Origin of the sequence: Comamonas sp. A23 (genome assembly GCF_004522605.1) — a bacterium.
Classification (GTDB): Bacteria; Pseudomonadota; Gammaproteobacteria; order Burkholderiales; family Burkholderiaceae_C; genus Comamonas; species Comamonas thiooxydans.
The window spans coordinates 1-110,084 of record NZ_RSDT01000012.1; the positions used below are offsets into that span (position 1 = coordinate 1).

A 110,084-nucleotide genomic window follows, 5' to 3' on the forward strand; every position below is an offset into this window, starting at 1 on the left:
CACGGCGGGCGTGGACTACCACGTGCCGTTTGGCGGTCGCAAGGGCTCAAGCTACGGTCCGCGCGAGCAGGGCCGCTATGCCCAGGAGTTCTACACCACGGTGAAGACGGCCTATACGCTGGCGTGAGCGAGATCGTTGATTGTTGCTTCTCTTTTGCCGGGCCTTGGGCCCGGCTTTTTCATGGCGCGGTGGCGATCAGCCCAGCAGCGCTGCCCTGATGGTCTTGACACCGTCGGCGTTGTCCCAGACCCCTTCTTCCAGCGCGTCGTGAATGGTCTTGTCCAGCGCGGCGGCCAGCTGCTCGCGTGTCTGGGCAGCCTGGGGGCTGGCGTCCAGCACGATGCGCAAGGCAGTGGCCAGTGCCGTGATCTGGGCTGTGAGATTGACGACGGTGGTGTTGGAGCTCATGAGTCGGTCCTTGAAAATGCGATGAACAGGGCAGCTGGCATGGCGCGCAGTGCGGGGTGTCCAGCTGTCAACGGCCTTCAGTGTCGCGCGGGTCGATACTGCTGTTAACGTATCAACAATGAGCAGCGGCCGCGAAGATCTCGCCTGGTTTCAAGGGTGGATAGTCTTCAGATGCTTTACGGTAAAGCACCGGCAGCTACTGTTTTTGAGAGTTCTATAAGACAGGAGAGACAAGAGCATGAGTCTGAAGAGAGTCTGTATCTATGGTGCCGGAGCCATTGGCGGCTGGCTGGGTGTGGCGCTGGCCAAGGCCGGCTGCGAGCTGAGCGCCGTGGCGCGGGGCCAGACGCTGGCTGCGCTGCAGCACAACGGCCTGACGCTGGTGCATGGCGAGGAGCGTGAGACCGTGGCCGTCAATGCGCAGCAGGACCCGGCCGCTCTGGGCGTGCAGGATGTGGTGGTGATTGCCGTCAAGGCGCCGTCCATGCCCGATGTGGCGCGTGCCGTCGCACCGCTGATCGGCCCGCAGACCCTGGTGCTGACCGCCATGAACGGTGTGCCCTGGTGGTTTCTGGCCGGTGGCGTGGATGCCAGCCTGCGCGGCCTGCAGCTCAGGACAGTGGATCCGCAGGGCGAGATTGCGCGCGCCATTCCCACCGAGCAGGTGCTCGGGGCGGTGGTGCATGCCAGCTGCTCCCTTGACGCTCCCGGCGTGGTGCGCCGGCATTTCGGCAACAGCCTCATCGTCGGCGAGCCCACGGCCCAGTCCGGCGATGCGCCCACGCCGCGCCTGCTGGCGCTGGCCGAGCTGCTGCGTGCGGGTGGTCTCGAGGTCAGGCTCAGCGACAACATCCAGCGCGACGCCTGGTACAAGCTCTGGGGCAATATGACCATGAACCCCGTCAGTGCGATCACGGGCGCGACTACGGACAGGATTCTAGGCGATGAGCTGGTACGCAACTTCATCACGGCCGTGATGCTGGAAGCCCGCGAAATCGGCGCGCGCATCGGCCTGCCGATTGCCGACAGTCCGCAGGACCGCCATCAGGTCACGCTCAAGCTGGGCGGCTTCAAGACCTCCATGCTCCAGGATGTGGAAGCCGGCAAGCCGGTGGAGCTGGATGCCCTGGTGGGCGCTGTGCGCGAGATGGGCGCCATGTGTGGCATGACCACGCCGTTCACCGATGCGCTGCTGGGACTGGCGCGGCTGCGCGCGCAGCAGCTGGGTCTGTATCCGGTGTAAGGCGGTGGCGGGCAGGGCGCTCTTGGGCCTAGACTAGATGGCATGAGCACCACATCTACCCAGACCGCCACTCTCAAGTCCGCTCCTGCGCAGGACAGCCATTGGGCCACGCTGTGCGTGGTGACGACGACCGTTGGGCATTCGGCCGAGGCCGAGGACATGGCGCGGGCGCTGGTCTCGGCCAAGGCTGCGGCCTGCGTGCAGACCGAGCGCATCACCTCGTATTACGAGTGGGACGGAGTGCTGCAGACCGCTCCCGAATGGCGTTTGATCTGCAAGACCCTGCCCGAGGCCCTGCCGCGGCTGACGCAGCTGCTGCGCAGCCATCACAGCTATGAAGTGCCCCAGATCACCATGCGCACCGAGCGCTGCCTCAACGACTATGCCAAATGGCTCAAGCAGCAGGTGCAGCTCTGAAGCCTGAATAAAAAAGGAGCGCCTTGCACGCTCCTTCATTAGGCTTCAGTACTTAATCTATCTGAAAATTTGATAGATAAAGCGCTGGTTGCTATGGTTTTTGTGATTCAGGACAGCAGGGCCTGGGCGAACTCGCGTGCGCTGAAGGTTTCCAGATCCTCGATCTTCTCGCCCACGCCGATGAAGTAGACGGGCACGGGACGCTCCTGCGCAATCGCGGCCAGCACGCCGCCCTTGGCCGTACCGTCGAGCTTGGTGACGATCAGGCCCGTGAGCTGCAGCGCGTCATCGAAGGCGCGCACCTGGGTCAGGGCGTTCTGGCCGGTGTTGCCGTCAATCACCAGCAGCACCTCGTGCGGCGCCGTGCCGTCGGCCTTGCTCACCACGCGCTTGATCTTCTTGAGCTCTTCCATCAGATGCAGCTGCGTGGGCAGGCGTCCGGCCGTATCGACCAGCACCACATCCTTTTTGCGTGCCTTGCCGGCTGAAACAGCATCGAAGCTCACGGCGGCGGGGTCGCCACCGTCCTGGCTGATGATCTCCACGGTGTTGCGATTGGCCCAGACGCCCAGCTGCTCGCGCGCGGCGGCGCGGAAGGTGTCGGCGGCGGCCAGCAGCACGGACTGCTCGCCGTCGGCCAGATGCTTGGTTAGCTTGCCGATGGAGGTGGTCTTGCCCGCACCGTTGACGCCGGCCACCATGATGACGGTCGGTGTGTGTTCGCCGATGCTAAGCGGCTTTTCCAGGGGCCTCAGCAAATCGGTCAGCGCATCGGCCAGCAGCGCCTTGACGGCGGCGGGCTCGGTGGTCTTGGTTTCCTTGACGCGGCGCTTCAGGTCTTCCAGCAGATGCTGGGTGGCCTTGACGCCGGTGTCGGCCATCAGCAGCGCGTCCTCCAGCTCTTCATAGAGCCGGTCGTCGATCTGCGTGCCGGTAAAGACGGTGGCGATGCTGGAGCCGGTCTTGCGCAGACCGGCTTTCAGCCGTTCCATCCAGTTTTGACGGGAATTTGGGGCTTGCGGCTTTGCGGTAGGCTCGGGGGCTGCTACAAAATCCTGAGTGGCAGGCTGATCTTCGCCGGCCTTGGCCGTCGCGCCGCCACCAAAGGGCTTGCGCCACCAGGAGCTGCTGCCGTTTTCGGCAGGCGTATCCTGTGGAGCTGGCCCGGTTTGCGGGGCAGGAGCGGGCGCCGCGGCTGCCTCGGCAGCGGGCGTGGTGTTCACTGCATCGGGTGAACTGGGCTTTTTCTTGAAAAAACTGAACATTGGCGGGTTTTTAGAATCGCATCATTCTATGAAACATGTACGCGCACTCCCTGTACTGGGCTTAATGGCCTGTTTGAGCGCTGGGGCAGCCTTGGCTGCGCCGGGCGCATCGTCGCAACCTGTGCCTGCTGCCGCCACGGCGGCCGCGCCGCAAGTGCAGCAGTTCACGCTGAAGAACGGCATGCAGCTGATCGTGCAGCCCGACCGGCGCGCGCCCACGGCCGTGCACATGGTCTGGGTACGCGTAGGCTCCATGGACGAGGTCGACGGCACCACGGGCGTGGCCCATGCGCTGGAGCACATGATGTTCAAGGGCTCCAAAAGCGTCAAGCCCGGAGACTTCTCGCGTCGCGTGGCGGCGCTGGGCGGCCAGGAAAACGCATTCACCTGGCGTGACTACACGGGGTACTACCAGCAGATTCCGTCCAGCCGTCTGGAAGACGTGATGAAGCTGGAATCCGACCGTTTTGCCAACAACCAGTGGCCGGACTCCGAATTCAAGAAGGAAATCGAGGTCATCAAGGAAGAGCGCCGCATGCGCACCGACGACCAGCCGCGCGCCATGCTGATGGAGCAGCTGATGGCGGCCACCTTCATGGCCTCGCCCTATCGTCGCCCCGTGGTGGGCTGGATGAGCGACCTGAACTCCATGACGCCCGGCGATGTGCGCGATTTCCACAAGCGCTGGTATGTGCCTGCCAACGCCGCCGTGGTCGTGGTGGGGGACGTGAACGTCAACCAGGTGCGTGCCTGGGCCGAGAAGTATTACGGCAGCATTCCCGCGCGAGCCCTGCCGCAGCGCAAGCCGCAGACCGAACCCAGGCAGATCGGCGTGCGTCGCATCGAGGTCAAGCAGCCTGCCGAGCAGGCCTTTATCGCCATGGCCTATCGCACCCCCACCCTGAAGAGCGTGGACAAGCTGCAGGCCGAGGATAAGGACGCGCTGGCGCTGCTGGTGCTGTCCGCCGTGCTGGACGGTTATGACGGTGCTCGCCTGGAGCGCGCCCTGGTACAGGGCGAAGGCCAGGCCAACGGCCGTGTGGCCGATAGCGCCGGCAGCTCGGCCAACATCATGGGGCGCGGGCCCAGCCTGTTCATGCTGACCGGCGTTCCGGCCCAGGGCAAGACCGTGGCCGATGTGGAGGCTGCGCTGCGTGCCCAGATCAAGAAGGTGGCTGATGAGGGCGTGCAGGCCGATGAACTGGAGCGCGTCAAGACGCAGTGGATGGCCTCCAACGTCTATGAGCGTGATTCCGTCATGGGCCAGGCCCAGAACCTGGGCAATTACTGGATTCAGAACATGCCGCTGGATGCCGAGGACAAGCTGCTGGCCGAACTGCGCAAAGTCACCTCTGACGATGTGAAGGCCGTGGCCGCCAAATATTTTGGCGACGACCAGCTCACTGTCGGCACCCTGGTGCCTCAGCCTCTGCCGGCGGGTAGCAAGCCCCAGCGTCCCATGTCGGGCAAGGCGGATGCAGATAAATCCATGCACTGAGCGCAGCGGAGAAACCTATGAAAACTATGAAAAAGATAGCTGCTAGTGCTTTCGTGGTAAGCGCTGGAATGGGTTTTTTAACCCAATCTGCCTGGGCCTTGCTGCCGATAGAGCATTGGACCCAACCCAGTGGCGCCCAGGTCTGGCTGGTGCAAAGTCCCGGAATTCCCATGGTGGATGTGCAGGTGGACTTCGACGCCGGCAGCCGCCGTGATCCCGAGGACAAGGTAGGCCTGGCGACAGCCGTGGCCATGATGTCCTCCAAGGGCATCAAGGCGGCAGGCGATGCGCCTGCGCTGGATGAAAATGGCCTGGGTCAGGCCTGGGCCGACCTGGGCGCCAGTTTTGGCGCCAGTGCGGGGCGTGACAGCTTCAGCTACGGCCTGCGCACTCTGACCGAGCCCAATCTGCAGCAAAAGGCCGTGGCCCTGGCGGCACGCCAGATTGCCTCGCCAAGCTGGCCCGATGCCGTGTGGCAGCGTGACCGCGAGCGCTGGAGCGCGTCCATCAAGGAAGCCGATACGCGTCCCGGCACCGTGGCCTCCAAGGCCTTCCGCAAGGCCGTGTTCGGCAACTCGCCCTATGGCTATCAGACCACGGTCGACAGCCTGGGCCGGATCGATGTTTCGGCCATGCAGGACTTTCACCGCAAGCTGATTGCCGCCTGCCGCGCCAAGGTCAGCGTGGTGGGCGCGGTCAATCGCCAGCAGGCCGATGCCATGGTCAAGCAGTTGCTGGGGCCGCTGCAGGCTACCAATGGCAACGACTGCCCGCCGCTGCCTGCCGTGGCCAAGGTGCAGGACCTGCAGCAAGCCAAGGTCGAGAACATTCCGTTCGAGTCGGCCCAGGCCCAGGTGCTGATCGGCCAGCCCGGCATTGCGCGCAACAACCCCGATTTTCTCGCCGTGATGGTGGGCAACCATATTCTGGGCGGCGGCGGCTTCACCTCGCGGCTGATGGAAGAGGTGCGTGAAAAGCGGGGCCTGACCTATGGCGTCTCCAGCGACTTCTCGCCGGGCCTGGATCGTGGCGCCTTCATCATAGGCCTGCAGACCCGGCCCGATCAGGCGGCCGAGGCGCTCAAGGTCTCGCAGGACGTGTTGCGCAAATTCATTGCCGAAGGTCCTAGCGACAAGGAACTCAAGGCGGCCAAGGACAATCTGATCGGCGGCTTTGCCTTGCGCATAGACAGCAACCGCAAGCTGCTGGGCAATGTGGCCAATATTGCCTGGAATGGCCTGCCGCTCGATTATCTGGAGCACTGGACCGATCGCGTTCAGGCTCTGACCACCAAGGACGTGAAGGAGGCGATGCAGCGCATGGTCCAGCCCGAGCGCATGGTCACCATCACTCTCGGAGCCAAGCCATGAGCCGCAGCGCCATCAAGCTACACACCCCGGCAGGCCGCAAGGCGCTGGACAAGATGATTCATGAGTCCGAGCGCAAGGCGCAGGAGCTGGCGGCCAGCCGTCCGGCCCGCCCCGGAGCCAAGGCTGCCCAGCCCGCTGCAGCCAAGCCGGCGGCCACGGGGGCCGGTGAAATCCGCATCATCGGCGGGCAATGGCGCCGCACGCGCCTGGTCGTGGCGCAAAAGCCCGGTCTGCGGCCCACGCCCGATCGCGTGCGCGAGACCCTGTTCAACTGGCTGGGTCAGGACTTGAGCAACTGGAAATGCGTCGATGCCTTCTCGGGCACCGGGGCACTGGGTTTCGAAGCCGCATCGCGCGGCGCGACCAGCGTCATCATGAACGAGCAGGATGCCGCCCTGGTGCAGCAGCTGCAGCGTCTGCAGCAAAAGCTCGATGCCAGGATGGTCAAGGTGCAGCGCGGCGATGCGCTGAGCTGCCTGAAGACCGTGGCGGGCCAGGATCTGATTTTGCTGGACCCGCCATTCGGCCAGACCGAGCTGTTCGAGCCCGCGCTCAAGGCGGCCATCGCGGCCTTGAACGACGGCGGTTTCATTTACCTGGAAGCTCCCGAAGCCTGGGCCGAAGAGCGCCTGCTGGAAATGGGACTGGAGCTGCATCGCTATCTGAAGGCCGGCGCCGTCCATGCGCATCTGCTGAAGAAGCAGTAGACCTTTGCTATTGAACCGGGAGCTGCAGGCGCTTTGATCAGATGCGTCAGCAGCTCTTTTTTGTATGGGGCAGCGCTGTGCAGGCCTGAATGCATAATCTCTTTACGCTGCACTGCAGCAGCCCTCACCCTCATCAAGACCCGCAGGAGAGAGATAAGCCATGAGCCAGGACCTGATTGCTGTTTACCCCGGAACCTTTGACCCGATCACCCTGGGGCATGAAGATGTGGTGCGCCGGGCTGCACAGCTGTTTGGCAAGGTCATCGTGGCCGTGGCGGCAGGCCATCACAAAAAGACGCTGTTTTCGCTGGAGGAGCGCATTGCCATGGTGCGCGAGTCCTGTGCCAATTATCCTCAGGTGGAGGTGGAGAGCTTTGACGGACTGCTCGCGCATTTTGTGCTCGCGCGCGGCGCCAAGGCCATGGTGCGCGGCCTGCGTGCGGTGACGGACTTCGACTATGAGTTCCAGCTTGCCGGCATGAACCGCACGCTGATGCCCGAGGTGGAAACCGTGTTCCTCACGCCCAGCGATCGCTATCAGTTCATCAGCTCCACCTTTGTGCGCGAGATTGCCACGCTCAATGGCGATGTGGACAAGTTTGTCTCCAAGGGCGTGCATGAGCGCCTGATGCTCAAGGTCGGCCGCAAGGCCTGAGCTTTCAGCCTCCCTGGCTAGTCGCCCTGCTGCGATAGCTGCTGATGGTCTCGTGGACAAAGCGCAGCTTGTCCCAGGCCGGGCCGGAAATGGCAAACGGATAGGCATCGCCATGGCCGAGGCTGCGATTCAGGCTGTTGTGCAGCAGGGTCAGCGGCACCCACTGGGATTGCATCACCGAAAAATCGGGTGGCACCGGCCCCAGCGGGTTTTGAATGAGTTGCTGGCCCGTGCTGGGTATGTCCGGCACGGTAATGCAGGTGCCGTAGCTGGCAGCGGTCTCCAGCAAGTCCACCATGTGCAGATAGTGAGCCCAGGTTTCGGCCCAGTCCTCCCAGGGGTGTGAGGTGGCATAGGCGCTGATGAACTGACCGCGCCAGCTGTTGTCCAGAGGGTCCTTGCCATAATGGCGCTGCAGGGCCTGGGCATAGTCCTGATTCTCATAGCCAAACAATGCCCTGAAGCGCTCCAGATGCTCGCTGTTGGCTATCAGCTGATCCCAGTAGAAATGTCCCGATTCGTGACGCAGATGTCCTATCAGCGTGCGATAGGGTTCGTGCAAGACCTGGCGGCGTTTGGCACGTTCGTCGTCGTCTGCCTCGACCACGTTGAGCGTGATCATGCCGCTGGCATGGCCGGTCATGACGGGATTCTGGCCGGGCAGGTCTGCGAGCAGGGAAAAGCGCGGCTCGGCCACGCGGTGTCCATGAGGGTCCAGCAGGCCCAGCCTGGCCAGGGTGTAGAACAGCCTGCGCTTGGCGACCTCGATCTTGGCCCAGCGCAGTTCATTGGCGGGATCGCTGCCGTCCGGCAGCCATTCGGTCTGTCGGCAGGAAACGCACAGCGGCTGCGGGTCTGAGGCCTCGATCGCAAAATTGCACAGGCTGATGTTGTGTCGGTGGGCGCAGGCGCGGTAGCGTACGTCGGGGCCCCCGGCCGGGGGCAGAATGCCGACGCGCAACTGGTCGGGCAGAAAGGCCTGGCTTGCTCCGCAATGCACGCATTGCAGGCTTTCAAAATAGATCAGGTGGCCGCAGGCCTCGCAGTTGAAAACTTGCATGCGGACACTTTAATGGCGAACTCGGCTGCCAGGGTGTAGGAAAAAACAAAGCCAGCTCGAAAGCTGGCTTTGGGCAGGAAGCGCAGCCCTCAGACAGTGGCTGGCTTCAGGTGCGCATCGTCAAGGCCTGACCACGATGCTGTTGCGCACTTCACGCACATGCTTGGTCGTGCGGGCAATTTCGCCGGCACGGGCCTTTTCTGCTTCGGATTTGGCAAAGCCCGACAGCTGCACGGTGCCGTTCATGGTTTCCACGCTGATGGCGGTTGCAGAGACATTCTTGTCTTCGGCCATCTTGGCCTTCACCGCAGTGGTGATGCCGGCGTCGTCCACATAGGAGCCCACAGTCTGCTGGTCACGAGCCACCGAGCAGGCCGTGGTTGCCAGCACGGTCGTTGCGGCGACCAGACTGAAAGCCAAAGCGCGAGTCAGATTCTTCATATGGTTCTCCCTTGGTTTTGAAAAGGCGCAAAGAACGCTTGCGAAAAACGGCTCAGAGTGAATTCCTGCTCACTTCCTGCGCGAGCGGCCCAGAAAGAAGGCCGTTGCCAGAGCTGCCCCGGTCGCCGCGGCGATCAGCACGGAGCGCCCAGGTTGTTCGGACACATACTTGGTGGTCGCATCCGCTGCGGTGTTGAACTGACGGCGTGCGCGGTGCGAGCTGTCGGCCCAGAAGTTGATACTGCGCTCGGCCAGATCCTGAGCGCGGTTGGCAAGGTTGTCGATCAGCGGGTTTTCGCTGTCGTCGATATTGCGCATATGACGCCCCGTGGAGTCGATGGCCTCGGAGGCTGTGCGCCGTGCGCGGCGTGCGGCGTCATGAACCTTGTCGGCGACGTCCTCTGCCACGTCCTGAGCCTCATTCACCATTTTCTGGGCGGCCTGCTTGCCGGAGTCCACTGCATCTTCAGCGGCATCGGCTACCTTGTGGGCCACATTCTGGGCGGATTGGGCGGCATGCTTTGCCGAGTCCTTGGCATCGGCTGCCAGCTCCTTGGCAGCGTCCTTGAGATCTTCAACCGTGTCCTTGGCGTCTTTTACGGCTTGGCTCATTGTTTGGAACTCCCTGAAATCTAGAAATTATCGTGACAGCGTGAAGTAACGCCAGTCTTCGTAACCCGGCCTCTCGGAGGCAGAAGCTGAGAGCGATCATGGCGAATACTGGTGGTTTGTGCAATGTGCAGGAACAAAGTTCTACACATTTGGCGCCAGTGCTATTTCTTCACGAGGCCCATCAGGAAGGTGATGACGGCCATGACCAGAAACACGAAAAACAGAATCTTGGCGATACCTACGGCGCTGGCCGCGATGCCGCCGAAGCCGAACACTGCAGCGATCAAGGCAATCACCAGAAAGACAATGGCGTAGTGCAACATGGTTTTCTCCTATCGAATGCAGGCCGACAGGCATTGCCGTGCGGCCATGTATTGAATGTAGAGAACTGAGCAGCCCAAGCTTGACGGTGAGCTTCTGTCACCAGGGTCGGGGTATTTAGGGACAGTCATGTAGGACTGCGTTGACATGTGCGCCCAGTTCAGGTGCTTGCCATTGTCAAAGGAATGACTGCCGAGATCGTGGTTCCCTTGCCGAGCTGGGATGCCACGGTAAGCCTGCCGCCGACAGCTTCAACACGGTGTTTCATGCCTGCCAGTCCATGGGAGTTGGGGCGCATGCTGGCCGTCTCGAAGCCTTGGCCATCGTCCTGGATCTGCACGGCCACATAGGTGGGATAGTTGTGCACCGTGACGATGACATGGCTGGCCCTGGCGTATTTCCCGATGTTGGTGAGCGACTCCTGTACGACGCGATAGACCGTCAGCTGCGTGGATTCAGGCAGGTCCACTTGCTCCAGGCTGCATTCCACCTCGATGTTGCTGCGTTCACCGAATTCCCGGGTCAGGATTTCCAGCGCGGTGGTCAGGCCCAGGTTGGAGAGAGAAGAGGGTCGGAGGTCTTCAATGATGCGGCGTTTGAGTGCAATCCCGCTGTTGAGCGTCTCGATCAGATGGGTGATGCGTTCGGAGACGTCGGGTGTCGAGGTGTCGATCTTGGACTTGAGGCGCGCAACGTCCAGTTTCGCGGCGGTCAGCAGCGAGCCCAGTTCATCGTGCAACTCGCGTGCCAAGTGCGCTCGCTCATCCTCGCGTACCTGCTGCAAATGGGTTGCCAGCTCGGTGAGGGCCGCTGTGCGGTCGCGAACGACTTCCTCCAGACGATTGCGTTCATCGCGCTGAATCTCCTGCTCGCGCTGATGTGAGTGCTGCAACGCATTGGCCTGTCGCAGATACATGAAGAAGCCCAGAATCCCCAGAGCGGTCACTGTCGCAATTCCCAGGCGTGACAGACCCAGCGTTTGTTCGATATCCGCGAGATTGGACTTGACGCGCTGATCGATGCTGTCCATCAGGGTCTTGATATGGCCCCGTATGGCATCCATGTTTTCCATGCCTACGTCGGTAAACATCACAAAGCGCCACGCTTCATCGTTGCCCTGGCGATAAAGGCGCAGGCTCAGCTCCATTTCGCTGGTCTTGCGCTCGACCTGGCGCGCCAGCGGAGTAAAGGTTGCCAGCTCCTTGGGGTCCATGATGAAGATGCCGCGCAGGTCATCCATGCTGCTGCTGATAGCGGCGGAGGCAGAGTTATAGGGCTCGAGATAGCGCTCCTCTCCTGTCAGCAGGTAGCCGCGCAGGCCGGTTTCCGCATCCAGCATTTGCTGCATCAGCAAATTGAGCTTGGCTCTGGTGGCTTGCGTCTTGGTGAGCGTGTCCAGAGCCTGCAACGAGCGCTTATAGCCTGCTTCATTAATGCTTACCATTAAGACTGCCGCAATGACTGCGATCGTCAGGCTGACTGCAATTTTGCGGATATTGGTCCAACGCATCTACATCCTCTCACCTACAAGGCAATTACCTGATATTCTGCATAACCGTAGCGTCAACGACTGACATCATAGTGCGGGTCTTAAAATGTGATGCGCCCTGGAGATGAGCGCAGTTTCATGAAAAGAGGTGTTCATGATAAAAGTAGGCATAGTGGATGACCATGCGATTGTTCGCTCGGGATTACGCCAATTCCTGTCGGAACATGTAGATCTGAGGGTCGTGGGAGAAGCGGGCAATGGGCGGGAGGCCATTGACCTGGTTCGGGAGCATGAAATTGACGTGCTGCTGATGGACTTGTCCATGCCAGGACAAAGCGGCATAGATGCCTTGGCAATGCTCAGAGCCAAAGCACCTGATATGGGCATCCTGATACTTAGTGGATACCCTGAGGAGCATTACGCAATCAACTTGATTCGTCAGGGGGCCAGCGGATATCTCAACAAGGAGTGCGATCCCCAGGATATTGCAGAGGCCATCCGCACCGTGGCTCTGGGAAGGCGTTACCTGACGCCGGCGGTGGCCGATCTCCTGGCCCAGCAACTCAACCGCAAGGATGATGTTCCGGCACACGAGCAATTGTCGGAGCGTGAGTTTCAGGTATTCCTGAAGCTTGCGCGCGGCGAGACTGCCGGAGACATTGCCAAATCGCTCTCGTTGAGCGTGAAAACAGTGAGTACTTACCGGACAAGGCTCATGGAAAAAATGGGCCTTTCCTCAAATAGCGATCTGACATACTATGCGTTGAAAAATCGATTGATCGATTAATGGAGACTCAAATAAAAAAGGCTTGAATATTCAAGCCTTTTTTATTTTGCGTTATTTTCAAGATTTACTGGTATTTAAATCAATACAGAAATCGATAAGCGCATCGATTTCGTTGGATTTGTCAAATACGGCATCTGCGCTGAGTTCAAGGCAGCGCTGTCGTATATCGGCGGTCGCGTAATTGCTCAGCACGAGCAGCTTTTTCTGCGGTGGTCGATGTTGAAGGCTTGTGACGATGCCGAGACCGCTGCCCTCGCGCAAGAACAGGTCCACGATGACCAGATCCCAGGCGTCAGGGTTGTGGCTGAGCCAGCGTACGGCATCGGCTTCGGTCTCTGCCACCCCCACAGCTTCCACATCGGCAAGCTCCGCCATCGTCGCAATCAGGTTGTCGCGAATCGTGGGATTGTCTTCAACAAAAAAGGTACGCAGTTTCACGACGGTAGCAAGCTGATGAGGTGGACGCCAAGGATCAAGCGGCGAGAGTCATTTCAATTCTCAATGTGGAAAATCAATTACGGCCCATGAAAAAATCATTGTATTGTCATTTTTTGTAATTTGTGTTTGGCGTTCCGCAGATATCACAGGTTTTAACCCTAGCAATTTTCATCCTACTCCACTCCATGGAGCGTGCATCAAGCATTTGAAGTTGTCCGACAGAAGATCGGCCAAAACCGACAATCAGCTTCAGTGCTTCCGCAGCTTGCTGGGTGCCGATCAGTCCAACCAGCGGAGCAAAGACGCCCATGGTTGAACACTGAACCTCTTCAAATTCAGCCTCTGGCGGAAAGACGCATGCATAGCATGGGCTGTCGGGGTTGCGTGGATCAATGACCATCAGCTGGCCATCGACACGGATGGCAGCTCCTTCGACCAGGGGTACGCCGTGGCGTACGCAAGCCGCATTGATGGCCTGGCGGGTCTTGTAGTTGTCGGTGCAGTCGAGCACGATGCTTGCCTCAGGCAGCAGTTCATCGAGCAGGGTCTCGGTTGCACGCTGCTGGATGCAGCGAATCTCGATCCCGGGATTGATGGCATGTACGGCAGTGCGGATCGATTCCACCTTGGCCATGCCTATGCGCTCGGTCGTGTGGGCAATCTGGCGCTGCAGATTGGTCATGTCCACGACGTCGTTGTCGACGATGGTGATGCGCCCCACACCTGCCGAGCCCAGGTAGAGTGCGGCAGGCGAGCCCAAGCCGCCGGCTCCAATGATCACTGCATGCGCTGCCAGAATGCGCTCCTGGCCTTCGATGCCGATCTCGTCGAGCATGATGTGACGGGAATAGCGTAGCAATTGATCGTCATTCATCGGTTTGCTTCCATGGTTCCAAGAAAAAAGCCGGGCAAGCCCGGCTGATTTTGAGCGGGTTCCATAACCCGGTGCTTATTTTTTGCTCTTGTCGGATTCGCCTTTTTCGGGCGCTTTCTTGTCAGCGGGCTTTTTGTCCGCGGCCGTCGCGTCTCCGGGCTTCTCTTCGATTTTGCGCTCCGTCAGGGTTTTGCTGACCTTGACAGCTTGGCCTTTGAGCTTGTTCAGTGCCTGTTGCAGCTGAAAGTCCTTTTCAGACCCGAATTCCGGCAGGCGGCGTTCGGCGGCTGGCTTCTTGGCTTCCTCTTCCAGGCGTTTGCGAGCTTCCTCGCGGGCCTTTTCAAGCGAATCGTTCTTGACCTCCGCACCCTGTCCGCTGGACAAATGCTTTTCAAGGTCTGCTTCACGCATGCTCAGTGCTGCAAACAAATCGCCGTCTGCAGTCTCGTCCACCATCACATCGGGCACGATGCCCTTGGCCTGAATGGATTTGCCGCTAGGCGTGTAGTAGCGCGCCGTCGTCAGCTTGAGAGCCGTATCGGGGCCCAGAGGGCGCACGGTTTGCACCGACCCCTTGCCAAAGGACTGGCTGCCCATGACGGTGGCGCGTTTGTGATCTTGCAGGGCTCCGGCCACGATTTCGCTGGCCGAGGCCGAGCCTTCATTGACCAGCACCACCAGAGGCAGCTTTTTCAGTGCTGCAGGCAGGCGTTGCAAGGGGTCGCCAAAACCGCGCTGGGCGTAGAACTCGGGCGATGCCTTGTAGACGGCCTTGCTTTCGGCCAACTGGCCGTTGGTCGAAACCACGGGCACATCGGGTGGCAGGAAGGCCGCAGAGATGGCTACGGCAGCATCCAGCAAACCGCCTGGATCATTGCGCAGGTCCAGCACCAGTCCCTTGAGATTGGGTTCCTGCTTGTAGATTTCCTCGACCTTGCGGACAAAGTCATCGACGGTGCGTTCCTGGAACTGGCTCAGGCGGATCCAGGCGTAGCCAGGCTCGATCACCTTGCCCTTGACCGATTGAGTCTTGATTTCTTCACGGGTGATGGTGACGGGGAAGCTGCGGCTTTCATCCTTTCGCAGGATGTTCAGGCGCACCTTGGTATTTGGTTCGCCACGCATGCGCTTGACAGCGTCATTGAGCGTCAGGCCCTTGACGGCAGTGTCGTCGATCTTGGTGATCAGGTCGCCGGTCTTGAGACCCGCACGGAAAGCGGGCGAGCCTTCGATGGGGGAGACGATCTTGATCAGCCCGTCTTCCATGGTGATCTCGATGCCGACGCCAACGAACTTGCCGGAAGTGCCTTCCTTGAATTCTTTGTAGGTTTTCTTGTCGAAGTACTGGGAGTGAGGGTCCAGGCTGGAGACCATGCCGGAGATGGCGTCGGTGATCAGCTTCTTGTCGCTGACCTGCTCCACGTAATCGGTCTTGATCAGGCCGAAGACGGCCGACAACTGCTGGATTTCTTCAAGTGGCAGAGGCGTCACACCCCCGCGAGCCAGCGTCTGCAGGGATACGGTGGTCAACGCACCGGCGACCACGCCCACAGAGATCCAGCCTGCAATTTTGATTTTTTGACCCATAGCACCCCTTAAACCATTCGCAATATACACCTTGGACGGCGGAAGGCCCATGAGGTTCCAAGGCCTTTTGCCGTGTCAGTCCTGTTCAGACTGCGCAAGCGGTCTGAACAGGAACGGTGAAGAGGTCTCTCTCAGGCCTTGCCCTGGGCCGCAACTGCCGCTGCAGCCTTGGCTGCGGCTTCGGCGTCGCCCAGGTAGTAGTGGCGGATGGGCTTGAGGTCGGCGTCCAGCTCATAGACCAGAGGAATGCCGTTGGGCACGTTCACGCCCACGATCTGGTCGTCGGCGATGTTGTCCAGATACTTGATCAGGGCGCGGATGGAGTTGCCGTGTGCGGCCACAACCACCCGTTTGCCGGCCTTGATGGCGGGTGCGATGGACTCGTCCCAGAACGGCACAACGCGTGCCACCGTGTCCTTGAGGCACTCGGTCAGCGGGATCTGCTCGGGCTGCAGCTTGGCGTAGCGCACATCGCTGCGTTCGCTGCGAGGGTCGGTGGCTTCCAGGGCGGGAGGCGGCACGTCGTAGCTGCGGCGCCAGACCAGCACTTGCTCGTCGCCGTACTGCTTGGCCATATCGGCCTTGTTCAGACCTTGCAGACCGCCGTAGTGGCGTTCGTTGAGGCGCCAGCTATGCACCACGGGCAGCCAGGTGCGGTCCATTTCATCCTGCACATGCCACAGGGTACGGATGGCGCGCTTGAGCACGCTGGTATAGGCCACATCGAAGTCATAGCCTTCTGCCTTGAGCAGTTGGCCGGCCTTCTTGGCCTGTTCGACGCCGGTGGCAGTCAGATCCACATCGGTCCAGCCGGTGAAGCGGTTTTCAAGGTTCCAGGTGGATTCACCGTGGCGGATCAGAACGAGCTTGTACATGGATTCTCTCAAAGTAGCAAAGCAGTAATGACACAAAGTCAAAACCGTGCATTTTAGGGGCTGGCCTTTGTCCGGGCTTGAGGCAAGGTAAGCCGGTCGCACCCAGCGGTGGCCGCCAAGCTATTCCTGTTGGGCCCTTCGGGGATTGTGAAGAGCACTCACTTGCGGCCTAGGGCATGTGAACAGAGGGTTTTGGCTTGCGAGAACAGGGGCTGTGGCCCTCTGGCGCGATCCGCCGGCAAGCCTGCCTCTAAAATCGTTCGGTTTGCCATCCCAAGGAATGACGTGAAATTCATCATTGATAACTGGTATTTGATCCTGATTGCCGTGGCTTCGGGTGTGATGCTGCTGCTGCCCGCACTGCGCGGTGCCACAGGCGGCTCGCTGTCGGCAGCGGCTGCGGTGCACCTGATCAACCGCGAAAAAGCCGTGGTGCTGGACGTCTGCGAGCCCGAAGAGTTTGCCGCCGGCCATGTCAACGGAGCCAGGAACCTGCCGCTGAGCCAGTTGGAAGAAAAGTTGCCCACCACCGTCAAGAACAAGCAACTGCCCGTGGTGCTGGTGTGTGCATCGGGCGCCCGTGCCGTGCGTGCCGAAGCGGTGGCCAAGAAGCTGGGTTACGAGAAGGCCCAGGCGCTGGCTGGCGGCATGAAGGCCTGGCGCGATGCCGGCCTGCCGGTTGAAAAAGCCTGATTCGGCCGCAACTGAGAACTCTGACGACTGCAGCACAGCGTGCTGCATTGCAAAAACTACAAGGAAGTTGCTCATGCAAGCCGTGAAGATGTACACCACCGCCGTCTGCCCCTATTGCATTCGTGCCAAGCAGATTCTCAAGTCCAAGGGCGTGGATCAGATCGAGGAAGTGCGCATCGATTTCGATACCGCTGCCCGCGATCACATGATGCAGGTCACCGGCCGCCGCACCGTACCCCAGATCTTCATTGGCGATACCCATGTGGGCGGTTGCGACGATCTGATGGCGCTGGATGCCAAGGGCGGTCTGCTGCCCCTGCTGCAAAGCTGATTACGTGCCGTGCCACTGCCGCCAAACGGCATGAATTTGCGCTTTGTGCTGCCTGCTACGACGCAGCCTCTGGCTGTCACTGCATAATGCAAAGCGCTATTTCATGGAAATGCCTGCTGTGAGGATAGCTGCGTGCTAGTCCTCTGCGCAGGCATTTTCATTTCCCTCTCAAGATTTTCTGAAAGACCTAGCTCATCATGGCCGAACAAGACAACAGCCCCGTGTTCCAGATCCAGCGCGTGTATCTGAAGGACCTGTCCCTGGAGCAGCCCAACTCTCCCGCCATCCTGCTGGAGCAAGAGCAGCCCAGCGTGGACATCCAGCTGGGTGTGGAAGCCACTCCCGTGGCTGAAGGCGTCTACGAAGTGGCCGTGACCGCCACGGTTCAGACCAAGATTCAGGACAAGACCGTGTTCCTGGTCGAAGCCAAGCAGGCCGGCATCTTCGAAATCCGCAACGTGCCCGAAGACCAGATGGGCGGCGTGATCGGCATTGCCTGCCCCCAGATCATCTACCCCTATCTGCGCGGCAACGTGGCCGACGTGGTGACCCGCGCCGGTTTCCCTCCCGTGCACCTGGCCGAGATCAACTTTCAGGCCATGTACGAGCAGCAGCAAGCGGCTGCCGCAGCACAGGCCGAAGGCCAGCTGCCCCAGTAAGCTGACGGCAATTGCTGATTCCTGCGATGTGCAAGAATCGGCAGCCAGGCAAGAAAGAGGCCCTAGCGGCCTCTTTTTCTTGTGGGTTGTGCGCAAACTGCTATCAAAATTCAGGTATGAAAATTCTTGTCATCGGCGCTGGCGCCTGGGGTACGGCCATGGCCATCAGCGCGGCCACCCATCCCGAGCAGGGCAGCGTCAGACTCTGGGCGCGTGACCCGGCACAGGCGCAGCTCATGCAGGCCGAGCGCGCCAACAGCCGCTATCTGCCCGGCATCCGCTTCCCGGATGCGCTCACGGTGGTCAGCGGAGATGTGATGGCCCATGTGGCGGATGCCGATCTGATCGTGCTGGGCACGCCCATGGCGGCGCTGCGCCAGTGGCTGGGCCAGCTCAAGGATTGCCGCCGGCCCGTGGTCTGGCTGTGCAAGGGCTTCGAGGCCGTGGCCGCCGACGCACCTGCCGGCAGCTATGGGCTGATGGCGCATGAAGTCTGCCAACAGGTGGCTCCGCAGCTGCAAAGCGGTGCGCTCAGCGGCCCCAGCTTTGCGGCCGAGGTGGCGCGCCAGCAGCCTACGGCTTTGGTGGCCGCCAGCGCCCATGAGGGCGTGAGCGAGCTGCTGGTGTCGGCCTTTCACGGTGAGGCCATGCGCGTCTATGCCAATCAGGACATCGTGGGCGTGGAAGTCGGCGGAGCCGTCAAGAATGTGCTGGCCATTGCCACGGGTCTTTGCGACGGCCTGCAGCTGGGGCTGAACGCGCGCGCGGCCCTGGTCACGCGTGGCCTGGCCGAGATGACGCGCCTGGGCGTGGCGCTGGGTGCGCGCGCCGAAACCTTCATGGGCCTGTCCGGCCTTGGCGATCTGGTGCTGACCGCCACCGGCGATCTCTCGCGCAATCGCAAGGTGGGTCTGCTGCTGGCCGAAGGCAAGAGCCTGGAGCAGGCCGTGACATCGCTGGGCCATGTGGCCGAGGGTGTGTACAGCGCCCGCACCGTGCTCGCACGGGCACGCCAGGTCGGTGTGGAAATGCCCATCACCGAAACCGTGGTTGCCTTGCTGGACGGCCAGCTGCCGGTGACCGAAGCCGTGCAGCACCTGATGGTGCGCGATCCGCGCGGCGAATAAGCCTATAGAACGATAGCTGTTAGCGCTTGATATTCATGGATCTCAGATACTTTTCTATCTGAAAGTTAATGGATGCAGGCGGTAGCAGCTATTGTTTTCCATGGTGCTGACTGACGGATTCAGGCGCGCCCGGCGAGCTACTTCGCCTCTCTGACGCTGAGCCAGGCACTCGCCGCCCCGCACAGCGCAATGACGACCATGCCCAGCACGGCCCATTGGTCGGGGATATGACCATAGACCAGCCAGCCTGCCAGCAGCGCGCAGGGGATCTGGCTGTAGAGAAACGGCGTGATGGTCGCAGGCTCGGCTTTTTCATAGGCCTTGAGCAGCATCAGGTGTCCGACGGCGCTGCCTGCGCCCATGGCAATCGCGGCCAGCCAGAGTGCTGCGCTGTCCGGCAGCTGCCAGGACCAGGGCAGGGCCATGCAGCTCAGGCTCAGGGCCAGCAGGCTGGTGTAGATCTGCGTGGTCAGCGGGCGCTCCTTGCCCGCCATGCGGCTGCTCAGGATCTGATAGGCGGTGTTGGCCAGCAGCTGCAGCGCAGGCCAGACCAGGGCCCAGCCGCTGAACTGGCCGCCGCCCGGCCGCAAGATGACCAGCGTGCCCGCAAAGCCCAGCGCCACCAGCACCCAGCGCAAGGGGCTGACCTGCTGGCCCAGCCAGAGCGCGGCCAGCAAGGTCAGGGCCAGCGGCGTCAGCGCCACGATGGCCGTGAACTCCGCCAGTGGCAGATAGCGCAGGCTGAGCATGGCCAGCGCATTGCTCAGACAAAACAGAATGGCGCGCAGACACTGAAAGCCCGGGCGCTGGGTGCGAAAAATCTCCAGCCCATGTCTTGCTACGCCAAAGCCCACGGTCAGCACCGACTGCAGCGCATAGCGCAGCCACAACGCCATCAGCAGCGGCAGCACGGCGCCCGCATATTTGGAGCCCGTATCGAGTATCGAAAAACAGGCGCAGGCCAGCACCGTGAAGCCGATGCCCGTCAGCGTATGGCGATGGACCGAGGAGGCTGAGTGCTGTGACATGGAAGAACTTGCCGGGCACTGCGCGGTGCCGAGAGAAAAGACTTCAGGTGATTTTGGCCTGAAGCCCCTGATGACTAAGCGTTGGCTGCTATTGAATTCATGGCGTGAACTCAATCATGGGGCGTGACGCAAGAGAGAGACAGCAAGCAAGGGCCTAGCCGGCCGCGCCGCCCCGCAGCTAGGGCTGCCCCAGCGATGCTGTCGTCCCCCTCCCTTAGCGCGCAGCGCGTAGAGAGAGGAGAGGGGCGCCCGGCCAGGGGAAGGCGCGGGGCCGCCCAGGCAAGCGGCTCAGGGGGAGTTACAAACCAATCTCCAGGGCCAGCAGTTCCTCCACCGTCTGGCGACGGCGAATCAGCTGGCTCTGCTCGCCATCGACCAGCACTTCGGCGGCCAGCGGGCGGGTGTTGTAGTTGCTGGACATGGAGCTGCCGTAGGCGCCCGTGTCATGAATCACCAGCAGGTCGCCCACGCTGGCGCCGGCCAGCGCGCGCGGCAGCACCACGCCGCCGTCGCCCTGGGTGAAGACATCGCCCGATTCGCACAGCGGGCCGGCCACCACGCTGTCCTGCGCGGGCAGGCTCTGGCCGTCGCGGCGCAGCACTTCCATGCCGTGGTAGCTGCCGTACATGCTGGGGCGCATCAGCTCGTTGAAGCCGGTGTCGACCAGCACGAAGTGGTTGCTGCCCGCATTCTTGGTGGCGCGCACGGTGCCCAGCAGCACGCCGGACTCGGCCACCAGGAAGCGGCCGGGTTCCAGTTCCAGACCCAGGCTGTGGCCCACGATGCCTTCTGCCTGCTTGCGCGCCGCATCCCACAGGCCGTGGTAGTGGTTGGTGTCGATGGTGGCATCGCCCTGTTTGTAGGGGATGGACAGGCCGCCGCCGGCCGAAATCGCATGCAGGTCCACGCCCGCCGCCTTGGTGCGCTCGACCAGCTTGACCATGGCGCCGCAGACTTCCTGCAGATGGCCGTAGTCCACGCCCGAGCCGATGTGCATGTGCAGGCCGGCCAGCACCAGGCCGCCGGCCTTGATGGCGTCCAGTGCGGCTTCGAGTTCGCTGTGCCAGATGCCGTGCTTGCTGTGCTCGCCGCCGGTGTTGGTCTTGTTGCTGTGACCGTGGCCGAAGCCGGGGTTGATGCGCAGCCAGACATGGTGGCCCTTGGACACGGCGGCCAGCTGGTGCAGCATGTCGATGGAGCCCGCGTTCACAGGCACCTGGTGTTCCACCACGGTGGCCAGCGTGGCCTCGTCCATCACGTCGGCTGTGAAGACGATATCGGCAGGTTCGCCGAAGCCGGGCGTAAAGCCCGCCGCCAGCGCGCGCAGGACTTCGCCGCGCGAGACCGCATCCACCTTCACGCCTTGCTCGCGCATGAGCTTGAGGATGTGAATGTTGGAGCAGGCCTTCTGGGCAAAGCGCACGGTGTCGAAAGCCTTGAGCTGGGCAATGCGTTCGCGGATGGTGGCGGCGTCATAAACCCACAGCGGCGTGCCGTACTGGTCGGCCAGGTTCCAGAGCTGTGCGGGAGAGAAGGGGTTTGCCATGGGCGGTCTCTTGAAAGGGAATAGTTCAGCGCATCATGCATGCGGCTGTCTATTCAGTCCAATAGCTTGATTTATGAAGATTATTCAATATTGATATGCTTTGGGCATGACTGATTCAGAAGCTTCTCAGCGCATCACCCACCGTCATATCGAGGTGTTCCGTGCCGTCATGACGGCCGGCAGCGTCACGGGCGCGGCGCAGCTGCTCTATACCTCCCAGCCCACGGTCAGCCGCGAGCTGGCGCGCATGGAGCAACTGCTGGGCTATGCACTGTTCGAGCGCGTGCAGGGCCGGCTGCGCGCCAATGCGCGGGCCTTGCTGCTGTGGGACGAGGTGCGGCGCAGCTGGCAGGGCCTGGAGCGCGTGATCGACCGCGCCGTGGAGCTGGGGCGCCCGCAGGGCGCGAGCATCAGCGTGCTGTGCCTGCCGGCACTCAGCCACGCCTTGCTGCCGGGCGCGCTGGCGCGTCTGCAGGTCAGTCATGGCGCCGTGGCCGTGAGCGTGAGCACCCAGGAGGCACCGCTGCTGCAGGAATGGATGGCGGCCCAGCGCTTCGATCTGGGCCTGTCCGAGCTGGCCGAGGCGCCGCCGGGCACGCGCAGCCAGCCCTTGCCGGCCATGGACGAGGTAGCCGTGCTGCCTGCTGGCCATGCGCTGGCGCAGAAGGCGCTGCTGAGTGAGCGGGACTTTGAGGGCGAATCCTTCATCAGCCTGGCGCGCGACGACCCCTACCGGGCCCAGATCGATGCGGTGTTCGCCCGTGCCGGCGTACAGCGCCGGCTGAGCCTGGAGACCGCCAGCGCCGTTGCCGTCTGCGCCATGGTCCAGCATGGCCTGGGTCTGGCCATCGTCAACCCGCTGACTGCGCGGGCCTGCGCCGGCCCGCAGCTGGTGGTGCGGCCGCTGGCGTTCTCGATAGCGTTCCAGGTGCATATGCTGCTGCCGCTGCACCGGCCTGCCGATGCGGGCCTGCCCTGGCTGACGGCGGCACTGGAGCAGGAGGCACTCAGCCTGCTTGGGCACAGGCGCTGAATTCGGCGATAGGGCTTTCGCAGGTGAGCTTGCGCAAACTTCTATGTTGCAGTGCACAATAAAACGCCTGAATGCAAGGAGTTACACATGCCTGAATCCGCCATCCCCCACCGCACTGCCAGCGAACTGCTGGACATCAGCATGGCCGTGCCTCAGGTCATCAACCACCGGCTCACGCGCATGGCCCTCAGCGGTCCGGTGCTCTCTGCGCGCGACCAGAAGGAGTTCACGCGCATGGTGGTGGAAAAGCAGGTCGCCTTCAGCCAGGCCTGGCTGACCATGGGGGCCGAAATGTTCAAGGTGCAGCAGCAACTGTGTCTGGCCTGGATGCGCAACCCCTGGACCATGAGCCAGAAGCTGCCCGTGGCGGCCGACAAGGTGGCGGCCAGAAGCCTGGCGCCGATTCGCCGCAAGGCCGTGGCCAATGCCAAGCGCCTGTCGCAGACCAGCCTGAAATAAGCGGCCACCAGCCGCCAAACCTAGACCCTGATGCGTTCTATCAGTCGTTGACTGGCCTCGTCCAGCCCCGTCAGCTCCACGCGGCAGCCATGCTGGCGCAGGCGCTCCATCACCTTATCCAGCGCGCCCACGGCAGTGATGTCCCAGAAATGAGCGCCACTTACATCGATGCGGGCCTGCCTGCCGGCCGCGGCACGCACGTCGAAGGCTTCGATCAGCGCATCGGCCGAGGCAAAAAACACCTGGCCGCTCACCGTCCAGGTATAGAGTCCGCCGGCCTCGTCCAGGCTGCCCCGGACCTGCAGCATATGGGCCACCTTGAAGGTGAAGAACACGCCCGAGAGCAGCACGCCTGCCACCACGCCGGCGGCCAGATTGTGGGTGGCGATGGTGATGACCACCGTCACCAGCATCACCGAGCTGGACAGACGCGGGTGGCGCACCAGATTGCCCAGCGACTTCCAGTCGAAGGTCGAGACCGACACCATGACCATGATGGCCACCAGAGCAATCACCGGTACCCGCGACACCCAGGGCTTGAGGGCGACCATGAGAATCAGCAGAAACACCCCGGCAAACAGGGTGGACAGACGACCGCGGCCGCCGTATTTCACGTTGCCCACGGCTTGGCCGATCATGCCGCAGCCCGCAATGCCGCCGAACAGGCTGGCCGAGACATTGGCCAGGCCCAGGCCCGTGCATTCGCGGCTCTTGTTGCTGGGCGTGCCCGTCAGGTCGTCCACCACGGCGGCTGTGAGCACCGACTCCAGCAGACCCACCATGGCAATCGCCAGGGCCGGCAGGGCGATGATGCGTAGCGTCTCCAGGCTCGCGGGGATTTCGGGCAGTGCAAACAGCGGCAGGCTGTCCGGCAGATGACCCAGATCGGCCACGGTCTTGAGAGGCAGGCCCATGAAGCTGGCGAGCAGCGTCAGCACCAGCACGCAGATCAGTGGTGAGGGAATGGCGCCCAGCGCCTTGAGCTGCACTCGCTGTCCCAGCCAGGGCAGGCCGTAGATCAGGGCCAGGCCCAGGGCCAGCATGGCCCAGGTGGCGGTGTTGGCGCCCTGCAGATGCGGCAACTGGGCTGAAAAGATCAGAATGGCCAGCGCGTTGACAAAACCCGTGCGCACCGAACTGGAGACAAAGCGCACCAGGCTGCCCATCTTGCACAGGCCGAAAGCGATCTGCATGACGCCGGCCAGCAAGCCTGCGGCCAGCAGATATGGCAGACCATGCGATGCGACCAGCGGAGCCGCCACCAGGGCCACCGAGCCGGCCGCTGCCGAGACCATGGCCGGACGTGCGCCGAACACGGCAATCACGATGCTGATGATGAAGGAGGCATACAGCCCCACGGCCGGGTCCACACCCGCGACAAAGGAAAAGGCAATGACCTCGGGAATCAGCGCAAACGTGGCGACGGCGCCGGCCAGCAGCTCACGCGGCACGCTGGGCGCCCATTCGGCGCGCCATCGGCTCAGAGAAAAATGGGGATTCATATCGCAGCAGCAAGTGATGCGCTGCCTGTACAGAGCAGGCAGCGCCGGTGGGCGATATTAAGCAGTGCCCAGGACTTTTGCTGCGCAAGGGTCAGGCCGGGCGCTTGAAGCACACCATCTTGGGCCTGAAGCGCTGCAGCACCTCGCCGCGCTGGTTTTTGGTGTGGGAGAGCACGCGCACCAGGGCCCGGTTGAGTTTGGACTGGGAAGGAATGATCTCCACGATTTCCGACTCGACCTGCAGCACGTCACCAGGGCGTGTGGGCTGGGGCCAGGCCAGCTCTTCCATGCCGCCGCCGATCACGCCGTCGGCCAGGGGAATGCTTTGCGTCACCAGCAGCATGCTGATGGAGGCCGTATGCCAGCCGCTGGCGGCCAGGCCCTGGAAGAAGGTGTGCTTGGCGGCTTCGGGGTCGAGGTGAAAGACCTGGGGATCGAACTGCCTGGCATAGGCAATGATTTGCGCCTCATCCAGCGGGTAGCCTTCGCTGACGAACTTCTGGCCCACGTACAGATCATCGAGATACAGTTTTTCGCTCATTTGGCTCCTCGTTCCTTCTTGTGTGGAGTAGCCGACAGTATGCGCGGCAGCGGCCCTGGCCGCTGTTGCCAAGGTGCCAGAGCGCTATGCTCGGGCCCATGAATTTCGAGTTTGAAGATTCCGAGGTCGCCGCAATCAGCCTGCAGAACGGCGCATTGCAGATCCGCTTTTCCGCTGCCCGTGTGCTTGACGGTGACCGAGCCGGGGCCGGGGAGGGCCTGTGGCAGCCGATGCTATTGATATGCAAGCAAACTGCGCAGGCTGACAAAGTGCCGGAGGCCGATTTGGCGCGAATCCTGGCCGCCGTGGGCCGTGTCCGGCAAGCGCAGCTGCATATTGCTGGTCAGCGCCTGCGCAGCCTGCCCCTGCCTTTTGTCAGCGATGCCGATTTTGTGCTGGAGCTGGAAATGGGCAGCGGCCTGTTCTGCCGGCTCAATGGGCAGGGACTTGAGCTGCAGCCTCTGCCCGGTCGGTCATCGACGGACTCCTACCAGTGCTGAGAGCGCTACTCGCCTCTGCATTGGTCTTGATGCCTGACGCTGGCGGGGCCTGAATCAGAGACACGAGGCAAGGGCCTGATCCTGGGTTGGCCGCGCCGCAGCGGGTGTGCTGCCCGCTGCCCACATGCCTCGCCACAAAGCGCCTAAGAAGGCCTAGAACTCCAGGTTGTCTATGAGCCGGGTGCTACCCAGGCGTGCCGCGCCCAGGGCCACCAACTCGCCGCTGCGCGCATCGACAGGTGTCTGCAGATCGCTGCGCTGGCGCACGCTCAGATAGTCGGGCTCCCAGCCCTTGGCGCGCAGCGCGGCCATGGCCTGCGCTTCGAGATCGGCCAGATTGCCGCCCTGGCGTGCGGCATCGGCCAGTGCCTTGAGCGCCTGCGACAGCGCCATGGCCTGCACACGCTGCTCATCGCTGAGGTAGCCGTTGCGCGAGCTCAGGGCCAGGCCGCTGTCGGCGCGTGCCGTGGCGCAGCCGATGATCTCTATGGGTAGGGCGAACTGCTGCACCATGCGGCGGATCACCATCAACTGCTGATAGTCCTTCTGCCCGAAAACGGCCGTGCCGCCGCCCGTGGTGGCAAACACGGCCTGGAACAGCTTCATGACCACGGTGCAGACGCCGGTGAAGAAGCCGGGGCGGAAGTGCCCTTCCAGAATGTCGGCCAGCTGCGCATCGGGCTGGACCTTGAAGGTCTGCGGCTCGGGGTAGAGGTCTTTCTCCCTGGGGGCGAAGACGATGTCGCAGCCCTCGGCTTCCAGCTTGGCGCAGTCGGCATCGAAGGTGCGCGGGTAGCTGTCGAAATCTTCGTGAGGCAGAAACTGCAGGCGGTTCACGAAGATGCTGGCCACGGTCACATCGCCATGCTGGCGGGCCTGGCGCACCAGGGAGAGATGGCCTTCGTGCAGATTGCCCATGGTGGGCACAAAAGCAGGGCGGCCGCGACCGGCCAGGGCGGCGCGCAGGTCGGCGATGGTGTGAACGATTTGCATGACTCAAACAGTGGGGGAAAACAAAAACAAAAGCCCGGACTCACCAGGCGTGCAGGGCATTGTCGGGGAAGCTGCCATTCTTGACGGCCTGCACATAGGCTTCCATGGCGCCCTTGACGCTGCCTGCATCAGCCATGAAGTTGTGCACGAACCTGGCCATCTTGCCCAGGTTCACGCCCAGCATGTCGTGCAGCACCAGAACCTGGCCGGCCGTGCCATTGCCCGCGCCAATGCCTATGGTGTGGCACAGCGGCAGCTCTTCGGTCAGTTGGGCGGACAGGGCTGCGGGCACCATCTCCAGCACCAGCATGGCGGCCCCGGCGTCCTGCAACTCCAGCGCATGCTGGCGCAGCGTAGCGGCGGCCTGCTCGTCCTTGCCCTGGACGCGGTAGCCGCCCAGTGCATGCACGGTCTGCGGCGTCAGTCCCAGGTGGGCGCAGACGGGCACGCCGCGATCGACGAGAAAGCGCACGGTGGGTGCGGTCCAGCCACCGCCTTCGAGCTTGACCATATGGGCGCCGGCCTGCATCAGCTGGCAGGCGCTGCGCATGGCCTGTTCGGGACTTTCGGCATAGCTGCCGTAGGGCATGTCGGCAATCACCCAGGCTGTGGCCTGGGCGCGATGCAGGCCGCGCGTGACGCTGGCCGTGTGATAGGCCATATCCTGAAGCGTCACGCCCACGGTGCTGTGTAGGCCCTGGCAGACCATGCCCAGCGAGTCGCCGACCAGGATGCACTCCACCCCGGCCGCGTCGGCCACGGCGGCAAAAGTGGCGTCATAGGCCGTCAGCATGGTGATTTTTTCACCGGCCGCGCGCATCTGAGCCAGGCGCGGCAGGCTGACGGGGCGGCGCTGGGGCTGGGGCGAAGAGGGGGGGATGGTGCCGTAAGGCGTGCCGGTTGCGGTCATGGGATGTCTCCTGGTCTTGTCTATGGCTGGGCCCCGCAGAAAAGCCTGCAGGCAAATTTGCCCGCGAGTCTATGCGATGCTGCGCTGCAGCGCCACGTTGAAAAAGGGTATGGCTGCTGTCGGCCACCTTACTATGCTGTGTGGCCCATACATTGCATGGCCCTGCGTTCAGCGGCCTTCCATTTCTTTTTGCACAAGGTGGTTCATGTCCATGCTCGAGTCCCCGCAGCCCTCGGTTTCAGCGCCTGTGTCAGCCGTTGCCTGGCAGGGGCTGCGCAACGTGAGCTGGCTGGAGTCGCTTTCCGACGAGAGGCTGTCCGTGCTGGCGGGGCAATGCCTTTGGCACCGGCTGGAGTCGGGACAGGTGCTGCACGGGGCCTATACCGATGAGCGCATGTACATGCTGATCAACGGCCAGCTCAGTGTCGGCAGCTACAGCACCAGCGGGCGGGCCATGATTCTGGGTTATCTGGAGCCCGGTTTCTTTTTTGGTGCTTTCGCGCCCAAGCCTCTGGTCAGGCATGTGTCCGTGCAGGTGCAGGCCACGCATGAAAGCCTGGTGGCATCGCTTTCCAGTGCAGAGCTCGAAGCATTGATCATGAGCGATGTTCTGGTCATGCGGGCCGTGGTCCAGCGGCTCAGCGAGCTGGCCGGGGTGCTGGCGCGGCGTGTGGTCAGCCTGGGAACCCTCACGGTGCGGGGCCGCCTGCATGCCCAGTTGCTGGAGCGGGCCGAGATGGCGGGAATCGAGAACGACGAGGCCCTGCTGTCGCCGGCTCCACGCCAGAACGATCTGGCCTTGATGCTAGGCACCAGCCGCGAAGAAGTCGCACGCGAGATGTCGCGGCTCACGCGCCTGGGCCTGCTCAGACGTGAAGGGCGCAATCTGCGTCTTTGCCGCGTCGATGGCCTGCGGCTGCTGCTCGAAGAAGCGCATTGATTTCGCAATGTGAAATGATTTTTTGCGTGAGAAAACGCACAGACGGCCCGTGGGGGCAGGGCGCATAGTTCAGTCGTGCAGTACGCGGCAGGTCTTCTTTCCGCTGCTGCGCCGTTGAAAGGATTGAAAATGCGCTCCCTCACCCGTTTGTTGACCGCAGCTGTGCTGACCGCCAGCGCCGCGGTTGCCATGGCTCAAGACCTCCCCCAAACTTCCGTAACCGCCAGCAAAAGTCGTGCCGAAGTGATGGCCGACCTTGAGATGTACCAGCGTGCAGGTCTGGGCTATATGCCCACGCCTGCGGCTTATGTCGAAACAGAATTCAGCACCGAGTACCGCAAGGCTTATGCCGAATACCAGCGTCTGCTGGCCAGCCCCGCCTACACGGCTGCCGTGGCCAAGTACCAGTCGCAGCTGGGCGGCAAGTAACAGAGTTCTCTCTTAGCCATCCGACAGAGGTGGCCCATTGGTGGATGCGCGCTGAGGGATTCCTTCAGCGCGTTTTTTTATGCCGGCAATGCCAGGCTGATGGATATAGCAAGTTTGATAGCATTCGGCGCATATTGATAGTGTGCTTGCAGGTGATCTGACTTGAAAACCGTTCTTGATTTCACCGCTCCCTGGCAGACGGGTGCTGCCCGTTTGCAGCATGGCTTTGACGAGCCCGAGCGCATATTGCAAGCCCATGCTCCCGAGGATGTGCCTGCCGTGCTGGAAGTCGTGCAGCAGGCCGCCGAGCAAGGCCTGTGGTGCGTGGGCTGGCTGGCCTATGAGGCGGCCAGCGGGTTTGATCGCGCCTATGCCGAGGCCGTGCATAGGAACTCCGCTGGCCAGCCGCTGGCCTGGTTCGGCCTGCATCGCGCGCCGCTGGCGGCCTGCGGGCAGAACTCGCCCGTGCCTTCTGCGGCAATACATTGGCAGACGGCTCTGAGCCGCGAACAGTTCGATGCCCATGTGGCGCGCATTCATGCGGCCATCGCTGCGGGCGACTGCTATCAGATCAATTACACGGCCCCCTTGACTGCAGAGCTATCGGGTGAGAAAGAGTCCGACACTTCCGCCCTGGCTCAAGAGCTGTTTGCAAGGCTGCAGCGGGCCCAGCCCGGAGGCTATGCAGCATTGGTCGATTGCGGCGACATGCAGGTGCTGTCGCTGTCCCCGGAGTTGTTTTTCGACTGGGACGGCGAGCGGATTCTGACCCGCCCCATGAAGGGCACGGCGGCGCGCGGCAGGACCCCCGAAGCCGATGCGAAGGCCGCGCAAACCATGCGCGAGTCGGCCAAGGAGCGGGCCGAGAACGTGATGATCGTGGATTTGCTGCGCAACGACCTTTCACGCATAGCCGTGCCGCACAGCGTGAAAGTGCCACAGCTGTTTCAGGTCCAGGCACTGCCGGCCGTCTGGCAGATGACCTCGGATGTGGTGGCACGCACGCGCCCGGATGTGCGACTGGTGGATGTATTCGGGGCGCTGTTCCCTTGCGGCTCGATTACCGGGGCGCCCAAACGCCAGGCCATGCGCCTGATTCGCGAGCTGGAGCCCGAGCCTCGTGGCGTCTATTGCGGTGCGCTGGGCGTGGTGCGACCCGGGGCCAAGCCGGGGAGTATTCACGCAACTTTCAATGTTCCCATTCGCACCGTGGTGCTCAGGAATGGGCGCCTGAGCTGCGGCGTAGGCAGCGGTATCACGGCCAGCGCCAATGCGGCCGATGAATGGATGGAATGGCAACACAAGCAGGCTTTTCTGAAGGTGCTTGAGCAAAGTGTTGGAGCATGAACACGAATCTTGAGATCCTCGAAACCCTGGCGCTCAAGGATGGCCGCTGGCAGAACTGGGCCTTGCATTGGGCGCGCCTGCAGATCACTGCGCAGCATTTTCGCTATCCCTTGATGCAGATGCAGCTGGAGTCCGATATGGAGCGCATGGCCAGGCAGACTCATGCCATGGGCGACTGGCGCGTGCGGCTGGCGCTTTCGATCACCGGTGAAGTGCAGATCACGGCCGAGCCCTTGCCGCCCACGGTCCAGCCGGTGGCGCTGCAGCTGGCGCATCAACCCATTGCAAGCGCGGTGGCGCATAGCGATGTGGTGCGTTTCAAAACCTCGGTACGTCAGCATTACGACGCTTTCAAGCCCCAGAGCGCCGGCATTTTCGATATCGTGCTTTTCAACGAGGACGGTCAGATCACCGAAGGCACGCGCGGCAATATTGCCGTGCAGCTCGATGGGCGCTGGGTCACCCCGCCGCTGCAATGCGGGCTGCTGCCGGGCGTGGGGCGGGCACTGGCCCTGTCCCAAGGCCGGCTGACAGAGCAGGTGGTGACGCTGCAAGAGGCAAGCCATGCCAGCGGCTGGGCCTTTATCAATAGCCTGCGTGGCTGGCTGGATGCTCGTTTGATCGCCTAGGCCTGGTTTGTTATCGTGCGGATGTAAGCAACCTGGAGGAGTCTCAGCCATGGATGACGACGACTTTGATGCCCTGTATCTGGACCTGATGAAGGAATTCCTGGCCACTGCCACGCCCCTTCAGTGGCTGGCCGTGGTCACCACCATGAACTACGACAACGGCAGTGCGTTGCCCGACTGGATCAGCAAGCATCCCAAGCTGGAGCCGGCCGTTGCCAAGGCCTTGTACTGGTATCAGCAGCCGGGCTACTTCCAGCACTATGCTTCGCAGGACAAGGTTCCCAGCATCAACCGCTCAGGCTGGGCCCGTGTGCAGGCGCTGAGCCAGCGCTTTGAACAGGGCAATCTTGCTCCGGCCACCATTGGCTGGGATCCGGCCAACGATCTGGCTTCGCCCACGGGCAATGAAAAGCATCCTGGCTATGACTGGACCAGCGAAGCCGTCAAGGGCGATGAAGCCAAATGGCAGATTCCGGCCATCATGCTGCAGGCCGTGCCCGGCGAGCAACCCGATATCTATGCCTATGTCGACGAGCACGGCTGGGAAGACGGCATGCCGCCCCATGTCCAGGAGGAGCTCAATGCCGCCATGGATGGAGATGAAGTCGAGGATGAGGATTAGCGCCTGCGCGCCCGGTTGTTGCGCTCACGCAGGCCTATGCTTAGGGCAACTGCAGCGCATGAAGCGGCAGATGGCCGTGCTCGGGATGAAGCCGCTGCCGCCGGGGGTCGTAGCCGAGGCGGTTCAGGCAAGCCAGTGGCTGATGAGTGAAACAGCTCCTTGGGTATCTTCTGGCGATACCTTGTGAAGAAACTCTTGGCTTGAGAGAATGGATTTTCTACTATCCGTTCACCACAACTTTCGAGACAAGCTCATGAACTCTCAAGCCGTCACCAGCCACAAGCCTTCAACCGCCTTTGTCGGCGCATCCTGGGCCGCCTTGCTGCTGGGTGTCGTAGCCTTCATGGCCGGGCTGTGGAATGCAGCCATGCAGCTCAACGAGAAAGGCTTTTACTTTGCCGTGCTGGTGCTGGGCCTGTACTCGGCCATCTCGCTGCAGAAAACCGTGCGCGACAAGCTCGAAGGCGTTGCCGTGACCGGCATTTACTACGGCATCAGCTGGGTGGCGCTGATCATCGCGGTGCTGCTTCTGGGCACAGGTCTCTTCAACGCCACGTTGCAACTCAGCGAAAAAGGGTTCTATGCCATGGCTTTTGCACTGGCTCTGTTCGGTGCGATTGCCGTGCAGAAAAACACCCGCGACAGCCTGAGCGCCGACGACGGGGCAGCAGAGCGCAAGCGCGGCAAGAGCGAGCGCAGCGGCCCCGCTCTGGTGGTGACTGATCCTGCCAAGCCTGCCGATGTGCCTGAGCAGGTGGTCAACAACCGCTGAGTCGAAAGCCGTTTGACGGCTGAACATCAGGCGCTCCTTTGGGGCGCCTGATTGCGTTGGCGCAGCTGCAGTTGCTGCGTCACAAACTGCTTGAAGACTTCATGCAGTGTTGCATTGGCTGACCCATCTGCTGTCCAGTTGTGCAGCTGTGCCAGGGCCTGGGCCGCTGCCTCGAAGCTGGAGAGCTGCCCTGGCAGATGGGCCTTGCGGATGGCGTAACCGGAGTCCTCCACATTTTGGAGGGGCAGGCGCGGCAGGGCTTGCAGAGCAGGATTGAGATAGAGCATCTTGCGGCTTTTGCGCCAGGTGCCGTCGATGACCACCAGCCGAAGGCGCTCTGGCGGCTGTGGCCAGGGCAAAGGCAGGGGGCTGGCCGCAGCCAACCCCAGGGCGGCATCCTGCTCTGCGGTATCGGGGTAGAGCAGCAGGCTGTGGCGTGGCGCACCATCGGTATCGGCCCAACTGGTCCAGCTTCCATGGAGAGCCGCTTCCAGCTCGGCGGCATCGAATTCCTCGCCCACCATCACCCGGCTATGCGGCAGACACAGATGCAGCAAATGCCCCGTGCCCTTGGCTTCATGCACTTCCATGGGATGCATGAGGATCAGCACTTCGGCCTGATGCGCGACCGCCTGGGCCAGCGAGCAGATGCAGGTGCGCAGTGCTCGGTGACAGTGGGGGCAGCGGGGGCGAGAGTCAGGTCTGCTCATGATTCAAGAGCTGTTTGTGCCTTTGGAGAAGGCAAGGCGATTTTTATTCAGGCCGATGTCCCTGAAACAGCAACGCCCGCAAGCATGGGCTGCGGGCGCTGTTGCGGGAGTCGTGAAGGACTTAGAGGCGACCCTTGAAGTAGGTGGCCTTGTCCATATCGGATACGTCCACGCTCAGCTGCACCATCACATCGGCAGGCTGGGGCACGAGGCGGCGCAGGACTTCGGCAATGCCGTCCGACATCTGCTTCTTGGCTTCGGTGCTGCGGCCTGCCATCAGCTGCAGGTGTACATGGACAAAGCCGCGCTTTTCGGGCTGGGTGCCGATATAGACATGGTCCATGTTCAGGCGGGCAATACGGGCCTTCACATCGGCTTCATCGAGAACGGAGGGATGGGAGCAGACCACTGCGTTGATGTCGCGCATCAGCTCGCGCTCGTTCAGGCCGGTCAGGTTGTCGGTGTATTCAATATGCAGATGAGGCATGGAGTTCTCTCGCTCGGTGTTGGAGGCAAAAGCCGTTTTTACAGCATCTGGGTGGGCACTTTGTGGCGCAGCTCGACCTGTTTGTTGCTGTCGTCCACAAAGACCAGCTGGGGCTGGTGCTCGGCCACATCGCTTTCATGAACCTGGGCGAAGGCGGCAATGATGAGCAGATCGCCCACGCTGGCGCGGCGGGCAGCCGAACCGTTGACGGAAATCATGCCCGAGCCGCGCTCGCCCTTGATGGCGTAGGTCACGAAGCGCTCTCCGTTGTCGATATTCCAGATATGGACCTGTTCGTTTTCAGCAATGTTGGCGGCATCCAGCAGATCCTCGTCGATGGCGCAGGAGCCTTCGTAGTGCAGCTCGCATTGCGTGGTCTTGACGCGGTGGATCTTGGATTTGAGCAGGGTGCGGAACATGGTTGTCTCTCTGGGGCGCTTTGCGCGTTGCTGGAATGGGGCAGGCCTGTGCTTGCGAAAAATCACGCAAGTCTAAATGCGATCGGTAAAACCCATGTAGTTCATTGAGGGCATTGACAGGGAAATGCGGCGCCTGCGCATTCTCGATGTCGATAGTTCTGCCAACCGCTGATGTAGGACGATGTGACGATTGTGGTTGAGATTGTTGTTTTGTTGAGAATTTAAGGGTTGTAACTAATGTTTCATTTTCACTTTGTTTAATGACTTCAGTCCCAGACGGGGCCCGTCCAAGGCAGGCCATCTCCGTACTGCATGGGCTTTCTCATTTCTACAAACAAGTGAACAGCATGAAACGAACTCTTCTCGCCCTTGCCGCCCTGACCGTTTCCGCCGGTGCCCTGGCTCAATCCAGCGTGACCGTCTTTGGCGTGGCCGACGTGTCGGTGGCCCACATCTCCACGACCGGCAAAAGCGTTTCCGGCCTGGCCAACGGCGGCAACTCCAGCAGCCGTCTGGGCTTTCGCGGCGTGGAAGATCTGGGCGGCGGCCTGAAGGCCGATTTCTGGCTGGAAGGCAGCCTGGGCGTGGACGACGGCACGGCTTCCGGCTTCAAATTCGATCGCCGCTCCACCGTCAGCCTGCTGGGCAACTTCGGTGAAGTCCGCCTGGGTCGCGACAAGACCCCCGCCTACCAGAACCTGGAGACCTTTCATGCCTTCGGTGACACCGGCATGGGCGCCATCAACGGCCACAACCTGATCAGCGGCTCGGCTGCAGGCACTTCCGAAGGCTCCAACCCCAAGCGCAACTCCAATGCCATCAGCTATCTGCTGCCCAAGCTGGGTGGCGTCTACGGTCAGCTGACCCACAGCTTTGGCGAGCAGGCCGACGACCACAGCCTGGCCAGCTCCACCGGCCTGCGTCTGGGCTATGCCAACGGTCCCCTGAACGTTGCCGCAGCCTACGGCATCGCCCGCGGCGGCACGGCTGCCGCTGGCGTGGACTACAAGACCATGAATCTGGGCGCTTCCTATAACTTCGGCGTTGTCACTCCCATGCTGCTGATCGCGTCCGACCGCGGCAACGGCAAGCGTGTCGATCTGTACAGCCTGGGCGTGAAAATGCCTCTGGGCGCCGGCGAACTGCGCGCTGCCTACACCTGGTACAAAGACAAGAAGCAAAGCGATGCGGACTCCCAGCGTCTGGCCCTGGGCTATGGCTACAAGCTGTCCAAGCGCACCGAAATCTATGCGGCCGTGGCACGCATGAGCAACGACGACAAGGCTTCCCGCAAGCTGGGTTCGTCGCTGAGCCCTACACCCGCTGTGGGCAAGAGCCTGACGGGCTACGAAATCGGCCTGCGCCACAATTTCTAAGAGCATGGGCAGCAAAGAGCTGCGGCGGCTGCCGCACTCTGCTGTCTGATGATCTTGCCGAGTTAGGCCTCCTGGTGGGGAAGCCGTCTGACTCTCAGCAAGCTGGCCCCGCAATAGCGGGGCCTTTTTTTGGGTTTGTTTCGGGGCCTATGCGGTGGCTGTCTTCAGGACAGATCGAGCACGCAGCCGTCGCCGATGCTGTCGCGCCAGACGCGGATGCGGCTGGGCGCAGGCTCGAGGTCGGCCAGGGCATTGGCGATGAAGAGACAGAGGTTTTCCAGCGTGGGCTTGCCCAGGCCCGGCACTTCATCGAGAAAGTGATGGTCTAGCTGATCGCGCAGCAACTCCAGGCGCGCGCGCAGGTGGCCGAGGTCGATGACCATGCCGTTGTCCGGATTGCGCGGGCCTCTCACGCTGACTTCCGCCCAGTAAGTATGGCCGTGAATGCGGCGGCTGCTCTCGGTCTCGATAGCCCGCTCCAGAGTATGGGCGGCATCGAAGAAAAAACGCTGGTGAACGGTGAACTGCATATCAGTGATCGGTGACTCTGAGCATTGCCTTCTGCCTTTGAGTTGGGAACGGACCCCATGGCGGACGGCCAGCAAGGGCCGCCCCGCAGCAAAGGCCGTCGTCCCCCCGGGGGGAAGGCGCGAAGCGACTCAGGGGGGTCATCTAATTCCCGTGAGCTTGTGGGTTTGCAGGCTCAGGCGCCAGCCGGGGCGCTGCATGCATTGCGCGATACAGGCGGCAATATTGCTGCTCTGCTGGGCGTTGTCCATGGGCTGCAGAAAATAGTGCTGGAACTCGGTGCTGGCTTCAATGGCCGCCAGATCGAACGTGGGCTGAGGCCAGACCAGCTTGAGCTCCTGCCCGCTGCGCTGAATCCAGTCCGCACCGGCCTTGGGGCTGATGCACAGCCAGTCTATGCCTTCGGGTGCGGTCACCGTGCCGTTGCTTTCCACCGAGATACGAAAACCGCGCGCATGCAGGGCTGCGATCAGGGCCTGGTCGACCTGCAGCAAAGGCTCGCCGCCCGTCAACACCACCATGCGGTGTCGGCTGTCATCGGCTGGCCACTGGCCCAGAATGCGCTCGGCCAGTTCATCGGCCGTGGTGAACTTGCCGCCCAGCGTGCCGTCGGTGCCGACAAAATCGGTGTCGCAGAACTGGCAGATGGCCTTGGGTCTGTCCTGCTCGCGGCCAGTCCACAGATTGCAGCCCGCAAAGCGGCAGAACACGGCGGGCATGCCGGCCTGGCCGCCTTCGCCTTGCAAGGTGTAGAAAATTTCTTTGACGCTATATGTCATGTCGTGTGTGTCGCGTCAAGGCGCGGTGGAACAGGAGGCTGGCGTGCTGCAGCCCAGGATGCGAATGTAAGCCCTTGCTGAACTTCTGGTGGGCCATAGGGTTACAAGGCCGAGGCCCTGCAACTGTTCTCCGGCCTCACACCGGGGTATAGGCCAGGCGCACATAAATGGGCGCGTAGGCTTCGGCCTGGGTGATTTCGATCAGCGTTTCCTTGGCCAGCTCCAGCATGGCGATAAAGGTGACGACCAGCACGGTCGAGCCTTTTTCCGGATTGAAGATGCGCTCGAACTCCACAAAACGCTGACCCTGCAACTGCTTGAGGATCTGGCTCATGTACTCGCGCACCGACAGCTCTTCACGCGTGATCTTGTGGCTTTGCACCAGCTTGGCGCGCTTGAGGATGTCGCGCCAGGCGGCTTGCAACTCGCCGATTTCCACATCCGGAAAGCGCGGTTGCAGGCTTTGCTCGATATAGACCGTGGCCTTGAGAAAGTCGCGCCCGTAGGTGGGCAGCTGTCCCAGTTGCTGGGCGGCCAGCTTCATCTGCTCGTATTCGAGCAGGCGGCGCACCAGCTCGGCGCGCGGATCCTCGGCTTCCTCGCCGTCCTCCTGCTTCTTGGGCGGCAGCAGCATGCGCGATTTGATCTCGATGAGCATGGCCGCCATCAGCAGATATTCGGCTGCCAGCTCCAGATTGCGGCTGCGCACCTCGTCCACATAGGTCATGTACTGGCGCGTCACGTCCAGCATGGGGATGTCGAGGATGTTGAAGTTCTGCTTGCGGATCAGGTAGAGCAGCAAGTCCAGCGGGCCTTCAAAGGCTTCGAGAAAGACTTCCAGCGCATCGGGCGGGATATAGAGATCCTGGGGCAGCGCAAACAGCGGCTCGCCATACAGGCGTGCCAGGGCCACCTGATCGACGACCGAAGGCGACGGATCAGAAGCGTCCGGGTTCTGGCCCGGCAACAGGGTCTGTTCTTCAGCCTCGCTCATGGTCTGCTATGGATTGCAGAGCTGAGCGCGCTTGATGAGTAAGCGCTTGAGGCTGATTTCATCGAAAAGATCAGGAGTGGTTGGTCTGGTACACGTAGGGCTGTTGTTCCACGCGACCGGCGCGCAGATCTTCCCAGACTTCATAGTTCACGTCCTTGTCCCACAGCAGGGCGCGACCGGCTTGCTGTTGCTTGTCCAGCTCGGGCTTTTGCTGCTTCAGGTCGTTGATGAAGTTGGTGGTGTCGGAACGGTAGTCGGGGCGACGGAAGAAAGACATATGTGTAAAACCTCTCAGAACAGCGGATTTTAGCCCGTCGCGGACGCCAGGCCCGTTCCGGGCTATTAGAACGTGCTTGCGATCTCTACGCAGCCGCGTTGGAGCGCAATCGGGATGAGTTCGAAGCGATGGCTCGCCGCTTGCACCGGGGTGCAAGCAAGAGACAGAGTGCAGAAATCGTCCGATTTCGCGCCAACCCTGCGGGACAGTGTCTTTGCGGGCGCCCGGTCAGGGGCGGTATGCGGCGTTGCCTCGCCGGCCGCGCAAATCCTCGCAATAGCACGGCTATTGCTACGGTATCGCGCGCGGGGGCCGCCCCCTGGCATTCCATCCGGCAAAGCCTCTGTCGCGGCGCGAGGAGATCGCAAGCTCGTTCTTATAGATCCTTGAGACAGATCTGCGCGAACTCCTTGCAGTCGTCCGAGGCCAGTGGCGAGTCGACGATCTTGCGTAGCACAGCGGCAAATTCGGTGGCTCCGACCGGGTTCGGGTCATTGCGCTGGAAGTCCTCGTCCACGCGCATGGTGCGGTCCAGCCAGCCTATCACCTGCACGCTGGGTTGACGTTCCAGCGACGCCAGCAAGGCCGGGGTGTAGGCGGCCATGGGGTGTTCCTCGATCAGGCTGCCGAACGGACCTGGGCCGCCATAGTCCAGTTCGGGATAGGTTTCGATCAGCGTCAGGATATGCGGAAGAACCTGCTCCAGTGCGGCGCCCTGCAGTGTCTCCAGGTGTTCGTAGACGGGATCGATGATCAGCCATTTGTCCTGCTGATCCTGGGCCGCCTGTGCGGCGCTGGTGAATTGGGAAAACAGCTGCTCTATGGTTGTGCTCACTGGGGATAGCTCCGTTTTGACAAGCGTTTGCAAAAGTGGCGCGCGTGCGCGGGTGGCTTGATGTCAGAATTCGCATTCTGTCTGGCAAGCATTGTGATCCAAGCCCATGAATATTTTTTCCCGTGTGACAGCGGCCCTGGCGGCGGCTGCTATCAGCACCCTGGCGCTGCTGGGCTGCGACGAGCAGAAGATCAAGGAGCTGGAGGAAGGCCTGTCCACCGAGGCCGATGTGCGCGCCCGGTTCGGCGAGCCCGAGCGCATCTGGAACGAGGAAGACGGCTCGCGAACCTTCGAGTACAACCGTCAGCCGGCCGGTGCCAGGAACTACATGATCACCATAGACACTGACGGCAAGATGAGCGCGCTGCGCCAGGTGCTGGCCCCGCATGTGTTTGCCAAGATCGTGCCCGGCATGGAGGAAAACGAGGTGCGCCGCATGCTGGGCAAGCCTGCCAAGATGATGACTTACAAGCTCAAGCAGGAAACCGACTGGGACTGGAACTACATCGATCCGCCCACGCGCGAGATGCAGTTCACGGTGACCTTTGGCGCCGATGGCCGGGTGCTGCGCACGCTCAACCGCGAACGCCTGCCCGACGAGCCGCGCGGCTGATCGCCTGCAAAGCCACCGGATCTCTTCAAAGCCCTGTTTGCGATGGTGCAGACAGGGCTTTTTTGCCTCTGGTCTGGAGAGGGCCTGAATGCTGTGGTGGCGGGGGAGTCGAGATGCTTCTGAATTAATAGCTTTTAGCGCTTTACCGGTAAGCGATGGAAGCCAAAAAGCTTGAAATATTCGACGGAATTGCGCCTGAAATTCCCCTTCGGGATTTGTTGCGTTGCAGCAAATCATGTGCATACAGCATGAGTCCATCCGTAAAATTAAGGGGTTTCCCGGTGCTATCCGCACCGGCTCGTCCCGGTCTTTATCGAGATCATGGGCATCAATCTTGCTGTCTTACCCGACATGTCGACACCGCTATCTTCTTCGGCCAGTTCTGCTCTGGCCGGCCGCATGGATGCCCCCGCTGCTGCTGCACCGGCCACTTCGGGCCTGCGCCATGGCCGCTTCGAGGACGCGCAGGCCCTGTTCACGGGCTCGCTGTTTGTCTCCATCACCATGATGCTGTTTGCGCAGGCGGGACTGCTCACGGGCAGCACGGCGGGCGTGGCCTTTTTGCTGCACTATGTGACGGGACTGCCTTTCGGCGCCATTTTCTTCGTCATCAATCTGCCGTTCTACTGGTTTGCCTGGAAGCGCATGGGCGCGGAGTTCACGATCAAGACCTTTGTCTCGGTTGCCATGCTGGCGCTGATGGCCGATGTGGGCCCGCGCTTCATCCATATCGACTACCTGAATCCGCTCTATGCGGCCGTGGCTGGAGGCTTGCTCATGGGATCAGGTTGCCTGTTCCTCGCTCGGCATCATTCCAGCCTGGGCGGAGCCACCATCGTCTCTCTCTATCTGCAGGACCGCTACGGCATTCGCGCCGGCAAGGTGCAGATGATGATCGACTGCACTGTTGTGCTGCTGGCGCTGGCCATCGTGCCGCTGGAGCGTGTGGCGTATTCGGTGCTCGCTGCGGTCATCATGAGCATGTTCCTGTGGATCAGCCATCGCCCCGGCCGCTATCAGGGCAACTGAGGTCTGTCATCCATGAAAAAAGCCCCGCTCCGGTGCAAACCGGGCGGGGCTTTTTCATCGCCGGGCCGCCCCAAGATGGAAACGCTGGGGCCGCGGCCACACGTAGTGGGCAAGCGTGGGGCGCCACTTCTCATGGCTCTCGCGATCAGGCGACGCTGATCGTCTTCTGGGCGCTCAGTGTCTGGCCTTGCTCGTCCTTCCACTGCATATTCAGTTCGCCGCTTTCGCGCGCCACAAAGGTGAACTCGATATAAGGGTTCTGGGCAATCGAAATACCTGGCTCCCAGGCAAACAGCAAGGTATTGCCCAGCTTGGCTTCAAAGCGGCTGACGATATTGCGCGGGCGCACCTTGCCCGTGGCCGGGTCGGTGCGCAGACCGCTTTCCATCACATGTTCCATCTGCGCGCGCACGCGCAGCACTTCGCCTTTCTTGGGGTTGGCATTGCTGACCCATACGCGGGGTGGTTTATTCATCAAAATTCCTTTCAGTTCAGGCATCTATCGTGAATGTGGATGCAGCTACGCTCCATACCAGAAGTGGGCCTGGGCCAGCAACCGCCGCGCAAAGGCCGCCCTGCCTCGCGGGCGGTGTCCCCCTCGGCCACGCAAAGCGGGGCACAACAGAGGGGAAGGGAGCGCAGCGACTCAGGGGGGCCAGATTCACATGCCGCAGCCGCTGGCGGCCACGGTCGTCGCCTGTTTGGCGACCAGCACCTTGCCGCTCTTCATGCGCGCCAGCGCGTGAACAGTCTGCGATTGGGACAGGCGTATGCGCACCGCCGCCTCGGCCGTTCCGGCTGCTGCAGTGAACTGCATGCGGCAGGTCAGCGGCGAGGGGTTGAGCTCGGCCAGCACAATGATCTCCTCGCACCAGTCCTGCTCGGTGATGGGCAGCGTCACCTTGACCTTGACGGGCACGGCGCTGGGGTTGTCGGCCAGCACGGGCACCTCCAGCTGCAGGCCTTCTGCCAGGCCGGGCTTGCCGCCCGTGAACTGCTCCATGGCTTTTCTGAACTCGGCCGGGTTGGGGGCCAGCGGCCCGACCAACGGAGCCTTGGCCTGGGCGAGAGCAGGGGCGGGCAGGGCCAGGCTGGCCCCGGCTGCCGCCGCGCTCAGCACCATGCTTCTACGGGTGGTGTTCTTGAACATTGCTTCTCTTCAATCCAATCAACAAAACTTCAAAACTCGCACCGGCTCCAAGCGAGAGACGCCAAGCAAGAGCCGCCTCGCGGCGGGGGCGCCTAGCAGAGGGCGTCGTCCCCCTCCCGAAGAGAGAGGGGGAAGCGGCAAAGCCGCTCAGGGGGAGATTTAAGTGCCCAAGAAATCACCGAACTTGCCGTTGATCCAGGCAAAGTCTTCCTTGACCAGATCGGAGGTGCGCACATCCATGTCGATCTGGGTCTGGTTGACCTGGCCGCTGGCGTCCACCTCGTATTCGAACTTCACCGAAATTTCCTCCTGAGGGTCGCCGTTGACCATCATGTAGCAGAGGTTGTCGGGCAGCCGGGCCACGACCTCCTTGCCGGCCACGCGCTCGGCAATGTTCCGGGCGACGATCTTGCCGATGTAGTTGGCCACATGGCCGCTCTTGGGATAGTGGCCGAACTGGGGCGAGATCGCGCCCATCAGATCGCCCACAAAGTAGACGCGGTCGTCGCTCCTGGCATGGAACAGGCGGTTATGCATATCGGCCCAGCCCGTGGGCTTGCCGGTGGCGGCATCCTTGCCTATCAGGTCTGCCTTCCAGACCATGTCGGCGGCCTGGTGGGGCGGCATGAGGATGGCGTCGTCGAACTTGAAGTCGCCCGCAGCGGTCTTGATCTGCTTGTTGAAGGGGTCCACTTCCTTGACGCCGGCATTGGGCACATGGGTGATGATGTCTGCGTACAACTCTTCGAAAGCCTGCTTGTAGCCCACGCCGATGGGGGCGATCTTGGGCTTGGGGTCGAGGATCAGGATCTTGCCGGGAATCTTGTTCTTCTTGATATGCCAGGCGATCAGGCAGGCGCGCTCATAGGGCGAGGGCGGGCAGCGATGTGGCGGTGGAGGCAGCGTCATCACCAGCGTGCCGCCCTTGAAGTTCTTGACCTTGCTCTTGAGCGAGAGCATCTCCTGGTTGGGGATGTAGGCGTTGGGGAAATGCGTGCGCGTGTACTCGATGGCGTGCTGGTCGTTGCCGAACCAGGCCTCGTAATCGTTGCGAATGCCGCCCGAGAGAATCAGGAAGTCGTACTCGATCAGGCCATGGGCCGTGCGCACCAGCTTTTTGTCGCGCTCGAAACCCGTGACTTCGGTCTGCAGCAGCGTGTAGCCGTATTTGTTGGCAGGGTGCAGCATGTCGCGGTTCACGAAGTCCGTGCCAACTATGTCCACCAGCCACTTATTGCTCATGGGGCCGGACCAGAAGGTCGGATTGCGCTCCAGCAGCACGACGTCGGAAGCGGGAATCAGCTCGCGCAGATAGCGTGCCGCCGTGAGGCCGCCCCAGCCGCCGCCGCAGATCACGATACGCGGCCCCTTGCCCTTGCGCGGCAGGATGGGCGACTGGCTGCTGATGATGGCGGGTGCAGCCATTGCCGGGCCGGCAGCGGCGCCCAGGGCGAGTGCGGGCGGAGTCCAGAGGAAATGGCGACGTTGCATGAGCATTGCTCCTGTAATGGGAATGGGGCCTGATTCAGGCCTTGGATTCGGGGGAGGGAAGCAAGCTTGGGCGCAGCGCGATGGGATTGCCTCTCAGCCGACACGCGGCACAAGCAGAGCTGGTGGCTGGAGATTCTAGGAGCAGGTCCTGATCCGGAGGTGAATACCCAAGCGAAGCCAGCGCTATTGCTGGCGCAGCAGGCGCAGGCTGAGAAGCGCTCCGAGCAGGATGCCAGCAACGGCCGCAAAGCTGGCCAGTGACAGCGTGGACAGCCCGCTCAGCCCCTGGCCTATGGAGCAGCCTGCGGCCAGCACGCCGCCAACGCCCATCAGCAGGCCGCCACCGGCGCTGGCAGCCAGGCGGCTGGTGGAGTCAAAGCCTTCCCAGCGTGCCGTGCGACTGCCAAAGGCTGCGAGAAATGCGCCGGCGAGCACGCCAGCCGTCAGCGCCAGGCCTATGCCGGGCTCGCGGCCCACGGACAGTTGCAGATAGAGCAGGGTCTCGGCGATCGGGCCGATGAAGCTCAGCGAGGTGAGGCGGGCCGGCTCGAACTCATCGACCCCGATATGCGCAGTCAGCCACCAGCCGGTAGCCACCAGCAGGCCTATGAGCAACGCACTGCCCCACTGCAAGCGGCTTTGACGCAGGCCGGGATGCAGCAGGGCGTAGGCCAGCAGCAGCAAGGCCAGCCCAAGCGTCAGCAGCCATGTATTCAGGGAAGACAGATAGGCGGGCAAGGTGGCCTGGGCCAGAGTGAGGGGGGTGAGGGCCTGCAGCCACAGGCGCAGAGGCGTCAGCACACCCGTCATGGCCAGTTGTGCGCCCAGCGCCAGAAACACCAGGGTGACCAGAGAGCGCAGATTGCCTCCCGCCAGCAGCACTAGAGAGCGTGCTCCGCAGGCGCGTGCCAGCACCATGCCGATGCCAAACAGCAAACCACCAATCAGCACGCCAGCCATGGAAAAGCTGGGCCGCGCAATGGCGGCCTGGCTCAGATCGAGCATTCCCAGAGCCTGCAGCCCCTGCGAGGCCAGCAAGGCCACGGCCAAGGCCAGGGCAAAGGCCTGCAATGCAGGTGCCTGGCCCGCCGCGACTTCGGTATCCAGCCCCATTTTCTGGCGCAGGCCGCGCAGCAGACAGAAACGCCCCAGCCGCGCGGCGACGCCGAAGGCCATGCCTAGCAAAAAAACAGACCACAACAACATATCAGTCGTTCAATAAAGCAGAGGAGGGCGGGTGGCAGAGATTCGCATCCAGCGCATGAAGCGTGAACTTTCGCTCGGGCTGGCGAGCAAGGGCCGCCCCGCAGCAAAGCCAGCGTCCCCCTTCCCGCAAGCGAAGCGCAACGAGAGAAGGGGGAAGGCGCGTTAGCGCCTCAGGGGGATGCCTCTAGTCAACCACCCCAGATATCCGCGCTGATCGCCTTGTACCAGGCTGCGCCGTAGTCGGCCTCGGCCTTGCGGAAGGCGGCATCGCCGTTCAAGGGACTCACGCCGCCGGAGTCTGGCACCTCGATCAGCTTGCCCGCTGCCGTGCGGTAGACGCCGGCCACGGAGATGCCGTAGTCGGCGCCGATCAGGCTGTAGCAGGTGTTGGCAAAGGCCGCCGCAGGCAGGGGCTGGCCGCTCAGCTCGGCGGCAATCGCAGCAGCGGCCACCTTGCCTTGTGTATTGGCGGCAAAGCCGGACTTGGGCATGGGCGCGGCAATCGTGGCGTCGCCCAGCACATAGACATGCTGGACCTGAGTGGACTCAAAGGACTCGGGCTTGACGGGCACCCAGCCACTGGCATTGGTTACGCCGGCGCGGTCGGCGATAAAGCCGGCCTTCTGGGGCGGGATGACGTTGAGCACATCGGCCTTGTGCCTGGTGCCGAACGCAGTTTCCACTTCCAGGTTCCTGGCATCCACGCGCGTGACCTTGCCGTCATCGGCCTGCTTGACCCATTCGATCATGTCGCCATAAAGCGCCTTCCAGCCCTGGATGAACAGACCTTGCTTGGAGAAGGCATCCTTGTCGTCCAGCAGCAAAATCTTGGAGCGGGGTTTGTGCTTCTTGAGGTAGTGCGCCACCATGGCGGCGCGCTCGTAGGGGCCGGGCGGGCAGCGGAAAGGGTTGGCAGGAATGACCATCACGAACTTGCCGCCGTCGGGCATGGCTTCGAGCTGCTTCTTGAGCAGCTGGGTCTGCGCACCGGCCTTCCAGGCATGGGGGGCGAGCTGGGAAGCCGCCTCGTCATAGCCCTCCAGTGCATTCCAGCGCATATCGATGCCGGGCGAGAGCACCAGCTTGTCATAGCTCAGCGCCTGACCGTTGGACAGCAGCACGCGCCTGGAGTCGGTCAGGACCTGGTCGGCACGTGCATGGACCACGTTCACGCCGGCCTTGCGCAGACCGCCGTAACCGTGGCCTATGCTGTCCCAGCTGCGCAGGCCGGCCAGGTACAGATTGGAGAAGGGGCAGGTATAGAAGCGCTCGGCCGGCTCCACCAGCGTGACCTGGATATGCGGCGCGAACTGGCGCAGATAGCGCGCGGCCGTGGCTCCGCCAAAGCCGCCGCCGATCACGACCACATGGGCCGAGGCTGCCTTGGCCTGCACGATGGCGGGCATGGCGAAACTGGCTGCGCCGGCGGCGGCACCGCCGAGAATTTGACGACGATTGATCTGCATTTACTGGCCCTTCTTGCTGAACCACTGGGCCAGCGCTTTGAGTTGCTCATCGTCGTAGCCCTTGGCCAGACGGGTCATGACGGTGGCGTCCTTGGCGGTGCCGGCCTTGAAGGCCTGCAGGCGCTGCAGCAGATGGGCCTCAGGCAGGCCGCGCAGCTGGGGAATGACGCCCGTGGAGCGGCCGTCCGGGCCGTGGCAGTTGGCGCAGCTGGCAGCCAGCACGGCCACATCCTGCACACGCAAGGAGGTGGCGGCAGGGTTGGCCAGGCTGGGCAGCGGCGCTGCCAGGGCAAAAGCCAGCCATAGCGCAGGGCGCGCTGAAGTGAGCAAGGGTTTCGATCGCATGGGGCCTCCCGTTGTCCCCACGCAAGGCCGCGTGGGGGATTTATGACCTCGATGCCTGAATGTGCGCGGCCTTTGTTATGTGTGGCGAATGTCGAGCATTCTTCTGGGCAGGGGCGGAGCAGGCAGAGCCGATGGAGTCGGATTCTAGGAAGCGGACCGGCTCTGACAAGCTCAATATCCCGGTGGTGTAACAGGAAGTTATTGGTTATTTAGTTATGCGCTGCGCTTGTGCTTGCGGGTGCGCGCCAGGGCATCAAAAAACCGCATTGCGCTATCTGATGTATAGCGCAATGCGGTTTTCTGTGAACGGATGCAGGCGGTTCGTCAGTATTGCGGCGGCAGTCCGTCAGAGGGCGCGGAAGGCGTGGTATTGGCGGACGTTGCCGGCATTTCTGCCGCTGCGGGAGCGGTAGCCGACGGATCGCGGTAGCGAATATTCACGCCGCTGGCATCGGGCTGGTCCTCATCCATCAAGGCATCGGCGGCCTTGCCCACGCCCTTGCCCACGATCTTGGCCGTGCCGATGGCGGCATCGGCGGCCAGACCCACGGCCCCGGCCGTCACGCTGATGGCAGTGCCGGTGACGGCGATCACGGTGCAGCCCGAGAGCGTCAGGCTGAAGCAAAAAGCCCCCAGGGCCAGGAAGCGCGGGGGTTTGCGGAGCATGCAAAGGGCAGAGCCCAGCTCGGGGACAGCGAACAAGGGCCTAAGGCGGCCCCGCCGCCCCGCAGCGAGGCTGTCGTCCCCCCAGGGGGAAGGCGCCGAAGGCGACTCAGGAGGGGGCATAGGATCAATGAATCCGCATGCCGGGCATGGCGCCGGGGAAGGGTTCCAGCACATAGATGCCGGGATGGGCCTTCTCGTCGGCGTGGCTGGCGGCCAGCACCATACCTTCGGACAGGCCGAACTTCATCTTGCGCGGTGCCAGGTTGGCGACCATCACCGTCAGCTTGCCCTGCAGCTGCTCGGGCTGGTACATGCTGCTGATGCCGCTGAACACATTGCGGGTCCTGGGCTGGCCGTTCTCGTCCTTCTCGCCCACATCCAGCGTCAGCTGCAGCAGCTTGGTCGAGCCTTCCACCGCCCTGCATTCCAGAATCCTGGCGATGCGCAGATCGACCTTGGCAAAGTCGTCGATGCTGATGGTCTCGGCCAGCGGTTCGCCGCCGGGGGCGTTGGGGTCGATCACGGGCTCAGCCTTCTTGGCGGCCTTTTTCTCGGCCTTGGCGGGTTCAGCGGCAGGGGCTGCCTGACCGGCGGGTGCTTCAAACAGGGCTTCGAGCTGCTTGGGATCGACGCGCTGCATCAGATGCTGGTAGACGCCGATCTGGTGGCCCACGCCCAGGGGCTTGACCACGTCGGCAAAGTTCTCGGGCGGCACGATGAGGAAGCTGGCGACTTCTGCGGCCACGCCGGGCAGGATGGGGCTCAGGTAGATGGTCAGGATGCGGAAGGCTTCGATGCAGGTCGTGCACACATCGTGCAGGCGGGCATCCATGCCTTCCTTCTTGGCCAGCTCCCAGGGCTTGTTGGCGTCCACATAGCTGTTGACCTTGTCGCACAGCAGCATGATCTCGCGCGCAGCGCGGGCCGAGTCGCGGCCTTCGTAGGCGGCGACGATAGCGGCTTGCTGCTCGCGCAGCGCGGCCAGCAGGGTCTGGCCGTCTTCGCTGACCACGCCCAGCCTGCCGTCAAAGCGCTTGCTGATGAAGCCTGCGGCACGCGAAGCGATGTTGACGTACTTGCCGATCAGGTCGGAGTTGACGCGCAGCATGAAGTCTTCGGGGTTGAAGTCGATGTCTTCGTTCTTGCCGTTGAGCTTGGCACCCAGGTAGTAGCGCAGCCACTCGGGGTTCATCTTGAGCGACAGGTACTTGAGCGGATCGAGGCCGGTGCCGCGGCTCTTGCTCATCTTCTCGCCGTTGTTCACGGTCATGAAGCCGTGCACGCAGATCCTGGTCGGCGTCTTGCGACCGCTGAACTTGAGCATCGCAGGCCAGAACAGCGTGTGGAAGGTGATGATGTCCTTGCCAATGAAGTGGTACTGCTCCAGATCGGGATCGGCCATGTAGGCGTCGTAGTCTTCGCCACGGCGGTTCAGCAGTTCCTTGAGCGAGGCCAGGTAGCCCACGGGCGCGTCCAGCCAGACATAGAAGTACTTGCCCGGCGCATCGGGAATCTCGATGCCGAAGTAGGGCGCGTCGCGGCTGATGTCCCAGTCATCCAGGCCTTCGCTGGTCGAGCCGTCGGGGTTGGTGCGCACGCCGAACCATTCCTTGATCTTGGCCGCGACTTCGGGCTGCACATGCTTGCCGTTCTGCGTCCACTCGGTCAGGAACTCCACGGCGCGCGGGTCCGAGAGCTTGAAGAAGAAATGCTCGGAGGACTTCATCACCGGTGTGGCACCCGACAGGGCCGAGAACGGGTTGATGAGGTCGGTGGGCGCGTAGACCGAGCTGCAGACTTCGCAGTTGTCGCCGTACTGGTCCTTGGCGTGGCAGCGCGGGCATTCGCCCTTGATGAAGCGGTCGGGCAGGAACATGTTCTTCTCGGGATCGAAGAACTGCTCGATGGTGCGGGTTTCGATGAAGCCGGCCTTCTTCAGGTCCAGATAGATCTGCTTGGACAGCTCGTGGTTTTCGGCGCTGTCGGTGTTGCTCCAGTTATCGAAGGCGATGTGGAAGCCGTCGAGGTACTGCTTGCGGCCGGCGGCGATGTCGGCCACGAACTGCTGGGGCGTCTTGCCGGCCTTTTCGGCGGCAATCATGATGGGCGCGCCGTGGGCGTCGTCGGCGCCCACGAAGTTGACCGCGTTGCCCTGCATTCGCTGCGCACGCACCCAGGTGTCGGCCTGGATGTATTCCATGATGTGGCCGATGTGGAAGTTGCCGTTGGCGTACGGCAGGGCGGTGGTGACGAATAGTTTGCGTGCGGTCATGAGGAAACAGCTTTCACAGAGAACCCGTCATTCTAGAAGGGCTTGGCTCCGGGCTGCGGGCGCGGGTTTTGCGGCGGCGCCCGCCGAGTTCGTTCGGGAACGACATTTGCTTTGCTTTTTATAGCTAATTACATAGTGCACATATTGTTTTCAAGCTGAAAACAATATTAATTCTATGAATATAAAGCGTAAGCAGCTTCAAAATTGGAAGCGATAGCCGGGGCTGCGCTCAGCCCACCGAAGGCCTTTTGTTGCGATACATGTCCTGGTCGGCCACCTTGAGCAGGCTTTGCGCATCCTGGGCATCCCTGGGATACAGGGCTTGTCCCACGGATGCGCCCACGGTCACGGCTTCGCCCTCGGGAATGCCTTGCAGCGTGCCCAGCGGTTGCTGCAGCGCATGCTCTATCTTCAGGCGCACGGCCTGTACCTGCTCCTCGTCGCTGACGCCGCGCAGGATGAGGATGAACTCGTCACCGCCCAGACGCGCCACGACGTCATCGGGGCGCAGCAGATTGCGCAGGCGCAGGCTGATCTCGGCCAGTGCCAGATCGCCGTTGTCATGGCCCCAGCGGTCATTGAGCGGCTTGAAGCGATCCAGGTCCACAAACAGCAGGGCAAACGGGGCGGCCATGCTCTGGCCGGGCAGGGGGCGGGTGAGTGTGGTCAGAATATGCTGCAGTGCGCTGCGGTTGCTGGCCCCGGTCAGTGGATCGGTGAACAGGCTGTGGCGCATGCGGTGGAAATTGTGGGCCAGCTCGCCAATTTCATCGCGGCGCTGCACTTCGATCGGCGTGTCGATTTCGCCCAGGCCCACGCGGCGCACGGCGCGGGTCAGCGAGCGCATATCGTTGGCCACGGCGCCGAAGATGCGGGTGCCGATGACGACGGCCACGACCAGGGCCAGCAAGCCCAGGCTGCCCACCAGGGCCATATGGCGGTAGACGCCGGCCAGCATGTCCTTGTGCGGCACGGCCACCACGGCCATCCAGTCCTGACCGGCTCCATTGCTCAGGCGACGGTAGGCAATGCGAATATGGTTGTGCCTGTCATCTTCGAGCAGGGCCGTGCCGGGGCCGTCGCTGGACAGCGAGGACTGGAAGGCGCCCTGGATTTTGTCGTACACCGCCTGAATCAGCGGGTCCTGGCTGTTGGCGGCGCTCATGCGCTCCAGCTTGCCGTCTTCGCGCCGGTGGATGTTGGGCATGCCGGTGGCGGCGATCAGGGAGCCGTCGGCCTCGATGATGAAGGCGCGGCCATGTTCGCTCAGATGCAACTGGTTGACGAATTCATTGAGTGCGCGCAGCGAAATATCAGTGGCAATCACCCCCTCTAGGCTGCCCTTGCTGGAGAGAATGCGGCGTGCGCGAGTGAGCACCAGGTCCTTGGCGCTGAAGTCGATATAGGCAGGAGTCCAGATCACATCGGCCGACTCCGCCGCAAGCTTGAACCAGGGGCGCTGGCGCGGCTCGAACAGATTGGTTTCGGTGGATTCATAGATCGGCTCGGCATGCATGCTGGCGACCTTGAAGTAGCTGCGGTGCTCGCCGGACTGAGTCTTGAGGCGCAATTGGCCCAGTTCTGGAGCCACTCGCTTGAGAGCAATGCCCTGGCCTGCGATATTGGCATAGTACACATAGTCATTGGGCCGGGTATGCAGCGAGGTCGCCACCCACAGCCGGGAGATCAGGTCGGGAATATGTTCGCGGATATCGGCAGCTACGGGCTGGCCGCTGGGAAACGCAGCCTCCAGCACGGCGCTGGACGGGTGCAGGTGACGATCCACGATCAGCGCGATACGCTCGGCCTTCTCTTCCATCACCTGCTCGGACAAGGCGGACACCGTGTTGCTGCCCGTCCAGTACCAGAGCATGCCCAGGGCCGATGTCAGCAGCGCAATCAGTGCAACAAAAGGCAGGATCAGCGAGAGCTTGAGCGATTTGGAAGCGCGGATGGGCTGTGGGGATGGAGTCACTAGGCGATTGCCGGAAAGATGATGAAGGTCATGCAAAGTGTCTCACGCATCATTTGCCTGGCTCTTTTTGCATCATTAACATTTGTTACATTCTTGAGGCCAACCCAGGAAGGCGCACAGCTCCTCACTTCGAGCCAGTGCGTCTTTGCGGCCCAGTGCTATCAGTTCACGGGTATAGCCTTGCTCAAACAGCAGGTAGCTGGCCAGCGCGCCGTCACGCATGGGGTTGCCCGTGCCTGCGCGCACGCCCAGCGTGGCCAGCAGGGTGCGCACCGGCCGCGGCAGCTTGTCGATGTGGCGCGTGGCAATATCGTCGATGCGCTCGCTGGGGGTGATGGCCAGTACCTCGATAGGGCGCAGCCGGCTGTGAATGCGCTCGGCCGGTGAAATCAGGCTCAGCGTGTGATTGATGCGTTCAGCACGCTCTATGTCCACAGCCAGCGTGTCCAGAAAAATGCTGGACAGCGCGTGCCCGGCCACCTGGGCCAGTGTGGGATAGCTGGCATCGACCTGCGGCTGGCTGCTCACGGGCTCGTGGCGTCTGCCCGCTCCGACGACCAGCAGTTTGCTGGCGCCCAGATGAATCGCTGGTGCCAGGGGCGCAGTCTGGCGCATGGAGCCGTCGCCGAAATGCTCGAGATGTCCGTCCATGGGCAGCGGCATGGCTGGAAATATGAAGGGCAGGGCCGACGAGGCCAGCAGGTGATCGGCGGTCAGCAGGGTCTGCACGGCCTTGCGCTGGTCGCGCACCCAGGGGCTCAAGGCCTCGCGAGTCTGAAAGAAAGTGATGTGCTGACCGCTGCTGTAGCTGGATGCGGTAATGGCCAGGGCGTGCAGATGACCGCTGTCGATGAGTTGTGGGATGCGCTCGAAAGGCATGAGGCCGCTGTTCATCAGGGTTTTGAGCGGAGCATTGTCCAGCAGCGAGCGCGGGCGCATGCGGCTCCAGCGGGCCAGCGCCCAGCCCAGCGACAACAGCGTCAGCCAGCGTGCGCCGCTGCGCAGCACGCTGAGCGAGTCGGCCTTGTAGATTTGCTCGGTATGCATATGGCCCCAGACATGCAGCATGCGCCGCACTGCGCTGTCAAAGGCATCGGCATGGCAAGCCAGGGCTGCGACATTGATGGCGCCTGCCGATGTGCCTGCAAGCACTGGAAAGGGATTGGGGCCATGCTGCAGACCGCGAGCGCGGCGCAGCTCGGCGATGGCGGCCAGCACGCCGACCTGGTAGGCAGCCCGGGCGCCGCCGCCGCTGAGCAACAGGCCGGTCTGCCCGATGCTGGAGCTAGGGCCTATGGAGCTCTGCCGCTCTGCTTCGGCAAGACTGGGTGGGAGGGTGGGAGAGAACTGCACTGCCGCCATGGCTGCAGTGTGCCCGGATTGGGCCGCGGGCGGTAGGTGGGCCGGGTCATCGAGCGGGCCGGCGGCGGCCCTGGTGACAGTCTGCGGCGGCCGTCAGCTCTTTTTCTGGTTCTTGGCAATCAGCGTGGCGATGGACTTGGCATCCAGCACCACCAATTGATTCTGCGCGGCCCAGCTGGCGGCATTTTCGCCCAGAGGCTGCAGAGCCACGTAAACGCAGAGATCGGCTTTCAGCTTGTGTTGTGCGGCCTGCAGCTCGCGCAGCGGCTCCACGCCATGGGCGGCGGCTTTCCAGCGGCGCGCGCCGACCACGCTGGTCTGGCCGTTGCGCGTCAGCAGCAGGTCGGCGCCGGCCTGGTTCAGGCGCTGAACCTCATAGCCTTCGGCTTGCCAGGCTGTCTGCAACTGTGCGCTGAAGTCGGCCCAGGACTGCTCGGCGATCACCTGCTGAATCTGCTCCAGCCTGGCCGGGCTGGGGGCTCGCAGCTGCTTGTAGCAGGCAATGCAGCCGACGACGAAGAACGGGAAGGCTCCCAAAGCGGCAAAAGGCGAAATGTCCTTGGGGAACACCGCCAGCGACACCAGCACCACCGCAGCGCAGATCGCAAAGCTGATCCACCAGCGTGAGCGCATCAGGACTGCAAACAGGGAATTTTCGGCCATCTTCAATTTCACGGGCTGTCTCTCAAATCTTGGGCAAAGGGCTGCATTGTCTCCTGTGCACAGGGGTTGGACAGCTTCGCTAGACTATCCCTCATTGAAGAAACCTCTGGAAAACTAAATCCAATGGCTGTTACAGAACAAGCGCTTCTGAGCGCGCTGGCCACCGTGCTTGATCCGCACACTGGCAAGGACTTTGTGAGCACGCGCGCCCTGCGCAATCTGCAGATTGCCGGTGACGACGTCTCGTTCGATGTGGAGATGGGCTATCCGGCCCAGAGCCTGCAGCCTGCCCTGCGCAGCCAGTTCATCGCTGCGGCCAGGACTGTGGCTGGCGTGGGCAATGTCTCGGTCAACATCACCACCAAGGTGGCCTCGCATGCCGTGCAGCGTGGCGTGCAGTTGCTGCCCGGCGTGAAGAACATCATCGCCATCTCGTCCGGCAAGGGCGGCGTGGGCAAGAGCACGACCACGGCCAATCTGGCGCTGGCGCTGGCCGCCGAAGGTGCCCGCGTGGGCATTCTGGATGCCGACATCTACGGCCCCAGCCAGCCCATGATGATGGGTGTTTCGGGCAAGCCCGAAAGCCATGACGGCAAGACCATGGAGCCGCTGGAGAACCATGGCGTGCAGGTCATGTCCATCGGTCTGCTGGTCAACAATGACCAGGCCATGATCTGGCGCGGCCCCATGGCCACCCAGGCGCTGGAGCAGATGCTGCGCCAGACCAACTGGAAGGATCTGGACTATCTGCTGGTCGACATGCCGCCTGGAACCGGTGACATCCAGCTGACGCTGTCCCAGCGCGTGCCCATGACGGGTGCCGTGGTGGTGACCACGCCCCAGGACATCGCCCTGATCGATGCCAAGAAGGGCATTCAGATGTTCGAGAAGGTCGGCGTGCCGATTCTCGGCCTGGTCGAAAACATGGCCGCCCATGTCTGCACCAACTGCGGACATGTCGAACATATCTTTGGCGCCGACGGCGGCAAGAAGATGGCAGGCGAGCAGAACATCGACTATCTGGGGGCGCTTCCCCTGTCGCTGCAGATCCGTCTGCAGGCCGACAGCGGCAAGCCCACGGTGGTGGCCGAGCCCGAGAGCGAAGCCGCACAGGTCTACAAAAAGGTGGCGCGCGATCTGGCTGTGAAGGTGGCACTCAAGGCCAAGGACTTCTCCAGCAAGTTCCCCACGATCACGGTCAGCAGCAATACCTGATGAACCTTCTGACCTCCATGCGTTATCTGGTGGCGCTCAATGAGCACCACCATTTCGCAAGGGCGGCGCAGGCCTGTCATGTAACGCAGCCTGCACTATCCAATGCGCTCAAGGCGCTGGAGGATGAGTTCGGTGCCGTCATCGTGCGCAGGGGGCGGTCGTTTGCGGGTTTCACGCCCGAGGGCGAGCAGGTGCTGACTACGGCCCTGGCCATGCTGCGCGCAGAGGAAAGTTTGCGCCAGGAACTGAGTGCTGCCGCAGGAGCACTGCGCGGCCAGTTGCGCATGGCAGCCGTGCCAACGGCTATGCCCATGCTCACGCGCTTCGCAGCCATGCTGCGTCAGCGGCATCCCGGCATCATGCCCGTGGTGCTGTCCATGAGTTCGGCCGAGATAGAAACCGGACTCGAGGATCTGTCCCTGGACCTGGCTTTGGGATACAGCGCCAGACTGCCGCGGCGTGGCCCGCGCCTGCAGTCCTGGCTGCAGTACCAGGAACATTACTATCTGCTGTGCCGGGATACACAGTGCGACAGCCGCCCCTTTGCTTTTGGGCCCGAAATCGCCTGGAGCGAGGTGGCAGCCCTACCGCTTTGCCTGCTCACGCCCGACATGCACAACCGCACGGTAATCGACGAGGCCTTCGCTACCGTGCAGCGCGAGGTGCTGCCCGCCATGGAAACGAATTCCGTGCTGAGCCTGGTCATGGCCGTGGCCGAGAGTATCCCAGGGGATGGAGGTGCCATGGTCACCGTGCTGCCAGGCGCCATGGTGGCCACGGTGCGTCACATGCCGGGTCTGATCGCACGGCCGCTGCGATCGCCCGAGCTGGTCACTCCTATAGGCTTCATGACTCAACAGGGTATGGCGCCCACGCGGGCTCTGTTGGCAGCGCTGGAGCTGCAGGCTGATGCCGAGTGGCGCTTGCAGTGCCTGCGGCACGCGGGTGCTCTGAAGGAGTAAACGTGATCAGGCGGGCCTGTCCTGTCCGCATGGGGGCGTGGCGTGGAGCACGGCACGCACCGCATCGGGTGTGAACGGGGCCGCATAGAACCGCCGGCCCGTGGCATCGAACAATGCATTGGCCAGGGCGGCGGGTCCTGGCACCGAGGTTGATTCGCCTGCGCCCATGGGTGGTTCCTCCTGGCGGGGCATTAGCACCACTTCGATGGGCGGCAGATCGCGGAAGCCGATGATGGGGTAGCCACCCCATTCGCGGCTGGCCACGCCATGGTCGTTGAAAGCCACCTTTTCCATCAGGCTGCGGCTCAGCGTCTGTATGACGTTGCCGTGGATCTGATGACGTACGCCATCGGGATTGACCATCATTCCCGTGTCCTGGCCCACGACTAGGCGTTGCACGGCGATGCGTCCGCTGGTGGGGTCCACGGTGATGTCGATGACCCAGGCGGCCCAGGCTGCACCAAAGCCGGGAAAGCGGCTGTGGATGTAGCGCGCATAGGCCACGCCGCGCCCGTGCAGCATGCCGTCGGCGCCGGGCCGGCCCCGGCTTCCCGTGTGATTTTGCTGCCAACCTGCGTGGTGGGCCGTGGCCTCGATCAGCTCGATGGCGCGCGTGTCGTCCAGATTGCGAACGCGGTAGTCCACGGGGTCTGCATTGGCTGCATGGGCCAGCTCGTCGATCATGCAGTCATGGGCAAAGGAGTTGGGTAGGGCCGAGACGCCGCGCAGCCAGGACGAACGCACGATGGGCGCCATGTCATGGCAGGTGATGCGCTGACTGGCGTAGCGGTAGGGCGGCACGGCCGTGCGGTCGCCCATCTCCAGCGTGCGCGGCTGGCCCGGGATGCGGCCCGTGAGCAGCAGGGCCAGCAGTGGTGCGTCGTTGGATGGGTAGCGCACGGAAAAGTCGTAGGCCTGCAGTTCGCCCCGGGCGTCGATGGCCGCGCTCACGTCCATGAGCTGGGCTGTGCCCTTGGGTTCCCACTGGTGTTCCTGCTCGCGTGTGAGCTGCACGCGCACTGGCGCACCCACGGCCATGGACAGCAGGGCGGCGTCGGCGCAGACATCGTCGGCGCAGTTGCGGCCATAGCAGCCTGCGGCTTCCAGGCGAACGATCTCGATGCGCTCTTCGCTCAGTTGCAGCAGTCGGTCCAGGTCGGTGCGCAGCATGTGGGGGTTCTGCGTGCCTGCCCAGAGCTTGAGCCGGCCCTCGCTGAAATCTGCCACGGCGCAGGATGGGCCAATGGATGCATGCATCTGGTAGGGCCAGACATAGCTGCGGCGCAGCACGGTGGTTGCGCCGGCGAAGGCGTCATCCACCGGGCCCTGATCGACCAGGGCGCGCTGCTGGGCCGGATTGGCGCGGATGGCCGAGGTGAGGTCGGACAGATCTGGCGCGGCCGGCACGGCCTTCCATTGCACGCGCAGCGCGCGCATGGCGGCAATGGCCTGTTCCTCGCGGTCAGCGACCACGCCGACAAAATCGCCTTCGGTGACGACCTGCACATTGCCGGGCAGGTGTGCCACGGAGTCGTGGTTCACGGTCACCAGGCAGCGGCCGATGAAGTCGCCGCCGTCGCGGCCCGGATGCGGTGGGCGGATCACGCGGCCATGGCGCATGCCCGGCACGCGCACATCGTGGACAAAGCTGAGCTCGCCCGTGGCCTTGGCGGGAATGTCCACGCGCGCTGCGCCTCGGCCCACCAGCCGGTAGTCGCTGGCAGGCTTTAGCTTCACATCCTGCTCGGAGGGCGCCAGTTGCAGCTGCAGTTGCTGGCCGCGCAGCAGCTCGCCATAGTCGAGCTGGCGGGCATCGCTGCCATCGGCAAAGCGCACCAGGCCTTCGCGCGCCTGCAGATGGTCTGCGGCCACATTCCATTGACGTGCAGCAAGCGCGAGCAGTTGCTCGCGCGCCTGGGCGGCCGCGCGGCGCAACGGCACGGCCGAGATCTGGATGCTGGCACTGGCAATGGTCGGCCCCTGGTTGGGGGCGGCAGCCGTATGACCCAGCACCATGTCCAGGCGGTCCAGCGGCACTTCCAGTTCCTCGGCCACGATCTGCGCCAGCGCCGTGCGTATGCCCGTGCCCAGGTCCACATGGCCATTGAAGGCCAGGGTGCGCCAGCCCTGCGGTGCATCTTCGTCGGCCAGCACGGCAACGAAGATTTCGGGGGTGGACTGCACGTAGTCGGTGGCCGTGCCGGGCTGGCCGGGCGCAGGGCGCGGCGGCGCCACTGGCTGGCGCACCACGAGCAGGGTGTCGGCGCGCGTGAGCAGCTGCGCGTGCAGGGCTTGGGGCTGGGGCAGGTTCATGGGGTGGTGTTCTTCGCTGGCAGGCCATGCAGGCATGCCGGGTGCATGTTATGCACTCTGGGGCCTGCTGTGCAGGGCCGGCACCATAGGCACGTTGGCGCGGTGGGATCAGCCTGCGGCGAGAGCGTCGGTATCGGCGATGGCTTGACTCAGCGGCATCACCGCCGCGTACTTCTGGGCCATGTCGAACAGGTTGGCCTCGTGCGGGCCCTGGGCGCGGTCGCCGCAGCAGTCGGTCACCACCAGCGGGCGAAAGCCCGACTGCATGGCATCGACCACGCTGGCTCGCACGCAGCCGCTGGTCACGCAGCCAGCCACCACCAGGGTCTGCACGCCGCGCTGGGCCAGCCAGGGCGCGAGCATGGTGCCGAAGAAGGCCGATGGCGTGCTCTTGCGCACCACGTACTCGCCCGTTGCGGGGGCTAGCTCGGGGACGATGGCGCTCTCATGGCTGTCTTCCTTGAGTGTCAGCATGCCCGGCACCTTCAGGCAGAAGATGTTGTGGTCGGCATCGTCGTCCGAGAACACGATGCGGCTGTGGGCCACGGGCCAGCCGCGATCGCGCGCATGGGTCAGCAGCTGCTGCGTCTGGGCGATGGCTTCGGGGATGTTGCCCCCGCCGAATACGGTCGGGTCGGCAAAGCCGTTGACGAAGTCGATGATGAGTAGGCCGAAGGGCGCCTTCAGCGGCAGCGGCGTGCCGAAGCCCTGGCGGGCGTAGGCAGAGATGTCGCCCTGCACGCCCTCGGTGGGGATGCTCTGGGTGCCGGTGGTCGGCAAGGTGGTGGCTGTCATGCGATGTCCTTTCCAAGCTTGAACCTTTTGGCGGCGCGCGCCAGTCCTTCCTCGTCCTGCACCACGCCGTGAATGACTGTGGGCATGCCGTCCAGGGTCACCGTGCAATGGCGCATGGGAATGTCGATGTGGCAGGCCGTAGTACGACTACCCCCTGCCTCGTTGTTGGGGCCCATGGACCACAGGAAGTTGCCCTCGAAGGCACGCGCGTCCATGCCGATGTGGGTTTCCTTGTTGTAGTGGGCCAGCATGGACCAGTGGGCGCGTGGCTGCAGGCCCCAGCCGATGTGCGAGACGGCATAGGCCTCGGGGTCCTCGTAGGAGGCCATGTACTCCTTGAGGATGTTCGCCTGAAGGCCGCCGCCGATGCGCGTGACATAGCCCTTTTCGATGACCAACTCGATGGGCTCGGTCACGTAGTCCTTCATGGGCAGAAGGATGTCGCCCCGGTCCAGGATCACACGGCCGTTGCTTTCGCCCTCGTCGGGCCAGGTCAGCACGAAACCGCTGGGCCAATGGTCCCAGCGGCCGGGCTGATCCACGAAGCCGTATTCGCAGATGGCGGGGAAGCTGCCCAGGCGGCAGCGCAGGTCGGTTCCCGCAGCTGAGCTAATGTGCATCTGCCCGGCCGCCTCGATGCGCTTGGACGCGGCCTGCACGCGCGCGCGGTCGCCCTCGGTGGGCACCATGCGGCACAGCACCTCGGGCGGCTCCACAGCCAGCAGGATCTTGGTGCCGGTCTGCAGGATCTCGTGCTGCTCGGGTGAGAACAGCAGGGTCATCAGGTCCAGCACCAGGTCGCTGGCCTTGAGTGCGGCGATGGCGGCGGGGTTGCCGGTCAGCGGAGTCGTGCCCAGGTAGGCCAGGGAGTCGCGGCTCAGCGACTTTTCGGCGTTGACGGGCGGCAAGTCCAGGCGATTGACGCGTGCGCCCATTTCGCTGGAGGCAGCGATGGCGCAGCGCAGCGTCTGCGGGTGCGTGTCGGCGCCCGTGAGCACGGTGACGGTCTGGCCGGCTTCGAGACGGGACAGCGTGAGCACCTGCTTCCAGGCGTGGATCAGATCGATATCGCTGACGGACATGGTCGGCTCCTTGGTGTCGCGATGAAAGGGAAGGGGCGGCGGGCGGGCATTCAGTCCACCCGTGCACCCAGGAAATCGCCCAGGGCCTCATAGAACCCGGCCTCGTTGTCCCAGGGAATCATGTGGCCGGCAGCGGGTACGCGCACATGCTCGGTCTGGGGTGCCAGGCCCTGCCACTCAGTCACGTCCTCACCGCGTACCACGTCGCCGCGCTCGGCCGTGACCAGCAGCAGCGGGTGCAGGATGCGAGGCAGATCGGCATGGATGTCGTCGCGGCCGAAGTCCTCGAAGCTCTGCACGATGGCAGGCTCATGGCAGGTGTGCAGCCATTGGGCACGCAACTGGCGCTGCTCTTCTGTCCAGGTGGGGCAGAAGGCGCGCATGGCTTCGGCGTCCATGCCCAACGTGGCCTGGCGGATGGAGTCCACATACCAGGGCAGGGTGGCCGGGTAGGCGCGGCGGCCCGGGCCGGACACCGGCGGATCGACGATGACCAGGCGCGTGAGCCCGGTCGGCTGGCTGCGCGCGGCGCGCACGGCAATACGTCCGCCCATGGAGTGGCCGACCAACGCCCAGCGCGGCAGTCCCAGAGCCTGGGCGAAGGCGGTCACGTCGGCGGCCTGGGCATCGAGTCCATAGTCCAGGCCCGGGCCGGATGAGGACAAGCCACGGCCGCGCACGTCCAGCACATAGGTGTCGAACTGGCGGCCCAGGTGCTCGGCCACGAAGCCCCATGTCACGGCCGGGCTGGTGATGCCGGGGATCAGGATGACGGCGTCGCGTTGCGCGCGCTCGCCGTCGGCGCCGCCGTAGCGCAGATAGTGCTGGCGTATGCCGTTGGAGTGGACGTTGCCGCCGTAGAGAAGCGTGCTGGTCATGCGGTTTCTCCTTAGGCCTTGGCCGCCGTGTCGTAGGGGTAAGCACCCGACAGCAGCGCACCTGCGCCCGGTACCACGGGGTCGAGGCCTAGCTCCTTGAGGATGGCGTAGGTGGTGGCGATGGAGGCGGTCAGCACGGGTTTGCCGGTTTCGGCCTCGACCTGGGCCACGGCCGGCAGCGAGGGCATTTGCACGCAGGCCGACAGCACGATCACGTCGGCGTCGGCGTAGTTCATGTCCGCCACGATGCCGGGTAGTTTGGAGGGGTCGTGGCGGCCCACGTCGAGGTTGTCGGGGATTTCCAGCGCACGCCAGTCCACCACCTCGAAGCCTTCGGCGGCGATGTAGTTCTTGACCAGCTCGGTCAGGGGGACCATGTAGGGGGCGACCAGGGCGATCTTCTTGGCGCCCATGACCTTCAGCGCCTCCACCAGCGCACCCGCGCTGGTTATTACGGGCGCGGTGGCGCCGTTGCTGGCCGTGCGCTCGGTCAGTCGGGCCTGCGAGACGCGGTGGTAGCCGTGGCCCATGGCCATGATGGCCACGAGGCAGGCATAACCCAGAACGTCCACGCGCGCATCGCTCAGCTCCAGTGCGCAGCGGTCGCTTTCGGCATCCATGGCGGCCAGTTCTTCCTTCACCACTTTCTTCATGCGCATGCGGCTGGAGTGGAAGGTGAAGCGGTCCTGGGGGCGCAGCGTGGAATGGGCCTGCAGCATGGCCGGCACTTCGGTCTCCATGGTGGTGTTGGAGCTGGGGACGATCTGGCCGATGCGGAACGTTTGGGTCATGACTTGCCTTTGCAGAGTTTTGAGGGTTTCTGATCAGAGTTAAATGAGTGTGTACGCTTTATTCTTGCAAAAGATATGCCGACTTGCAAATGAGATTTTTCTCGGTGTTTGTACTTATTTGGTGCGAAATTTGCACCAAAAATGTTGAATTCCAATTTATTCTGCCGCTCCATGGTGCATACGTGATTTTGGAAATTTAAGCGCATACACCTGAATTAAATGTTTTGTTGCCTGGCACGCTTCCTGCTCTCAAGCATTTATGGACGCGCCGAAGCAACGGTTGCCCCGTCTGGCTTTCAACATTCCTGCAAGGAGAAAAACTGTGTCCCAATCCCCTCGAATCGCCGTTGTCGGTGCCGGTCTCGGCGGGGCCGCTGCTGCCAAGCTGCTGCTCCAGGAAGGCTTCAATGTCCGCGTCTATGAGCAGGCGCCCAGCTTCTCTCGTCTGGGAGCCGGCATCCACGTCGGTCCCAATGTGATGAAGATCCTGCGTCGCATCGGCATTGAGGACGCGCTCAACGAGCAGGGCTCCCACCCAGACTACTGGTACAGCCGCCACTGGCAGACGGGCGACGTGCTGGCCCAGATCCCGCTGGGCGACTACGCCGTCAAGGAATACGGCGCCAGCTACCTCACCGTGCACCGCGGCGACTTTCATGCGCTGCTGATCGAGGCCTTGCCCGACAGCGTGATGGCCTATGGCAAGTTCCTGACCAAGGTGGAGGATCGGGGCAATGTGGTGCTCATGCACTTCGCGGATGGCTCGACCGAAGAGGCCGACATCGTCATCGGTGCCGATGGCGTGAACTCCCGCATCCGCGAAGAGCTGCTGGGCCCCGAGCTGCCCAAGTACGCCGGCTACCTGGCCCATCGCGCCGTATTCCCCACGCCCGAAGTCAAGGCCGGCATGCTGCCCTTCGATGCCTGCGTGAAGTGGTGGAGCGATGACCGCCACATGATGACCTACTTCGTCACCGGCAAGGCCGACGAGCTGTACTACGTGACCGGCGTTCCGGTCGAAAAGTGGGACCTCGACGACCGCTGGCTGCCCAGCAGCAAGGAAGAGATGCGCGAGGCCTTCTCGGGCTGGCACCCTACGGTGCAGGCGCTGATCGACGCCACCGTGGAAGTGACCAAATGGTCGCTGCTGGAGCGCGACCCGCTGCCGCTGTGGAGCCGTGGTCGTCTGGTGCTGCTGGGTGATGCCTGCCATCCCATGAAGCCCCACATGGCCCAGGGCGCGGCCATGGCCATCGAGGACGGCGCCATGCTGGCGCGCTGCCTCAAGGAAGTCGGTGCGCACAACCATGAGCTGGCCTTCGCGCTGTATGAGGCCAACCGTGCCGAGCGCGCCAGCAAGGTGCAGCGCATCTCGCACGACAACACCTGGCTGCGCACCAACGAAGATCCGTCCTGGTGCTTCGGCTACGACGTGTTCAACGTGCCCCTGGTCGAACCCAGGGTCAAGGCCGCTGCCTGATACTCGCTGCCCTGCCGGACAGGGGGTAGATATCCCTCTCCCGTCTGGCAGCAGAACGCCGACATCCTGAACCGCAGTTGCAAGAGCCTCGTCCCATGGGAATCCCAGTTCATTCAAGCAGTCCCTCTCACCTCATCCTCCTGCAGGTCAATGCACGCGCATGCGAGGTGCCGGCCGCGCCAGGGACGGCGCTGCTGCATGTGCTGCGCAATGACCTGGAGCTGAACGGGCCCAAATACGGCTGCGGCCTGGGTGAGTGCGGCGCCTGCACGGTGCTGATCGACGGTGTGGCCGCGCGTTCCTGCGTGATTCCCGTGAAGGCGGCAGTGGGCCGAGAAGTGACCACGCTGGAAGGCCTGGGATCGCGCCAGTGTCCGGGCACCACGCAGCAGGCCTTCATTGACTGTCAGGCCGCCCAGTGTGGCTACTGTCTCAATGGCATGATCATGACGGTGGAGGCCTTGTTGCGTCGCAACCCGAACCCCACCGAGCAGGAGCTGCGCAACGAGCTGCACCACAACCTGTGCCGCTGCGGCACGCATGTGGAAATCATGCAGGCGGCCCTGCGCGCCGTGCAGCTGCGTGCGGAACGGGCCGCGCTGCAGGCGCCCTCCGGCGTTCCATCTTCAAGTGCGGGCGGGGTCCAGCCATGAACACGGCCAACACCCCCCCCGCCCTGCCTTCCGACCTGCTGCATGGCCTGGCGCTGCGCCCACCTGTCGCGGCCTGGGACGGGCTGCGCTACCAAGGCAGCGTGCCCGCCCATGCGTGGCTGGACCAGGCGCAGGCCATGACCGGCGTGGTGGCCGCCGTGCAGCGCGAGCATTTTCTGGGCGTGGTTGCCGTGGCGCTCGTCCATGCGCGGCAGGCGCTTGCCAGCCTGGTGCCTGTATGGAAGGACGGGCAGGCGGCCTTGTCGGCTCGCCCCGTCTCTCACGCCTCCAGATCGCAGGAATCGCACGAGTCGATCGATACCGGTCGCTACGTCTGGCGCATGGCCGATGTGAGCGCTGGTTCCGGCACGGCACGCGTGGCCGCGTGGAGCCTGGACGGTCATATCAGCCTCTGGCTGCCGCCGTGTGAAGCCGACGTACGCCAGATGATCGGCCGTGAACTGACCACGCTGCTGCAATGCCCAGAATCCGCGCTGAGGCTGTTCAGCATGCCTGCCATGGGCCCTGGCAGCGTGCATCCGCTGGACCTCATGGATGCAGCCGCCGATGCGGCCCTGCTGTCCCATGCCGTGGGCCGGCCCGTCAGCGTGGCCTGCGAGGCAGGGGCCGCGGGTACAGGCGGTAGCCGCGAGCTGGTGCTGCGCGTGGATGCGCAGGCTTCGCAGGCGCTTGAAGCCGGCACGATGGTGCAGGCCCATGAAGGCAATGCATCGCCGCAGCCCGACCTGCTGCTGTCCGACTCCCCCTGGGCCGTGCGCCCCAGCATGGCGCGCCTGCTGAGCCAGCCCGGTTTGACGCGAGCCGTCGCTCTGGCCACCGTGCTCGATGCCGGCGAAGTGCGCGAGCGCAAGGTGGTCGCCAGTCTGCGGCATGCCGGTGTCGACGATCTGAATGCCGCCCAAGTCTTTGCCCATGAAAGCCATTGGCATGAGCAGGCCCTGGGTCTGGGGCATGACCCACTGCAGTGGCGCCTGCAGCATTTGCCCGAAGGCCCGGTGCGCGATCTCGCGCAGCAGGTGGCCGAGCGTGCGCAGGTATCACCGCAAGACGACATTCCGCAAGACACCGATGGCCGCCTGCTGGGTCGAGGCTTTGCCACTGCCCAGCTGCAGACTCTGGATGCTCAGGGCGCCGACCTGCATGCATGGAGCGCCTGGGTGGCCGAGGTGGCCGTGCATCCGCTCACCGGCGAGATTGAGGTGACCCGAGTGGTGGCCGGCCATGACAGTCGCAGTCTACAAGCGGCCCAGGCGGCCAGTACGCGACCCGAAATCGTGCAGCAGGACCCGCAGTTGCTGGCCGATGCGCGCCGGTTGCTGAGCACGGCTCCCGCCTTCGACGACTGGACTGGTTCCGTCGCTTCCGCTACTGGTTTCGATGTGATCGCCAAACCTGGTTCCGATCTGGCGGAGCATGCGCGCGGCGATGTCGGACCCATCCGTCAGGGTGGTCTGGCGCTGGACGGGGTGGCCACGCTGCCCGCCGCCGCCGCCATTGCCAACGCCATCCACCATGCAACGGGCGTGCGCCTGCGCGAAGTGCCCTTTCGGCCCGAACAACTGCGCCTGGCGCTGGCCGGCGAGGGCGCGGGCAAATCATCCATTGCAAAGTCCGGTCGTGGCTGGGGCTGGCTGGCTGCAGGTGCTGCGGGCCTTGTCGGCATGGCTGCCATGGGCTGGCCGCTGAAACCGGCTCTGCCGCTGACCGACGGGCCCGACGTCTCTCTTTATTCGCCCCAGGCCCTGGAGCGCGGCCGCCTGGTGGCTGCCGCGGGCGACTGTGTGGTCTGCCATACGGCGCCGGGTGGTGCCTCCAATGCGGGAGGCTTGGGGCTGGAGACGCCGTTCGGCACCATTTACTCCACCAACATCACGCCCGACAACGAAACAGGCATCGGCCGCTGGTCTTATGCAGCCTTCGAGCGCGCGATGCGCCACGGCATCCACCAGGATGGACGTCAGCTGTATCCGGCATTCCCGTACACGGCCTTCGCCAAGCTCAGCGATGGTGACCTGCAGGCCCTATATGGCTATCTGATGTCCCAGCCCGCCGTGAAGGCCAAGGCCTCCGAGACGCAACTGGCCTTTCCCTACAACCTGCGCCCGGCCATGGCCGGCTGGAATCTGCTGTTCCACGACGCCACGCCCTTCAAGGCCGACCCCGCGCGCAGCGCCGAATGGAACCGGGGGGCCTATCTGGTCGAGGGCGCGGGCCATTGCGCGGCCTGCCACTCGCCGCGCAATGCGCTGGGGGCCGAAAAGAGCGGCATCCGCTATCTGGGCGGCGGCGAGGCCGAAGGCTGGAGCGCCCCTGCGCTCAACCAGCTGGCCGGCGGCAAGCTGCCCTGGAGTCGCGAGGAGCTGTACCAGTACCTGCGCACGGGCTTCTCGGCCCGCCATGGCGTGGCGGCGGGGCCCATGGCGCCCGTCATCCACGGCTTGGCCCAGTTGCCTGAAGCCGATGTGCGCGCCATGGCCACGTATCTGATGGAACTGCCGGGCCAGGCTGCACAGGATGCGCAGACCGCACCGTCCCAGGCTGCGCCCGTCGCTCCTCTGACTACAACTGTGGCCGCCCCCGTGGCCACGCCGGCCCCGGCGATGGAGCGCCAGGTCAACGGCGAGCGCATCTACCAGAACGCCTGCGCGGTCTGCCATGAGGCGGGCAGCGGGCCCACACTGTTCGGCGTCAAGCCTCTGCTAGCCCTGAATACCAACCTGCATGCCGCAAGCCCGGACAACCTGCTCCAGGTCGTCCTGAACGGTATCCAGACACCCGCCGACGATGCGCTGGGCTATATGCCCGGCTTCAGGGACAGCCTGGACGACAGGCAGATTGCGGACCTGATCGGATATTTGCGTCAACGATTTGCACCGGAGGAAAAAGCTTGGCCAGACGATACGAAGACGATTAAGCGGCTGCGAGCGCAGGTGCAGGCGCATGCGCCCTAGGGGCTGCAGCGGGCGGCGGCATGGGCGATGCCGCGGACATGGATCTCTTGCCCTGGAGTCTCTCCAGGGGCCGGGTCCGGACATCTGATGCTGGGGACAGGGGATGGACAGCCACGGACGGGCTATCGCTATGCCGACCGTACGGAATGTACCCATCGCCTGGATGCAGATACCGACATCTGGAATCTTTTTCATCGGTCCATGGAAATGGCGCCGAGGGAGGGGGTCGCTCTGGATGTGTGATGGGTGGAAAGCGCTGCACGAATAGGCCGAGGCCGAATGGCGGTGCTTGCGAGAAGACAGATTCAACAATTGCGATGACTAAAAAAGGAGTCCCTGCATGTCATCTACATATATTTCAGTGGAAAAAGGCATCCAGACTGCGGGTGTGGGCAAGTTTCAGTACCGGCTGTTCGTGATCTTTGGCCTGGTCTGGCTGGCGGACGCCATGCAGGTGCTGTCCATTGGTTTCAGTGCGCCGTCCATTGCCAAGACTTTCGGCAAGACTGTGCCCGAGGCGCTGCAGACCGGCACCTTCTTCTTCATCGGCATGCTGATCGGTGCCTTCGTCTTCGGCAGACTGGCAGACCGCATAGGCCGCCGCCCGGTGCTGATGATGGCCGTGGTGATCGACGCCCTTGCGGGAGTGGCTTCGGCCTTTGCGCCCGAGTTCGCCTGGCTGCTGGTGCTTCGCTTCATCACAGGCATAGGCGTGGGCGGCACGCTGCCCGTGGACTACACCATGATGGCCGAGTTCCTGCCCAGCGACCGCCGTGGCCGCTGGCTGGTGCTGCTGGAGTCGTTCTGGGCCGTGGGCACCATCTTCCTGGCCATCCTGGCGCTGATGGCCGTATATTGGGGCGAGGATGCTTGGCGCGTGATCTTTTTCGTGACCGGACTGCCGGCGCTGATCGGCGTGGTGCTGCGCTTCTACATCCCCGAATCGCCCATGTACCTGAATCGCAACGGCAAGTCCGAAGAGGCGCGCAAGGTGCTGCAACGGGTGGCCAAGGTCAACGGAAACACGGTCGACATCCCGGCCCTGCAGCCTGAAAAGCAGGAGCGCAAGTCTCTCTTCGCCCTGTTCTCGCAAGATCTGCGCCGTCGCAGCTTCTCGCTGTTCCTGGCTTGGGCGCTGATCTCCATCGCCTACTACGGCGTCTTTGTCTACCTGCCCGTCAAGCTCAGCAGCGAAGGCTTTGCCTTCATGCGTGGCCAGGTCTTCCTGGTGGTGCTAGCGCTGGTGCAGCTGCCCGGATTTGCGCTGTCGGCTTATGGCGTGGAACGCTGGGGCCGCAAGCCTACGCTGATCGGATTTCTGCTGCTCAGCGCCGTGGGCTGCATGCTCTATAGCCTGGGCTCCTCACCCTTCGTGGTGATCGGATCGACGCTGCTGATGAGCTTCTCGCTGCTGGGCACCTGGGGCGCGTTGTATGCCTTCACGCCCGAGGTCTACCCGACCGACCTGCGCGCCAGCGGCATGGGTATGGCAGGTGCTGTGGCGCGCTTCGGCGGCCTGTTCGCCCCGGCCATCATTGCGCCCATCATGGCCACCCACTTCACCATGGCCCTGGCCGTACTGTCGGCGATGCTGGTCGGTGGTGCGCTGTCGATCTGGGCGGTGGACGTGGAGTCGCGCAATCGGGCGCTGGATTGATGACGGCCTGAGCGGCCGGCTCAGCAAAAAGGCCAGAAGGATTGCTCCTTCTGGCCTTTGCTTTTTTGGGGGCTGCAGCAGCTCATTCGGAGTCGCTGCCTTCCAGCATCTTTCTGAGCAGGAAATCCAGCGCCAGACGCTCCGCGGGATTGAGCTTGCCGTATGTGCTTTCGGTGATCTGCTTGGCAAAGGGCTCCATGTCGTGCACCAGATCCTGACCGGCTTCGGTGAGGTTGATGACGACCTTGCGCCGGTCCATGCGGTCATGCTCCACCTGAACCAGTTCACGCTGCTTGAGTCGGTCCACCACGCCGCGTATGGTGGCCTGATCGATCACCGTAGCCTTGACGATGTCGGCCAGTGAGCTGCCTTTGTTGTCACGCACAGAGCACAGCACCACGAATTGCGCCGCCGTGAGCTGAGAGTCGGGAATGTACTGCTGGAAAAGCGCGGCATGCCTTTGATAGACGCGTCGCAACAGGTGGCCGATCTGGTCCGAAAAGTGATAGCCATCCTGTGGCGTCATGGCTGATGGCTGCTGAATCATGGTTCGCGTGAGCTTACCAAAAATCACGCCAAGTACCGTGATTTGCGACAAGCGCGGTGCATGGGCGAGACGCTGTAAAACTGCTTCAAAGCAGCACGTGCGGCAAGGAGGAGCATCAGGGCTTGCGAGTACATCGGCGCAGGTTGCCAGCTCATTCGCGCATTGAATGGTGCAATCAGGAATATGAATTTGACGGCTTGCCGGTCAGGGCTTGAAATGGCAGGAGAGACAAAGCGTCTGCGGAACAGACCGCGCCGCTTCCACAATGAAAGCCAGTTGGGACACCCATGCCAGCCATTCAAGGGAAGATCATTCCCATCACCTTCGACGGAGCCGCCAGTGCCGGTTCCGCACTCGGTGGCCATGAACGCGAAGCCGTCGAGCACGCCATTGCCAAGCATGCATCGCGCCCCGGTTCCCTGATCGAGCTGCTGCACTCTCTGCAAAATGCGCTGGGCTTTATCCCGCGTGCAGCCGTGCCAGTCATTGCCGAGGCCCTGAATCTTTCGCGTGCCGAGGTCCATGGTGTTGTCAGCTATTACCCGCATTTGCGCGAGCAGCCGCATGGCAGGACGCTGATCCAGATCTGCCGGGCCGAAGCCTGCAAGTCGCGTGGTGGCGATGCACTGTTTGCCCATGCGCAGGCGACGCTGGGCTGCCAGGCCCATGGCACGAGCGCCGATGGCAGCGTGACGCTGGAGCCTGTTTACTGCCTGGGGCTATGCGCCCAGTCGCCGGCCGTGATGGTCGACGAGAGCGAAGTCCATGCGCGGATGACTGCGGACCGGCTCGATGCCCTGCTGGAGGAAATACAGCAAAAACGACTTGAAACCAAGGCAGATGAAGCGCAAGCAGCTATTGAAAATGAAGCTGTTGCTGCCACGCGCATCTATGTGCCGCGCGATGCCGCGGCCCTGGCCGTGGGCGCGGATGCGGTGGCCCAGGCGCTGCAGCGCGAGTGCGAGGCGCGAGGCCTGGCGGTGGAGCTGGTACGCAACGGCTCGCGCGGCTTGCTGTGGCTGGAGACCCTGGTCGAGATTGAGACTGCACAGGGCCGCGTGGCCTACGGCCCGGTTCAGGCGGCTGACGTGCCGGGTCTGCTGGACGCCGGCATGCTGCAGGGCCAGTCCCATGCGCTATGCCATGGGCTGACCGAACAGATGCCTTATCTGGCACGGCAGGAACGTCTGACTTTTGCACGCGTGGGCATCATCGATCCGCTGAGCCTGCAGGACTACGAGGCCCATGGCGGCTGGCAAGGCCTCAGGGCCGCTGCGGCCATGGCGCCCGAAGCCATCGTCCAGCAGGTGCTGGACTCCGGCCTGCGCGGTCGCGGCGGGGCGGCATTTCCGGCGGGGATCAAATGGAAGACCGTTGCGGCTGCAGAAAGTGCGGGAACAGGGCCGCAGAAGTACATTGCCTGCAATGCTGACGAAGGCGATTCGGGCACGTTCGCCGACCGTCTGCTGATGGAGGGCGACCCGTTCTGCCTGATCGAGGGTATGGCGATCGCTGGTCTGGCCGTGGGTGCGACTCAGGGCTATATCTATGTGCGCAGTGAATATCCGCACGCGATTGCGGTGCTGAACGAGGCGATTGCACGCGCCAGTGCCGCGGGCTGGCTGGGCGCCAATGTGGCCGGCAGCGGCAAGGCGTTTTATCTGCAGGTGCGCAAGGGGGCTGGCAGCTATGTCTGCGGCGAAGAGACCGCCATGCTGGAGAGCATCGAAGGCAAGCGCGGCATTGTGCGCGCCAAGCCGCCGCTGCCCGCGATCGAAGGCCTGTTCGGCAAGCCCACGGTCATCAACAATGTGATCACGCTGGCGACCGTACCCATCATCCTGGCCAGGGGCGCGGCCTTCTATCAGGGCTATGGCATGGGCCGCTCGCGCGGCACGCTGCCGTTCCAGCTGGCCGGCAATATCGCGCGTGGCGGGCTGGTGGAAAAAGCTTTCGGCCTCACGCTGCGCGAGCTGGTGGAGGACTTTGGCGGCGGCACGGCCAGCGGTCGGCCCATCAAGGCCATTCAGGTTGGCGGCCCGCTGGGCAGCTATGTGGCGCCCGAGAACTGGGATGATCCGCTGGACTACGAAGCCTATGCCGCCAAGGGCAATGTGGTCGGCCATGGCGGTCTGGTCGTGCATGACGACAGCGCCGATATGGCGCAGTTGGCGCGCTATGCCATGGAGTTCTGCGCCATCGAGTCCTGCGGCAAATGCACGCCCTGCCGCATCGGCTCCACGCGGGGAGTGGAGGTGATAGACCGCATCACGCGTCAAGGCGGCGCCGAGCATGCGGCCAATGTGGCGCTGCTCGAGAGCCTGTGCGACACCATGCAGCATGGCAGCTTGTGTGCCATGGGCGGCATGACCCCCTATCCGGTGCGCTCTGCGCTGCAGCACTACCCGGCCGATTTCGGTATCGGGCTCGTGCAGACCGTGAACCCCGCCTGAGGAGAGAGCCATGCTGGAACATCTGAAGAACACCGATTGCGGAACGCCTGCCAGCCTGTCCGAGGAACTGGTCACGTTGCATATCGACGCCCGCGAGGTCACCGTGCCCAAGGGCACATCACTGATGCGCGCCGCTGTCGATGGCGGCATCAAGGTGCCCAAGCTCTGTGCCACGGATTCGCTGGAGCCCTTTGGTTCCTGCCGGCTGTGTCTGGTGCAGATCGAGGGGCGCAAGGGCTTTCCTGCGTCCTGCACCACACCTGCCGAAGCGGGCATGAAGGTGCGCACCCAGAGCCCTCAGCTGCAGGAGCTGCGCAAGGGCGTGATGGAGCTCTATATCTCCGACCACCCGCTCGATTGCCTGACCTGTTCGTCCAACGGCGACTGCGAGTTGCAGGACATGGCCGGAGTGGTTGGCCTGCGCGAGGTGCGCTATGGCATGGATGGAGCCAACCACTTCAAGGGCGAAGCCAGGGCCGAGGTCGATACCTCCAACCCGTATTTCAACTACGACCCCAGCAAGTGCATTGTCTGCAATCGCTGCGTGCGCGCCTGCGAGGAAACGCAGGGCACGTTTGCGCTGACGATCAGCGGACGCGGTTTCGAGTCTCGCATCACAGCAGGTCAGGGCGACGGCTTCATGGCCAGCGACTGTGTGAGCTGCGGCGCCTGCGTGCAGGCCTGTCCCACGGCCACGCTGCAGGAAAAGACCGTGGTCGAGCTGGGGCAGAGCGAGCACAGCGAGATCACGACTTGCGCCTACTGCGGCGTGGGCTGCGGCTTCAAGGCCGAGATGAAGGGCGAGCAGGTGGTGCGCATGGTGCCCTGGAAGGACGGCAAGGCCAACGAAGGCCATGCCTGCGTCAAGGGGCGTTTTGCCTGGGGCTATGCCACGCACAAGGACCGCATCACCCAACCCATGATCCGCGCCAAGATCACCGACCCCTGGCGCGAAGTGAGCTGGGAGGAGGCGATAGGCCATGCGGCCAGCGAATTCCGCCGCATCCAGGCCAAGCATGGCAGGGACTCGATTGGCGGCATCACCTCGTCGCGCTGCACCAACGAGGAAACTTATCTGGTGCAGAAGCTGATCCGCGCGGCCTTCGGCAACAACAATGTCGATACCTGTGCGCGTGTCTGTCACTCGCCCACGGGCTATGGCCTGGGCCAGACCTATGGCACATCGGCAGGCACTCAGACCTTCAAGTCGGTCGAGCACTCCGATGTGATCATGGTGATAGGCGCCAATCCCACGGCGGCGCATCCGGTGTTCGGCTCGCGCATGAAAAAGCGGCTGCGTGGCGACTCCCGGCGTGCCGGCGCTGGCCTGATCGTGATCGACCCGCGCGAGATTGAGCTCGTCAGCTCGCCCCATGTCAAGGCCGACTACCACCTGCAGCTGAAGCCCGGTACCAATGTGGCCATGATCACGGCGCTGGCCCATGTGATCGTCACCGAGGATTGGCTGGCCGATGCCTATATCGACGAGCGCTGCGACGCCAAGTCCTTTGCGCAATGGAAGGAGTTCGTCGCTAGGCCCGAGAACTCGCCCGAGGCCACGGCCGACATCACCGGCGTGGCTCCCGAGCTGGTGCGTGGTGCGGCGCGGCTGTATGCATTGGGCAGTGCGGATCATCCGCAGGGAAGGCAGGTCAACTCCGCCATCTACTACGGCCTGGGCGTGACCGAGCATGCCCAGGGATCGACCATGGTCATGGGCATTGCCAATCTGGCCATGGCCACGGGCAATGTGGGGCGCGAAGGCGTGGGCGTTAATCCCTTGCGCGGGCAGAACAATGTCCAGGGCTCCTGCGACATGGGTAGCTTTCCGCATGAGCTGCCGGGCTATCGCCATATCTCGGACAGCATCACTAGAGCCGAATTTGAAGGCGCCTGGGGCGTGAAGCTCAGTCCCGAGCCGGGCTTGCGCATTCCCAATATGTTCGAGGCCGCGCTGGAAGGCAGCTTCTTGGGCCTGTACTGCGAGGGCGAGGACATCGTGCAGTCCGACCCGAACACCCAGCATGTGACGGCAGCGCTGTCGGCCATGGAATGCGTGGTGGTGCAGGATATCTTCCTCAACGAAACCGCCAAGTACGCCCATGTGTTCCTGCCCGGATCGTCCTTCATGGAGAAAGACGGCACCTTCACCAATGCCGAGCGTCGCATCTCGCGCGTGACCCAGCTCATGCAGCCGCTGGCCGGCTATGCCGACTGGGAGGTGACGCAGCTTTTGTCCAAGGCGCTGGGCTATCCCATGAACTACGGCCATCCGCGTGAAATCATGGCCGAGATCGCGGCCCTGACCCCGACTTTCGCGGGCGTGAGCTACGAGAAGATAGAGCGCCTGGGCAGCGTGCAGTGGCCCTGCAACGAGGGCACCGAAGAGGCGGGCACGGCCATCATGCACCAGGATAGATTTGTGCGTGGCAAGGGCCGCTTCATCATCACCCAGTACGTGGCCACCGATGAAAAGGTCACGCAGCGCTTTCCGCTGCTGCTGACCACGGGGCGCATTCTCTCGCAGTACAACGTGGGGGCACAGACGCGGCGCACGGCCAACAGCCAGTGGCATGGCGAGGACAGGCTCGAGATTCATCCACATGACGCACAGGACCGTGGCATCCGCGATGGCGACTGGGTGGGCATTGAAAGCCGCGCCGGCCAGACGGTGCTGCGCGCCACGGTGACAGAGCGCATACAGCCCGGCGTGGTCTACACCACCTTCCATTTCCCCGAGTCGGGCGCGAATGTGATCACCACCGACAGTTCGGACTGGGCCACCAACTGCCCCGAGTACAAGGTGACGGCCGTGCAGGTATTGCCTGTGGCGCAGCCTTCAAGCTGGCAGCAGGGCTACAGGCGTTTCAACGACCAGCAGCTCGGTCATCTGGCCGCAGCCCAGCTGGAGATGGGAAGTCAGTGATGGATGTGAACAACCTGATCCGTATGGTCAATCGCATAGCCGAGTTCTTCGAGGCCATGCCAGAGCATGACGAGGCGCTCGACGGTGTGGCCCAGCATATCCAGAAGTTCTGGGAGCCGCGCATGAGGCTTCGCATTCTGGCGGCTTTGAATGAGCCTTCGGAGGCTGCGCAGCTGCGGCCTCTGGTGCGCGATGCCTTGCACAAGCATGCCGCGTTGCTGAGGCCTGTGCAGGCATAGCACAGTGCGCCAGACGGTAGCGGCATGCATCCATCCGGAATGTGTTGCGGGTATATTGGGTCTGCAGACCCCTGATCTGAGCCGCTGCCCGCGATCGAATGGCCGCGGCTTTTTTTGTTGGCCATCTTCATGACTTCCGAATCCGTCAAGAGCTCTTTGATGAGCGCGCATCTGCGTCTTCTGGGCATGGCCCTGATGTGGGGCGCTTCCTGGCCGGCAGGCCGCATTCTGGCGCTCAATATGCCGCCTCTGGCGGCGTCGGCGCTGCGCTTTTTGCTGGCTGCGACCCTGTTGCTGCCCTGGCTGTATTTCTCGGGCGGGCTGGGTGCTCTCAGGCACTGGTCTGTCAAGACCTGGCTGGGCATGTTTGCCGCAGGCGCGACCGGGGTGTTCGGCTACGCCAGTTTTTTCCTCACGGGTCTGCAGCATCTGCCTGCGGGCAAGGCTGCGCTGCTCATCACGCTCAATCCGGTGGTCACGCTGGCGTTTGCGGTGTGGCTTTTCAAGGAGCGCATCAACGCCACCATTGCGCTGGGCATGTTGTTGGCGGCCTGCGGCGCCGTGGTGGTCATCTCGCATGGCGATCCCATGCAATTGCTCCACGGAACGGTAGGGGTGGGCGAGATGCTGATTCTGGGCTGCGTGGCCTGCTGGGTTTGCTACACGCTGATTGGCCGCGCCATGCTGGCAGGCGTGGATGCGCTGGCTGCGACCACCGTGACTTCCATTTTTGGCGCCTTGCTGCTTCTGGCCGCCAGCCTGGTGCTGGAAGGCCCGCAGGGGCTGGTTTCGGCATTTCGGGCCAGCGGCACTGCCTGGACTGCCATGGTCTTCATGGCCTATGGCTCCACGGCCCTGGCTTATGCCTGGTACTTCGCGGGCGTCAAATCGCTGGGCGCAGGTGCGGCCTCGGGCTATATCACGCTGGTGCCGGTGATCGGCGTTCTGCTTTCTGCCCTGCTGCTGGGCGAGAGCATTGAGGGCTCCATGGTGCTCGGCGGTGCCATGGCGGTGCTGGGTACAGCCGTGATGAACTGGGGGCGTCGGTCAACAGCCTGAGGTTGTACCTCATGTTTGGTAGCATAAAGCGCTTGTCAAGAAAGCATTTCAAGCCGATTTTTCTGATATGGGCCTGGCTTGTTCAGGGTGCGAAAGCCGCTGCTGCCTGCGGCTCAAGCCTGGTTGATCGTGCCTGCGTTCACGATCATCTGGGAGATCACCTCCAACTGATGTTCGGCTGCTGCATCGTCTATCTCGAACAGGCGCATGACGGCCAGGCCTCGCAGCGCAGCAAACACCACAGATGCAAAGTGGCTGGGCTGAGGATGGCGCTCGGCGATTTCCGGGAAAACCTCCACGAAGTGTTCGAAGGAGGCGGGGTCATGCTGGGAGCGGTGCGCGTTGATGCGCTCGAATAGCGGTGTGCTCTTGCAGCCGAAAAACATGCTCCAGGTCGCCACATAGCTGGGTTGGGCATAGACGCTTTGCCAGGCCCTGCGCACGAATTCGCGAGCGCGCGGCTCCAGCGGCAACTGCGCGGCATCTTCGGGCCAGCCTGCGCCCGCAGCCGCCAGCGGCGCCATGATTTCATCGACCACCTGCTCCATCAGCGCCTGGCGGCTGCCGAACTGGTGCTGCACCGCCCCCAGCGTGACTTTGGCACCACGCGCAATTTCCTGCAGATTGGTCTGCTGAAACCCAACCTTCTGTAGCAGTCGTATGGCGGATTTGATGATTTTGCGCTGAGTGGTCTGACTGCGTTCTGCCTGGGTACGGCGGGGGGCGGTTTTGCTTCCTGTTTGATTCATGGGCTGCGTGTGTGATTCATAAGGCGTCGATGACGCACCACACCAGATGCTACACGCTCCGGCACTGACGGCTGGATGGGCCTGCTTGGGTAATTTCACCCTCGGGTAATCCATGATAAATAAAGATTAAACGTTTAATGTTTTATGTTTTAGACTCCGCCTCCATTGTTGTTCATCAGCGACCTTGGAGAGCGAGTCAGCTTCCGAGGGCTCTTATTGGAAACCGCCATGTCACGCTCTGTTTACCGCCTTCCCGCCGACGACCGCACCAATGGATGGAGCGCGCTGCTGGGAACTCGCCAGCCGAAGGCGCCGCTGCAGGGCGATGTGGCGGTGGACTGGGTCATCGTGGGCGCCGGCTATGCGGGGCTGGCGGCAGCACGCCAGCTGGCACAACAGCAACCTGATGCTTCCATCGCCGTGGTGGATGCGGGCGTGGTGGGGGAGAACGCCTCGGGCCGCAACTCGGGCTTCGCGATCGATCTGCCGCACAGCTCGGCGCCATCGGACGCCGCGGTCGAGGCGGGCCGCCGCGTGATCCGCGTCAACCGCTTTGCCGTGGATGCACTGGAGCGGGCAGTGACTGAGCACAGCATCTCCTGTGGCTGGCAAAAGCGCGGCCGCTACCACGTGGCAGTGACGGAGGAGGTGGCGCAGAAGTCGCTCAAGCCCTATGCACGCAATCTGGATGCCTGGCAGGAGTCCCATGAATATCTGGATCGTGATGCGCTGCGCCAGCGCATAGGCACCGATTACTACGCGGCAGCGGTCTACACGCCGGGCACGCGCCTCATGAATCCCGCGGCGCTGGTGCGTGGTCTGGCCGACAGCCTGCCGTCCCAGGTGCAGCTGTTCGAGAACTCGCCGGTCATCGAGGCGAAGCTCGAAGGCGCGACTCCCTTTGTCCGCACGGCCCAGGGCAGCATCCGTGCGCGCAAGGCCATTCTGGCCGTCAATGCGTTCTCGCAGTCATTCGGCGTCTACCAGGAGCGCCAGGTACCGATTCTGCTGTTCGCCAGCCTCACTCACCCGCTCAGCGATGCCCAGATCGCCCAGCTGGGAACGGATGTCGCCTGGGGTGTGACGCCCGCGCATGGCGTGGCGGGTTCCACGGTACGGCTGACGCACGACCGGCGGCTGATGATCCGCCAGGGGTTCGAGTATTCACCCAGCCTGCGCACCACTGACGGGCGCCGCGCCAAGGCCAGGGCCATGAACCAGGCGCTGTTGCGCCGCCGCTTTCCACAGCTCGGGGCCATCGAACTCGAGCATTTCTGGATGGGCTGGCTGGCGGTCTCGCACAACCATGCGCCCGCCTTTGGCCGGATTGGCGACAACGCCTGGGCAGCGTCCTGCTGCAACGGCTCGGGCATCGTGCGCCATACCGCTGCCGGCATGCTGATCGCCGACCTGGCGCTGGGACGCAAGAACCCGCTGATCGACGACTTCCTCGTCGAGGGCACTGCCAACTACATCCCGCCGCGCCCGCTGCGCGACATCGGCGTGGGACTCACGCTGGCATGGGATATGTGGCGCGGCCGGGCCGAGCAGTAAGCGTTTTTCGGATCCGCATAGGTAGATATAGATAACAGGAGACAAACCATGCATACCCCTTCCTCCAACGGGCATCTGGAGCGCAAGCTCAAGAACCGCCATATCCAGCTGATTGCGCTGGGCGGCACCATAGGCACCGGGCTGTTTCTGGGCTCGGCCGGCATCATCGAGCTGGCCGGCCCTGGCGTGCTGCTGGGCTATACCATCGGCGGCCTGCTGATCTTCTTCATCATGCGTTTCTTGGGCGAAATGCTGGTCGAGGAGCCTTCTGCCGGTTCGTTCAGCTATTTCGCCAACCGCTACGTGGGGCGCTTTGCCGGTTTCCTGTCGGGCTGGAACTGCGTGGCCCTCTATGTGCTGGTGGGCATGCTGGAGTTGACTGCCGTGGGCAAGTTCATCCAGTTCTGGTGGCCCGATATCCCGGTCTGGGTGACGGCCGCCGTTTGCTTTGTGCTTATCAACGGCGTGAACTTCATCAACGTCAAGGCCTATGGCGAGTTTGAGTTCTGGTTCGCGCTGATCAAGATCGTGGCCGTGGTGGCGATGATCGCCACGGGCATCTACCTGCTGTCCACCACGCACAACCCCACGCAGACGATCAGCAACCTGTGGACGCAAGGTGGTTTCCTGCCGAACGGCTTTAAGGGTCTGTTCATGGCCTTTGCCTTCATCATGTTCGCCTTCGGCGGCGTGGAAATGCTGGGCTTTGCCGCTGCAGAAACCGAAGAGCCGCGCAAGGTCATCCCCAAGGCGATCAACCAGCTCATGGTGCGCGTGCTGCTGTTCTATGTGGGATCGATGGCCGTGCTGCTGTCGCTGACGCCCTGGACTGATCTGGTGGCCCAGCTCAAGGCCGGTGGCGGCACCTACAGCAGCAGTCCCTTTGTGCTGGTGTTCTCGGGCATGGGCGAGCACCTGGCCGCGCATATGCTGAATTTCGTGATCCTCACTGCTACGCTGTCGGTCTACAACAGCATGGTCTACAGCTCCAGCCGTCTGCTGTATGGCATGGCCCAGGAAGGAAACGCACCGAAGTCGCTGGCTGAAGTCAACAAACGTGGTGTGCCCGTGAAGGCCATCGTTTACCCCGGCATCGTCACTGCCTTCTGCGTGGTGCTGAACTATGTGGCGCCTGCCGGCGTGATCGAGTTGCTGATCTCGTTGATCACGGCGGCGTTGGTGATCATCTGGACCATCATCATCATTTCGCACCTGAACTACCGCAAGCTGCATGATGCCAAGGGCACGCAGCGCAGCTTCAAGGCGCCGCTGTTCCCGCTGACCAACTACATCTGTCTGGCGGCCATGGCGCTGGTGGTGGTCGTGATGCTGCTCACCCCCGGAGTACGTGCCTCTGCCTATGCCATTCCGGTGTGGGTGCTGGCGGTCTATGCCATGTACCGCATGGTGTTTCGCCAGCCCGTCCGGCTGGTGCAGACTGCGGTTTGATTGAATGAGGACTTACGCAAACAAGGATGCGCCAGGACTGTTTTTTGAGGAAAAGCTCTTGTCCGAACCTGATTTGCGTAAGTCGTGTGAATGAGGGCTTGCGCAGACCTTGGCGCCAGCCTGTTGTAACCCCTGAACCTTGAGAGCACTTCGATGAACTCCACTGCAACCTTTTATCCCGCGCCCGGCGGCATGCCCTTCTCTTCCGCAGTCCGCGCAGGCGGCCTTCTGATGCTGTCGGGGCAGATCCCCTTCGGCGAGGACAAGCGCCCGCTCACCGGCCCCATCGAAGAGCAGACACATGCCGTGCTCAAGGCCATCGCGGCGCGGCTGGAGGCTGTGGGCAGCTCGCTGGACGATGTGGTGAAGGCCAATATCTGGCTCAGCGACCTGGCTCATTTCGATGCCTTCAACAAGGTCTATGCAAGCTATTTCAAGGAAGGCCGTTACCCGGTGCGCAGCCTGGTGCAGGCCCAGCTGGTTTTTGGCGTTGGCGTTGAGATCGAAGTCCAGGCGCTGGATAAAACTGCCTGATCGCGCCATCATCAACTTCATTTTTTTCAGGAAACCTCCTCATGACCGATTTGTTTGAAAACCCCATGGGCCTGTGCGGCTTTGAGTTCGTCGAGTTCGCCTCGCCTGCAGACGGCGTGCTGGAGCCGCTGTTCGAGAAGCTGGGCTTCACGCTGGTGGCCAAGCATCGCTCCAAGGACGTGGTGCTGTATCGCCAGGGCGGCATCAATTTCATCATCAACCGCGAGCCCAGGAGTCAGGCAGCCTATTTCACGGCCGAGCACGGTCCCAGTGCCTGCGGCCTGGCTTTCCGTGTCAAGGATGCGCACAAGGCCTACAAGCGCGCGCTGGAGCTGGGCGCCCAGCCCGTGGACATTCCCACCGGCCCCATGGAACTGCGCCTGCCCGCCATCAAGGGTATCGGTGGTGCGCCGCTGTACCTGATCGACCGCTACGAAGACGGCAAGTCCATCTACGACATCGACTTCGAGTTTCTGCCCGGTGTGGACCGCAATCCCAAGGGCCACGGTTTCCAGGTCGTCGATCACCTCACGCACAACGTCTACCGCGGCCGCATGGCCTACTGGGCCGACTTCTACAACAAGCTGTTCAACTTCCAGGAAATCCGCTACTTCGACATCCAGGGCGAGTACACGGGCCTGACCTCCAAGGCCATGACTGCGCCTGACGGCCTGATCCGCATTCCTCTGAACGAGGAAGCCAAGCAGGGCGGTGGTCAGATCGAGGAATTCCTGATGAAGTTCAATGGCGAGGGCATACAGCACATCGCGCTGCTGTGCGAAGACCTGCCCACGGCCATCGACAGCTTGCAGATGGCTGGCATTCCGCTGCTGACTGCCCCCAACGACATCTATTACGAGAACCTTGCCAAGCGCCTCCCCGGCCACGGCCAGCCCGTGGGCGAGTTGCAGTCGCGTGGCATCTTGCTGGATGGCACCACCGAAGGCGGCCAGCCACGCCTGCTGTTGCAGATCTTCTCCGAGCCGCTGTTGGGCCCCGTGTTCTTCGAGTTCATCGAGCGCAAGGGAAACTACCGCGAAGGCTTTGGTGAGGGCAATTTCAAGGCGCTGTTCGAGTCCATGGAACGCGACCAGATCAACCGCGGCGTGCTCGAAACCGCCAAGGAGTGAGCACCATGAAGATCGACCGCTTTCGTACGGTGGGCGACAGCGGCTCGATCGGCAACTAGGGGCTGGACTGCGCACCACCGGCCTCATCGACCATGCGGACATGTATCGACTGATGCGGGCCACGCGGCAAGAGCGCCAGGCCCTGCGCCAGGCGCTTTCCGAAGGCTTGCATTTTCCGGGCGCTACGGTGCCTGGTGTCTGCGGCCGCCATGAACTGGCGGTGGGTGCGCCGTAGCCTGAGCGCTTCAGCGGCTTGCTCAAAGCGGGTCGTAGCGCGCGTGCCTGGGGTTGAACCAGCGCAGTTCCTGCTTGCCCAGGCTTTGCAGATGCTCCCGCGCCTGTTGGACAAGAGGCATTTTCAGATCCTTGGGCTGCAGCGGGCGTGACTTGCCGGCTTCTTCCAGTCGCAGCACGCTGGCTTGCTCCCAGGTATCGCTATAGCTGCGCACCACAAGACTCAGGCCGCCCAGCGTAAAGCGGTAGATGTCGTACTCGTAGTAGTACTCGTAAAAGCCTTCGGCATCAGCTTCGCTGGCGTCGATATGGTGGCTGAACTCCACCTGCATGATGTCCGTGTTCATGCCTCAGGTGCAATCGGTGTGCAGCCGATGCATGCCGCATTTCACGCAGCGAAACAGGTAGCCGCCCACCGGATCACCGGTCTTGCTGATGGCCTGCAGATAGCGCTCCGGCATGTTGGCTATATCGGCTTGCAACTCGGCCTGCAGGGTCTGGATTTCGGCGTAATCGGTATAGCCAAGAAAGGCACAGGGCTGGTTGCAATGCACCAGCCACTGCTCCTGTTGCCAGCTGTGATAGCTGGGCGTGCGTTCGCAGACTTCCAGCAGCACGTGATCCATGACGATGCTGTCAGGCTCGTCGGGATCGGCGCTCACGCCTTCAATGCCCAGGTAGTCGTTGAATTCGCCCTCATAGTGTTTGGCCGCGCTGCCGTCGGCAATACACCAGGGGCAGAGATAGTCCGGCTCTTCGCGGCTGTAAAACGAGCTGTTGTACTTGAGCTCACGCGCCTGGCCACAGCAGGAGCAGGTACCGCTTTCAGCCACAAACAGATCCAGTGCATAGGCATTGGGGCTGAGTCGGAATTTCGGCAAATCCATGGAGAGGTCCATTCAGGTCTGGCGATTCTGGACGATGTTTTGCAGCAGATTTCGGCAGGCATCTTCCACCAGATCGAGCACATGCTCGAAGCCGCTGTCGCCGCCATAGTAGGGATCGGGCACTTCGCGCTCGTCAAAGCGCTGGCAGTAGTCGGTCAGCAGCTTCATGCGCTGCTGCTGGGCGGGTGTGGCGATGCGGCGCGCAGCGACTTCGTTGGCGCTGTCCATCACCAGTACCAGGTCGAAAGCGTCGAAATCCTGCTTCGTCAGCTGCCGCGCACGCTGTCGGCTGAGGTCATAGCCCCGGCGGCGCGCATGTTGCTGGCTACGGGCATCGGGAGCCTCCCCTACGTGATAGCCGTGCGTGCCGGCGGAGTCCACTTGCACCAGATGCTGAAGACCCGCATCCGCCACCATTTTTTCCAGCACGCCGTGGGCAGTGGGACTGCGGCAGATGTTTCCGGTGCAGACCATGAGAACGCGAACGGGTTTGGCGGCAGTCATGGCTGATCTTTCACTGTGGCTTGTACTTCGGCCATCCTGGTTTCCAGTGTGCGGATCTGGGTCTTGAGCTGGCGCATGCTGCTTTGCATGGTCACGCCCAGCAGGCGACGCATGCCTTCGAAGAACAGCACCATGAAAAGCACCACGGGCAGGACACCCCAGCGCAGCCAGGGCGAGGCCTGGTTGAGCCATGCGACGGCGCAGACCACCACGGCCATGGCGACAGCAAGATAGTTCCATTTCCTCGAACTCTGCATCTTGCTTTCGTACTTCTGCGCGGTGGCTTCGAGCTGCTGTTCGGTGACTCTGAGTTTGGCAATCGACGCCTGAATCTCTTCAAGGCTGGAGGGCTTGTCTGACGGCATAGGGCAGATGGTCGTTAAGAGAAGAGGCGGGTGTTCTGCCTGCTTGAATTGATTTTGATAGCTGAAGGCACTTTATGGGAAAGCGCTGCAGCGATATTTGATTAGAAGTGGTGTGTGCTGCTCAATGCATCGAACTCTGCGCTCCACTGCTGGCGCAGGCTGCGCTTTTCGCTCTCGTCTATCCAGGCCGCATCGATGCCGTTGAGCATGAAGTCCCTGAGGTCGGCAATCGAAAAACCAAAGTCGCTGACCATCTTGGTCCAGGCCCCTGTGGGGTCCACATGGTGCAGCGTGGGGTCGTCGGTGTTGGGGTGGATGCGAATGCCCATGGAAGGCATTTTTCGGATCGGGTGGTCCAGCGCCCAGCGCTCGGGTGCGAGCGTGCGCAGATAGTAGGAGTTGGTCGGCACCACGGTGAACACAATGCCCAGATCGGCGCAGCGCTTGGCCAGATCCGAGTTGTCGATGACGGTGTAGCCGTGGTCGATGCGGTCCACCTTGAGAGTCTCTATGGCCGTTTGCAGATTGTTCCAGGGCAGGCCGAATTCGCTGGCATGGGCCGTGGTCTTGAGGCCGTTCTGGCGCGCCAGCGCATAGGCCTCGGCGAACAGCTCGGGCGGGCGCTCGTTTTCGCGGTAGTCGATGCCGATGCCGGGCACATCTTCATGGCGGTTGTCCAGCATCCATTGCACCATCTGCACGGCGGCCTCGGCCGGGGCTTCGCGGTCGATGGACGGCACCAGGCGGCCACGTATGCCGCAATCCTTTTGCGCGGCTGCGGCGCCGGCCAGGATGGCTTGCTGGGCGGCGGCATAGCTCATGCCCGAGCATTGCACCGTGCCCGTGGGGTTCCAGAAGAATTCGGCATAGCGCACATGGTGGGCTGCGGCATCCTGCAGGTATTCATAGGTAATGCGCTCCAGATCGGCCGGCGTCTGCAGCAGCCACTCGTCGAGTGCGCGCAGCACGCGCAGCACGCCCACGGGCTTTTCGCCGCGCGTGTAGAAAGCCTCGATCTCTTCGGCAGTCAGCGGCGCCTTGGCGCGCTGCACCAGTTCGATGAAGGTGTTTTTTCTGACCGTGCCCAGCAGATGGCAGTGCAACTCCATCTTGGGGATGGCGTGGGCAAAGGCGGTCAGTTCAGGTGTGGGGGCAGTAGGCGCGGCATTCATGCCGCAGATGGTAGTGGCTTGCGATCAGCCTTGCCGTAGGCAGTTTTACGTTACGGTGCCAGGAACAGCCGCGGCACGGACGCCGCCAGCATGGCGATGCCCGAGCAGGTCAGCAGGCTCAGCACGATCTGGCGAAAGCGGGCATCGCTCACGCCTTTGTAGACGCGGGTGCCGAAGATCACGGGCACCAGCACGGCCGGCAGCACGATGGCGAACGAGGGCCACATGGAGGGCTTGACCAGGCCGGTGGCCAGATAGCTGGCCATGGTGACGGCCAGCACCGAGAGGTTGAAGTTCTGGATCACCGTGCGTTGCACATGGCGCTCAAAGCCGCGCAGCGTGCACCACAGCGTGGGCACGGTGCCGCTGAAGCCGCCCAGCCCGCCCATGGCGCCGCCGATGAGCCCCGCAATCGCATCGCTGCAGCGGGCCAGCAGGCCGCCTCCCAGCGTCAGCCGGGGCAGGTGGGCGCTGAGCAGCATGGTGGGGCACCACAGCACCAGCAGGCAGCCCAGGCCGAACTTGAACCAGTCCATATTGAGATGCGGCATCACGGCCACGCCTATGGGAATGCCGGCCAGACCGCCGGCGATAAACGGCAGCAGCGACTTCCTGTGAAATTCGCGCCGCACGGTGAAGGCCGCAATGATCTGCCCCGTCAGCGAGCCGAACACCGAGAGCACGGCGGCCAGCTGCGGCTCCAGCACCCAGGCCCAGAACGACATGGCCACCATGCCGAAGGCAAAGCCCGACAGCCCTTGCACAAAGCCTGCCACCGCAGCCCCCAGGGCCACCACCAAGATCACTTCCACGTTCTGGCCTCCGTCTGAAGGCATCGATTATCGTCCCGCTCCAGCAGGGCATTGCCATGCAGTTCTGGCATGGCGGCAGGCCGCTGCGCTATCGTGCAGACCATGCAAGCATCATCTGTCTGGATTCTGGGGCTGCGCAATCTCTGGCGCGATCTGCGCGCTGGCGAGCTGCGCCTGATCATCGTGGCCGTGCTGCTGGCCGTGGCGGCACTGAGCTCGGTGGGTTTTTTTGCCGACCGCCTGCAAGCCGGCCTGCAGCGTGACGCCCGCCAGTTGCTGGGCGGCGATGTGGTGGTGGTCAGCGACAACCCCGCTCCCGCGGTTTTTGTGCAGCAGGCCAGGCAGCAGGGGCTGCAGACCGTGGCCACGGCCAGCTTTCCGACCATGGCGCGGGCCGCTCAGGAGCAGGGTGGTGCCAGCCGTCTGGTGGCGCTCAAAAGCGTGGAGCCCGGCTACCCGTTGCGCGGCGTGCTGCATCTGAACCAGGGGACGGGCCAGCCGGATCTGGAAGTGCGGGCGATTCCTGAAAACGGCCATGCATGGGTCGATGCGCCGCTGCTGGAGGCGCTGGGCCTGAAGCTCGGCGACAGATTGCTGCTGGGCGATGCGAGCTTTCATATCTCGCACATCATTGCCATCGAGCCCGATCGTGGCGCGGGTTTCATGAGCTTTGCCCCGCGCGTGATGATCAATAGCGCCGACCTGCCCGCCACGCGCCTGGTGCAGCCGGCCAGCCGCATCACCTATCGACTGGCCGTGGCTGCGCAGGCAGACGCCGGGCGCGGCGCAGAACGGGCTGCGCAAGACTATCTGGGCTGGGCGCAGGAGCTGGCCAAGAGCCTGCATGGCGTGCGTGTGGAATCGCTGGAAAGCGGCCGCCCCGAAATGCGCCAGACCCTGGACAGGGCCGAGAAGTTTCTGAGTCTGGTGGCGCTGCTATCGGCGTTGCTGTCGGCCGTGGCCGTGGCACTGGCGGCGCGTGCTTTTGCCAACAGCCATCTCGATGCGTCGGCCATGCTGCGCGTGCTCGGCCAGAGTCAGCGCCGTATTGCGCTGGCCTATGTCGTGGAATTCGTGAGCATTGCCCTGGCCGCCAGCGCGGCCGGCGTGCTGCTGGGCTGGGCCGTGCACCATGTGTTCATCTGGCTTCTGGCCGGACTGGTCGAGTCCGCCCTGCCTGGCGCGAGCCTGTGGCCCGCATTGTTCGGCATGGGCATGGGGCTGACCCTGTTGCTGGCGTTTGGCCTGCCGCCCGTGCTGCAGCTGGCCCAGGTGCCACCGCTGCGCGTGATGCGGCGCGATCTGGGGGCGCTCAAACCCGCCTCATGGCTGGTGCTGGGCGTGGGCGTGACGGGGTTTGCGGCCTTGCTGATGGTGGCTAGCCGCGACATCAAGCTGGGCCTGATTGCCGTGGGCGGCTTCGCCGTCGCCGTGTTGTTGTTCGCGGGCCTGGCCTGGCTGGCCGTCAAGCTGCTGCGCCAGGTGGTCAATGAGGCCACGGCGCCGCGATGGCTGGTAATGGCCACGCGCCAGGTCTCGGCCAAGCCCGTGTACGCCGTGGTGCAGGTCAGCTCGCTGGCCGTGGGGCTGCTGGCCCTGGTGCTGCTGGTACTGCTGCGCACCGATCTGATTGCCAGCTGGCGCAAGGCCACCCCTGCCAATGCGCCCGACCGCTTTGTGATCAATGTCCAGCCCGATCAGGCACAGGACTTTCAGGCCGCGCTGAAAAAGGCTGGCGTGCACAGCTATGACTGGTATCCCATGATTCGCGGCCGGCTGATCGCCGTTAACGACAAGGCCGTCAGCCCCGATGATTATGAGGAGGATCGCGCCAAGCGACTGGTGGACCGGGAGTTCAATATCTCCACTGCCGAAACCATGCCGGATCACAACCAGATCGTGGGCGGCCGCTGGCAGGCGGGCGAGCAGGGCGCGATCAGCATGGAGGAAGGCATTGCCAAGACCCTGGGCTTGAAGCTGGGCGATACGCTGCGCTTCGATATCGGCGGCGAGGAAAGCGAAGCCCGCATCACCAGTCTGCGCAAGGTGGACTGGAGTTCCATGCGCGCCAACTTCTTTGTGATCTACCCCGTGCAGCACCTGGATAACGTGGCCGTGACCTATCTGGCGGCCTATCGCGCGCCCGATATCAAGGGCTTTGACAATGCGCTGGTCAACGAATTTCCCAACATCACCAATGTCGACCTGAGCAGCACGCTGGCCCAGGTGCAGCAGGTGATGGACCAGGTCATACGCGCCGTGGAGTTCCTGTTCGGCTTCACGCTGGTGGCGGGGCTGGTCGTGCTGTTTGCTTCCGTTACCGGCACGCGTGAGGAAAGAGCGCGCGAATACGCCATCATGCGCGCCGTGGGAGCCAGGTCGGGCCTGCTGCAGCAGGTGCAGAGCGCCGAGCTGGCCGGAGTGGGCCTGATGGCCGGCTTTCTGGCCAGCTGCGTGGCCCTTGCCGTGGGCTGGGCGCTGGCGCGCTGGGTGTTCGATTTCGAGTGGAATGTGCTCTGGTGGGTGCCCCTGGTGGGCGCGCTGGCGGGCGCATTGCTGGCCTGGCTGGCCGGCTGGTGGGCCTTGCGCGAGGTGGTCAGCCGCCCCGTGATGATCACGCTGCGCCAGGCGGCGGAATAAGAATGTTCTAAGGCTAGCCCTTGAACAGCCGCTCGCTCGCAAAGTCCACAAAAGCCCGGACCTTGGGCGAGAGCTGGCGGCTGGAGGGCCAGAGTGCCGAGAACTGCCCGCTATGCGTGAGCTGCTCGGCCAGCACCTGCTGGAGCTCGCCACGCGCCAGTGCGTCGCGGGCCATGAAGTCGGGCATATAGGCCAGGCCCAGGCCTGAGACGGCTGCGCCCAGCATGGCTTCCATATTGTTGCAGACCAGGGCGATGGGCATGGCCGGCAGCCCGGGCAGCATCCACTCCTCGAGCTTGCCGCTGTTCAGAAAGCGATAGCGCAGGCTGCTGTGTCCGGCAAGGTCGGCCGGTGTGAGCGGCACGCCGCGCTCGGACAGATAGGCCGGCGAGGCTGCCAGAATGAAGCGAAACGGCCCGAGTCGGCGGGCCACCAGCCGCGAGTCGGCCAGCTCGCCGCTGCGGATGACCACATCGAGGCCGGCTTCGACAACATCGACCAGATGGTCGTTGAAGTCCAGATCCAGCTCCACCTCGGGATAGCGGGCCTGAAATTCGGGCAGCACGGGCAGCAGAAAACGGTAGCCGATGGTGGGCAGGCTCATGCGCAGCCGGCCTCGCGGCGCCTCGGCAGCGGCCTGCATGGCGGCGCGTGCATCGTGCAGCTCGTCGAGTATGCGCCGGCAGCGCTCGTGGAACAGGCTGCCTTCCTGCGTCAGACGCACCTGGCGTGTGGTGCGATGGAACAGGCGCAGGCCGAGCTGCTGCTCCAGGCGCGCCACGTTCTTGCCCACGGCGGAGGCCGAGATGCAGAGTGCGCGGCCGGCCTCGGCAAAGCTCAGAAGATCGGCGGCACGTACAAAGGACTCAAGTCCGCTGAAGCTGTCCATGGTAATTGGCAACCTTTGGTTGGTATTGTTGGGAGTGCTAAAGCTATTTTCGTTTGATTGGAGCGCTTTTATCGTTCATGTCTGATTGATTCACGACGCCAGCCCTCCATGTCCTGCTCCACTTCTCCATCCCGCCTGCAGGCGGATCTTCCTGTTGGCGCCCGCCGCGCATCGCCTGTCTGGGTGCTGCTATCAGTCTGCCTGACCGCTCTGGCCATGCCGCTGAGCTTTACCGGGCCGGCCGTGGCACTGCCGGCGCTGCGCGAGGCACTGGGCGGCGGCCCTCTGGCGCTGAACTGGGTCACCAATGCCTTCATGCTGAGCTTCGGCGCCACACTGATGGCGGCAGGAGCACTGGCCGATGTCTACGGGCGGCGGCGCGTGTTTCTGGCGGGGCTGGCCGTCGTGGCGGGCAGCGTGCTGCTGCAGGTCTGCCTGCAAGGCAAGAGGGCCATCATCGGCTTCGATCTGTTGCGGGCGCTGCAGGGACTGGGCGCGGCTGCTGCACTGGCGGCAGGCACGGCAGGCCTGGCCCAGGCCTACGATGGTGCCAGGCGTACCCGGGCCTTCAGTTTCGTGGGCACCTCCTTTGGTGTGGGACTGGCCTTCGGGCCATTGCTGTCGGGTTGGTTGCTGCAAAGCTGGGGTTGGCGCAGCGTGATGCTCAGCGCCGCCGTCGCAGCATTCGCTGCGCTGCTGCTGGGCCTGCGCCATATGCCGGAGTCGCGTAATCCGCAGGCACAGCGGCTGGACCTGCCGGGGGCGCTGTCGTTCACGCTGGCGCTGGCTCTGTTGACCTGGGGCATGCTGCAGGTCCCGGAAACGGGCTGGTCGCATGGCCGCACATGGCTGCCGCTGACGGCTGCCCTGCTGGCGGCAGCAGCCTTTGTGCAGATCGAGTGCCGCAGTGCCCACCCCATGCTGGACCTGTCGCTGTTCCGCTATCCGCGCTTTGTCGGTGTGCAGTTGCTGGCCGCAGCACCTGCCTATGCCTTCGTGGTGCTGCTGGTGCTGCTGCCGCTGCGCTTCATCGGCGTGGAAGGTCTGGCACCGCTCGAGGCCGGGCAGCGCATGTTCGTGCTGTCGCTACCCATGCTGTGCGTGCCGTTGCTGGCGGGCTGGCTCTCGCGCTGGCTGTCGGCAGCCTTGCTCTGTGGGGCGGGACTGCTGGTCTGCGCCGCGGGCTTGCTGTGGCTGGGCCGCTGCGCGCCCGGCTCGGACCTGGCGCAGATGGCCGCACCGCTGCTGCTGATTGGTCTGGGCATAGGCCTGCCCTGGGGGCTGATGGACGGGCTGGCCGTGACGGTGGTTCCGCGCGAGCGTGCCGGAATGGCCACGGGCATCTTCAGCACCGTGCGTGTGGCGGGCGAAGGCATTGCCCTGGCCGTGGTCGGGGCGGCGCTGGCAGCGCTGCTGGCGCGGGAGCTGGCGGTCATCTGGCCGTCCATGCCGCATGGCTCGGCCGTGGCCCAGATGCTGGTCACCGGCAATATGCAGGGAGCGCTGGCGCTGATGCAAGACGCATCAGCCGCCGAGCTGCTCAAGGCCTATGGCCTGGCTTTTTCCAGCTTGCTCGATGTGCTGGCGGGCGTGACGGTGCTGACGGCCGTCGGTGTTTTCGCATTCCTGCGCTCGGGTACGGACATGCAGCATGTCCGACAATCGGGACTGACTCGCAAAGCCGCTACACATGCAGATTGAAGAAAAGCCCCCGTTTGACACCCCCTACGAATGGATAGGCGGGGAAGAGAAAGTCCAGCAACTGGTGACCCGCTTCTATGACCTCATGGATCTGGAGCCCGGCTACAAGGAGCTGCGCGCCGCCCATGGCAGCACGCTGGCCGACGCGCGCCAGAAGCTGTTCTGGTTTCTCTGCGGCTGGCTGGGCGGCCCCGACTATTATCAGGATCGTTTCGGCCATCCGCGTCTGCGCATGCGCCATATGCCGTTTTCCATCGGCATCCAGGAGCGCGACCAGTGGGTGGCTTGCATGGATCAGGCCATGGGCGAGACCGAGGTGCCCGAGGCCTTGCGCACGCGTCTCAAGGCCAGTTTCATGAACACGGCGGACTGGATGCGCAATCGCGGCGCCTGAGTTCTTGCCCTCGGCTTCAAAGCGTCAAATTTCCTTCACGATGTTGTAAGAAGCCCTGCCGACACTGCCTGTTTTTCAACAAGCAGGGTCAACCATGCAGGATTTCGATTTGCCTGGCGCAAAGCTGCGTTCAGGCGGTTTCTTCTCGGTATTGCAACAACGCCGCCATGTGCTGACGGCCGTGGGCTGTGCCGCCTTGCTGGCCGCCTGCGGCGGCAGCGACGACAGCAGCACAACGCCTGTCAGTGCGCAGCCTGCCACGGCGACGCTGGCCGTTCTGGAGACCACGGACCTGCACTTCAATGTGCGCAGCTATGACTATTTCAAGCTGGCCGAAGACAAGACCTATGGTTTCGAGCGCACGGCCACGCTGATCCGTGCGGCTCGCAAGGAATTTGCCAACACGCTGCTGGTGGACAACGGCGACACCATCCAGGGCACGGCCCTGGCCGACTACGAGGCCGAGGTCAAGCCCATCCCCTGCACGCAGCAGCTGTCCATGTACAAGGCCATGGGCGCGTTGAGCTTTGACGCGGGCACGCTGGGCAATCACGAATTCAACTACGGCCTGCCCTTTCTCAACCAGGTGCTGGGCGGCGGTCTGGATGTGGATGGCGTGGATGCCAGCCAGAAATGCGCGGGCAACGGCTATCCAGCCGTACTGGCCAATGTCTACAGCAGCAAGACCAGGAAGCCGCTGGTTCAGCCCTATGCCGTGCTGGAGCGCACCATGGTGGCCAAGGGCAGTGACGGCAAGGAAGTCAGGCTGCCCATCAAGATCGGCGTGATCGGCTTCACCACGCCGGGCATCATGAACTGGGACAAGCGCTATCTCGAAGGCAAGGTCTACACCGAGGGCGCGGTGGAGGCTGCCGGCAAATACGTGCCAGAGTTGCGCGCCAAGGGGGCCGATGTGGTGGTGGCGCTGCTGCATGGCGGTCTGGACGGCTCGGCCTATTCGGCCACCATGGAGAACCCCGGCCTGTATCTGTCCAAGGTGGCGGGCATCGACGCCATGGTCATGGGCCATCAGCACAGCGTGTTCCCCGACCTGTCGGCCAAGCCTGCATACAGCCAGAACGGTGTGGACAACCAGGCTGGCACCATCAACGGCGTGCCTGCGGTCATGGCCAGCTCCTGGGGCAAGGCTCTGGGCGTGATCCAGTTGCCGCTGCAATGGGACGGCAAGAAGTGGAGCGTGGCCAAGACCGGCAGCAAGAGCGAGCTGCGCAACATCCAGAACAAGGATGCCGCGGGTGCCACGGTGTTTGTGGATGCCGACCCGGCCGTCGCGCCGCTGATCGAGGCACAGCATCAGGCAGCCATCAGCTACGTGAAGACGCCCATAGGCAGCACTGACTTCCGCATGAGCACGCTGTTTGCCGATGTGGGCGACCCCGGCGCGATCCAGATCGTCAACCAGGCCCAGCAGGCCTATGTGGCCAGCTACATCAAGGCCAATCTGCCTCAGTACGCCAGCCTGCCCGTGCTGTCGGTGAGTGCGCCGTTTAAATCCGGCTTCCAGGGCGGCAAGGACTTCACCGATGTGGCTGCCGGCTCGCTCGCCATCTACAACGCGGCCGACCTGTATCTCTACCCCAACACCGTATACGCGGTGAAGGTCAACGGCGCCGACATCAAGAGCTGGCTGGAGGCTGCAGCCAAGCGCTTCAACCAGATCGACGTGAACAAGACGGCGGAGCAGCCCTTGATCAGCAGCTTCCCGGGCTACAACTTCGATATGTTCACCACCGCCGATGTGCAGTACGAGATCGATGTGACCCAGCCGCTGGGCAGCCGTATCAAGAACCTCAGCTATCTGGGCAAGCCCATCGATACGGCGCAGGAGTTTGTGATCGCCACCAACAACTACCGAGCCACCAGCGGTGCCAGCTTCATCCCCAAGCTCGACGGCTCGTCGGCCATCTGGGCATCGCCCGATGCGAACCGTGATGTGGTGATCGAGTATGTGCGCAAGAATCCGCAGATTACCAGAGCGGCCAATGGCGCAGCCAAGAGCTGGCGCTTTGCCAAGGTGACGACGGCCGGCCCGGTGGTGTTCAGCTCCGGCACCAATGCCTTGAGCGTGGCCCAGGCGGCAGGCCTGACGGGAGTGTCTGTGCTGGCGGCCGATGACGGCTCGGGCAAGGGCATGAGCAAATACCAGCTCGATCTATCCAAGTAGGCGGCGTTGCCGCAATGACTGCCGCCGTGGCTCCAAAGGCCACGGCGGCTTTTTTCTGGGACTGGCTATGATGCGAGAAAATTTTCAGGGAGAGGGTATGACGGCATATATCGCGCTGGCAGTGGTTGTGGTGATCGTGATCTGGGCAGTTGCCCTCTACAACCGCTTGCGCACGCACAAGAACCAGGTGGAGAACGCGTTTGCGCAGATCGACGTGCAACTCAAGCGCCGTCATGACCTGATTCCCAATCTTGTGGAGGTTGCACGCGGCTATATGCAGCACGAAGCCCAGACGCTGGAGGCTGTGATTCGCGCACGAGGCGAGGCCGTCAGCGCTGCCGACAAGGCCCGTCAGTCGCCGGGCAAGGCGCAGGCCATGGGGGCTCTGATGGCAGCGGAGCAGGTGCTGGGCGGTCAAGTAGGCCGTCTGATGGCGCTGGCCGAGGCCTATCCCACGCTCAAGGCCGATGCCCGCATGCAGCAGCTCAGCGAAGAGATCACCAGCACCGAGAACCGCATCGGTTTTGCGCGTCAGTCCTATAACGACGAGGTGCTGGAATTCAACAATCAGGCCGGACAGTTCCCGGATCTGATCGTGGCGCGGCTGGTGGGTTTTGTGCATATGGACATGCTGGCTTCGACCCAGAGCGAGCAGGAGCGCGCCGTTCCTCAGGTCAGGTTCTGAGCGCATGCGTTTCTGGGAGCGACAGCGCCAGGCCAGGCGCAGCACGCGCTGGTTGCTGCTGGTGTTCGGCCTGTGCGTGCTGGCCGTGGTGGCATCGGTGCACCTGGGCTTGATGCTGGCCTGGTGGCTGGGCACTCTGGCATTCGGAGGCTGGGACTATCCCACGGGCTTTGCGGCTGTGAATATCGGCGTGACCTTGCTGCTGGTGCTGGGCGGCTGCTGGATAGAGCTGGACCAGCTGCGCCACGGCGGGCGCCAACTGGCTCAGCGCGTGGGTGCGCGCGAGGCCAGGCCCGGCAGCTCGCTGGCCGAGCAGCAACTGTGCAATATCGTCCATGAAATGTGCATTGCGGCGCACTGGCCTGTGCCCCAGGTCGCGGTGCTGGCGCGGACCGAGGCCATCAATGCCTTTGCGGCGGGCTGGGATGCGGAAGATGCCGTCATCGCCGTGACCCAGGGTGCGCTGGACCAGCTCAGCCGTGAGGAAATGCAGGGCCTGGTGGCGCATGAGCTGTCCCATCTGCGCGAGGGCGACACGCGCCTGAACATGCAGCTGGCCGGCATGGTCTACGGGCTGGAGCTGATTCACAACTTCGGCCAGAGCCTGCGCGAGCGCGACAGCATTCTTACGCAATGGTTCGGCCTCTTCATCCAGGCCGCGGGCTTTGTCGGCTGGCTCGGCGGCCAGTTGCTCAAGGCCGCCGTATCGCGCCAGCGCGAATACCTGGCCGATGCGCGCGCCGTGCAGTGGACGCGCAGCAAGGACGGCCTGGGCGGCGTGCTGCGCAAGGTGCTTACGCAGCGTGAGCTGGCCGAGCAGCAGTACGGCAGCTGGCAGCAGGACACGCGCAGCCACCAGGGGCTGGACAAGCGCATCGTGCAGCATATGCTGCTGGCCGAAACACCCCATGCCAGCCGCCTCGAAGACTGGCTGGAATCCCACCCCACGGTGTCCGAGCGCATACGCCGCATCTACGGCCGCGATATGCGGCCGCTGCCCTTGCCGCTCAATACCGTGCTGCAAGGGAGATAAACCTTTTGGGCTCAAGCCCAATGGAGATAGACGCGAGCAGCTATCGGATTGGAAGCGATGGGGCTCAGAACAGCTTGCGCTTGCCCGGCTGCAGCAGCACCACCAGCGCGCCCGCGCCACCCTCGGCCGGGCGGGCCTGGACAAAGGCCAGCACTTCTTTTTTCTGGACCAGCCAGCGCTGCACCTTGCCCTTGAGCACGGGGGTGCGGCCCGGCGATCCCAGGCCCTTGCCGTGGACGATGCGCACGCAGCGCACGCCCGTGCGGTGCGACAGCCGGATGAACTGGCCCAGCGCCTCGCGGGCTTCGTCCGAGCGCAGGCCGTGCAGGTCCAGCTGGCGCTGAATGCTCCAGTGGCCGCCACGCAGCTTGCGGGTCACGTCGAGACCGATGCCGGGGCGGCGAAAGCTCAGCTGATCGTCCACGTCCAGCAGGGTGCTGACGTCGAACTCGTCGCTCATGGCTTCGCGCAGCACGTTCTGTTCGTCCAGCACCATCTGCAGCGGCAGCGGCGAGGGTGCCGGCTCCAGAAAGCTGACTTCGTTGCGCGAGCGCAGTGGCGTGACCTTGCCGACGCTGAGCGCAAACAGGTTGTGTTCACGCTCGCGCGCTGCACGAGCCTCGGCCTGGGCAGCGGCCAGGGCTTCGGCCTGTTCGCGCATCTGCTTGAGATGGCGGGAGATGCCGGCCAGATCCTGCAGCGAGCGGTGTGCGTGGCTCATAGCAAACCCTCCTCGGCCATGGAGCAGGCAGCGCCCGGCCCGACGATGATGTGGTCGAGCACGCGCACATCGATCAATGCCAGGGCGGCCTTCAGTGTGTTGGTCAGAGACCTGTCGGCACTGCTGGGCTGCACGCTGCCGCTGGGGTGGTTGTGCGCGAGGATCACCGCGCCGGCCTGATGGTGCAGGGCGCGCAGCACGACTTCACGAGGGTAGACGGAGGTTTGCGTCAAGGTACCGCGAAACATTTCTTCAAGAGCCAGCAAGCGGTTCTGACTGTCCAAAAACAGCACGGCAAACACCTCGTGCGGCCTGGCCGCCAGATGCAGCTGCAGATAGTGCTTGACGGCTTCGGGGGAGGAGAGCACTTCCCGCTCGCGCAGCTGCTGTGCCGTGGCACGGCGGGCCAGTTCCAGCACGGCCATCAGCTCGGCGCGCTTGGCCGGGCCCAGGCCTTTGACGGCTGTCAAAGCCTGGTAGTCGGCGGCCAGCAGCCCGGCCAGACCGCCTGTTCCCTGGTGATCACCGGGCAGCTCCAGCAGCTCCTGCGCCATCTGCAGCACCGTCTTGCCGGCCATGCCGGTGCGCAGAATGACGGCCAGCAGCTCGGCATCCGAGAGCGCCGCCGCGCCCCGCTGCGCGAGCTTTTCGCGCGGCTGGGCATCCAGGGGCAGGTCTTTGATGGGCATGGGCGTCAGTGCTCGCTTGCACAAGGGGGGAGGGGCGGGCCGTCCAACTCAACGCAGCCGCGAAGAGGTTATAGGCTCGCTCTTACAATGCAGCCCAGTTTATCGGGACTTTCATGACCACAAGCGCAACCCCTTCGGATCTGCCCGTCGTGCAGGCAGGCTCTTTTCTCACGCTGCATTACCGCCTGGCGGGCCCTGCGGGCGATGTGATCAATACCTTCAACGAAAAGCCGGCTACGCTGTCGCTGGGTGCGGGCGAGCTGTCGCCGGCCATGGAAGACAAGCTGATCGGCCTGGCCGAGGGCACGCACACGACTTTCGAGCTGCCCGCTGGCGAGGCTTTTGGCGAGCGCAACCCCGACATGATGCAGTGGGTGGCCCGCAAGCTCATGAACGAGCTCGGCGACCCGCATGAGCAATACACCGCAGGCGATGTGGTGCAGTTCCCCACGCCCGACGGCAGCGGCAGCTACGCCGGCGCCGTGGTGCAGGTGCGCGAGGACGGCGCCGTGCTGTTCGACTTCAACCACCCGCTGGCCGGCCAGCCCGTGACGTTTGAAGTGAAGCTGATCGGGGTACTTTGAAATGACACACCCCCTGAGCTGCTGCGCAGCTTCCCCCTTCAAGGGGGACGACGGCCTTTGCTGCGGGGCGGCCCTTGCTGGGGTCGGCCCGTGCCGCCGTCCCGCGCTTCAAGCGCGTCAGTGTCATGCCGTGCGAGTGGTGCGTAGCGCCAGGGGGTATTGAAATGGTGGGTGCCAAGGAAGTCCTGCTGGCCGAGCCGCGCGGCTTTTGCGCCGGGGTGGATCGCGCCATCGAGATCGTGGAGCGGGCGCTGGCCAAGTTCGGCGCGCCCATCTACGTGCGCCACGAGATCGTGCACAACACCTTTGTGGTCAACGATCTCAAGGCCAAGGGCGCCATCTTCATCGAGGAACTCGATGAGGTGCCGCCCGGCGCCACGCTGATCTTCTCGGCCCACGGCGTCTCCAAGGCCGTGCAGCAGGAGGCCGAGCGCCGCGGCTTTGCCATCTTCGATGCGACCTGCCCGCTGGTCACCAAGGTGCATGTGGAAGTCGCCAAGCTGGCCAAGGAAGGCTACGAATTCCTCATGATCGGCCACAAGGGCCATCCGGAGGTCGAAGGCACCATGGGCCAGCTCTCCGAAGGCATTCATCTGGTCGAGGACGAGGGCGATGTGGCCAAGGTGGCGCCGCGCCAGACCGAAAAGCTGGCCGTGGTGACACAGACCACTTTGTCGGTCGATGATGCCGCAGGCATCAAGGCCGCCATCAAGGCACGCTTTCCACTGGTGCGCGAGCCCAAGCAGCAGGACATCTGCTACGCCACGCAGAACCGCCAGGACGCCGTGAAGGTGCTGGCACCCCAGGTGGATCTGGTCATCGTCGTCGGCAGCCCGACCAGCTCCAACAGCAATCGTCTGCGCGAGCTGGCCGATCGTCTGGGCACGCCCGCCTATATGGTGGACAACGCGCTCGAGCTCAAGCAGGAGTGGTTTGCCGATGCGGCCCGCGTGGGCCTGACCGCCGGTGCCTCGGCGCCCGAAGTGCTGGTCGACGAGGTCATCGCCCGCATCCGGCAACTGGGGGCCGTCGCCGTGCGCAAGATGGACGGCATCGAGGAAACCATCAAGTTCCCGCTGCCCAAGGGTCTGAAGATCGACGCGGCCACGGGCCTGGAGATCGAAGTGCGCAAGGCGCCCGAGACCGGACATTGAGTCATGGCAAGCTGACTGCTTGCAACTTCATAGCGCCTTGCGCATGGTATTCAAAGATTCCAGATGGTTTTTTTATCTGAAAATCTATGAATAGCCTGCGCAAGGCGCTTTGCTTTTGATAGCTGACTGCTGCCATCCCCCGTGTATCGGCCGGGTGCGGCCAGTCGCTCTAAAATCCCCCTCTATGCTCGACATTCAACTTCTCCGCAAAGACCTGGATTCAGTCGTCGCCCGACTGCAAACCCGCAAGAACCCCCAAGCCTTCCTGAACGTGGAAGCCTTCAAGGCGCTGGAATCCGAACGCAAGTCCATCCAGACGCGCACGGAGGAGCTGCAGTCCAAGCGCAACCAGCTGTCCAAGCAGATCGGCATGCTGATGGGCAAGGGCGAAAAGGACGCCGCCGAAGCCGCCAAGGCCGAAGTGGCCGCCATGAAGACCGAGCTGGAACAATCGGCCACGCGCCTAGACCAGATCCAGACCGAGCTGCAGGCCATGCTGGCGGCCGTGCCCAATCTGCCTCATGAGTCCGTGCCCGTGGGCGCTGACGAGGAAGGCAATGTGGAAGTGCGCCGCTTCGGCACGCCGAGGAATTTCGACTTCGAGATCAAGGATCACGTCGATCTGGGTGCGCCCATCGGCCTGGACTTCGAAGCCGGCGTCAAGCTCTCCGGTGCCCGCTTTACCGTGATGCAGGGCCAGATCGCGCGCCTGCACCGTGCGCTGGCCCAGTTCATGCTGGATCTGCAGACCGAGCAGCATGGCTACACCGAATGCTATGTGCCTTACATCGTCAACAGCGATTCGCTCAAGGGCACGGGCCAGCTGCCCAAGTTCGAAGGCGATCTGTTTGCGGCCCAGAAGGGCGGCCAGGATGCCGAGCCCCTGCCCGACACCGCGGCTCTGTACCTGATTCCCACGGCCGAAGTGCCGCTGACGAATCTGGTGCGCGACGAAGTGCTGGCCGAAGACCGCCTGCCCATCAAGCTGACCGCACACAGCCCCTGCTTCCGTTCCGAAGCTGGCTCCGGTGGTCGCGACACGCGCGGTCTGATCCGCCAGCACCAGTTCGACAAGGTCGAGATGGTGCAGATCGTGCATCCCGAAAAGAGCTATGAAGCGCTGGAAGAGATGACCGGACACGCCGAAGCCGTGCTGCAGAAGCTGGGTCTGCCCTATCGCGTGATGAGCCTGTGCACGGGCGACATGGGCTTTGGCTCCGCCAAGACCTACGACCTCGAAGTCTGGGTGCCGGCACAGGGCACCTATCGCGAAATCAGCTCGGTCTCCAACTGCGAAGCCTTCCAGGCGCGTCGCATGCAGGCCCGTTTCAAGAATGCCCAGGGCAAGAACGAACTGGTACACACGCTCAACGGTTCTGGCCTGGCCGTGGGTCGTACGCTGGTCGCCGTGCTGGAGAACTATCAGAACGCCGACGGCTCGATCACCGTGCCCGAAGCACTGGTTTCGTACATGGGCGGCAAAACTTTGCTGAAGGCCTGATTTTTTAGGCTACAATAGATGCTTCGACACAGGAGAGGTGGCAGAGTGGTCGAATGTACCTGACTCGAAATCAGGCGTACGTGCAAACGTACCGTGGGTTCGAATCCCACCCTCTCCGCCATATAGCATTTAAGCCGTTGATTTCATGGGATTTCCCATAAAATCAACGGCTTATTTCTTTTGTTTTCTACACAAAGGTGCTACACAAAATGTCGAATAGGGATTCGGTCTCCGTGGACGAACCGAACATGCCTCAACTCCCTACAGGCCTAGTGCGCCACGACAATGGTCGCTACTATCACCGCCGCAGAATCCCCGAAGATCTGCTCCAGGCCGATGGCAAGAAGGAACACCTTAGGTCTCTAAAGACCTCCGACTACCGGCTCGCTGTAGAACGTTTCCACGTTGCCGACGCTAAGCTGCAGGCGGAGTGGCGCAAGCTCAGGCAACGCAAAACAGACTTCTTTGCGGCGCGGCAGGTCCAGGCAGCCATAGTGCTCAAGGAGTTGACGGCCGAAGACATCGACCGGATCGCTCAGCATGTCGAGGCAGCGGCTCTGGCTGGAGATGAAAAGCGGCGCGAGACTGGCACTTACGACGTCTCGGAGATTGAGGACTACCAACGCGCTTACACTGACGCCCTGCCAGAGATGAAGGCAGCTGTGGCCGTTGGTGACATTGAGGTGTTGGGGCCAATGCTCCGGCAATTTTTGTACCTGCATCGGTACGAAGATCACTTGGGCGAAGGCGACTTCAGACGCCTTGCCATCGCCTACGGCCGGGCAGTCATCAGAACCAACGAGAAGCTTTTACGTCGCTATGAAGGCGAAGACGTGCCGACGCCCAAGACCGCTACGCACGAACAACACCTGCTGTCGGAAGTCATTAACGACTACATCGAGAAGTACCAGGCCGACAAGTTTGAAGCCATGTACAAAAAGGTCTGTGCGGTGCTTCCGATGCTCTTGGATGTAGTCGGCAACAAGCCCATCCACACTCTGCGACAGACTGACCTCAATCGCTTTTTTGAAGTAGTCAATCGCCTTCCACCCCGCTGGAAGGATGTGGCACGTCAGAAGAAGCTGACGGTACTAGAGGTCGCAGGTCTTGGGCTGGGTGAGATGTCGCCCGCTACCTTCGAAGGCACTTACAAAGCCGTCGTAACGCCTTTCCTGGGTGCCGCGCGGACCAACTGGCAAGACAAAGGCTTCCCAACGACACTGACCACCGAGAGGATCCGCTACACGGGGAGTCGTGAAGAAGGGGAAGGGCATCAGCGAGCCTTTCGTCCTCAAGAGCTGGAACGCCTATTCATGGGGCCTGAGTTGGCTGGCTACGCCAAACGGCCTGAAGAACTGCACATGTTCTGGCTGCCACATTTGGGGCTGTACACAGGTGCACGAGTCAACGAGCTATGCCAGTTGAACCCGGTAGTCGACATTCTCAAAGACGAAACTTCAGGTGCCTGGTACTTGAACATCACCGAGCAATCTGAAGCTGCCGAGAACGTCAAGAAACGCGTCAAAACCAAATCTTCAAGGCGCAGGGTACCCATTCATAGTCAGCTAATCGGAATGGGCTTTCTTGATTATGTGGATGCACTCAAGAAACAAGGAAAAAAGCTTCTGTTTCCAGGTTTCGAGCCCGGTAAGGGGCGTGCAGCGACCGAGGCCGAAAAATGGTTTCGCCTGTTCTTGCGTGACACAGGCTTGCGTGACGAGACGCCTAGTGCGCGGATCGTAGGCATGCATGCGTTTCGTTCAACGCTACTAAACCGTGCGGCCAATTTGGGAGTTGTGAACGCTGAATCCCTAACAGGCCACGCCCAGAGTATGACCAACCTGTCTCAGGCGCAAGACTCGGTCGTCGGTGGCGAGACATCATTGGTGGTCAAGAAGTATCAGGGCGAACTTGATATCGGAGTAAAAAGTGCAATCCTGGAGCGCATCGTGTACCCAAACCTCAAGTTCTTCACCCCTGTAAAGCCCTCGGCACTGTAAGGCTCTGAATACGCTGCTCGTAGCCACAATGTTTCCTAACAGTCAGTCGTTATCGAACATGCGAGCATCGACCTAGGCAACCGCCCAGCGACGGTTTTCAGGTGTGTAGCGGGCTACGGCCGGCACGACACACGCGCAACTGGGAGCGTGTGTTGGTGGTCACACTCAATCCGGGAGCGGTCAGTCTATGAGCTTGGCTGCCAGGCCTGAAAAGTTATCCATCAACGTCGCATGAGGCAGGCGACAGCTACCTTGACATTCATAGCTACCGCATGCGGTCTTTAGCTTTAGATAACGCTGAGATTTTGAGCGGTTCCCGCAAGTCTGAAGCCATGTAAATCAAAGGATTCATAAACGCTTTTGTAACTTTTGTTACTCAATGTATTTTTGAGGCTATGATTACAGCGAGGAACATCCTAAATCGCTAAATTTAAATCATTAAATATGAAAAATAAGCTGAGATCTCTTGCAGGAATTGCAACTGTTTTTGTCTTAACCGGATTCTCCGCAGTCAACGCGCAGCAAAATTTCAAGTTGACAGTTGTGAATTCAGGTGAATATCTCGGTTACCCTAATTTTTGCTCTGATTTTTATCTGAAAAAGACCAATGATAATTGGTCTGTGGCGACTGATGGGAACATTAAAAATTCTGATTATGAATATCTAAAAGGATGCTTTGTAAAATCGTCTTCTGATAATAAAGCATTGGAATTTTATATTGCGCTGAATACCAGAAAAGGTTGCGATTATAGGGGTAATATTCCAATACAGGGCGCTAAAAATAGAACAGATGATTACTATCAGTGTAATTCTAATTTCGCCAAATTAAACATTTTTGGCGGCGGATTTTCAAATAATGAACCGATAAATTTTGATCTACTTAATAAAGCTTTAGAAAATTCAGAGGTTGCGATTATTGCCAATGATAGCTATCGCAAAGGAATGGAAAAGTCAATTGATTCGGCAACAGCGACAAATGGAAATATTGAGTATTTTTTTACTAAATATGCCATATATTTGAATCATGAGGAGCAGAGTGAAATTGCAGAAAAATATTTAATTAACAACTCTCGCATCCAACCAATAGAGTTAGTACGAAAACTTGTTACACCAGCGACGCTTGAACGAGTTGCCGAAAATCACAAAAAAACTTCCTATGCAGACTATTTACGGGAAGTTGAGGCGGTTTTTGTAGGTAACCCTACCCAACTAGAAATTTGGAAATTAAAACAGCGGCAACCTTTAGCTACTGCAACTCATTGGGCTCAGGTCGATTTCGATAACATGGTTCCAAAGATTGACAATCATTTTCAGAAAATAAAAAATTCTCAACAAAAAAAGGCAGAAGATTATTTGTCTAGTTTTAGAAAGTCAATCAAAGTTGGAGTAGACACACATTGCGGGACCGTAATCGAAATGCGTCCTCCTATGATTAAGCTGGCGCTAAATGCGCCACTTGCCGGTTACACAAGTGAGCCGTGGATAAAAGTATCCGAAGCATTTCCTCCTGAGTATGGCTGCACCAATACAAACGGCCGACTCTCCCCGCGCAGTTAAGGACATTCTGCATAAATCCGCATTGGGGCGGCACCGCCAGTTCGTCACTCATAAAAACTGCTAATGACCTGTGTGGAGCTACGGAACTTGGTCATCCTTGCGAGGGCTCTGCAGAATGGCTGGACTGGCTGGCGCAGTAGCCACTAGCAAAGCGACAAGTCCAATAGATCGGTATCGGTAGCAGCTGTCGTCGGCTCACCGTGACGGCAGCAAGCTTAAGGCAGTCATTGGATTGCAGCGATTTCGTGATGCGCATCTTTCCGCGTATCCAGCTTTCAAGCCCGACAGCTGTAGCGGTTGCACGAGCACCGTTGATGTGCACCGCTTCTTCGGCATACAGCATGTCAATGCCCCGCGGCAGAATCTGCTATCAGTGTATCATCGATAGCAAAAATCAATTGATTTGATAGAAAATATCAATAATGGAAAAACGACCTTTGTTTGAAGACCGTTTTTGAAAACTTCAATGCTTCAAGATTTGAAGCGACCATCTTGCAGCCTTGTTGGTCTACCAAACTGATGAACAATCTGTTTTTCGACAAAACTTGGAGGCCCTATGGCGACTCTGTCTTTCAATGCCTTTGCTAAGCCTTCTAACAAGCATTACGAAGCCATAGCTGCTTGTCTTCAAAGCATGCTGGACCTCGCTGAAAGAAATAGTGGGCAGTCAGCCTGCGCCCAACGAATATTGCTCTCGATCTACAGCCCTGGTGATTACAAAATGAGCGGATCTGATTTCACTGGTCTTGATATTCCGCACATTCACAACGCAATTCACTTACTTCATGAACATGGAATGTGTCGCAAAGACATTTTCAATCTCGTAGAGGGAGGTGAAGCGCGTGTTCTCAGGCTCGCAGAGCTTACCCATCTGTATCCATAAAACGATGGGTTTCTGCACAGCGCAGGAACCCGTCGTTCTGGGTGCTTGGAGCTATACAGAAATGTGCAAGAAGCCATCCATTAATCAACATACAGAAAAGGGGGACTATGGCGGAAATTGGATATGCGCGGGTCAGCACCCACGAGCAGAGTCTGGACCTTCAGCGCGACGAGCTGAAGCGCGTAGGAGCGGAAGTTATTTACGAAGACTGCGCGAGTGGCAAGACAGCCGAAAGGCCCGAGCTTCAGCATTGCCTGAAAGCCCTGCGGGCAGGGGACACACTGACCGTTTGGCGGCTGGATCGACTCGGCCGCAATCTGCAAGACCTTATTCGCATCGTCACCGAACTGGAAGCCAAGGGCGTGACGTTCAAGTCCCTCAAGGAGTCGATTGATACCCGCGGGCCTGCTGGTAAGCTGGTATTCCACCTGTTCGCGGCCTTGGCTCAGTTTGAGCGTGAGTTGCTGCGTGAACGAACTATGGCCGGGCTGGATGCAGCAAGATCCCGGGGGCGCAAAGGCGGCAGGCCTCCCAGCTTGTCACCCGCACAAAAAAACATGGCTCTGTCGCTGATAAAAAGTGGTGACCTGGGCATTTCCGAGATTGGTAAGCAGTTCGGCGTGTCACGTTCGACGCTATACAACCTCATGACGAGCAGCCGAAACGCTGCTTGAGCCAAAAAAATGGGCCTGGAAACACCCCCCAAGGCCCATGGAATTAAGCCGGTGCTATCCGGCTTTCATCGCTGTGTCCAACTACTGGAACTATCCAAATCAGTATAGGGCAGTTCAACAATAACTCGCTCGCAATTGAGGGCAACAAATTAGTACCGGCATGCCGGTTTGAGGACAGATGGTGGCGAGCGCTCTTTGGAGCGCACCATGCATCACAACACCACAAGTCTCGGTGGGTCTCGTCGACTCGCTGAACTTGTCAATAAGATTGAAACAAGTGCGTCGGCACTCAAAAAGCGCTTACGCATTTGTCGAAAAAAGCTCAAAAGGCTGACCAAAGAGTATCGCCGTATTGCAAAAGCCAAGGGCTTGTACGCTGTGGCTGTTACCTTGACATTCGCCAAGGATACGGATTTTTGTGCGAAGCACATCACGCGGTTCCTCAACTGCTTACGCTCTAAGCTCAAACGCAAGGGCCATCAGCTGCTTTATGCATGGGTGCTTGAGCGTGCAGGCGCTTTGCACTACCACTTGGCACTGTGGTTGCCGCGAGGTTTCAAATTGGACTGTACGGAATTGGCCAAGTGGTGGCCTTGGGGTAGTACCTGGAATGAGGCATGTCGCAAAGTTTCTGCCTGGATTCACTACATCAGCAAGCGCAATTGCAAGACTGATCTGCCCACAGGGGCACGAGCTTTTGGCTACGGAGGCTTGGATGAACAAGCCAAAGAAGCGGTACAGCATGCAATGCTTCCTGAATGGCTAAAGACCTTGCTATCTTCAAATGCAAAGGTAAAGCGAGTGCCAAAGGTGGGCTGGCTGAATTTGGGGACAGGGGAGGTCTACGAATCTCCATGGCTATGGTCACCGAGAGGTTGCAGACTCAAAGCGCAAGCGGCAAGTACCCAGTAATTTCATCTACGATGCTGGCTTAGCAATCAGGCAGCAGCCTAGATCAGGATGCAGGCACGCTGAAGGTGTGTCCTGGGCGTCAACCCATTCAACATGCATTTGAAGTCAGGCAGCTTCAACTTTATGCCAGCACGCTATACCGAGTGGTGCGCCGACTTGCTGCTCAACACGGAGCATCCCCGAAAGGGGTGTTGAGAAAAGCGCCGTATCGTGAGCGCAAAAAAGCCCGGGAATGAACCCGGGCCAAACGTGGAAACAACTACGAAACTTTGAGCCATTTGAGACCTTTGTTCGTCAAGCGTTGACCTCTGCCAAACATTGCTCTCATTCATGTATAGCTTGTGCAGTGATCGATGATGGACTGTTGAGGCAAATATTTATATTCCTATACATCCTATTGTGACGCCCTAGCATTCGCAGAGAGATGTCCTAGAGTTATTGAAGGTGCTGGCCATCGTTGACCGTCAGTCCGTTCGGTGCTGACCTGAATTTTTGAACTGACCTACGGCAGCATTCGACTGCGGATTCAACCCGTTGCTGCCCTTCGTGCATCGACAACAGATGTCTGCTGAGCAGCGTGTGCGGTCTTAAACCTTGCAGAACTCGAAGCTCAAAAGCTGTCGTTCAACGCTCAAATTAAGCCGCGAACCGAGGCTTGCCGAGCCTCCTCGATACCCGGGGCGATTCACTGTGGCATAGCTACGTCTGGGGTTGGGGGAGGTTGGCCTGGGACTGATTTATGCAACAGCGCCCCTTCAAAACCTAACCTAAATCTTTGAAATACACGGATGCTCAGGAAAATTAAGCACAAATTCCTCAGCAATGGCCCTAACACCAGCCGCCCAGTTAGCCCCTTTCACCACACGATTCGTATTTTCAAAATTTCTTAAAAAAGTCTTTGTTATGTGAGGATTATTAAGAGTCGCGCCTCTTTGTGCTATATAGCTCAAACGCAACTGCAGAATTTCCAGCATCTTATTCGGAGATATTCTTGGTTCTCCTTCGACAACTAAATCTAGAGCAGCCTGATATTCTTCCGCAGTCCACTGCTGCTTATGCAGGCGTTTCGCATCCTCTATCGAGTAAGAATCTTGTGTTCCACAAACTTCATACAAATCCGCGAGAACTAATCGACGTGAAGCCCAGACTGCGAGCTTGAAATCAATCGATATTTTCTCCTCGATTGATGCGATCCAAGGTTCCATATCAACGGGTGTCAAGCATAGACAATACTGAAGCTCAGGCCTTCTAGCTTCTTTCGAGTAGAACCCAATCACAAAAATCATTCGCCGCCATTTTTTGATGTGATCCATTCCCACATCCCGCGCTGTCGAAACAGTCGTGCCTGTCGAAGACTTTACTTCAACATCAAAGCGGACACGCTGTCCATTGACTTCCATATCTAGGACTGCGTCAACGCCGGCGCGCTGATGAGCAGGATCCCAATTGAGGTTGAACATCCTCACAAGCTCGCGCTCGCGCTCATCATCTTGTACTGGCATTATTTCCCTGTCAAAGCTCTAGCAACCTGTCTTGCTACAGCATAACCTACCGGAGGGCACACGCTATTACCAATTTGCCCGAGCGCTTGATATACCGCACCCTCGAAGCGCCAGGAGGCAGGGAATCCCTGAAGCAAGGCACAATCATCCACTGCCATCCGGAAATGGCCATTCTCCGGAGGGTAGGCTGCGGCGATAGCATGGGTCGGCTGGACACCGTTGGGCCAGATGTGCAAAGCGTTCCAAATTTCTAGCGCGGCTTTGCTGTTTAAGACTCCAGTTGTATTCCTTGGTCCCGTGAAACCTGAGCGCAATGTTGGCGCTACCACATCGTAGCCTTTGGGTGGCAATCCCAGGCTGCGACGAGCAGTGTTACGCGGCAAAATCGGCCCAAAGACACCCTCCACATCTCCATGTGTTGGCTCTGGCTCAGCCCACCGCGCAGCATCACGTGCAGCCCGGAATCCGACAAAGAAAACACGACGGCGTGCTTGAGGCACACCAAAGTCATGAGCCGCAAGTTTGAACTTGAAGATCGTGTACTTTTCCTCCAAGGGCTGAAGAATGTTCTCTTGAACGAATCCCTCAAACTTTCGATCCAGAAGTCCCGGTACGTTCTCGGCAACGAAGGCACGCGGCCGGGTCTGGAGTACACACCGGATGAAGTCAGGCCACATGTTGCGAGGGTCGTCAGCGCCGGCCTGCTTTCCTGCAATAGAAAACGGTTGGCAAGGCGGACCTCCATGAACAATATCGACCCCCCTGAAGTTGCTGAACGGAGCTGTGCGAACGTCACCAGCCTCTGCACCAGAGTACACGGTCCACTCTGGTCGGTTGGAGCGCAAGGTCTCGCCACAAACGTCGAGGATCTCAAATGAGGCAGTGTGGCTGAAGCCTGCGCGCTCGAAGCCGAGGTCGAGGCCACCGCCACCGGCAAACAGCGATAGAGAAGAAAGCCCGTTGCATTCAAGTTGAGGCATCAGATCGTCTACATCTAGACGATCTCCAAATTCTGCATTGAGCCGGGGGTTGTCTTCATGGGCCTGTAGCAATCGGAGCTTTCGCTGCTGTGAACGAATAGACGTTTCCCTATAGCGATCCCGCTGCTCATCAGTCAATTCATACGGCATAAAACTCCTAATGCAAGCAATCACTCGCATCCCATGCGAGCAACCTGTAAATAAATACAGTATACAAGCCCGCTTCAAACATCCTGTATGGCGGGAATTATCGTAGAGCTTCTCGATGCCCTCCTCGGCCAAGGTGAAAAGTAGGGCGTTGCTGAGCGCTATTGCATAGCCCGACATGAGGATGCGCCTCACCCTGAATCGCACCGGTTCCCGTAGACACCTTCGAGCCTCCGAGCGACTGAAAACGATCAAAGCGGCCACTCAGGCTCACGAACTCGAACGACTGAGTTCAGCCTGGACCTGCCGTTCGTAGTCACGTACTGGGCGATAGCTCCTGGCCGAACTCAGCCAGTCACGACCAGCAGCCTAGTCAGTCGTAACCGGCACAGGGTCAGTTCAACCGGAATACGCATTATCGAACTGGCCTGATGCCCCCTCTGCTTCAGAGCTACAAGCAAAGCTCCGCTAGCATCAAAGTATCTTGATCGAGCACTGAGACTTTGATGTGCTTCCCAAGAATGCGCGCATCAAGTGCACGTACAGGCGCAGACCAACCCGATTCCGGACCGTGCGTAAGCTTCTTTTTTAACCGCTTGCCGATAGTCTTAGCTCCTTCTACTGTCACAACGAAGTGCATACAGTCGATGCGTGTGAGCTCATCGCTGAACATCGCACGTAAACACGCTATGACTTTTGAGAGATCTTTGTCGCTGCGCCAAGAGTTTTCTACTTCGATCCACGTCAGCTGCTCGCTTCCTGCGATCAGATCAGGAATTTTTTGCAGCTCTTGCCCGTCCAAGCGATATGTGAAGCTTGGCAGCGGACAGTCGCCTGTTCGCACTTGTAGTTCTGTAAAAATTTCATCAGAAGGCCAAGCGACATACACGCTATTGCATACGGTCCGGTGATCGTGAGCATGCCTTAAGTAATCACGCGCATGCACCTTTGCGGCAACAAGCGGCATACCGTGCTCGCGCGCAACGTCAGCACCAGCGGCCGTCAATGCATAGAGCAGCTCGTAGTTCACTCTGTTGATCCCATTGCCGTCTCGTTTTGCAACGATCCAGCGTCGTGCCAAAAGCCAGCGCAGTGTTCTTCCGATCATCTTTCGCGTTGATAGATCGCAGCGTCCACAGACGCCCTTTGCAAGCTGTCGGGTGCTTGCGTAGCCCATGACAGAAAGCAGCTGAACTACATGTCGTCGGTAAGCTGCGCCAAGTTTTCGTTTGTTCATTTCACCCCTCCCTGAAGCTGATACTTTGTATAGCTCCCGAGGCGGAAACATGAATTTTGCGCAGCCTCCCGTTGTTCCAAAATGAGCCTGCAATCAAGCTACTTGTTTTGCACTCCTGTCGGACAGCAGGGCTAGGCTGGACTAACTCTAACGTCGGACAACACGCCTACCCTATTTGCATACATGCACATTACCTTGGTTGCATACACACGCTGCAAAGCAGCGCAAACAGCCAGCGTCACTCTAAAGAGTGCCGTTGAAATCAGGGCTTTGCCCTGATTGGCCAACGTACCGGGCTTCACGGCCTGGACGGCCTACCCGGTACTCATCGTCTATGGCCGATGTGTCTTGCGGTCTCGCTGCGCTCGGGCAAACGCCTTCTCCGTGCGCTTCCAGCACACCGCATTTCGCACCGGCTACGCCGGGGGCTTATTGCTCTCCGAACGCATTTGCCCGAGCGCGTCGGGACCGGGGCTGTACGCCCCCGGATCTAGGCAGCGCGGCTGGGGCCGCTCTCGGCTAGAGCCTCGTGCCTAGCCCGGCTCCCCCTGGTGCACGTCCCGCCCTGGGGGGCAGGACGCTGCTACGGGCGCCGGCCCTACGCAGCCGTTCCGGTGCTCTGCATGCCCTAGGGGGCCTGCACGTAGCGTCCACCGATCCTCGGCGTCCTTGCTCCTTACCAGCATCCGGCCCCTGTCGCTCAAAGGTCGTTGTGCACATCTCATGATGGATGACAACTGCCTTGAGTCCGCCATCAAAGACACATGTTTGGTTGGTTACTTGCGCACTGACGAAGGCACGAAGATGCGGAAAATTTTCTACACAGAGCTTCTACACACAAGCATTTCATTTGAGCCCTAAGGTTTTGATATACAATATCGGAATCGAGAGGGTACCGAATCCCACCCTCTCCGCCAATGCGGCTGTAGCTCAGCTGGATAGAGTACTTGGCTACGAACCAAGGGGTCGTGGGTTCGATTCCTGCCAGCCGCACCAAACGTTAAGCCTCAGAGTAGAAATACTCTGAGGCTTTTTCGTTTCTGGCGTCTGCCCGATATAGGCGATTGAAGAAAGGCCCGGCGAGCGCAGTGTCCGGCCGGGCCTTGATCAGGTCTTGCTCTGTGCCTGCATTCCTGCGCTGGCCAGCACGGCCAGGGCGCAGGAAGCGATGCGGCTTGCCACGGAGTCTGAGCGGCTGGTCAGCACGATGGGCACGCGCATGCCCAGAACCAGGCCCGCGCATTCGGCATCGGCCATATAGACCAGCTGCTTGTAGATCATGTTGCCGGCTTCCAGGTTGGGGGCCAGCAAGATATCGGGGCGACCGGCGACATCGGAGACTATGCCCTTGTTGTGCGCCGAGTGCAGGGAGATGGCGTTGTCGTAAGCGAGCGGGCCGTCAAAGATGCCGCCCGTAATCTGGCCGCGGTCGGCCATCTTGCACAGGGCTGCCGCATCGATGGTGCCGGGAATGGCCGGGTTGACGGTCTCCACTGCCGACAGCAGGGCCACGCGTGGCTGGACTATGCCGATGGCATGGGCCAGATCGACCGCGTTCTGGGCGATGTCGCGCTTTTCCATCAGGCTGGGGAAGATGTTGACCACGCAGTCGGTCATCAGCAGCGGGCGGTCGTAGCCCGGGATGTCCATGATGAAGACGTGGCTTGCCCGGCGGCTGCCGCGCAGACCGGCTTCGCGCGCCACGGCCGCGCCCAGCAGATCGTCGCTGTGCAGGCTGCCCTTCATCAGGGACCGGGCCTGGCCATCGCGGCACAGGGCTGCGGCCTGGGCCGCCGCGATGCGGGGGTCGTCCGCCGTGGAGTGGATCTCGGCGGCAGACAGATCGAGACCC

At 62.0% G+C, this 110,084-nt stretch carries 110 protein-coding genes and 2 tRNA genes (1 of these 112 running past the window's edge); 56 read left to right on the forward strand and 56 right to left on the reverse strand.

All coding sequences use genetic code 11. The features are described from left to right. Positions 1 to 127: aldehyde dehydrogenase family protein (locus tag EIC84_RS21580; protein ID WP_134737337.1), on the forward strand; the 127-nt coding region annotated here is incomplete at its 5' end. Positions 128 to 196: 69 nt separating this feature from the next. Here the strand turns inward: EIC84_RS21580 and EIC84_RS21585 are convergent. Beyond that, positions 197 to 409, reverse strand: coding sequence for a hypothetical protein (locus EIC84_RS21585; protein WP_003066698.1), 213 nt, complete (start codon positions 407 to 409; stop codon positions 197 to 199). 238 nt (positions 410 to 647) lie between these two features. On the opposite strand from EIC84_RS21585, the gene EIC84_RS21590 reads away from it, so the two are divergent. Then, complete coding sequence (locus EIC84_RS21590; RefSeq protein ID WP_003066700.1) at positions 648 to 1,652, forward strand: 2-dehydropantoate 2-reductase; 1,005 nt, start codon at positions 648 to 650, stop codon at positions 1,650 to 1,652. A gap of 42 nt (positions 1,653 to 1,694) precedes the next feature. Further along, positions 1,695 to 2,069, forward strand: a complete 375-nt coding sequence (gene cutA / locus EIC84_RS21595; RefSeq protein WP_003066702.1) for a divalent-cation tolerance protein CutA — start codon at positions 1,695 to 1,697, stop codon at positions 2,067 to 2,069. 107 nt (positions 2,070 to 2,176) lie between these two features. Here cutA and ftsY read toward each other — a convergent pair whose 3' ends face one another. After that, a complete protein-coding gene (ftsY, locus tag EIC84_RS21600; protein ID WP_003066704.1) occupies positions 2,177 to 3,334 on the reverse strand; it encodes a signal recognition particle-docking protein FtsY in 1,158 nt (385 codons plus the stop codon). 64 nt (positions 3,335 to 3,398) lie between these two features. Here ftsY and EIC84_RS21605 point away from each other — a divergent pair, with 64 nt between their 5' ends. From EIC84_RS21605 to coaD, 4 genes are all read left to right on the forward strand, one after another. After that, a complete protein-coding gene (locus EIC84_RS21605) occupies positions 3,399 to 4,832 on the forward strand; it encodes a pitrilysin family protein (RefSeq protein ID WP_034362354.1) in 1,434 nt (477 codons plus the stop codon). Between the two features lie 17 nt (positions 4,833 to 4,849). After that, positions 4,850 to 6,202 (forward strand): pitrilysin family protein, encoded by a 1,353-nt coding sequence (locus EIC84_RS21610; RefSeq protein ID WP_034362356.1) that lies wholly within the window; start codon positions 4,850 to 4,852, stop codon positions 6,200 to 6,202. Beyond that, positions 6,199 to 6,909 (forward strand): 16S rRNA (guanine(966)-N(2))-methyltransferase RsmD, encoded by a 711-nt coding sequence (rsmD, locus tag EIC84_RS21615; RefSeq protein ID WP_003066710.1) that lies wholly within the window; start codon positions 6,199 to 6,201, stop codon positions 6,907 to 6,909. Before EIC84_RS21610 ends, rsmD begins: the two co-directional genes overlap by 4 nt. Before the next feature lie 160 nt (positions 6,910 to 7,069). After that, complete coding sequence (gene coaD, locus EIC84_RS21620) at positions 7,070 to 7,564, forward strand: pantetheine-phosphate adenylyltransferase (RefSeq protein ID WP_003066712.1); 495 nt, start codon at positions 7,070 to 7,072, stop codon at positions 7,562 to 7,564. A gap of 4 nt (positions 7,565 to 7,568) precedes the next feature. Here coaD and EIC84_RS21625 read toward each other — a convergent pair whose 3' ends face one another. From EIC84_RS21625 to EIC84_RS21645, 5 genes are all read right to left on the reverse strand, one after another. Further along, on the reverse strand, positions 7,569 to 8,624 hold the full coding sequence (locus EIC84_RS21625) for a putative zinc-binding metallopeptidase (protein WP_003066714.1): 1,056 nt from the start codon (positions 8,622 to 8,624) through the stop codon (positions 7,569 to 7,571). 120 nt (positions 8,625 to 8,744) lie between these two features. Next, positions 8,745 to 9,065, reverse strand: a complete 321-nt coding sequence (locus tag EIC84_RS21630) for a BON domain-containing protein (protein WP_003066716.1) — start codon at positions 9,063 to 9,065, stop codon at positions 8,745 to 8,747. A 69-nt stretch (positions 9,066 to 9,134) separates the two neighbouring features. After that, complete coding sequence (locus EIC84_RS21635) at positions 9,135 to 9,677, reverse strand: YtxH domain-containing protein (RefSeq protein ID WP_003066718.1); 543 nt, start codon at positions 9,675 to 9,677, stop codon at positions 9,135 to 9,137. A 161-nt stretch (positions 9,678 to 9,838) separates the two neighbouring features. Continuing rightward, positions 9,839 to 10,000 carry a DUF1328 domain-containing protein gene (locus tag EIC84_RS21640; protein WP_003051882.1) on the reverse strand — a complete coding sequence of 54 codons (162 nt, stop codon included), beginning with the start codon at positions 9,998 to 10,000 and terminating at the stop codon, positions 9,839 to 9,841. Positions 10,001 to 10,158: 158 nt separating this feature from the next. Then, the gene (locus tag EIC84_RS21645; RefSeq protein WP_003066721.1) at positions 10,159 to 11,508 is read right to left on the reverse strand and encodes a CHASE3 domain-containing protein; all 1,350 of its coding nucleotides are present in this window, start codon (positions 11,506 to 11,508) and stop codon (positions 10,159 to 10,161) included. Between the two features lie 133 nt (positions 11,509 to 11,641). On the opposite strand from EIC84_RS21645, the gene EIC84_RS21650 reads away from it, so the two are divergent. Further along, on the forward strand, positions 11,642 to 12,274 hold the full coding sequence (locus tag EIC84_RS21650) for a response regulator transcription factor (protein WP_003051886.1): 633 nt from the start codon (positions 11,642 to 11,644) through the stop codon (positions 12,272 to 12,274). A gap of 57 nt (positions 12,275 to 12,331) precedes the next feature. Here EIC84_RS21650 and EIC84_RS21655 read toward each other — a convergent pair whose 3' ends face one another. The 4 genes from EIC84_RS21655 to gpmA form a co-directional block, all read right to left on the reverse strand. Continuing rightward, complete coding sequence (locus tag EIC84_RS21655; RefSeq protein ID WP_003066723.1) at positions 12,332 to 12,712, reverse strand: response regulator; 381 nt, start codon at positions 12,710 to 12,712, stop codon at positions 12,332 to 12,334. Between the two features lie 106 nt (positions 12,713 to 12,818). Further along, complete coding sequence (locus EIC84_RS21660) at positions 12,819 to 13,586, reverse strand: HesA/MoeB/ThiF family protein (protein WP_003066727.1); 768 nt, start codon at positions 13,584 to 13,586, stop codon at positions 12,819 to 12,821. Between the two features lie 75 nt (positions 13,587 to 13,661). After that, positions 13,662 to 15,173 (reverse strand): S41 family peptidase, encoded by a 1,512-nt coding sequence (locus tag EIC84_RS21665; RefSeq protein ID WP_003066730.1) that lies wholly within the window; start codon positions 15,171 to 15,173, stop codon positions 13,662 to 13,664. Between the two features lie 131 nt (positions 15,174 to 15,304). Continuing rightward, entirely contained in the window at positions 15,305 to 16,048 is a 744-nt protein-coding gene (gene gpmA / locus EIC84_RS21670) for a 2,3-diphosphoglycerate-dependent phosphoglycerate mutase (RefSeq protein WP_003066733.1), read from the reverse strand. A 285-nt stretch (positions 16,049 to 16,333) separates the two neighbouring features. On the opposite strand from gpmA, the gene EIC84_RS21675 reads away from it, so the two are divergent. From EIC84_RS21675 to EIC84_RS21690, 4 genes are all read left to right on the forward strand, one after another. Next, positions 16,334 to 16,741, forward strand: a complete 408-nt coding sequence (locus EIC84_RS21675; protein ID WP_003066735.1) for a rhodanese-like domain-containing protein — start codon at positions 16,334 to 16,336, stop codon at positions 16,739 to 16,741. 73 nt (positions 16,742 to 16,814) lie between these two features. After that, entirely contained in the window at positions 16,815 to 17,072 is a 258-nt protein-coding gene (gene grxC, locus EIC84_RS21680; protein WP_003066738.1) for a glutaredoxin 3, read from the forward strand. A gap of 197 nt (positions 17,073 to 17,269) precedes the next feature. Next, positions 17,270 to 17,731 (forward strand): protein-export chaperone SecB, encoded by a 462-nt coding sequence (secB, locus tag EIC84_RS21685; RefSeq protein WP_003066740.1) that lies wholly within the window; start codon positions 17,270 to 17,272, stop codon positions 17,729 to 17,731. 116 nt (positions 17,732 to 17,847) lie between these two features. After that, the gene (locus EIC84_RS21690; protein ID WP_003066742.1) at positions 17,848 to 18,858 is read left to right on the forward strand and encodes an NAD(P)H-dependent glycerol-3-phosphate dehydrogenase; all 1,011 of its coding nucleotides are present in this window, start codon (positions 17,848 to 17,850) and stop codon (positions 18,856 to 18,858) included. Positions 18,859 to 18,995: 137 nt separating this feature from the next. Here EIC84_RS21690 and EIC84_RS21695 read toward each other — a convergent pair whose 3' ends face one another. Then, the gene (locus EIC84_RS21695; protein ID WP_003066745.1) at positions 18,996 to 19,886 is read right to left on the reverse strand and encodes a DMT family transporter; all 891 of its coding nucleotides are present in this window, start codon (positions 19,884 to 19,886) and stop codon (positions 18,996 to 18,998) included. Between EIC84_RS21695 and EIC84_RS26555 the strand changes: the two genes are divergently transcribed. Continuing rightward, entirely contained in the window at positions 19,885 to 20,013 is a 129-nt protein-coding gene (locus EIC84_RS26555) for a hypothetical protein (RefSeq protein ID WP_255432092.1), read from the forward strand. The genes EIC84_RS21695 and EIC84_RS26555 overlap by 2 nt on opposite strands. Before the next feature lie 171 nt (positions 20,014 to 20,184). Here EIC84_RS26555 and lysA read toward each other — a convergent pair whose 3' ends face one another. Continuing rightward, positions 20,185 to 21,432 carry a diaminopimelate decarboxylase gene (gene lysA, locus EIC84_RS21700; RefSeq protein WP_003066746.1) on the reverse strand — a complete coding sequence of 416 codons (1,248 nt, stop codon included), beginning with the start codon at positions 21,430 to 21,432 and terminating at the stop codon, positions 20,185 to 20,187. 106 nt (positions 21,433 to 21,538) lie between these two features. Here lysA and EIC84_RS21705 point away from each other — a divergent pair, with 106 nt between their 5' ends. Both EIC84_RS21705 and EIC84_RS21710 read left to right on the forward strand, forming a co-directional pair. Continuing rightward, a complete protein-coding gene (locus EIC84_RS21705; RefSeq protein WP_034362359.1) occupies positions 21,539 to 22,465 on the forward strand; it encodes a LysR family transcriptional regulator in 927 nt (308 codons plus the stop codon). An 87-nt stretch (positions 22,466 to 22,552) separates the two neighbouring features. Continuing rightward, entirely contained in the window at positions 22,553 to 22,924 is a 372-nt protein-coding gene (locus tag EIC84_RS21710) for a polyhydroxyalkanoate granule-associated phasin (protein ID WP_003066750.1), read from the forward strand. A 20-nt stretch (positions 22,925 to 22,944) separates the two neighbouring features. On the opposite strand, the gene EIC84_RS21715 is transcribed toward EIC84_RS21710, so the two are convergent. Further along, positions 22,945 to 24,426 (reverse strand): SulP family inorganic anion transporter, encoded by a 1,482-nt coding sequence (locus tag EIC84_RS21715; protein ID WP_134737341.1) that lies wholly within the window; start codon positions 24,424 to 24,426, stop codon positions 22,945 to 22,947. 91 nt (positions 24,427 to 24,517) lie between these two features. Next, positions 24,518 to 24,967 carry a MaoC family dehydratase gene (locus tag EIC84_RS21720; protein WP_003065763.1) on the reverse strand — a complete coding sequence of 150 codons (450 nt, stop codon included), beginning with the start codon at positions 24,965 to 24,967 and terminating at the stop codon, positions 24,518 to 24,520. Positions 24,968 to 25,065: 98 nt separating this feature from the next. Here EIC84_RS21720 and EIC84_RS21725 point away from each other — a divergent pair, with 98 nt between their 5' ends. After that, the gene (locus tag EIC84_RS21725) at positions 25,066 to 25,467 is read left to right on the forward strand and encodes a hypothetical protein (protein WP_003065765.1); all 402 of its coding nucleotides are present in this window, start codon (positions 25,066 to 25,068) and stop codon (positions 25,465 to 25,467) included. A gap of 153 nt (positions 25,468 to 25,620) precedes the next feature. On the opposite strand, the gene panC is transcribed toward EIC84_RS21725, so the two are convergent. Further along, a complete protein-coding gene (gene panC, locus EIC84_RS21730; RefSeq protein ID WP_003065767.1) occupies positions 25,621 to 26,460 on the reverse strand; it encodes a pantoate--beta-alanine ligase in 840 nt (279 codons plus the stop codon). Positions 26,461 to 26,500: 40 nt separating this feature from the next. Further along, a complete protein-coding gene (gene panB / locus EIC84_RS21735; protein ID WP_003065769.1) occupies positions 26,501 to 27,370 on the reverse strand; it encodes a 3-methyl-2-oxobutanoate hydroxymethyltransferase in 870 nt (289 codons plus the stop codon). A 205-nt stretch (positions 27,371 to 27,575) separates the two neighbouring features. Between panB and EIC84_RS21740 the strand changes: the two genes are divergently transcribed. From EIC84_RS21740 to yiaA, 6 genes are all read left to right on the forward strand, one after another. Beyond that, positions 27,576 to 28,310 carry a Crp/Fnr family transcriptional regulator gene (locus tag EIC84_RS21740; protein ID WP_039049688.1) on the forward strand — a complete coding sequence of 245 codons (735 nt, stop codon included), beginning with the start codon at positions 27,576 to 27,578 and terminating at the stop codon, positions 28,308 to 28,310. A 129-nt stretch (positions 28,311 to 28,439) separates the two neighbouring features. Next, positions 28,440 to 28,739 carry a DUF4148 domain-containing protein gene (locus EIC84_RS21745; protein WP_003065771.1) on the forward strand — a complete coding sequence of 100 codons (300 nt, stop codon included), beginning with the start codon at positions 28,440 to 28,442 and terminating at the stop codon, positions 28,737 to 28,739. Positions 28,740 to 28,901: 162 nt separating this feature from the next. Further along, complete coding sequence (pabB, locus tag EIC84_RS21750; protein WP_003065774.1) at positions 28,902 to 30,086, forward strand: aminodeoxychorismate synthase component I; 1,185 nt, start codon at positions 28,902 to 28,904, stop codon at positions 30,084 to 30,086. Beyond that, positions 30,083 to 30,715, forward strand: a complete 633-nt coding sequence (locus EIC84_RS21755; RefSeq protein ID WP_003065776.1) for an aminotransferase class IV — start codon at positions 30,083 to 30,085, stop codon at positions 30,713 to 30,715. Before pabB ends, EIC84_RS21755 begins: the two co-directional genes overlap by 4 nt. 49 nt (positions 30,716 to 30,764) lie before the next feature. Then, positions 30,765 to 31,337, forward strand: a complete 573-nt coding sequence (locus EIC84_RS21760; protein WP_003065778.1) for a DUF4274 domain-containing protein — start codon at positions 30,765 to 30,767, stop codon at positions 31,335 to 31,337. A 253-nt stretch (positions 31,338 to 31,590) separates the two neighbouring features. Further along, complete coding sequence (yiaA, locus tag EIC84_RS21765) at positions 31,591 to 32,109, forward strand: inner membrane protein YiaA (RefSeq protein ID WP_003065781.1); 519 nt, start codon at positions 31,591 to 31,593, stop codon at positions 32,107 to 32,109. 26 nt (positions 32,110 to 32,135) lie between these two features. Here the strand turns inward: yiaA and EIC84_RS21770 are convergent, their stop codons facing one another. The 3 genes from EIC84_RS21770 to panD form a co-directional block, all read right to left on the reverse strand. Next, positions 32,136 to 32,819, reverse strand: coding sequence for a tRNA-uridine aminocarboxypropyltransferase (locus EIC84_RS21770; RefSeq protein ID WP_003065783.1), 684 nt, complete (start codon positions 32,817 to 32,819; stop codon positions 32,136 to 32,138). A gap of 121 nt (positions 32,820 to 32,940) precedes the next feature. Then, positions 32,941 to 33,306, reverse strand: coding sequence for a 5-carboxymethyl-2-hydroxymuconate Delta-isomerase (locus tag EIC84_RS21775; protein WP_003065785.1), 366 nt, complete (start codon positions 33,304 to 33,306; stop codon positions 32,941 to 32,943). A gap of 38 nt (positions 33,307 to 33,344) precedes the next feature. Beyond that, positions 33,345 to 33,725, reverse strand: a complete 381-nt coding sequence (panD, locus tag EIC84_RS21780) for an aspartate 1-decarboxylase (protein ID WP_003065787.1) — start codon at positions 33,723 to 33,725, stop codon at positions 33,345 to 33,347. 347 nt (positions 33,726 to 34,072) lie between these two features. Here panD and EIC84_RS21785 point away from each other — a divergent pair, with 347 nt between their 5' ends. Beyond that, entirely contained in the window at positions 34,073 to 35,101 is a 1,029-nt protein-coding gene (locus tag EIC84_RS21785) for a porin (RefSeq protein WP_003065789.1), read from the forward strand. A 164-nt stretch (positions 35,102 to 35,265) separates the two neighbouring features. Here the strand turns inward: EIC84_RS21785 and EIC84_RS21790 are convergent, their stop codons facing one another. From EIC84_RS21790 to EIC84_RS21810, 5 genes are all read right to left on the reverse strand, one after another. Continuing rightward, positions 35,266 to 35,631 (reverse strand): 6-carboxytetrahydropterin synthase, encoded by a 366-nt coding sequence (locus tag EIC84_RS21790; RefSeq protein ID WP_003065792.1) that lies wholly within the window; start codon positions 35,629 to 35,631, stop codon positions 35,266 to 35,268. A 138-nt stretch (positions 35,632 to 35,769) separates the two neighbouring features. After that, entirely contained in the window at positions 35,770 to 36,408 is a 639-nt protein-coding gene (gene queE / locus EIC84_RS21795; protein WP_003065794.1) for a 7-carboxy-7-deazaguanine synthase, read from the reverse strand. 136 nt (positions 36,409 to 36,544) lie between these two features. Further along, complete coding sequence (locus EIC84_RS21800; RefSeq protein WP_003065796.1) at positions 36,545 to 37,402, reverse strand: ScpA family protein; 858 nt, start codon at positions 37,400 to 37,402, stop codon at positions 36,545 to 36,547. Between the two features lie 70 nt (positions 37,403 to 37,472). Further along, a complete protein-coding gene (locus EIC84_RS21805; RefSeq protein WP_003051953.1) occupies positions 37,473 to 37,679 on the reverse strand; it encodes a DUF3460 family protein in 207 nt (68 codons plus the stop codon). Positions 37,680 to 38,055: 376 nt separating this feature from the next. Then, the gene (locus tag EIC84_RS21810) at positions 38,056 to 38,514 is read right to left on the reverse strand and encodes a hypothetical protein (RefSeq protein ID WP_003065798.1); all 459 of its coding nucleotides are present in this window, start codon (positions 38,512 to 38,514) and stop codon (positions 38,056 to 38,058) included. A 106-nt stretch (positions 38,515 to 38,620) separates the two neighbouring features. On the opposite strand from EIC84_RS21810, the gene EIC84_RS21815 reads away from it, so the two are divergent. Both EIC84_RS21815 and EIC84_RS21820 read left to right on the forward strand, forming a co-directional pair. Further along, complete coding sequence (locus tag EIC84_RS21815; RefSeq protein WP_003065801.1) at positions 38,621 to 39,127, forward strand: hypothetical protein; 507 nt, start codon at positions 38,621 to 38,623, stop codon at positions 39,125 to 39,127. Between the two features lie 321 nt (positions 39,128 to 39,448). Then, positions 39,449 to 40,156: a YitT family protein gene (locus EIC84_RS21820; RefSeq protein ID WP_003065804.1), complete on the forward strand. Its 708-nt coding sequence runs from the start codon at positions 39,449 to 39,451 to the stop codon at positions 40,154 to 40,156. Between the two features lie 145 nt (positions 40,157 to 40,301). On the opposite strand, the gene soxZ is transcribed toward EIC84_RS21820, so the two are convergent. From soxZ to EIC84_RS21875, 11 genes are all read right to left on the reverse strand, one after another. Then, positions 40,302 to 40,631 (reverse strand): thiosulfate oxidation carrier complex protein SoxZ, encoded by a 330-nt coding sequence (soxZ, locus tag EIC84_RS21825; protein ID WP_003065807.1) that lies wholly within the window; start codon positions 40,629 to 40,631, stop codon positions 40,302 to 40,304. Positions 40,632 to 40,817: 186 nt separating this feature from the next. Further along, a complete protein-coding gene (locus EIC84_RS21830; protein ID WP_003065811.1) occupies positions 40,818 to 41,306 on the reverse strand; it encodes a thiosulfate oxidation carrier protein SoxY in 489 nt (162 codons plus the stop codon). 159 nt (positions 41,307 to 41,465) lie between these two features. Next, the gene (locus EIC84_RS21835; RefSeq protein WP_003065814.1) at positions 41,466 to 42,797 is read right to left on the reverse strand and encodes an FAD-dependent oxidoreductase; all 1,332 of its coding nucleotides are present in this window, start codon (positions 42,795 to 42,797) and stop codon (positions 41,466 to 41,468) included. A 183-nt stretch (positions 42,798 to 42,980) separates the two neighbouring features. Beyond that, a complete protein-coding gene (locus EIC84_RS21840) occupies positions 42,981 to 44,003 on the reverse strand; it encodes a YeeE/YedE family protein (RefSeq protein WP_003065817.1) in 1,023 nt (340 codons plus the stop codon). 188 nt (positions 44,004 to 44,191) lie between these two features. Beyond that, entirely contained in the window at positions 44,192 to 45,469 is a 1,278-nt protein-coding gene (locus tag EIC84_RS21845) for an NAD(P)/FAD-dependent oxidoreductase (RefSeq protein ID WP_003065818.1), read from the reverse strand. Beyond that, entirely contained in the window at positions 45,470 to 45,799 is a 330-nt protein-coding gene (locus EIC84_RS21850; RefSeq protein ID WP_003065819.1) for a c-type cytochrome, read from the reverse strand. It abuts the gene before it with no gap. A 339-nt stretch (positions 45,800 to 46,138) separates the two neighbouring features. Continuing rightward, entirely contained in the window at positions 46,139 to 46,480 is a 342-nt protein-coding gene (locus tag EIC84_RS21855) for a hypothetical protein (RefSeq protein WP_003065822.1), read from the reverse strand. A gap of 124 nt (positions 46,481 to 46,604) precedes the next feature. Further along, the gene (gene metG, locus EIC84_RS21860) at positions 46,605 to 48,752 is read right to left on the reverse strand and encodes a methionine--tRNA ligase (RefSeq protein WP_003065825.1); all 2,148 of its coding nucleotides are present in this window, start codon (positions 48,750 to 48,752) and stop codon (positions 46,605 to 46,607) included. A gap of 229 nt (positions 48,753 to 48,981) precedes the next feature. Beyond that, complete coding sequence (locus EIC84_RS21865) at positions 48,982 to 50,727, reverse strand: sensor domain-containing diguanylate cyclase (protein WP_003065827.1); 1,746 nt, start codon at positions 50,725 to 50,727, stop codon at positions 48,982 to 48,984. 75 nt (positions 50,728 to 50,802) lie between these two features. Continuing rightward, positions 50,803 to 52,089 carry a patatin-like phospholipase family protein gene (locus tag EIC84_RS21870; RefSeq protein ID WP_003065828.1) on the reverse strand — a complete coding sequence of 429 codons (1,287 nt, stop codon included), beginning with the start codon at positions 52,087 to 52,089 and terminating at the stop codon, positions 50,803 to 50,805. 93 nt (positions 52,090 to 52,182) lie between these two features. Then, a complete protein-coding gene (locus EIC84_RS21875; RefSeq protein ID WP_003065830.1) occupies positions 52,183 to 52,752 on the reverse strand; it encodes a restriction endonuclease in 570 nt (189 codons plus the stop codon). 123 nt (positions 52,753 to 52,875) lie between these two features. Between EIC84_RS21875 and apbC the strand changes: the two genes are divergently transcribed. Both apbC and EIC84_RS21885 read left to right on the forward strand, forming a co-directional pair. Next, positions 52,876 to 53,967 (forward strand): iron-sulfur cluster carrier protein ApbC, encoded by a 1,092-nt coding sequence (gene apbC / locus EIC84_RS21880; protein ID WP_003065831.1) that lies wholly within the window; start codon positions 52,876 to 52,878, stop codon positions 53,965 to 53,967. Beyond that, a complete protein-coding gene (locus EIC84_RS21885) occupies positions 53,967 to 54,929 on the forward strand; it encodes a LysR family transcriptional regulator (RefSeq protein WP_003065833.1) in 963 nt (320 codons plus the stop codon). Before apbC ends, EIC84_RS21885 begins: the two co-directional genes overlap by 1 nt. Positions 54,930 to 54,935: 6 nt before the next feature. Here EIC84_RS21885 and EIC84_RS21890 read toward each other — a convergent pair whose 3' ends face one another. The 5 genes from EIC84_RS21890 to EIC84_RS21910 form a co-directional block, all read right to left on the reverse strand. Next, complete coding sequence (locus EIC84_RS21890; protein ID WP_003065835.1) at positions 54,936 to 57,242, reverse strand: molybdopterin cofactor-binding domain-containing protein; 2,307 nt, start codon at positions 57,240 to 57,242, stop codon at positions 54,936 to 54,938. A gap of 108 nt (positions 57,243 to 57,350) precedes the next feature. Next, a complete protein-coding gene (locus EIC84_RS21895; RefSeq protein ID WP_003065837.1) occupies positions 57,351 to 58,037 on the reverse strand; it encodes an N-carbamoylsarcosine amidohydrolase in 687 nt (228 codons plus the stop codon). Then, positions 58,034 to 59,119 (reverse strand): hypothetical protein, encoded by a 1,086-nt coding sequence (locus EIC84_RS21900; protein ID WP_003065839.1) that lies wholly within the window; start codon positions 59,117 to 59,119, stop codon positions 58,034 to 58,036. Before EIC84_RS21900 ends, EIC84_RS21895 begins: the two co-directional genes overlap by 4 nt. Before the next feature lie 50 nt (positions 59,120 to 59,169). After that, positions 59,170 to 59,997: an alpha/beta fold hydrolase gene (locus EIC84_RS21905; RefSeq protein WP_003065841.1), complete on the reverse strand. Its 828-nt coding sequence runs from the start codon at positions 59,995 to 59,997 to the stop codon at positions 59,170 to 59,172. A gap of 11 nt (positions 59,998 to 60,008) precedes the next feature. Then, positions 60,009 to 60,788, reverse strand: coding sequence for an Asp/Glu racemase (locus tag EIC84_RS21910; RefSeq protein WP_003065844.1), 780 nt, complete (start codon positions 60,786 to 60,788; stop codon positions 60,009 to 60,011). 322 nt (positions 60,789 to 61,110) lie between these two features. On the opposite strand from EIC84_RS21910, the gene EIC84_RS21915 reads away from it, so the two are divergent. From EIC84_RS21915 to EIC84_RS21930, 4 genes are all read left to right on the forward strand, one after another. After that, on the forward strand, positions 61,111 to 62,268 hold the full coding sequence (locus tag EIC84_RS21915) for an FAD-dependent monooxygenase (protein ID WP_003065846.1): 1,158 nt from the start codon (positions 61,111 to 61,113) through the stop codon (positions 62,266 to 62,268). A 95-nt stretch (positions 62,269 to 62,363) separates the two neighbouring features. Beyond that, the gene (locus EIC84_RS21920; protein ID WP_034362124.1) at positions 62,364 to 62,921 is read left to right on the forward strand and encodes a (2Fe-2S)-binding protein; all 558 of its coding nucleotides are present in this window, start codon (positions 62,364 to 62,366) and stop codon (positions 62,919 to 62,921) included. Beyond that, on the forward strand, positions 62,918 to 65,893 hold the full coding sequence (locus tag EIC84_RS21925; RefSeq protein WP_003065850.1) for a cytochrome c: 2,976 nt from the start codon (positions 62,918 to 62,920) through the stop codon (positions 65,891 to 65,893). Before EIC84_RS21920 ends, EIC84_RS21925 begins: the two co-directional genes overlap by 4 nt. A 340-nt stretch (positions 65,894 to 66,233) precedes the next feature. Next, entirely contained in the window at positions 66,234 to 67,550 is a 1,317-nt protein-coding gene (locus EIC84_RS21930) for an MFS transporter (protein ID WP_003065852.1), read from the forward strand. 82 nt (positions 67,551 to 67,632) lie between these two features. Here EIC84_RS21930 and EIC84_RS21935 read toward each other — a convergent pair whose 3' ends face one another. Continuing rightward, entirely contained in the window at positions 67,633 to 68,076 is a 444-nt protein-coding gene (locus tag EIC84_RS21935; RefSeq protein ID WP_003052004.1) for a MarR family winged helix-turn-helix transcriptional regulator, read from the reverse strand. A 308-nt stretch (positions 68,077 to 68,384) separates the two neighbouring features. Here EIC84_RS21935 and EIC84_RS21940 point away from each other — a divergent pair, with 308 nt between their 5' ends. From EIC84_RS21940 to EIC84_RS21955, 4 genes are all read left to right on the forward strand, one after another. Further along, a complete protein-coding gene (locus EIC84_RS21940; RefSeq protein WP_003065855.1) occupies positions 68,385 to 70,550 on the forward strand; it encodes a formate dehydrogenase subunit gamma in 2,166 nt (721 codons plus the stop codon). 10 nt (positions 70,551 to 70,560) lie between these two features. Further along, positions 70,561 to 73,476 (forward strand): formate dehydrogenase subunit alpha, encoded by a 2,916-nt coding sequence (gene fdhF / locus EIC84_RS21945; protein WP_003065859.1) that lies wholly within the window; start codon positions 70,561 to 70,563, stop codon positions 73,474 to 73,476. Then, a complete protein-coding gene (locus EIC84_RS21950; RefSeq protein WP_003065861.1) occupies positions 73,476 to 73,715 on the forward strand; it encodes a formate dehydrogenase subunit delta in 240 nt (79 codons plus the stop codon). Before fdhF ends, EIC84_RS21950 begins: the two co-directional genes overlap by 1 nt. A gap of 129 nt (positions 73,716 to 73,844) precedes the next feature. Then, the gene (locus EIC84_RS21955) at positions 73,845 to 74,774 is read left to right on the forward strand and encodes a DMT family transporter (protein ID WP_192810449.1); all 930 of its coding nucleotides are present in this window, start codon (positions 73,845 to 73,847) and stop codon (positions 74,772 to 74,774) included. 113 nt (positions 74,775 to 74,887) lie between these two features. Here EIC84_RS21955 and EIC84_RS21960 read toward each other — a convergent pair whose 3' ends face one another. Then, on the reverse strand, positions 74,888 to 75,523 hold the full coding sequence (locus EIC84_RS21960; protein ID WP_003065865.1) for a TetR/AcrR family transcriptional regulator: 636 nt from the start codon (positions 75,521 to 75,523) through the stop codon (positions 74,888 to 74,890). 228 nt (positions 75,524 to 75,751) lie between these two features. Between EIC84_RS21960 and EIC84_RS21965 the strand changes: the two genes are divergently transcribed. The 5 genes from EIC84_RS21965 (at position 75,752) to EIC84_RS26560 (ending at position 80,425) form a co-directional block, all read left to right on the forward strand. Beyond that, positions 75,752 to 77,077: an FAD-binding oxidoreductase gene (locus tag EIC84_RS21965; protein WP_003065867.1), complete on the forward strand. Its 1,326-nt coding sequence runs from the start codon at positions 75,752 to 75,754 to the stop codon at positions 77,075 to 77,077. Between the two features lie 48 nt (positions 77,078 to 77,125). Next, positions 77,126 to 78,526: an amino acid permease gene (locus tag EIC84_RS21970; RefSeq protein WP_003065869.1), complete on the forward strand. Its 1,401-nt coding sequence runs from the start codon at positions 77,126 to 77,128 to the stop codon at positions 78,524 to 78,526. A gap of 153 nt (positions 78,527 to 78,679) precedes the next feature. Next, a complete protein-coding gene (locus EIC84_RS21975; RefSeq protein WP_003065871.1) occupies positions 78,680 to 79,060 on the forward strand; it encodes a RidA family protein in 381 nt (126 codons plus the stop codon). 41 nt (positions 79,061 to 79,101) lie between these two features. Then, positions 79,102 to 80,190 (forward strand): 4-hydroxyphenylpyruvate dioxygenase, encoded by a 1,089-nt coding sequence (hppD, locus tag EIC84_RS21980; RefSeq protein WP_003065874.1) that lies wholly within the window; start codon positions 79,102 to 79,104, stop codon positions 80,188 to 80,190. Positions 80,191 to 80,290: 100 nt separating this feature from the next. Further along, positions 80,291 to 80,425 (forward strand): hypothetical protein, encoded by a 135-nt coding sequence (locus EIC84_RS26560; protein ID WP_003065878.1) that lies wholly within the window; start codon positions 80,291 to 80,293, stop codon positions 80,423 to 80,425. 22 nt (positions 80,426 to 80,447) lie between these two features. Here EIC84_RS26560 and EIC84_RS21985 read toward each other — a convergent pair whose 3' ends face one another. The 6 genes from EIC84_RS21985 to EIC84_RS22010 form a co-directional block, all read right to left on the reverse strand. Continuing rightward, entirely contained in the window at positions 80,448 to 80,771 is a 324-nt protein-coding gene (locus tag EIC84_RS21985) for a hypothetical protein (RefSeq protein WP_003065880.1), read from the reverse strand. Positions 80,772 to 80,774: 3 nt separating this feature from the next. Further along, on the reverse strand, positions 80,775 to 81,311 hold the full coding sequence (locus EIC84_RS21990) for a CbrC family protein (protein ID WP_034362134.1): 537 nt from the start codon (positions 81,309 to 81,311) through the stop codon (positions 80,775 to 80,777). Between the two features lie 12 nt (positions 81,312 to 81,323). Further along, on the reverse strand, positions 81,324 to 81,815 hold the full coding sequence (locus EIC84_RS21995; RefSeq protein WP_003065884.1) for a low molecular weight protein-tyrosine-phosphatase: 492 nt from the start codon (positions 81,813 to 81,815) through the stop codon (positions 81,324 to 81,326). Further along, complete coding sequence (locus tag EIC84_RS22000; protein ID WP_003065886.1) at positions 81,812 to 82,180, reverse strand: hypothetical protein; 369 nt, start codon at positions 82,178 to 82,180, stop codon at positions 81,812 to 81,814. The genes EIC84_RS21995 and EIC84_RS22000 overlap by 4 nt, the downstream gene beginning before the upstream one ends. Before the next feature lie 101 nt (positions 82,181 to 82,281). Continuing rightward, positions 82,282 to 83,352, reverse strand: a complete 1,071-nt coding sequence (locus EIC84_RS22005) for an adenosine deaminase (RefSeq protein WP_003065888.1) — start codon at positions 83,350 to 83,352, stop codon at positions 82,282 to 82,284. Positions 83,353 to 83,402: 50 nt separating this feature from the next. Then, on the reverse strand, positions 83,403 to 84,188 hold the full coding sequence (locus EIC84_RS22010; RefSeq protein WP_003065891.1) for a sulfite exporter TauE/SafE family protein: 786 nt from the start codon (positions 84,186 to 84,188) through the stop codon (positions 83,403 to 83,405). Between the two features lie 45 nt (positions 84,189 to 84,233). Here EIC84_RS22010 and EIC84_RS22015 point away from each other — a divergent pair, with 45 nt between their 5' ends. Further along, on the forward strand, positions 84,234 to 86,804 hold the full coding sequence (locus tag EIC84_RS22015) for an ABC transporter permease (RefSeq protein WP_003065892.1): 2,571 nt from the start codon (positions 84,234 to 84,236) through the stop codon (positions 86,802 to 86,804). A 13-nt stretch (positions 86,805 to 86,817) separates the two neighbouring features. Here the strand turns inward: EIC84_RS22015 and EIC84_RS22020 are convergent, their stop codons facing one another. Continuing rightward, the gene (locus tag EIC84_RS22020) at positions 86,818 to 87,693 is read right to left on the reverse strand and encodes a LysR family transcriptional regulator (protein ID WP_003065894.1); all 876 of its coding nucleotides are present in this window, start codon (positions 87,691 to 87,693) and stop codon (positions 86,818 to 86,820) included. Positions 87,694 to 87,909: 216 nt separating this feature from the next. On the opposite strand from EIC84_RS22020, the gene EIC84_RS22025 reads away from it, so the two are divergent. From EIC84_RS22025 to EIC84_RS22045, 5 genes are all read left to right on the forward strand, one after another. After that, positions 87,910 to 89,394: an MFS transporter gene (locus EIC84_RS22025; RefSeq protein WP_003065896.1), complete on the forward strand. Its 1,485-nt coding sequence runs from the start codon at positions 87,910 to 87,912 to the stop codon at positions 89,392 to 89,394. Then, positions 89,384 to 89,788 (forward strand): group II truncated hemoglobin, encoded by a 405-nt coding sequence (locus tag EIC84_RS22030; RefSeq protein ID WP_003065899.1) that lies wholly within the window; start codon positions 89,384 to 89,386, stop codon positions 89,786 to 89,788. The genes EIC84_RS22025 and EIC84_RS22030 overlap by 11 nt, the downstream gene beginning before the upstream one ends. A 94-nt stretch (positions 89,789 to 89,882) precedes the next feature. Further along, a complete protein-coding gene (locus EIC84_RS22035) occupies positions 89,883 to 91,973 on the forward strand; it encodes a bifunctional 2',3'-cyclic-nucleotide 2'-phosphodiesterase/3'-nucleotidase (RefSeq protein ID WP_003065901.1) in 2,091 nt (696 codons plus the stop codon). Positions 91,974 to 92,070: 97 nt separating this feature from the next. Beyond that, a complete protein-coding gene (locus EIC84_RS22040; protein ID WP_003065903.1) occupies positions 92,071 to 92,658 on the forward strand; it encodes a LemA family protein in 588 nt (195 codons plus the stop codon). 4 nt (positions 92,659 to 92,662) lie between these two features. Next, a complete protein-coding gene (locus EIC84_RS22045) occupies positions 92,663 to 93,691 on the forward strand; it encodes a M48 family metalloprotease (RefSeq protein WP_003065904.1) in 1,029 nt (342 codons plus the stop codon). A 64-nt stretch (positions 93,692 to 93,755) separates the two neighbouring features. On the opposite strand, the gene EIC84_RS22050 is transcribed toward EIC84_RS22045, so the two are convergent. Next, positions 93,756 to 94,412 (reverse strand): Smr/MutS family protein, encoded by a 657-nt coding sequence (locus EIC84_RS22050; RefSeq protein ID WP_003065906.1) that lies wholly within the window; start codon positions 94,410 to 94,412, stop codon positions 93,756 to 93,758. Then, on the reverse strand, positions 94,409 to 95,101 hold the full coding sequence (gene radC / locus EIC84_RS22055; RefSeq protein ID WP_003065907.1) for a DNA repair protein RadC: 693 nt from the start codon (positions 95,099 to 95,101) through the stop codon (positions 94,409 to 94,411). Before radC ends, EIC84_RS22050 begins: the two co-directional genes overlap by 4 nt. 113 nt (positions 95,102 to 95,214) lie before the next feature. On the opposite strand from radC, the gene EIC84_RS22060 reads away from it, so the two are divergent. The 9 genes from EIC84_RS22060 (at position 95,215) to EIC84_RS22100 (ending at position 104,366) form a co-directional block, all read left to right on the forward strand. Further along, on the forward strand, positions 95,215 to 95,685 hold the full coding sequence (locus EIC84_RS22060) for a peptidylprolyl isomerase (protein ID WP_003052041.1): 471 nt from the start codon (positions 95,215 to 95,217) through the stop codon (positions 95,683 to 95,685). A 164-nt stretch (positions 95,686 to 95,849) separates the two neighbouring features. Continuing rightward, a complete protein-coding gene (gene ispH, locus EIC84_RS22065) occupies positions 95,850 to 96,839 on the forward strand; it encodes a 4-hydroxy-3-methylbut-2-enyl diphosphate reductase (protein ID WP_003065908.1) in 990 nt (329 codons plus the stop codon). 184 nt (positions 96,840 to 97,023) lie between these two features. Then, positions 97,024 to 98,340 carry a serine--tRNA ligase gene (gene serS / locus EIC84_RS22070; RefSeq protein ID WP_003065910.1) on the forward strand — a complete coding sequence of 439 codons (1,317 nt, stop codon included), beginning with the start codon at positions 97,024 to 97,026 and terminating at the stop codon, positions 98,338 to 98,340. Positions 98,341 to 98,371: 31 nt separating this feature from the next. Continuing rightward, positions 98,372 to 98,461 (forward strand) — tRNA-Ser (locus EIC84_RS22075). A gap of 112 nt (positions 98,462 to 98,573) precedes the next feature. Further along, on the forward strand, positions 98,574 to 100,340 hold the full coding sequence (locus tag EIC84_RS22080) for a site-specific integrase (RefSeq protein ID WP_237704453.1): 1,767 nt from the start codon (positions 98,574 to 98,576) through the stop codon (positions 100,338 to 100,340). Positions 100,341 to 100,784: 444 nt separating this feature from the next. Then, positions 100,785 to 101,897, forward strand: coding sequence for a hypothetical protein (locus EIC84_RS22085; RefSeq protein WP_131361322.1), 1,113 nt, complete (start codon positions 100,785 to 100,787; stop codon positions 101,895 to 101,897). A 556-nt stretch (positions 101,898 to 102,453) separates the two neighbouring features. Further along, positions 102,454 to 102,780 (forward strand): hypothetical protein, encoded by a 327-nt coding sequence (locus tag EIC84_RS22090; RefSeq protein ID WP_131361324.1) that lies wholly within the window; start codon positions 102,454 to 102,456, stop codon positions 102,778 to 102,780. 107 nt (positions 102,781 to 102,887) lie between these two features. After that, the gene (locus EIC84_RS22095; RefSeq protein ID WP_003065914.1) at positions 102,888 to 103,454 is read left to right on the forward strand and encodes a recombinase family protein; all 567 of its coding nucleotides are present in this window, start codon (positions 102,888 to 102,890) and stop codon (positions 103,452 to 103,454) included. 207 nt (positions 103,455 to 103,661) lie between these two features. Next, on the forward strand, positions 103,662 to 104,366 hold the full coding sequence (locus EIC84_RS22100; protein WP_003065916.1) for a hypothetical protein: 705 nt from the start codon (positions 103,662 to 103,664) through the stop codon (positions 104,364 to 104,366). 767 nt (positions 104,367 to 105,133) lie between these two features. Here the strand turns inward: EIC84_RS22100 and EIC84_RS22105 are convergent. The 3 genes from EIC84_RS22105 to EIC84_RS22115 form a co-directional block, all read right to left on the reverse strand. Then, positions 105,134 to 105,868 carry a hypothetical protein gene (locus EIC84_RS22105; protein WP_003065918.1) on the reverse strand — a complete coding sequence of 245 codons (735 nt, stop codon included), beginning with the start codon at positions 105,866 to 105,868 and terminating at the stop codon, positions 105,134 to 105,136. After that, entirely contained in the window at positions 105,868 to 107,175 is a 1,308-nt protein-coding gene (locus tag EIC84_RS22110; RefSeq protein WP_003065920.1) for a DNA cytosine methyltransferase, read from the reverse strand. Before EIC84_RS22110 ends, EIC84_RS22105 begins: the two co-directional genes overlap by 1 nt. 271 nt (positions 107,176 to 107,446) lie before the next feature. After that, entirely contained in the window at positions 107,447 to 108,232 is a 786-nt protein-coding gene (locus EIC84_RS22115) for a hypothetical protein (protein ID WP_131361326.1), read from the reverse strand. A gap of 919 nt (positions 108,233 to 109,151) precedes the next feature. Here EIC84_RS22115 and EIC84_RS22120 point away from each other — a divergent pair. Continuing rightward, a tRNA-Arg gene (locus EIC84_RS22120) sits at positions 109,152 to 109,228 on the forward strand. A 111-nt stretch (positions 109,229 to 109,339) separates the two neighbouring features. Here the strand turns inward: EIC84_RS22120 and EIC84_RS22125 are convergent. Further along, positions 109,340 to 110,084, reverse strand: the 3' portion of a protein-coding gene (locus EIC84_RS22125) for a bifunctional enoyl-CoA hydratase/phosphate acetyltransferase (protein WP_003062708.1). Its footprint extends 233 nt past the window's final position; 745 of the gene's 978 nt are visible here — the last part of the coding sequence; its start codon lies off the right edge, out of view — the gene reads right to left on this strand; it ends in the stop codon at positions 109,340 to 109,342.

Bases quoted from the DNA above. Each gene is read 5' to 3' on its own strand.
- EIC84_RS21665 (WP_003066730.1), bottom strand. From the start codon at position 15,173: ATGGGTCAAAAAATCAAAATTGCAGGCTGGATCTCTGTGGGCGTGGTC.
- lysA (WP_003066746.1), bottom strand. From the start codon at position 21,432: ATGGCAAACCCCTTCTCTCCCGCACAGCTCTGGAACCTGGCCGACCAG.
- EIC84_RS21640 (WP_003051882.1), bottom strand. From the start codon at position 10,000: ATGTTGCACTACGCCATTGTCTTTCTGGTGATTGCCTTGATCGCTGCA.
- EIC84_RS26555 (WP_255432092.1), top strand. From the start codon at position 19,885: ATGGAAGAACTTGCCGGGCACTGCGCGGTGCCGAGAGAAAAGACTTCA.
- panD (WP_003065787.1), bottom strand. From the start codon at position 33,725: ATGTTCCGCACCCTGCTCAAATCCAAGATCCACCGCGTCAAGACCACG.
- EIC84_RS22030 (WP_003065899.1), top strand. From the start codon at position 89,384: ATGCAGATTGAAGAAAAGCCCCCGTTTGACACCCCCTACGAATGGATA.
- EIC84_RS22110 (WP_003065920.1), bottom strand. From the start codon at position 107,175: ATGTCGGGCTATGCAATAGCGCTCAGCAACGCCCTACTTTTCACCTTG.
- EIC84_RS21805 (WP_003051953.1), bottom strand. From the start codon at position 37,679: ATGTCTTTCTTCCGTCGCCCCGACTACCGTTCCGACACCACCAACTTC.
- EIC84_RS21660 (WP_003066727.1), bottom strand. From the start codon at position 13,586: ATGAATGACGATCAATTGCTACGCTATTCCCGTCACATCATGCTCGAC.
- EIC84_RS21725 (WP_003065765.1), top strand. From the start codon at position 25,066: ATGAATTTCGAGTTTGAAGATTCCGAGGTCGCCGCAATCAGCCTGCAG.
- EIC84_RS21695 (WP_003066745.1), bottom strand. From the start codon at position 19,886: ATGTCACAGCACTCAGCCTCCTCGGTCCATCGCCATACGCTGACGGGC.
- EIC84_RS21650 (WP_003051886.1), top strand. From the start codon at position 11,642: ATGATAAAAGTAGGCATAGTGGATGACCATGCGATTGTTCGCTCGGGA.
- EIC84_RS22020 (WP_003065894.1), bottom strand. From the start codon at position 87,693: ATGGACAGCTTCAGCGGACTTGAGTCCTTTGTACGTGCCGCCGATCTT.
- yiaA (WP_003065781.1), top strand. From the start codon at position 31,591: ATGAACTCTCAAGCCGTCACCAGCCACAAGCCTTCAACCGCCTTTGTC.
- EIC84_RS22060 (WP_003052041.1), top strand. From the start codon at position 95,215: ATGACCACAAGCGCAACCCCTTCGGATCTGCCCGTCGTGCAGGCAGGC.
- EIC84_RS21745 (WP_003065771.1), top strand. From the start codon at position 28,440: ATGCGCTCCCTCACCCGTTTGTTGACCGCAGCTGTGCTGACCGCCAGC.
- EIC84_RS21800 (WP_003065796.1), bottom strand. From the start codon at position 37,402: ATGAGCGAGGCTGAAGAACAGACCCTGTTGCCGGGCCAGAACCCGGAC.
- EIC84_RS22105 (WP_003065918.1), bottom strand. From the start codon at position 105,868: ATGCCAGTACAAGATGATGAGCGCGAGCGCGAGCTTGTGAGGATGTTC.
- EIC84_RS21935 (WP_003052004.1), bottom strand. From the start codon at position 68,076: ATGACGCCACAGGATGGCTATCACTTTTCGGACCAGATCGGCCACCTG.
- panC (WP_003065767.1), bottom strand. From the start codon at position 26,460: ATGCAAATCGTTCACACCATCGCCGACCTGCGCGCCGCCCTGGCCGGT.
- EIC84_RS21770 (WP_003065783.1), bottom strand. From the start codon at position 32,819: ATGAGCAGACCTGACTCTCGCCCCCGCTGCCCCCACTGTCACCGAGCA.
- EIC84_RS21995 (WP_003065884.1), bottom strand. From the start codon at position 81,815: ATGACTGCCGCCAAACCCGTTCGCGTTCTCATGGTCTGCACCGGAAAC.
- EIC84_RS21610 (WP_034362356.1), top strand. From the start codon at position 4,850: ATGAAAACTATGAAAAAGATAGCTGCTAGTGCTTTCGTGGTAAGCGCT.
- EIC84_RS22085 (WP_131361322.1), top strand. From the start codon at position 100,785: ATGAAAAATAAGCTGAGATCTCTTGCAGGAATTGCAACTGTTTTTGTC.
- radC (WP_003065907.1), bottom strand. From the start codon at position 95,101: ATGCCCATCAAAGACCTGCCCCTGGATGCCCAGCCGCGCGAAAAGCTC.
- EIC84_RS21875 (WP_003065830.1), bottom strand. From the start codon at position 52,752: ATGGCCGAAAATTCCCTGTTTGCAGTCCTGATGCGCTCACGCTGGTGG.
- EIC84_RS21645 (WP_003066721.1), bottom strand. From the start codon at position 11,508: ATGCGTTGGACCAATATCCGCAAAATTGCAGTCAGCCTGACGATCGCA.
- ftsY (WP_003066704.1), bottom strand. From the start codon at position 3,334: ATGTTCAGTTTTTTCAAGAAAAAGCCCAGTTCACCCGATGCAGTGAAC.
- EIC84_RS21630 (WP_003066716.1), bottom strand. From the start codon at position 9,065: ATGAAGAATCTGACTCGCGCTTTGGCTTTCAGTCTGGTCGCCGCAACG.
- EIC84_RS22035 (WP_003065901.1), top strand. From the start codon at position 89,883: ATGCAGGATTTCGATTTGCCTGGCGCAAAGCTGCGTTCAGGCGGTTTC.
- soxZ (WP_003065807.1), bottom strand. From the start codon at position 40,631: ATGAATAAACCACCCCGCGTATGGGTCAGCAATGCCAACCCCAAGAAA.
- EIC84_RS22010 (WP_003065891.1), bottom strand. From the start codon at position 84,188: ATGCCTTCAGACGGAGGCCAGAACGTGGAAGTGATCTTGGTGGTGGCC.
- EIC84_RS22090 (WP_131361324.1), top strand. From the start codon at position 102,454: ATGGCGACTCTGTCTTTCAATGCCTTTGCTAAGCCTTCTAACAAGCAT.
- EIC84_RS21930 (WP_003065852.1), top strand. From the start codon at position 66,234: ATGTCATCTACATATATTTCAGTGGAAAAAGGCATCCAGACTGCGGGT.
- EIC84_RS21605 (WP_034362354.1), top strand. From the start codon at position 3,399: ATGGCCTGTTTGAGCGCTGGGGCAGCCTTGGCTGCGCCGGGCGCATCG.
- EIC84_RS21755 (WP_003065776.1), top strand. From the start codon at position 30,083: ATGAACACGAATCTTGAGATCCTCGAAACCCTGGCGCTCAAGGATGGC.
- EIC84_RS21690 (WP_003066742.1), top strand. From the start codon at position 17,848: ATGAAAATTCTTGTCATCGGCGCTGGCGCCTGGGGTACGGCCATGGCC.
- EIC84_RS21590 (WP_003066700.1), top strand. From the start codon at position 648: ATGAGTCTGAAGAGAGTCTGTATCTATGGTGCCGGAGCCATTGGCGGC.
- EIC84_RS21820 (WP_003065804.1), top strand. From the start codon at position 39,449: ATGGGCATCAATCTTGCTGTCTTACCCGACATGTCGACACCGCTATCT.
- fdhF (WP_003065859.1), top strand. From the start codon at position 70,561: ATGCTGGAACATCTGAAGAACACCGATTGCGGAACGCCTGCCAGCCTG.
- EIC84_RS21905 (WP_003065841.1), bottom strand. From the start codon at position 59,997: ATGACCAGCACGCTTCTCTACGGCGGCAACGTCCACTCCAACGGCATA.
- EIC84_RS21585 (WP_003066698.1), bottom strand. From the start codon at position 409: ATGAGCTCCAACACCACCGTCGTCAATCTCACAGCCCAGATCACGGCA.
- apbC (WP_003065831.1), top strand. From the start codon at position 52,876: ATGGCTGTTACAGAACAAGCGCTTCTGAGCGCGCTGGCCACCGTGCTT.
- EIC84_RS21815 (WP_003065801.1), top strand. From the start codon at position 38,621: ATGAATATTTTTTCCCGTGTGACAGCGGCCCTGGCGGCGGCTGCTATC.
- EIC84_RS21760 (WP_003065778.1), top strand. From the start codon at position 30,765: ATGGATGACGACGACTTTGATGCCCTGTATCTGGACCTGATGAAGGAA.
- EIC84_RS21975 (WP_003065871.1), top strand. From the start codon at position 78,680: ATGAACTCCACTGCAACCTTTTATCCCGCGCCCGGCGGCATGCCCTTC.
- grxC (WP_003066738.1), top strand. From the start codon at position 16,815: ATGCAAGCCGTGAAGATGTACACCACCGCCGTCTGCCCCTATTGCATT.
- rsmD (WP_003066710.1), top strand. From the start codon at position 6,199: ATGAGCCGCAGCGCCATCAAGCTACACACCCCGGCAGGCCGCAAGGCG.
- EIC84_RS21835 (WP_003065814.1), bottom strand. From the start codon at position 42,797: ATGCAACGTCGCCATTTCCTCTGGACTCCGCCCGCACTCGCCCTGGGC.
- EIC84_RS21890 (WP_003065835.1), bottom strand. From the start codon at position 57,242: ATGAACCTGCCCCAGCCCCAAGCCCTGCACGCGCAGCTGCTCACGCGC.
- EIC84_RS21625 (WP_003066714.1), bottom strand. From the start codon at position 8,624: ATGCAAGTTTTCAACTGCGAGGCCTGCGGCCACCTGATCTATTTTGAA.
- EIC84_RS21920 (WP_034362124.1), top strand. From the start codon at position 62,364: ATGGGAATCCCAGTTCATTCAAGCAGTCCCTCTCACCTCATCCTCCTG.
- EIC84_RS22015 (WP_003065892.1), top strand. From the start codon at position 84,234: ATGGCGGCAGGCCGCTGCGCTATCGTGCAGACCATGCAAGCATCATCT.
- EIC84_RS21845 (WP_003065818.1), bottom strand. From the start codon at position 45,469: ATGCAGATCAATCGTCGTCAAATTCTCGGCGGTGCCGCCGCCGGCGCA.
- EIC84_RS21900 (WP_003065839.1), bottom strand. From the start codon at position 59,119: ATGTCCGTCAGCGATATCGATCTGATCCACGCCTGGAAGCAGGTGCTC.
- ispH (WP_003065908.1), top strand. From the start codon at position 95,850: ATGGTGGGTGCCAAGGAAGTCCTGCTGGCCGAGCCGCGCGGCTTTTGC.
- panB (WP_003065769.1), bottom strand. From the start codon at position 27,370: ATGACCGCAACCGGCACGCCTTACGGCACCATCCCCCCCTCTTCGCCC.
- serS (WP_003065910.1), top strand. From the start codon at position 97,024: ATGCTCGACATTCAACTTCTCCGCAAAGACCTGGATTCAGTCGTCGCC.
- EIC84_RS21790 (WP_003065792.1), bottom strand. From the start codon at position 35,631: ATGCAGTTCACCGTTCACCAGCGTTTTTTCTTCGATGCCGCCCATACT.
- EIC84_RS21775 (WP_003065785.1), bottom strand. From the start codon at position 33,306: ATGCCTCATCTGCATATTGAATACACCGACAACCTGACCGGCCTGAAC.
- EIC84_RS21955 (WP_192810449.1), top strand. From the start codon at position 73,845: ATGACTTCCGAATCCGTCAAGAGCTCTTTGATGAGCGCGCATCTGCGT.
- EIC84_RS22005 (WP_003065888.1), bottom strand. From the start codon at position 83,352: ATGAATGCCGCGCCTACTGCCCCCACACCTGAACTGACCGCCTTTGCC.
- EIC84_RS21705 (WP_034362359.1), top strand. From the start codon at position 21,539: ATGACTGATTCAGAAGCTTCTCAGCGCATCACCCACCGTCATATCGAG.
- EIC84_RS21720 (WP_003065763.1), bottom strand. From the start codon at position 24,967: ATGAGCGAAAAACTGTATCTCGATGATCTGTACGTGGGCCAGAAGTTC.
- queE (WP_003065794.1), bottom strand. From the start codon at position 36,408: ATGACATATAGCGTCAAAGAAATTTTCTACACCTTGCAAGGCGAAGGC.
- EIC84_RS21985 (WP_003065880.1), bottom strand. From the start codon at position 80,771: ATGAACACGGACATCATGCAGGTGGAGTTCAGCCACCATATCGACGCC.
- EIC84_RS21870 (WP_003065828.1), bottom strand. From the start codon at position 52,089: ATGGCGGCAGTGCAGTTCTCTCCCACCCTCCCACCCAGTCTTGCCGAA.
- EIC84_RS22095 (WP_003065914.1), top strand. From the start codon at position 102,888: ATGGCGGAAATTGGATATGCGCGGGTCAGCACCCACGAGCAGAGTCTG.
- EIC84_RS21885 (WP_003065833.1), top strand. From the start codon at position 53,967: ATGAACCTTCTGACCTCCATGCGTTATCTGGTGGCGCTCAATGAGCAC.
- EIC84_RS21740 (WP_039049688.1), top strand. From the start codon at position 27,576: ATGTCCATGCTCGAGTCCCCGCAGCCCTCGGTTTCAGCGCCTGTGTCA.
- EIC84_RS21940 (WP_003065855.1), top strand. From the start codon at position 68,385: ATGCCAGCCATTCAAGGGAAGATCATTCCCATCACCTTCGACGGAGCC.
- metG (WP_003065825.1), bottom strand. From the start codon at position 48,752: ATGACCGCACGCAAACTATTCGTCACCACCGCCCTGCCGTACGCCAAC.
- EIC84_RS22040 (WP_003065903.1), top strand. From the start codon at position 92,071: ATGACGGCATATATCGCGCTGGCAGTGGTTGTGGTGATCGTGATCTGG.
- EIC84_RS21635 (WP_003066718.1), bottom strand. From the start codon at position 9,677: ATGAGCCAAGCCGTAAAAGACGCCAAGGACACGGTTGAAGATCTCAAG.
- EIC84_RS22000 (WP_003065886.1), bottom strand. From the start codon at position 82,180: ATGCCGTCAGACAAGCCCTCCAGCCTTGAAGAGATTCAGGCGTCGATT.
- EIC84_RS22115 (WP_131361326.1), bottom strand. From the start codon at position 108,232: ATGAACAAACGAAAACTTGGCGCAGCTTACCGACGACATGTAGTTCAG.
- EIC84_RS21710 (WP_003066750.1), top strand. From the start codon at position 22,553: ATGCCTGAATCCGCCATCCCCCACCGCACTGCCAGCGAACTGCTGGAC.
- EIC84_RS22100 (WP_003065916.1), top strand. From the start codon at position 103,662: ATGCATCACAACACCACAAGTCTCGGTGGGTCTCGTCGACTCGCTGAA.
- coaD (WP_003066712.1), top strand. From the start codon at position 7,070: ATGAGCCAGGACCTGATTGCTGTTTACCCCGGAACCTTTGACCCGATC.
- EIC84_RS21840 (WP_003065817.1), bottom strand. From the start codon at position 44,003: ATGTTGTTGTGGTCTGTTTTTTTGCTAGGCATGGCCTTCGGCGTCGCC.
- cutA (WP_003066702.1), top strand. From the start codon at position 1,695: ATGAGCACCACATCTACCCAGACCGCCACTCTCAAGTCCGCTCCTGCG.
- gpmA (WP_003066733.1), bottom strand. From the start codon at position 16,048: ATGTACAAGCTCGTTCTGATCCGCCACGGTGAATCCACCTGGAACCTT.
- EIC84_RS21970 (WP_003065869.1), top strand. From the start codon at position 77,126: ATGCATACCCCTTCCTCCAACGGGCATCTGGAGCGCAAGCTCAAGAAC.
- EIC84_RS21895 (WP_003065837.1), bottom strand. From the start codon at position 58,037: ATGACAGCCACCACCTTGCCGACCACCGGCACCCAGAGCATCCCCACC.
- EIC84_RS22045 (WP_003065904.1), top strand. From the start codon at position 92,663: ATGCGTTTCTGGGAGCGACAGCGCCAGGCCAGGCGCAGCACGCGCTGG.
- EIC84_RS22050 (WP_003065906.1), bottom strand. From the start codon at position 94,412: ATGAGCCACGCACACCGCTCGCTGCAGGATCTGGCCGGCATCTCCCGC.
- EIC84_RS22025 (WP_003065896.1), top strand. From the start codon at position 87,910: ATGCCGCTGAGCTTTACCGGGCCGGCCGTGGCACTGCCGGCGCTGCGC.
- EIC84_RS21925 (WP_003065850.1), top strand. From the start codon at position 62,918: ATGAACACGGCCAACACCCCCCCCGCCCTGCCTTCCGACCTGCTGCAT.
- EIC84_RS21950 (WP_003065861.1), top strand. From the start codon at position 73,476: ATGGATGTGAACAACCTGATCCGTATGGTCAATCGCATAGCCGAGTTC.
- EIC84_RS21715 (WP_134737341.1), bottom strand. From the start codon at position 24,426: ATGAATCCCCATTTTTCTCTGAGCCGATGGCGCGCCGAATGGGCGCCC.
- EIC84_RS21830 (WP_003065811.1), bottom strand. From the start codon at position 41,306: ATGTTCAAGAACACCACCCGTAGAAGCATGGTGCTGAGCGCGGCGGCA.
- EIC84_RS21910 (WP_003065844.1), bottom strand. From the start codon at position 60,788: ATGACCCAAACGTTCCGCATCGGCCAGATCGTCCCCAGCTCCAACACC.
- hppD (WP_003065874.1), top strand. From the start codon at position 79,102: ATGACCGATTTGTTTGAAAACCCCATGGGCCTGTGCGGCTTTGAGTTC.
- EIC84_RS21990 (WP_034362134.1), bottom strand. From the start codon at position 81,311: ATGGATTTGCCGAAATTCCGACTCAGCCCCAATGCCTATGCACTGGAT.
- EIC84_RS21855 (WP_003065822.1), bottom strand. From the start codon at position 46,480: ATGCTCCGCAAACCCCCGCGCTTCCTGGCCCTGGGGGCTTTTTGCTTC.
- EIC84_RS21965 (WP_003065867.1), top strand. From the start codon at position 75,752: ATGTCACGCTCTGTTTACCGCCTTCCCGCCGACGACCGCACCAATGGA.
- secB (WP_003066740.1), top strand. From the start codon at position 17,270: ATGGCCGAACAAGACAACAGCCCCGTGTTCCAGATCCAGCGCGTGTAT.
- EIC84_RS26560 (WP_003065878.1), top strand. From the start codon at position 80,291: ATGTATCGACTGATGCGGGCCACGCGGCAAGAGCGCCAGGCCCTGCGC.
- EIC84_RS21785 (WP_003065789.1), top strand. From the start codon at position 34,073: ATGAAACGAACTCTTCTCGCCCTTGCCGCCCTGACCGTTTCCGCCGGT.
- EIC84_RS21960 (WP_003065865.1), bottom strand. From the start codon at position 75,523: ATGAATCAAACAGGAAGCAAAACCGCCCCCCGCCGTACCCAGGCAGAA.